Consider the following 114982-nt stretch of genomic DNA (forward strand, 5'->3'; position numbering starts at 1 on the left):
GGCTCTGAACGTTGATCGTGCCTTTGAGGGATTCGGTGACCAGGTTGTACACCAGGTGCATTCCCAGTCCGGTATTACCGGCAGCACGGCGGGTCGTAAAGAAGGGCTCAAACATGCGTGATAACTGCTCCTCCTCCATACCGCTACCATTATCGCAGTAGTGGATCAGCAGACACTCCCCACTGAGGTTGCAATGGACCTTAATGATGCCTTTGTCCTGCTCGGAGAAACCGTGCTGTAGCGAGTTGATCACCAGATTGCTGAACACCTGGTAAAGGGCACCGGGGTTGGTGGTGATGGAGATAGAGGGGTCGCACTCCAGTTGAACTTCATGGGGTGTCTTTTTGAGGAGTGGGCGGAGGCTGACCAGCATCTCATGGAGATAGTTGCTGAGCCTAATGGTCCGTATCGAACTCGTGCTCTGATCCACCGACACCTGCTTGAAGCTGGCGGTCAACTCGGCTGCACGGCTGAGGTTTTTAAGCAGAATCTGGGTGCCTTCGGTGGCGGTGTCGAGATATTTTTTCAACTCCGAACGCGACAGGGTCTGTTGTTCAAAGGAGTGGATCAATTGTTGGGTACAGCCGTGCAAGTGCGAGGCAGCGGTGACGCCTATGCCCACCGGCGTATTGATCTCATGGGCAATTCCGGCGACCATGCTGCCCAGCGCTGACAGTTTTTCGGCGCTGATCAGCTGCTGCTGGGCCTGCTTGAGCTGGGTAAAGTCGCTGCCGGTCCCCTGATAACCGGCAAAACTGCCATCGACATTGTAAAAGGGGGAGCCACTGATCTTGATGGAAAAGGGATCCCCATCGGACTTGATCCCGCTGTATTCAAACTCCTTGAAGGGCTGGTGGTTGTGGATCTGTTGCAGGAGTTTTTGCCAGTCGGAACTGCTCGTGTTACCGCCACCCTGTTGGACAAACTGTTCACGGGTTTTGCCCAGTATCTCTTCCGGACGGTATCCCATCACCTCGTAGAAGCGCGGTGACAGGTAGATAAAGCGGTGCTCGGAGTCGGTTTCCCAGATCCAGTCCGAGGCTGATTCGACGATGTTACGCAAGCGCTCGGCACTGCTCTCCAGCTCCCGCTCTAGCTTAACCTGGGCAGTCACATCGTGGCCGGCCCCCCGATACCCGATAAATTTTCCTTGGTCGTCAAAGCGTGCCTTGCCGCTGACCCGATAATGGATGACCCTGTCGCCGAGGCGCACGGCGTACTGAAAACCATGGAAATCCTGGTGCGCCTCCATTGTCTGCTGGTGGGCACGCCACTCCTCGGGTTTCGCTTCGGCCAGCAAGGGGGTGAAGAGCTCCCACCGTGTTTTACCAAATACCTGCTCTGGCCCTAACCCCAGTTTTTTCAGTATGTGCTCGGAGATATAGGTGAACCGGAGTTCGGCGTCGGTTTCCCAGATGGAGTCGAACATGAAATCGGCGATATCCAGCAGGCGTTCACGCTGCTGTTGCAGTTGTGCTTCAGCCTCCAATCGCCCGCTGCGGGCGCTCTGCAGATGCTCCGTCTGGAGGGTGAGGGCCTGCTTGAGTTGCTGCTGGTCGCGCCGGATGATGTGCTGCTCCTTCAGCATCACCTCCACACAGGTACGAACAATAGCGGCATAATTGCGAGCCTGCGCCAATGGAGCTGCCACCCCCAGGCAGAATACCGGTGTGCCCTCAATGCGGACCGGTAGATTACATCCCTCAAGCATGTAATCGGAGTTGGCTGCCATCTCGGCAGTTACCTCCAGTTCATTCACCTCTCCGCTGAGAACACGCGAGGATCCTTCGTGGGGTTGGCCGGCGCGCCCCTCAATCGAGGAGGCTACCACGATCCCGGTTCCGGCCATGATGCTGATCTGGCAGGGAACCTGGGCAGCCACTTCGCGGCAGATGCTGCTCAGGGCCTCTATCTCGATACAGAGACCTGCTTCCTGCTGTAGGGGGGGGGATGATGCCATTCAGGGAGTATCCAGCTTATGGCTACCATCGCACAGGGGTGCGGTAGCGGTTTGCTTGCAGAGACAGAAAAAAACCCGGGTATTCTGGGTGGCTTCGTAGGGCAGGGGGGAGAGGCCGGTTCCCTGATGGGAACCGTCACAAAAGGGTTGTTTGGCGCTACGGCCACAGGCACACCAGAAGTAGCGCTTCCCCTGGGTGACCTCCACGGCTACGGGGGCATTACCGGCACGGACAGCATCACTCATCTCAAACTCCATCGGCACTTTTCCTAGAGCATAGTCCAAGGTGAAGTGTTGGCACCAGAGTGGTGCGCCCTGGCGCAGCGGGTGGGTTATTGCGCGAGCATTCGAAGTGCTGTGTCGAGCATGCGGTTGGAGTAGCCCCACTCATTATCGTACCAGGCCATCACCTTCACCTGTCGCCCGCAGACTCGGGTTTGAGGGGCGTCGAAGCAGGCGGAATGAGGGTTGTGGTTAAAGTCGATGGAAACCAGGGGGCGCTCGTTGTAGTCGAGTACAGCGGAGTGGCTGGCGGCGTCACCCATGATCTGGTTGATCTCCTCCACACTGGTATCGCGGGCGGCAATAAAGGAGAGGTCGACCACAGAGACGTTCAGGGTGGGTACGCGCAGGGCCTGGCCGTCCAGGCGACCCGCCAGCTCGGGCAGTACCAGTCCAACCGCGGCGGCAGCGCCGGTTTTGGTGGGAATGATGGACTGGAAAGCGGCGCGGGCCCGGTAGGGGTCGCGGTGATAGGCATCGGAGACGTGCTGGTCATTGGTAACGGCGTGGATGGTGGTCATTAGCCCGTTGACCACACCGATATGGTCATTGAGAACCTTTAACACTGGTGCCAGGCAGTTGGTGGTGCAGGAGGCGTTGGAAACGATGCGGTGCTCCGCTTTCAGTATATGGTCATTGACGCCATAGACGATGGTGGCGTCGACCTCCTTGGCCGGTGAGGAGATCAGCACCCGGCGGGCGCCGGCGTTGAGGTGGGCTGAGGCGGCCTCACGGGTTTTAAAGCGGCCACTGCACTCCAGCACCAGGTCAATGCCGAGACGATCCCAGGGCAGGGCGGCCGGGTCGGGTTCGTTTAATAGCGCGATGCGGTCCCCCATCAGGCTCAAGCTTTCCTGGTCGTGATCGACAGTGCCGCCCATGCGGCCGTGCACGGAATCGTACTGGAGAAGGTGGGCGTTGATGGCGGGATCGCCCAGGTCATTGATGGCGACCACCTGCAGCTGCTGGCGGTAGCCGTTTTCATAGAGGGCGCGCAATATCGTACGGCCGATGCGGCCAAAACCATTAATAGCAATTCGAAGGGTCATAGGGGTTCCTTGTCGCAGGCTCTGTGCCTGGGCCCAGCGGGCCAGTATCCTTGATGGGGTCTCCAGAGTGGCTGGGTGGCCCAGCGCTGAGTTTACCCCGCTTGCGACAAAATTAGACCCTGTTTCCGCTGAATTTATCCCGCTTCCGGTCAATGCTCCAGGGCCTTGGTGGACTCAGCCCTGGGCCGCCTTGGGTTCGTAGATAACGTAGATCTTTTTGGTGGTTTCGACCACCTCCCACTCACCACTAAAGCCTGCCGGGATAACGAAATTATCCCCCGCCTTGAGGTGCACCTCACCACCCTTGGCATCGCGCAGGATGGAGTGCCCGGCCAGAATCTGGCAGAACTCATGCTCACTGTAGCTGACGCGCCAGCAGCCGGGTTCTGACTGCCAGATGCCGCTGAAGAACTGCTCGCTGGGGTCGCTGTAGTGGTTCCACAGGGTCTGCTGCGGGTCACCCTTGAGCTGCTTTTCAGCCTCCACCCGGTAGGTTTCGGCGGTGGTCTCGGCCTGGTCAAAAAGAATAATATTTTTTACATTCATGGTGCGCCTGGCTCCCTGTTTGCCCGTTTACTGTTGTTAATTAGCTGGTTCGATTCTACGTGTCGCCATGGTTATGTCCAATAAAACGAACATTTATGGGTAGCTGTGCCCACTGGAACCTTAGTGTTATAGTCGGGTAATAGCCGGTAAATCCGGGCTGTGCCCATCAATCGAGGAGCCAACGATGGTACGAATTCTTGCTTTTGCCGGTAGTGCTCGCCGGCACTCGTGGAACAAAAAGCTGGTGGCAATAGCCGGGGAGGCTGCCAGTGCGGCGGGCGCAGAGGTGACCCGGGTGGACCTTGCGGACTATCCCATGCCCATCTACTGCGAGGACCTGGAGGCGGAGCAGGGGTTGCCTGACAGCGTGCGCCGTTTTAAGCAGCTGTTAGTCGATCACGATGGTTTTCTGATCGCCTCCCCTGAGCACAACAGCGCTTACAGCGCGTTGCTGAAAAATGCGATCGACTGGTGCAGTCGCCGTGAACAGCAGGATGAGCCGTCTCTGCTGGCTTTTAATGGCAAAGTGGCCGCCCTGATGTCGACCTCGCCGGGGGCTCTGGGGGGATTGCGGGGGTTGGTTAGCCTGCGCATGCTGCTGGGCAATATTGGGGTGCTGGTGCTGCCGCAGCAGCAGGCGGTTGGCAACGCGGTGCAGGCCTTTGGGGAGGAGGGGCAGCTGCTGGACCCTGGCCAGCAATCACGGATTGAGGGGCTGGGGGTGGCGTTGGTGGAGACGGTGCGTCGCCTGAACGGGGGCTAATCCTTGCAGCGCTGGCGTTAAATCTCCAGTAGCCAGTCGCCGTGACCCAAAAGGCGACCATCGGCGGGCGGCCTGGGCATGGTGTAGATCCAGCTGTGACCGTAACGACTGGGGATGCGGGAGCGCTGGTAGAGGTCGGGGTAGCGCTCGAACTGGTCCAGCAGTTCCAATTGAAGCGGATTTACCCGATAGATTTCACCCAGTAGCCGCTGGTTGCCCCCCTCGACGGCGGCGGGGTAGAGGCCCAGGCTGTAGAATGCGTAGATCGGTGGTGTCTGTTCGAAGCCGAGAAAATGTGCCCCCGCCATGCGCTCATGGCAGTGCGCTCCCTGGCGCAGCGACCCGTAAACAAAGACCAACTGTTCCATCTCAGACTGTTACCTCGGAGGGGAAGAAGAGCGCGAGGCTGTTGCGGTAGGCGTGGCGGAGCAGGTGCTCGGTATCGACCTCGAGCTCCTCGGCGATGCGCTGGGCGATAAAGGGCAGATAGCAGGGACTGTTGGGTTTGCCGCGGTAGGGGACCGGTGCCAGGTAGGGGGAGTCGGTCTCCAGGACCAGCTGCTCGATGGGGGTGGCACGCACCACCTCTCGCACGTTCTCGGCACGGTTAAAGGTGGCGATGCCGTTAAAACCCAGCATAAAACCCTGTTCCAGGCAGTAGCGGGCCAGCGCCATGCCCGAGGTGAAACTGTGGATCACCCCCTTGCGGGCCAGACTGCGCTCGAAGTTGGCAAGGATCGCCTGGGTGTCTTCGTCGGCCTCGCGGCTGTGGATCACCACTGGCAGCTGCCGGTCGACGGCGATCTGCAGCTGGCGCTCAAACACCTCGCGCTGCACTTTGCGGTCGGCGTGGTCGTAGTAGTAATCGAGGCCAATTTCACCCACCGCCAACATGCGAGGGTCGTCCAGCTGCTCGATGATCTGGGCTTCCACGTCGATGTTGTATTGCTCGGCGTCGTGGGGGTGGATCCCCTGAGTTCCCCAGATGCGTGAATCGACCCGGCTCAGTTTCAACACCTTTTCCAGGTTGTCGGGGGAGACGGCGATGGTCACCATGCGTTCGATGCCAAGTTCGGCTGACCGCGCCAGCAGCTCATCGAGCTCGCCCTCGTCGAGATAATCGAGGTGGCAGTGGGTTTCGATGATCGGATGGTTAAAACGGGGGATGTCAGGTTTCTTTTTGCTCATGGGAACTCCGGCCAGGGTCGCCCATTTTACCACGGGTGGGGGCGAGCTTGTCTTCTCCTGTGGTGAATAAAGCCGCTCCGGACCGCTCCTTATTGGGGGCGTGCGGGGACGCTGGGCTGGTTGGCCGCGGAGTGAAGCCATTGGCAAAAGAGCTGGACTCGCTTGAGGTCGCGCTTCTCCCGCGGCATCACCAGGTAGTAGGCAAACTCGGAGGGCAGGCTGAGGGTGAAGGGACGCACCAGCCGGCCGCTGGCAACCTCCTCCTCCACCAGGGTGGCGCGGGCCAGGGCAACCCCCTGGCCGGAGAGCGCCGCTTCAATGGTGAGGCTGGAGTCGCCGATGGTGTAGCCCGGGTTGCGGGGCTGGTAGTTGACCCCGGCGCAGTGAAACCAGTTGACCCAGTCCAGGTCACCGGGGCCCATGTCGTGCAGTAGACGGTAGTGAAGGAGGTCGGCCGGGGCGGTCAGAGGGGGGCCCTCCTCCAGTAGTCGGGGGGAGCAGACCGGATAGGCTTCATCGCGCATCAACAGCTCGCTGTGAAGGCCCGGGTAGTGCCCGCGGCCAAAGCGTATCGCCATGTCCATATCGCTGTTGCCGAAGTCCACCAGTGACAGTGAGGCGGAGATGCGTACCTCCTGGTCGGGGTGCTGGGTGGAGTAGCGGATCAGGCGAGGGATCAGCCAGCGATAGGCCAGGGAGGGGAGCACCGACAAATTGAGGGGACGCTGCTGTTGCTCATCGATAAGGGTTTGTACCCCCTGCTGGAGGGCGTGCATCGCCTCGCTGACGAAGGGCAGCAGGCGCTGCCCCTCATCGGTCAGCAGCAGGCGCCGGCTAAGGCGGCGAAACAGCGGATAGCCCAACTGCTCTTCCAGCTGGCGGATCTGTTGGCTGACCGCTGCCTGGCTGACAAAGAGCTCGTCGGCGGCACGGGTGAAGCTCAGGTGGCGGGCCGCAGCCTCAAACACCCGGAAGCCGTTGAGTGAGGGGAGTCGAAGCTTCATAGGGTCATTACAAGATAAGTAAAACTTATATATACCCTAGATTTAACCGTTTGTCGAAAAGGGGTTTGGTCGTTAGTTTTAGATCTCAAGGCTGAATACATCAGCATTTAACCGGGAGGAGGTCGATCATGAATCAGGGATTTTGCATAAATAATAGTTGTGGTTATGGGAATGGAAGCAGGCGCGCCGGGAGCGCGTTGGCCGGCCGGCGGTGGAAGGCCCTTGTTGCCAGGGTGCGTTTGTGGCGCCAGCGGGCACAAACCCGTCGCTACCTGCGTGAGATGCCCTCCCATCTGCTTAAGGACGTAGGCATTGATGAGTCCCAGCGACAGCGGGAGGTGGACAAGCCCTTCTGGCGTTGAAGCCTACTGGGCCAGCATGAAGTCGAGGAAAGCGCGGTTGGCCCGGCTCAGGTAGCCGCCGCGTTTGCAGGCGATTGCCAGCTTCAGGTGGACCGGGTTGGAGAAGGGGATCGCCACCAGTTCGCTATCTCCGGCGATCACCATGCGCAGGAAGGTGGTGATCGCAAAACCGTTGGCGACGATCGATTTGGTGAGTGGGATCAGGTTGGTCTCGAAAGCGATCTGCGGATGCAGTTGGTGTGCCTGGCAGAGCTGGTCAATAAACTCCCGGTGAAAATAACCGGGTTTGAAGAGCGCCAGCTCCTCGGCAAAGAACGCCTCAACACTGACGCTGGGCTGCTGGGCGAAGGGGTGCTCCCGGTTGACGCAGACGATCATCTCCTCTTCAAGGAAACCGTGGGTTTCCAGTGTATCGGGCAGGTTGTGGTCCACCACGATCCCGAGGTCGAGTTCGCCGCTGAACAGCATCTGCTGGATAGCGCGGGTACCCGCCTCCACCACGCTGAGTTTAAGGTCGGGGTAGCGGTGCTTGAAGGCCATCAGCAGGGGAGGGAAGTAATAGGAGCCCAGCATGCTGGGGATACCGATTGAGACCTCTCCGCGCTCCAGTCCACTAAGCTCAGCCATCTCCCGCCTGGCATCGCGCAGCTGGGAGAGGATGAGGCGGCTATGGTGCAGCAGGCGCTCCCCCTCCGCTGTGAGGCTGATGCGCTTGTCCTGTCGGTTGAACAGGGTCAGCCGGAGGGCGTGCTCAAGTTTCTGCACTGCGATGCTGACCGCAGGCTGTGCCATATTCAGCTCCCCGGCGGCCCGGGTAAAGTTGAGGTGCTTGGCCACGGCATGAAAGCATTCCAGCTGGCGCAGGTTCATTGCGATCGCTCCTGAAGGAGTTAATCATATTAGAATGATATTGATATCATATAAATAATATATTTTATATATTGTTTGGCGGGCGCTAGAGTGCCATCCATGATCGAAGCACGCACCCCCCAATTCTGGCGTAGCACCCTGGCCCTGAGTCTCGGCTCCTTTATGGTGTTCGCCAATATCTATACCACCCAGCCGATGCTGCCGAGCTTTAGCGAGACGTTCGGGGTGTCGCCCCTGGTGGCCAGCTGGAGCCTCTCTTTGACCACCCTCATGCTGGCCTGTTCACTGCTGGTCTACGGCCCCCTGTCCGACGCCATTGGGCGCCGGGGGTTGATGCTGGTGTCGCTGGGCGGTGTGCTGCTGCTCACCCTCGCACTGGGCTTTGTGGAGGAGTTTGAAACCCTGCTCTGGCTTAGGGTGGTGCAGGGGTTCCTGCTGGGAGGCCTGCCGGCAATCGCCATCGCCTACATGGGCGATGAGTACAGCAAGCCGGCACTGGGCGTCGCGGTGGGCATCTACATCAGCGGCAACACCCTGGGTGGGATTGGCGGGCGCCTGGTGGGGGGCTTCATGACCGACCTGGCCGGCTGGCAGAGTGCTTTCTGGGTGATGTCGCTGATCAGTCTGGTCTGCCTGTCGCTGCTGCTGTGGCTGTTGCCCCCTTCGCGCCACTTTACCCCCAAGCCTTTCCGCCTGTGCGGGGTGCTGGGGGATATGGGACGCCACCTGCGTAACCCGGTACTGCTGCTGGCGTACCTGATTGGTGGGCTGAACTTCTTTATCTTCATCAACCAGTACAGCTACGTTACCTTTTTGCTGAGCGCCGAGCCCTACCTGCTCTCCGCCAGCTTTCTGGGCATGCTCTTTCTGTGCTATCTCAGCGGCACCTTTGCTTCCGCCCTGTCGGGGCGCATCGCCCGGGGGCTGCCGCAGCCCTTGTGCATGCTGATGGGGATTGCCATCTTTATGTGCGGCACCCTGGTGACCCTGATCCCCAGCCTGTGGGCAATTCTGGGGGGGCTGTTGATCAACAGTTTCGGCTTCTTCTTCTGCCACTCCATGGCCAGCTCCTGGGTGAGCCATAACGCCGCCTTCGCGCGAGGCAGCGCCTCCTCCCTTTACCTGGTGTTTTACTACGTGGGTGCCAGCAGTGGTGGCTTCTATCTGGAACCCTTCTGGCAGCAGTCGGGATGGTCTGGAGTGGTGCTGGGCTCGCTGCTGGTGTTGGCGCTGACCGCGGCCATGGCGCTGCGGTTGTGGCTGCGACCTGCGTCAACGGAGGTGATGCTGGAGCGCGTTGAGCCTCCCGGCCCGAGGCGTTCCGGACCCCACAGCGCCTGCGCCCGCTAGGCACCAGGGTGCAGCCGTGGGTGCGGGTAAATTGCATCTTTTGCCAAAGCTGCTAACGTATGCCCGATTTTCTTCCCGGGAGCGGCCATGAGCGACACCATCAAACTTACCGAGTACAGCCACGGCGCCGGGTGCGGCTGCAAGATCGCCCCCGGGGTGCTTGACCGTATTCTACAGTCCAACCTGGCGTTGCCCGATGATGAGCGCCTGCTGGTGGGCAACAGCTCCAAGGATGACGCGGCGGTCTACGACCTGGGCAACGGCACCGGGGTAATCAGTACCACCGACTTCTTTATGCCGATTGTGGACGACCCTTTCGATTTCGGACGCATCGCGGCCACCAATGCGATCAGCGATGTTTACGCCATGGGGGGCAACCCGCTAATGGCGATTGCGATCCTTGGTTGGCCGATCAACCAGCTGGATGCCGAAATCGCCGCCCAGGTGGTGGAGGGGGGGCGCCAGGCCTGCCTGGACGCCGGTATCCTGCTGGCCGGAGGCCACAGTATCGACGCTCCCGAGCCGATCTTCGGGCTGGCGGTCACCGGCCAGGTGAGCCTCGACCGCCTGAAACAGAACAATACCGCCACCGCCGGTAGTCGCCTCTACCTGACCAAGCCTTTGGGGGTGGGCATTCTCACCACCGCGCAGAAGAAAAAACTGCTGCAGCCCGAGCATGCCCACATCGCCCGCGATAGCATGTGTACCCTCAACCGCATCGGCGCCGAACTCTCCGCCCTGCCGGGCATCAGCGCGATGACCGACGTCACCGGCTTCGGCCTGCTCGGACACCTGCTGGAGCTGTGCGAGGGCAGCAACCTGGATGCGCGCATCCAGATGGCGCAGGTGCCTGTGATTGCCGAGGCCGAGCGCTACCGGCTGCAGGGTTGCGTGCCCGGGGGCACCCTGCGTAACTACCAGAGCTATGGGCACAAAGCGCCGCCATTGGACGAGTCGATGCAACAGATCCTCTGTGACCCCCAGACCAGCGGCGGTTTGCTGGTGGCGGTTGAGCCTCAGGAGGAGGCCGCATTCCTGGCGGTGGCCGAGGCCCATGGCCTTAGCCTGAGCTGCTTCGGCGAGCTGCTGCCAGCGCGCGGCGGAGTGCGGGTCGAGGTGGTCGCCGGATGAGCAAGCGCCCCAATATCGACATCGATCACTATCTGAATCTGTTCCTCGAGGATATCCCGCTGATGGATGTCCGCGCCCCTGTAGAGTTCGATAAGGGGGCGTTCCCTACAAGCCAGAACCTGCCGCTGCTCGATGATCGCCAACGGGAGCTGATCGGGACCCGCTACAAGAATGCGGGTCAGGATGCGGCGATCGCCCTCGGCAATGAGATGGCGACCGCAGATATAAAGGCGGCACGGGTGGCCCGTTGGCAGGCCTTTGCTGCGGCCCACCCAGAGGGGGTGCTCTACTGCTTTCGTGGCGGGCTGCGTTCGAAAATAAGCCAACAGTGGCTGGCGGAAGCGGGAATCGAGATGCCCTTCGTCGAGGGTGGCTACAAGGCACTGCGTCGTTTTCTGATTGACAGCATCGACGAGGTGATTGCCAGCGCTCGATTCATGGTGGTGGGCGGCCTGACGGGAACCGGGAAGACCCCGCTGCTGGCGGAGCTCGACAACAGCGTCGACCTGGAGGGGCTCGCGAACCACAAGGGTTCCAGTTTCGGTAAGCAGATCGGTGGCCAGCCCACCCAGATCAATTTTGAAAATGCCCTGGCGGTGCGCCTTCTGAAGTTGCGGGCCGCCGGACACAGCCTCATGGTGCTGGAGGATGAGAGCCGGATGGTGGGCCGTTGCGGTTTACCCCCGGCGCTGCAGGAGGCGATGGCACAGGCGCCGGTGGTGGTGATCGAGGCCGGCCTGGAGGAGCGTATTGAGCGCCTGCAGCGGGAGTACGTTGAGGATATGCTGACCGCTTACCGGTCGCATTTGGGTGAGGAGGAGGGCTACCTTGCCTTCTCAAATTACCTGCTGGATGCCATTGAGGGGATCCGTCGTCGTCTCGGGGGTGAGCGTTACCAGCAGATCCGGGATGCCCTCCAGCAGGCGCTGCAACATCGCCAGCTGGAGTCGGTGGCGGGGGTCTATCGCGATGCCATCGCCCAGGTGCTGGAGCAGTATTACGATCCCATGTACCAGTACCAGCTGGATCAGAAAAAGGAGCGCATCCGCTTCCGGGGTTCTTACTCCGAGGTGGTGAGCTACCTGCGGAACCTGGGCGTTGAGCAATGATCTCTGGCCCTGGGCCACATAAGGAAACAGTTATGAGCCGAGTATGGACCCCTTCCAGCTGGAGGGACTACCCCATCCAGCAGCAACCGGACTACCCGAATCCCCTGGCGCTGCAGGCCGTGGAGGAGCAGCTGGCGGGGTTCCCGCCGCTGGTGTTTGCCGGTGAGGCTCGGGATCTCAAACAGCAGTTGGCGGAGGTGGCCGAGGGGCGCGCTTTTCTGCTGCAGGGGGGGGACTGCGCCGAGAGCTTTGCCGAGTTTGGCGCCGATACCATACGCGATACCTTCAAGGTGCTGCTGCAGATGGCCATAGTGCTCACCTTCGGGGCCAGCTGCCCGGTGGTCAAGGTGGGACGCATGGCGGGTCAGTTCGCCAAACCCCGCAGTGCCGCCACCGAGGTGGTCGACGACGTGGAATTGCCGAGCTATCGGGGTGATATCGTCAACGGTATTGAGTTCGATGCCGTCGCGCGTATTCCTGATCCCCAGCGTATGCTGCAAGCGACCCATCAGGCAGCGGCCACCCTCAACCTGCTGCGCGCCTTCTCCAAGGGGGGGATGGCGGACCTGCACCAGGTGCACCGATGGAACCTGGACTTCATTCACAATCGGGACCTCAGCGAGCGTTACCAGCACCTGGCCGATCGCATCGATGAGACCCTGGGCTTTATGGCCGCCTGCGGGATGACGGCCGAGAACACCAAGGCGATCCGGGAAACCACCCTGTTCACCTCCCACGAAGCGCTGCTGCTGAACTACGAGCAGGCGTTTACCCGGCGCGACAGCCTGAGTGGCGACTGGTATGACTGCTCTGCCCATATGCTGTGGATCGGTGATCGTACGCGCCAGCTCGACTCGGCCCACGTCGAGTTTTTGAGCGGGGTCTGTAACCCGATCGGACTGAAACTGGGGCCCAGCATCACGGAAGATGAGCTGCTGCGCCTGATTGAGCGTCTCAACCCCCATAACGAAGCGGGGCGGCTGAACCTGATCGTGCGCATGGGGGCCGACCGGGTGGCCGAAACCTTCCCACCGCTGTTACGGGCGGTGCAGCGGGAGGGGGCCCGGGTGGTCTGGAGTTGTGACCCGATGCACGGCAATACCATCAAGGCCAGCAGCGGCTACAAGACCCGCCCCTTTGAGCAGATACTGCGGGAGGTCCGGGGCTTCTTCGATGTGCATCGTGCCGAGGGCAGCTATGCCGGCGGCGTTCACTTCGAGATGACGGGGCAGGATGTTACCGAGTGCACCGGCGGCAGTGGCTCCATTACCGAGGAGTTGCTGGGTGATCGTTACCATACCCAGTGCGACCCCCGACTGAATGCCGACCAGGCACTGGAGCTGGCCTTCCTGATGGCGGAGATGCTAAAGGATTGTCGATCCGGCGGGCGTTAATCAGGGTTTTTGGTTGAGCCCGTAGCCCATCCACTTGTAGAGGTTGTCGTTCATTACATGGGCGGCGTGGCCACTGTGTTGGGAGTGGCTGAGCCATTCGCTCATCTGTTGCAGCGGAAAGTCGCAGAGGCTGGCGCGGGAGATGCCGATATAGAGTTCGAAAGAGGCGATATCCACCGGCATCTTCTCGAACACCCCCTCCATGTCGAGCAGGGAGACAAAGAGATCATCCTGAATCTGGGGGTAGATGGCGTAGTCGACCCGGCCGACGTTGAGCATCTTCAGCCCCTGTTGTGCGTTCTGGATGCGTAGCAGGTCGAGTTCGGCTTCGGCAAAGGCCTCGAAGCGGGCCCCGAGGTAGGTATCCTTGGAGGCGACGCCCTTGAGTTTGCGCAGCTGGGACCAGTCGGTGATCTCGAGATTGCTTCTGCGACGGGTAATCACAATGTAGCTTTGGGTGTAGATGGGGGGTTCAACAAAGACCGTGTAACTTTCGGCCTCCGGGGTACGGGCCATAGCGGGATTGATATCAAACTTACCCAGCTTGAAATCCCGCATCACCCGGTTGTTGCCGCCTTTGAAATCGGAGTGGACCGAGATACCCTGTTCGGCCAGCATCTCGCTCACTAACTCCGGGGCCGAACCCAGCGTCGACAGGTAGTCCCCCCAGACCACCGGCGGCAGGTTCGGATGCCCGGCGATGGTGACCTGGCTGCAGGCCTGGCCGTGGGCTCCCGTTGAGGCCAGCAGCAGCCAGGGCAGGTGCAGAAAATAACGTCGTAGTGCGCGCATACTGGTCCTCTGGGGAGAGCTGGTGCGGTCGGTGGACGATTTGTTGATCAATTTACTCAAGCTTATCACGGCTTTACAAAGGGTGAGAAGGTGGGATGGTGAGCAGGGCTCAGATGGTTCAGTGGCGCAGCCTGGCGGATGGGGTCAAGGTCTCTCTTGGTGAACACGCCCTGCGCCTCAGCGACCGCGGACTCTGCTGCAGCTTGCGGCAGGGACCACAGTTTTATCGGCGTACCCTCAATGGCCACTGGTTCCAGGTGGATACAGGACGTCGTCGGCTGGCGGACGATGAAGTTGAGCGGCTGCTGGCCCGGGTTCGGGAACATTGCCAGCGGCTGTTGGAGAGCCTCCCCGACGATGCCCTGAGGGAACCCCTGGAGCGTGCCATCCACGCCGACTATCGGGCCGATGCCGAGCGTTACCAGCAGATCTATCCAGAGGATGTGCCTATTCTGCCACCGGATCGCTATCGTGACCTGGTGGTACAGCCGGCAACCGGATGCCCCAATCGGCGCTGTCATTTTTGCGCTTTCTACCGTGATCGCCCCTTTGCCCTGTTGTCCGAGGAGGCGTTCCAACAACAACTGCTCGCTATCAAGGGCTGGCTGGGGGAGGGGGTCAGGCAGCGTAACGGTGTGTTTTTGGGCTCGGCCAACGCGCTGGCTCTCTCCCAGCGGCGCCTGCTAGGGGTGCTGGAGCATACCCGTCAGCTGTTCGGTCAACTCCCAAGGGGCGTTGCCAGTTTCTGGGACCCGGATTTTTCACCGAGCCGCTCAGCCAACCAGTGGCGGGAGTTACAACAAGCCGGCCTGAAACGACTGGTGGTCGGGGTGGAGACGGGAGACGGGGGGCTGCGCAGGGAACTCGGCAAAGGGGACGACACAGAGCGCCTGACGGAGGCTTTGACGGTGGCGAGCCAGGCAGGCATCCCTTTGGGTATCTGCATTCTGGTCGGTGCCGGCGGCGAGCAGCTTAGCGACCGTCATCTGGAAAACACGTTGCGCTGGATTACTGCCTTGCCGCTTGGGCGCCAGGACCTGGTCTACCTGTCGCCCCTGCAAAACCTGGATACCGGGCAGGCTTCCCCCCGTCCGTTGAGCGACTGGCTAGCCGCAGAACAAGCCAGTTTCAAGCGACAGCTTACCCATTACAGTAACGCACAAGTCACCGATTACAGGATGGAGGATTATGGCTACTACAGTTGAGCAATCATCATTTTATAAGCGCCTGCTGCTGCAGGCTGAGGCGTTGGTGGGCGATGAAACCGATGCCATAGCCAATATGGCAAACCTTTCCAGCCTGCTGTTTATGGAGATGGACCGGCTCAACTGGGCCGGGTTTTATTTGGCACAGGATCAGCAGCTGGTACTGGGCCCCTTCCAGGGGCGACCGGCCTGCATTCGCATCGACATGGGCAAGGGGGTTTGCGGTACCGCCGCCTTAACCGGCGAGCCCCAGATCGTCCTGGATGTTCACCAGTTTCCGGGGCATATTGCCTGCGATGCGGCCAGTAACAGTGAGTTGGTCATCCCTTTCTACGATGAGCAGGGGCTGGTCGGGGTGCTGGATCTCGATAGCCCCGAGCGGGGGCGCTTCGATGCCGGTGACCTGGGGGGGCTACAGCCGTTGCTCAACCTGCTACAAGCGAGCGACTATGGTTTCCTGCGCCGTTAGCCGGCAGTTGGCCCGCTTTAATGGTTGAGGCGGGCAGGCGCCTCAATCTCAAAACAGATCCCGTGACCCGGCTCGCTGGAGCAATGAATATGGCCCTGCAGGATCTGGGTCACACTGTTGTAAACGATATTCAGCCCCAGCCCCTTGCTGCGCTTGGCACTGGCACTAAAGAAGGGCTCGAAAATCCGCTTGCGTACCTCGTCGTTAACGCCGATTCCGTTATCGGTATAGACCAGGCGCAGCAGGTTATCGCTGCACTCTACCTCGATACTGATCTGGCCGTTGGGAATGTGGGCAAAACCATGCGCGATGGAGTTTTCTACCAGGTTGGTGATGATCTGGTAAAAAGCTCCGGGGTAGCTATGCAGCATCAGGTTGTCGGGGCAGTTAAGGTCGACCCGGTGCCCCTTGGCTTGCAGTCGGGGAGCCAGGCCTTTGAGCAGTTCGTTGAGGTATTCGTGGAGGTAGAAATCCCTCATCTCCTCGTTGTCACGGTCGACAGCCATTAATTTGAAACTGTTAATCAGGTCTGAGGTGGTGCGAATATTGTTCTGGATTAGTTGCAGCCCCTCATTCAGGGTTTTCATAAACTGCACCAGTTCGCTGCGCTTGAGGTCCTGGGACTCCACCTTCGCCAACAACCCAGCAGTGATAAGCTCCAGGTGCGAGGCCGCGGTGACACAGATACCGATCGGCGTGTTGATTTCATGGGCGACCCCCGCTACAAGGCTGCCGAGGGACGCCTGCTTCTCCGACTCGATCAGCTGGCTTTGCAGCTCGGTCAGGTGCTGTACGGTCTGCTGCAGATCCTGGGTTCGCTCATGTACTCTCTGCTCAAGCTGGTTGTTGAGTCGCTGAACCTCCTCTTCGGCCTGTTTGCGCTCAGTGATATCGATGACCAACCCCTCAAGCGTACCCTCAGCGGTTTGATCATCGTATACCTCCATACCGCGTTCCAGTACCCAGCGCGTTTGCTGGTCCTGGGTGATGAGGCGGTAGGTGAGCTGGTAGGCACGCTGGTTATTGGTGGCATCTTCGATCTGGTCCAGAACCCGCGAGCGGTCGTCGGGGTGGATGATCTCACCGAAGCTGACCTCCTGGCTGTTGTTGAGCTGTTGGGGGCTGTACCCGGTGAGGTCCAGGCAACCTGCACTGGCCATCAGCAGGTTACGCTGCTGGTTTTTTTCGCAGCGGTAGGCCATGCCGGGGATGGTGGATAGCAGGCGCTCGAGCTCACGGCTGCGGGTGTCGAGTTCCAGCTGCGAGTCATGGTAGTTAATCAGGGTTTCCCTGAAGGCTTGCACGGCCTTGAATATTTCCGAAAACTCATTATCAGCCTGGGTGGTGGGCACCCTGATATCGGTATTTCCATGGGACAGCTCTGCAAGCACGGCTACCAGGCGACCGATGCTTTTCCCCATCTGGCGTGATATCAACCAGCTGCCTAATAGAATGAAAACGATCGTGGCCAACAGCAGCAGGCCAAGGTCAAACAGCCTGCTATCGGTCTGCTTCTGGATAGCCACTAGCTGGTCGAGCCCCTGTTGCTGGCGGTCGCGCAGCAGAGCGCTGAGTTGGGCGGTGGCCGACTGGAAGTGGGTGTTGGCTTCGCTCAAGTGCAGCAGTTGCGAGCCAGTGATACTGCTCTCAGAGAGGGGGTGGGCTGCACTGCTGAGGCTGGTTAGGTACTGGTTCAGCGTCTCACCTGTGCGATCCAGCCTGACCAGTTCGGAATCGCTGAAATGGAAGCGTTTCCTGAGGTGGCTAATGCGTTCAACGATCCTTTCGGCCTCACCAATTCCAACGCGTAAAAGGGTCTCACGTTGTGCCCGGTCTGTCTCCCTGCTCAGGTTTGCGAACAGGGCAAGGTGTTGATCAATCAACTCGGTACGATAGTCAGTCAGCGTGTCAGCAAGGTCAACGTAGGAATCAAAAATATTGGTAAGCTTGACGGTCTGGCTTCCCTGCGCAGCAAAAAAACTGACCGCTACATAACCGACCAGGGCTGCAGTGATGAGGGAGATCAGCAGATACTGTGTCTTGACTTTCATAGCCTTCAGAATGGACCAAAGCGTCAGGCTTGGCTAGCGGGTCTCCGGAGTAAAATGCCGCAACAGTTGCAAAATAAACTGCTTGCTTTATAAATGCTGCTATCTGCATGGCATTATAAGAACTATGAGCGAAAAAAGACGATATCTACGAACCGATATGGATCTGCTAATCAGGGTCTGGGGGGAAGGGACACCTGAGAGAATTTTACATACGCGGGATCTGTCCGATGGGGGCCTGTTTCTGCTGATCAATGGACAGGAGGTCCCCGAGGTGGGGGCCGTCGTCAATGTCCAGGTGCAGGGGCTGCCGATCGAAGCACCGGTCAAGACCATGGAAGTGGTGCGTATCGAGTCTGCCGGCGTCGGCTTGAAGCACATCGACTAGCCCCTGGCCTGCCTGCCGCCCTGCGACGCCAACACCCTTTGGAGGCTCCAGCCGGTTACAAATATCTATTGCGTCGCTGGGTGAGAGCCGATAACCTGCCTTTTTTACCCTCTTGGCTGCCTAATAAATGATCGATGCGGGCCTGATCAACCTGCCAGTGCAGAGTCATCGCCACCACCACCACTTCCACCAGATGATCGTGGGGGTGTCCGGTTGCGCCGACTTCGAGGTCGACGGGCTGGGTCACCGCCTGGATCGTTGGCAGGGCTGTGTGGTTCCCTCTGATCACCCCCATTATTACTGCGGAGACCCCGACAACCGGGTTCTGGTACTGAATCTGCCTTTTGGGGGAAACGACCTGCTGCCTGACCGGGTGGTTGAACGACTGTTTGAGCGCCCCGGTTACTTCACCATGGATCCTCGCCTGCAGCAGCTGCTCTCACTGGGCATTCAGGAAATCCAGCAATTCCCCCATGACCAGGGGTTGGCCGCCCATGTGGCGGCCACCTTTATCCACGGTCTCTCCCACCGCCTGGGCCAGTCCCAGTCGTCCCCGCCCAGCCCCCGTGGCCGTCAACTCGACCGCGAGCGCCTTGACCAGTTTATCGACGCCCACCTTGGGGAGTCGATCAGCGTCTTTGCGCTGGCCAAGCGTGTTCACCTCAGTCCAAGCCAGTTCCAGCGTGTTTTCAAGGAGGGGTATGGCATAACGCCCCACCAGTACGTGATCACCCGGCGCCTGCAGAAAGCCCGCGAGCTGCTGACCGATAGCACTCTGTCGATCAGCGAGATTGCCGACCATTGCGGTTTTTCCAGCCAGAGTGCCCTGACCTGCGCCCTCCAGCGCCACCAGGGTGTCACCCCCGGCCAGCTTCGCCGATCCTGAGGCTTCCCTTCGCACCCGTTCTCGGCGCCTGCCCCTTCAAATCGTCGGGTCTCTTATACTTTCGTATAACAGAAAACCACTAACCGTCGCCCAGACTGTATTCAATGCGCGTTTTTCGAAAAGCGGTAGTGGTTTTTTGTAAGACGTGGATCCCGCCCACTGGCTACCGTAATCGGATACCCGAAGAACACCCGATGAGTCTGCCAGTCAGCGACCGGGTTCCATCAACTGCAAATGGGGGGCGACCTGCGTCGGCCCCGTTACTCCTTGCCAGGATCTGATCATGTTTAAAGCGACCGATATCCTATCGCCCGAGTTCATCCAGCGTGACGCCGCTTCACTGAAGGACGCCATCTCACCCAACTATTGTGTTGATGAGGTGGAGTTGCTGAATGAGCTCTTGCTGCTGGCGACCCCGGAGCAGCCAGAGCTGGAGTCCATCACCCGTGAAGCCTCGCGCCTGATCGAGAAGGTGCGCGATAACGACGAAGCGATCCATATGATCGATGCGCTGTTGCTGGAGTACAGCCTCGACACCCAGGAGGGCATTCTTCTGATGTGCCTGGCGGAGGCATTGATGCGGGTGCCCGATGCGGACACCGCCGATGCCCTGATCAGGGATAAGCTCTCCGTAGCGGACTGGAATAACCATCTCAGCAACAGTGACTCGCTGCTGGTAAACGCCTCTACCTGGGGGCTGATGCTGACCGGGAAGGTGATTACCATGGACAGCCGTATCGATGGTTCGCCGGCCAATATCATAAACCGGCTGGTTAACCGGGTTGGGGAGCCGGTGATCCGCAAGGCGATGAACCAGGCGATGAAGATCATGGGCAAGCACTTTGTGTTGGGCCGCGGTATCGATGAAGCCCTCAGCAACGCCCGCAAGAAGATGGAGAAGGGCTACACCTACTCCTTCGATATGCTTGGTGAGGCCGCCTTGACCGCCCGCGATGCCGACAAATACCTGAACGATTATCTCAAGGCGATTGCGCGTGTGGGCCAGCAAAACAGCAAGGCTTCTGTGGGTGAGGCGGGAATCCCCCTGCCGTCGGTGTCGATCAAACTGTCGGCCCTCCACCCCCGCTACGAAGAGGGTAAGAAGCAGCGAGTGCTGGAGGAGCTCTACCGCAGTGTGTTGAAGCTGGCGACCGAAGCGCGGGCACTGAACGTTGGCATTACCATCGACGCCGAGGAGATGGATCGGCTGGAGTTGTCGCTGGAGCTGTTTGAAAAGCTCTATCGCAGTGACGAGATCAAGGGGTGGGGCAATTTTGGCCTGGTGGTGCAGGCTTACTCCAAGCGCGCCCTGCCGGTATTGGCCTGGCTGGCGGCCATCGCCCGCGAACAGGGTGACCTCATCCCGCTGCGCCTGGTGAAGGGGGCCTACTGGGACAGCGAAATCAAGTTGTGCCAACAGCACGGGATCGAAGCCTACCCCGTGTTTACTCGCAAGGAGGCAACGGATCTCTCCTACCTGGCCTGTGCCCGCTTCCTCTTCAGCGAGGCGGCGCGCGGCGTGATCTACCCCCAGTTTGCGACCCACAACGCCCACACGGTGGCCTGTGTTCGCAACCTGGCGACCAGTGATCGTTTCGAATTCCAGCGCCTCCATGGCATGGGGGACGCCCTATACAACGTTGTGGTGAGCGACAGCGGTCACAATGTCCGCATCTACGCTCCGGTGGGGGAGCATAAGGATCTGCTGCCCTACCTGGTGCGCCGGTTGTTGGAGAACGGGGCCAACTCCTCCTTTGTACACCGCCTAGTGGATGCCAATACCCCGGTAGCCAGTTTGGTGCAGCATCCGGCCGAGCAACTCAAGGCTTATCGAAGCCTCAACAATGACCGCATTCCCCTGCCTCCGGAGCTGTTCGGAGAGGAGCGCCGCAATTCGGCCGGGGTCAATATCGAAATTGCCAGTCAGTGGCAACCGTTAAAGGAGCAGATTAACGCGATGTTCGAAAAACAGTGGAAAGGGGGCACCATCTTCAACGGTGCGGTGGAGGCATCGGGTCCGCTGCAGGCGGTTTATTGCCCCTATGATCGCCAGCGCCTGGTGGGACAGGTGCAGTGGGCCAGTGCCGAGGATGTTACCCGTGCGATCGACGCCGCCGCCGAGGCCTTCGAAGCGTGGAACCGGACGCCGGTCAAGGATCGCGCCCTGTGCCTCGAGCGGATGGCGGACCTGATGGAGACTCATCGGGCCGAGCTGATCGCCCTCTGCCACCTGGAAGCGGGCAAGATCATCGAGGACAGCGTCGATGAGATCCGCGAGGCGGTTGATTTCTGCCGTTATTACGCCCAGCAGGCCCGCCAGCAGTTTGGCGAGCCGATGCTGATGCCGGGGCCCACCGGTGAGTCCAATGAGCTGTTTCTGGAGGGGCGCGGGGTATTTGCCTGCATCAGCCCCTGGAACTTCCCGCTGGCGATCTTTATCGGCCAGGTGGTTGCTGCCCTGGTGGCCGGTAACAGCGTGGTGGCCAAGCCGGCGGAGCAGACCAGTCTGATTGCTTCACGGGCAGTGGAGCTGCTGATTGAAGCCGGGGTGCCGGCTGCGGCGATCCAGTTGGTGGCCGGTGAAGGAGCGGTGGTGGGCAACGCCATCACTGCCGATGAACGCATCGCCGGCGTCGCCTTTACCGGATCTACCGACACCGCGCGCCGTATCAACCGTGCGCTGGCTAATCGCGACGGAGCCATAGCCCCGTTGATCGCCGAGACCGGCGGCCAGAACGCGATGATTGTCGATAGCACCGCGCTGCCCGAGCAGGTGGTCAAGGACGCGATCGAGTCCGCCTTCAAGAGTGCCGGCCAGCGCTGCTCGGCGTTGCGTGTGCTCTATGTGCAGGAGGATATAGCGCCGCGTATCAAGGAGCTGCTTACCGGAGCCATGGCGGAGTTGAGCCTGGGCGATCCCTCCCTGCACGCCACCGACATCGGCCCGGTGATCGATGCCCGTGCCCAGTCGATGCTGCAGGAACACATCGCTGCCATGCGTGAGCAGGGACAGTTGATTGCCGAGGCACCGCTGGCACCCGAGGTGGCTGAGCGCGGCTACTTCGTGGCCCCGATCGCTTTCCAGATCGACTCCATGAACCGCCTGACCAAGGAAAACTTTGGCCCGGTTCTGCACCTGGTCACCTACAAGGCCAGCGAGCTTGATCGGGTGATTGAGGAGATCAACGGCTCCGGATACGGGCTGACGCTGGGGGTGCATACCCGTAACGAAACCACGGCCCAGTATATCGACAGCCGGGTACGGGTGGGCAACGTCTACATCAACCGTAACCAGATCGGCGCCGCCGTCGGCGTGCAGCCCTTTGGTGGGCAGGGGCTGTCCGGCACCGGCCCCAAGGCGGGTGGCCCACGTTACCTGTTCCGTTTTGCCACGGAACGGACCCGGACGATCAATACCACCGCCGTGGGGGGCAACGCGACCCTGCTCTCCCTGGAGAGTGAGGTGGTCTGATCCCCTGGCCGGTTTGGCCGGCCTTGGCGCCGCGCCCCGAGGAGCAACTCTCCCTAGGCGCGGCGTGCCTCCCCTTAACCCTTTGGTGCGGCCAGCGGGGCGTTCAACGACCAATGGAAAAGGGACGTCAGGGGAGGGTCACTGCAGGGACGTGGTGAACAGAATAACAACCGACCCACTAAAACGAGATAACGGGAGAACCACTCCATGATTGAACATTCGCTGGTCATTACCATGACCTTTATCGCCTACCTGATATTGATGCTAGCGATCGGCTATGTGGCCTATCAGCGTACCAGTAACTCATCCGACTACTTTCTGGGGGGGCGCTCACTGGGGCCATGGCCGGCGGCCCTCTCGGCCGGCGCTTCCGATATGAGCGGCTGGTTGCTGTTGGGTTTGCCCGGGTATGCCATGTCGGCAGGATTCGAGGCGTTCTGGCTGGCCGGAGGTCTGTTGCTGGGGTTCTGGGGCAACTGGGTACTGATGGCCAGGCGCCTGCGGGTCTATACCATCATCTCCAACGACTCCCTGACCCTGCCTGAGTTTTTTGCCAACCGCTTCCGCGATAACAGTCGCTTGCTGCAGGTGATCTCAGCGTTCTTTATCCTGCTGTTTTTCCTCTTCTACACCAGCTCCGGCCTGGTGGCGGGCGGCAAGCTGTTCGAAACCGTGTTCGGCCTGGATTACACCTGGGCGGTGGTGATCGGCGCTCTTTGCGTGATCTCCTACACCCTGTTCGGTGGTTTCCTGGCCGTCTCCTGGACCGATCTGGTGCAGGGGCTGCTGATGGCGGCGGCGCTACTGATTGTGCCGATCGTTGCCCTCGATGGCAGCTTTGGCAGCGTGTTTACCGACATGGAAGCGATCAATCCACAGCTGCTCGATATGTTCACCGACAGCAAGGGGGAGGCGCTCTCCTGGATCGCCATCGTATCCCTGCTGGCCTGGGGTCTGGGCTATTTTGGCCAGCCGCACATCCTGGCCCGTTTTGCCGCGATTCGCAGCAACCGTGACATTCCCGCCGCCCGCCGTATTGCGGTGACCTGGTCCGGCCTGAGCCAGCTGGGTGCGCTGTTGGTCGGCTTTGTCGGCCTGCTCTACGTCACTGCCAACATGGGCGGTGAGCTGGGTGATTCCGAGAAGATCTTCATGGTGCTGGTGAACGCCCTCTTTCACCCGGTGATCGCCGGTATCCTGCTGGCGGCCATCCTGGCGGCGGTGATGAGTACCGCTGACTCCCAGCTGCTGGTCTCCTCGTCGGCACTGGCGGAGGACTTCTACAAGGCGCTGGTCAAGCGCGACGCAACCCCGGAGCAGGTGGTGAAGGTGGGCCGTTATGCCGTGATTGCCATCTCCTTTGTGGCCCTGGCCCTGGCCCTGACCCCCGACAGCTCGGTGCTGGGGCTTGTCTCCTACGCGTGGGCGGGCTTTGGCGCCTCCTTTGGCCCGGCCCTGCTGCTGGCCTTGTACTGGAAGCGGATGAATCGCAACGGCGCACTGGCGGGCATCATCGTGGGTGGCGTGACCATCGTGGTATGGAAGCAGTTGAGCGGAGGCTTGTTTGATATCTACGAGATCGTGCCCGGTATCCTGTTCAGCACCATCGCGATTGTGGTGGCGACCCTGCTGAGCCCGGCGCCGGAAGCGGATATTGTTGCCGAGTTCGAGCGCATGGAGTCGGAACTGGATAACGACGAGGTAGCGGGCCGGGAATCGGCCTAAGCAAGCGCCCATCGCTGAGACGCGACACGCAAACATCAAAAGCATAAGGCCCCCAGGTGGACCAACCATCTGGGGGCTTGCTTCAGGTGGACTAGCCGGTCAGGGCTGCCAGGGCCATCAGGGCGGCCAGGGCTAAAACAACCCAGAGTGCGATATCACCAATTCGATGCTCAAGGGCATCCAGTTCTTTGAGGGTCATGGCCGACTCCAGCAATTAGCGGGTAACAACCTAACGGTAGCCCGTTTCCTGCCGATGGCTAGCCATCATAAAAAAGCCGTCTAACAGGGTTAACGGCTTAGCGCTGATGGCTCTTATCAAGCGAGAAAAGCTACAATGTTGCCCCTGGTCACGCCTGGAGCTCGTTGTGGACCTCTATCTGGATACGCTGCTGTTTACCGTTGAAATTACGGTTCCGATCTTTGTGATCGTGTTTCTCGGCGCCTTTTTGCGCCGCATCGGTTTTATCAACGAAAACTTCATCGAGATCTCCTCTCGCCTGGTGTTCAACGTCACCTTGCCGGCGCTGCTGTTCATCAGCATCATCAAGCTGGATCTTTCCCAGGTCTTTGATCCTCGCCAATTGCTCTACTCGGTGCTGGCGACCCTGCTGGTGTTTTTCTCGCTTTGGTTTCTGTCGGGCGCGATGGTGGCCCGGGGGGATCAGCGCGGTGTGTTTGTACAGGGCTCCTTTCGCAGCAATCTTGGCATTACCGGACTCGCGCTGTCGGCCAATATGTACGGTGAACCTGGACTGGCCATGGCGTCGTTGTTGATGGCCACCCTGACCCCGCTTTATAACGTGCTCTCGGTGTTTGCCCTGATGGCCGCCAACCGGCGGGGGGAGCGTATCGACTGGCGCGGCATCGGGCTGGGTATTGTACGCAACCCGCTGATCCTTTCTATCGCCCTCGCGGTGGTGTTGGCTCACATCAAGGTGGAGTTGCCCGCCGTACTGCTCAAGACCGGGAGCTACTTTTCCGCCATGACGCTGCCGTTGGCCCTGCTGGGGATCGGCGGTACCCTGAGCCTGAAGGCGCTGGGTAAGGCGTCGTCGCTCTCCCTGTGGACGGCAATTCTTAAGTTGGTGATGGTGCCTTTGCTCCTCACTCTGGGGGCGCTTGCGCTAGGGTTCAGGGGCGAAGCGCTGGGGATCATGTTCCTGATGTTTGCCAGCCCCACCGCCGCCGTCAGCTTTGTGATGAGCCGGGCGATGGGGGGCGACTCAGAACTGGCGGCCAGTATTATCCTGATCACCACGCTGGGCTCGCTACTCAGTATCAGCGTGGGTATCTTCCTGCTCCGCTTACTGCAGCTGGCTTGACCCGCCTGCCGGCCTAAAGGGTTAGCGGGGCGGTGGTATTGGCTCTGATTCGCTGGCGAAGGGGTTGGTCAGGGGGGAGTCGATTCCAGCCAGCGGCACATCGGGGTGGTAGCGCTGCATGATCGTGCGGACTGCAAGCTCTTCGTGGCTGCGGGTGTCCACAATCAGCAGGTACTGACCGGCATCAATTGCTCGCTGAAAGCGGGCCGTCTTGTAGTTCTGCTGGTGACGTCCGCTCAGTGCCCCGACCCAGCCACCACTGATGATACAGAGCGCGGTAATGAGAATGACGGCGGTGCTGGAGATCTGTTCTCCGACCGGCTGGGTGCCGATGATCAGCAGGGAGATCAGGAGACCGCTCAGCCCCCCCATGATGGCACCACGCTCACCACTGTGGACAATGTTGGTGCTGTGCAGCGGGGTTGCCGCCCGCAGCTGATGGTGCATCAGCCCCTCGGTGTCCCGGCTGATGATATGAAAACGCCAGTCCGAAACGCCTTCGGCGTGCAGGTCTTCCGAGATCTGCTCCGCACTCTCGATACTGTCGGTGAGGTAATAGAGTCGTTTCATGGCTCGATCCTCCGGCAGGGGGCAGGGCGGGATATCCCGACCCAGTGAGGGCTGATTATAAAAAAGAAGCCGTGGGGGTGCAGCCCTCTGTTAGATCGATTAGCTGGAAAGATGGGGTTTTTTAGATAATTAAGTTTAGGTCACCGGCAACTCGCGTGCGCGTTCAAAGTAACGCTCGCAGTGGTGCGAGAGACGGTAAAAGCGCCAGCTCGACAACAGGGCCATGAGCCCCAGCCCGCTGGCCAGGCCGATCCATATGCCGATTCCTCGCCAGTCGAGTACAAAACCCAGCACGACCGCCAGACCGACGCCGACACCCCAGAAACTGAGGGCGCCCATCAGCATCGGAATTCGGGTGTCGGGAAAACCATGCAACGCGCCGACTGCTGTGAGCTGGATACCGTCCATCACCTGAAAGATGGCGAGCACCACGAGAAAGCCGCTGGCGAGCTCGATAACCCGGGTATTGGCGGGGTCCAGGCTGTCCAGGAAAAGGGCAATGATCAGTTGTGGGAAACTCCAGATAAATAGCGCCAGCAATAGCATGACGGATGCGCCAAGGGCGATGGCGATCCAGCCACTGCGGGCCACAGCGAGCGGGTTACGCTGCCCCATGGCGCTGCCTACCCGTACCGTGGCGGCATTACCGATGCCGAGGATAAACATGTAGGTCACTGTGCCGACCTGTATCGCGATCTGGTGGGCGGCCACCGAGGCACTGTCGAAGAAGCCCATTAGCAAAATGGTGACCGAGAAGAGTCCCTCCTCCAGCAGGAAGGCAAGGCTGATGGGACCCCCGATGCGTAACAGGCGAATGAGGAGCGCGGGATCAAAGTCGAAGCCCCGGCTAAACAACTGGTAGCGGCGGAATGTCGGTCGGATGGCAATGATAAGGGTCAGGCTGATCACCATAAAAAGGTTGACCAGGATGCTGGCGGTGGCGGCGCCACGTACTCCCATGGCCGGAAAACCCCAGTAACCGAAGATCAGCAGGTAGTTGAGGAGGATATTGAGCAGTACGGCCACCCCCATCACCACCAGCGCGGGTAGCGGGCTCTGCAGTGAGGAGAAGAGGTTGCGGGTGGCGATCATCAGCATGGCGGGGATCAGGCTCCAGCGCATCACCTCCATGTACTCAACCCCGGTGGCCACCAGAGCGGGTTGCTGGCCCAGTAGCAGTAGCAGTGGGCCAACCCAGCCCAGGGCCAGGCTGAGGGCCGCGCTCACCCCCCCCGCTAACAGCCAGCTGTGGTGCATGCAGTGACGCAGCTGGTCAACCTCATTGGCACTCGCGGCCCGAGCCAGCAGGGGAGTAGCGGCAACGATCAGGCCGATGGCGATCATTGAGAGCAGCAGGTAGATGTTGAGGGAGAGGGCGGTGCCTGCCAGCACCTCATAACCCAAGCGCCCGATCATGATGGTGTCGATCGCGCCGATGGCGACCTGCCCCAGGAAAATCAGGGAAAGAGGGGTGGCGAGGGCCAGCATACTGCGAACCTCGGCCATGAGGGCGGGATGGCGCATACCAGTGGTCGGAACCTGTCGGTGAAAGCGACCATTGTAGAGGTCAGTGTGTTATTTTTGAAACTCTGTTTTTTATATCAAACAAAAATGCCCCCGATGAAGAGGGCTGTCGCCAAAGGGGTGAGTTAGATCTTCAGGTTGGGGCTGTTTCCCCGCTGGCTGTACTGCATGTCCACAATTTGCCAATGCCCCTGGGGGGTGCGGCAGACGACCCCAGTAACGCGCTCGTTGGGGTCTTCCAGCAAAAACTCCCGGCAGTAGGTGCCGCTCCCGGTTCGGTAAGTGCGCACCGGCAGCAGGCGGCCGTCCGGCTGGTCGGGATTGCTCCAGGGCTGGGCGACCCCGCTGATGTTACGCTCCATGGTGTTCTGGAACTGAGGCAGGTTTTCCAGGCTACGGCTGAGGGTTTGCTGTGGCGACCACTGGGCAGGGCTCGCGCCGCTGCCAGTGGAGGCCGGCAGGTTCATCCCGATCACCAGCCCGGCCACAGAAGCGGCCAGTAGCCCGCCTGCCCGAGCAAACCAACCGCCAGCGCCGGAGGTTGGAGTGGACAGCTGGGTGCCGCTGGCGTGTATCGGAGTGCGTTGGTTAAAGGCCTGGCGAACCAGGGTGTCGGCCTCGACCAGGGCCTGCAACCGGTCGCGCAGGGTTTCGTCCTCGCCGAGCTGCTGTTCCAGGCGCTGGCGGGTGGGCAGATCGAGCTCGTTGTCCATGTAGGCGCAGAGCAACTCGTCGCTGATCGGTTCGCGAACGCTCATTGGAATCTCTCCTTGCGGGTCCCAACCGCGCTTTTTTCCGGCTGAACAGTGGGGGAGTTGCACTGTTCACTGATGGTTTTACGTGCCCTTGCCAATCGACTGGTCACGGTGCCAATAGGAATCCCGAGGGTGGCGGCCACCTCCTTGTAGGAGAGACCCTCGATGCTGACCATCAGCAGTACCAGTCGATAGGCTTCGGGCATGGCGGCCAACAGGTCCAGCACCTGTTCAAGCTGCTTCCTGCTCTCTAACTGCTGGCTGCTGTCAGGCTGTTCGTTTTCGATCACCAGATAGGGGCGCTTGCGTTGCACCACCGCCTGGGCGTTGCGTTGGTTAAAGTAGATGTTTTGTACGATGCGGTACATCCAGCTGTCGAGCCGGGTACCCTCCTCGAACTGTTCCAGGCGTTCCAGCGCACGGCTGTAGGCCTGCTGCACCAGATCCTCTGCATCGTGGTGGTCGTTACACAGGCGCAGGGCGAATCGCTGCATCCGCGGATAGAGATCCGTCAGTGCGCGTTTGAGTTTTCGCTCCCGGAGCGTTTTGATCATGGGCAGAGGGCCATCGGTTGGTGAAGAAGCCTGCTTTCTAGCTATACAACAACTATAGAGACGATTTATTCCCGGCAAGGGCAAAAATATTTTTTGAAATAAATTAAGGGGAGGTGGGAATAAAACCTGGTGCCGGCTGTTGTCCCTTGTGAGAGATGCAGAAAACTCTGCCCGCTTCCCACAAAGGAACCGACTATGAAGACCCTACCCCCCCTTAAGCACAGTGGTGCATCGGCCTCACCTGGCCTGCGCCGTATTCGATTCAGCCCCCTGAAGCTGCTCAGCTGCTCAGCGCTGGCCACCATCCTGATGGCAGCGCCCATCAGCTACGATGTGGATAGCGGAGAGTTGACCTACCAGAGTGCGTGGGCCCGCTCCTGCTTTATCGGTTGTACCCGTATCCTGATGGCGGACGGTAGCTATCGGGCGATCAAGGATATTCGGGTTGGCGAGCGGGTGGTGGGTGAGTCCGGCCAGATCAACCGCGTCGTGCAGATTGAACGGGTCCCCCTCGCGGGACGGGCGCTCTTCAGCCTCAATGGTGGTAAGGCTTTTGTAACGGCCGAACACCCCTTCCGCAGTACCGATGGATGGCGCTCCATCTCGCCTCGGGACACCTTCCGTGAAAATCCTAACCTGAGTGTGAAGGCGTTGGAGGTGGGACATGCGGTTCTGCGCTTCAGCCACTTTGAACAGGGGCTTGCCCAGGGCGGCGATGGCCTCGCCCGTGAGTTGATGCTGGTGCCTGAATTTGTTGAGGAGACGCTGACCTCCATAGAACCGAGTGAGGGTAGCTCCCTGGAGGTGGTGTACAACCTGCTGCTTGATGGTAACAACACCTACATAGCCGATGACTATCTGGTCCACAACAAGGGCGGCGATGGCGGCGGCGATGGCGGTGGCGGCGATGGTGGCGGCGGCGATGGTGGCGGCGGCGGCGATGGTGGTGGTGATGATGGCGGCTCCGATTCCAGCGGCAGTGGCAGCGGTGGCGACGACAGCGGCTCCGATGACGATTCCAGCGGTCGTGGTGATGGCGATGACAGCGATTCCGATGACTCGGATGATGATTCCAGCGGCCGGGGCCGAGGGGGTGGAGACGATGACTCCAGCGACGACGGGCGCGGTGACGATGATGACGGAGGTCGCCGAGGGCGTGGCCTGGGGGACGATGATCTCAATGACCAGGGGTTGAAGACACGGGGCGATGGCTCGATTGACGATACCCAGCCCGGCCAGTCACGCTCTGCCGACGATGACGACTTCAATGCAGCGGGCCAGAAAACCCGTGGAGACGGCTCCATTGATGATAGTCAGCCCGGCCAGTCACGCTCTGCCGGCGATGACGACTTCAATGCAGCGGGCCAGAAAACCCGTGGGGACGGCTCCATTGATGATAGTCAGCCCGGCCAGTCACGCTCTGCTGACGATGACGACTTCAATGCGGCGGGTCAGAAAACCCGTGGTGACGGCTCCATTGATGACTCCCAGCCAGGCCAGGTGGGTGATGACAGTCGCGACCGTAGCCGAGATCGCTCGCGAACCGAGGATCGGAGTCGAGTAGATGATGACTCCTCTCGAACTCGCAGTAGTACCGAAGACAGGAGCAGGGTAGATGACGACTCTTCTCGTAGCAGAAGTCGCACAGAATCAGAGAGCAGGGGGTTTGATGACCGTGATGCTTTAAGTGCAGAACAGGAGGCCGAAGCGATCGAAAACGGCTGGAGATAGGCGAGGATGCGAGTGTAGGTTTCGTTTAAAAGCGGGACCTACTCGTATTTTTTTCGTCTCCTTTCTAACAAGCACAAAAGCGAATGTCCTGGAGGGCTTATGATGGTTAGCAAACTACCAGCAAATCTGCTTGTTGTGGGTGTGTTTTCGCTTACCCTGTCAGCGTGCAGTAGCGTCCCGAGTAGAAGCGTTTCAACACCCCTGTATAAGATGCTTACGGAGCAGGATACAAACCTGGCCGATGATGCCGCCCGTTACGCGCTGGAGAACCTTAAAACCGGAACCCAGTTAGGTTGGCACAATCCGGAGAGTGGAAATTCAGGCAAGGTGACCCCCACGGCCACCTGGTTTGTTGAGGAGCGTGACCAGTACTGTCGCTCCTATGAAGAGGTGATCCGGATCGGCAAAAGAGAGCAGCGATACAACGATATTGCCTGTCGTAATGAGCGAGGTGTCTGGGTGAGTGCATCCTCCTGAAGCGCGCTCTGCCCGTATGACTGGATGAGGGTGCTTAGGCACCCTTTTTCAGCGACCCCCCTTTGAACCTTGCTACACTCCCTGATACTAAGGAATCGTTTGGGTCGAGTCAGGGATATTCATGGGCAGTCGAGTTTCATTTTCATCCTATTGGTCGCAGCTGGGCCGCTGGCAAAGACGTGGCATCCTGATGCTGGTTGCCGTGTCGCTCTATACGCTGGTTGGCTTTCTCCTGTTACCCGAACCGATTCGCTCATTGATCGAGCGCGAAACCGGTAAGCTGACCGGTCGGGTGGTCACTCTGGAGCGGCTTGAAATTAACCCCTATGACTTCAGTGTTACCCTGAGGGGACTCCAGTTAACGGGTGAGCAGCAGGAGGCAATGCTGGCTTTCCGCCAGCTCCACATCAATCTGTCGGTCAGACACCTGTTGATCGGCCAGCTGGTGCTTGAGGAGCTCTCACTCGATCAGCCTGGCGTGGATGTGAGAGTCAACCCGGAAGGGGGAATCAACTGGCAGCAACTGATAAGTGAGATGCGCCCCCCCACAGAAGAGGGGGTCGCACAAGAGGAAGCAGCCCCCCCCTTACCCTTGCGCATTGAGCACCTTCGCGTGGACGATGGTCGCGTCCTGTTTGAGGACCGCTCCCTAAGCGAACCCTACCAGGCCGAGTTGGCCCCCCTCAACCTGGAACTATTCAATTTCAGTACCCGGCCTCAGGATGGTGAGGCCCCGTATTCATTCAATGCCAGTCTGGATCAGGAGACCTCGCTAAGCTGGCAGGGCGATCTCAGTGTGGTTCCTTTTCGCTCGAGCGGTGAGTTTACCCTGCAGGGAGTAAGGGTCCGACGTATCTGGGAATACCTGCAGGAGCAGTTGGCCTTTGAGGTGTATGAGGGGAAGGTAACCCTGGGAGCGCGCTATCGGGTTGATGGCAGTGAAGAGGCGATGGTCTTCAGTCTTCATGAGGGGCTGTTTGAGCTGGACGATCTGCGGCTGGGGTACAAGCGTGCGGCCGACAACCTGATCGCAATTCCTCGGCTGGCAGCCAGTGGAATTGAGCTGGACTCGGCAAGTCAGAGCATTCGGGTTGATCAGCTGGTGGGGCAGGATGCGCAGATATCCAGCCAGTTCAAACGCTCCGGGCAGCTTAACCTGCAGGAACTCTTTGCGGAAGCCAAAGCAATCGACGGTAAGGCCGCCGACAGTACAGGGGACGAGGCACCGCTCTCTCCCGGCCGTTCTGGGCAGGTGTCGGCAGCGGACCAAGAGGCCGCCGAGCTACCCTGGAGCTTTCACCTTAACCGCTTTGCATTCAGCAACTACCGGATCGACTTCAGTGACCGCTCCGTTGAGTCTCCGCCCTCCTGGACCTTGAGTCCGGTCAATCTGGAAGGCGGCCCCGTAGAGTTTCCGCAGGAGAATCCCGTTGAGTTTGCGCTCGACCTGGCGGTGGATGATGGAGCCCAGGCCCAGGTCAGCGGAGCGCTCTGGTTCAGTCCCAGGGTTGAGGTGGAGACCCGCCTGAAGGGGTTTGACCTGGCCCGTCTCCAGCCCTATATCGACCCCCTTCTGCAGCTCCAGCTGGAGCAGGGGAGGGCGGGCATCGACGGCAAGCTGCTGTGGCAGGGGGGAGAGGAGAGCCAGTTGAGATTTGAGGGTGACTTCTCCATTGAAGAGTTTGTTAGTCGCGACACCATCGATTACCTGGAGTTCGTGAAATGGCAGTCGCTGCTGGTGGAGGGGATCGACTTCGATCAACAGGCCAATGCCCTCTCCATTGCCCGTGTTGCAACCCGCAAACCCTACGCCCGGGTGATCATCTACCCCGACCTGAGTGTAAACCTGAGCCAGATCCTGAGCCCGCCAGAATCCTCCGCCAGTGCACCGGCTGAGCATAAGGCGGCGCCTGCAGGTGATTCGCAAACCGCCACCGAGCCGATGCAGATATCGATCGCGCGCGTGGAGCTGTCGGAGGGGGAGGCAAACTTCGCTGACCTGAGTTTACAACCCCAGTTTGCCACCGGAATCTACCAGCTTCAGGGGAGTGTGGAGGGGCTGGATTCGGACAGCAGCGCACGTGCTGCGGTCGATATCAGCGGCAAGGTCGATCGCTACGCCCCCGTTACTATCAAGGGGCAGATTAACCCCCTTAGCGCGGAGGCTTTTACCGATCTCGGGCTCTCGTTCTCCAATGTCGAACTGACTACCCTGACCCCCTATTCGGGCAAATTTGCCGGCTACACCATCAATAAGGGGAAGCTCTCCCTGAACCTGCACTACCTGCTCGAAAATCGCCAGCTGAAGGGAGAAAACCGGATGGTACTCGACCAGCTGACCCTGGGTAGCCGCACAGACAGCCCCGACGCCACCAGTTTGCCGGTGACGCTCGCCATCGCGTTGATGAAAGACAGCAAGGGACGAATCGATATCGACCTGCCGGTCAGCGGAGATCTGGATAATCCCGATTTCAGTTATGGCGGCCTTATCGCCAAGGCGTTAGTGAACCTGATTACCAATATCATCAGCTCCCCCTTCCGGGCGCTGGGCTCCCTGTTGGGGGATGACGCCGAGAGTTATGGCCAGATTGGCTTTGCACCCGGCAGCAGCGAACTCTCCGAGGCGGTTCGCACGCGTCTGCAAACGCTTGTTACGGCTCTGGAGGAGCGGCCAACCATTAAGCTGGAACTGACGGGAGGCTCCAGTGAGGGCTTTGATTGGCCGCCTTTTGCCCGTCAACAGTGGCAGCAGCAGCTGCAGTTGGAGGGCTGGAAACGTCTCAAGGCGGAGGGCAAAGCAGTGCCTTCGGCGCCTGAGGACCTCCTGCTTCCGGCCGAGCTGCGTTCGGAACTGGTCTTCCAGCACTATAGCCAGCAGTTTCAGGGGGAGCTGCCAGCCGATGGCAGCCGGCCACCCGTGGGCGAGATGGAGGCCCGCCTGATCGACGCCATCAAGCCCCAGTCTTCCGTGTTGCGTCAGCTGGCGCAGGAGCGGGCTGCCAACGTACGGAACTACCTGTTGGCGGAGCTGGGTTTTATGCCCGAGAGGCTTTACCTCATGGAGGTCAATATGGAGGCGGCTGTGGAGGCCGGTGAGGTGCAGGTCGAGCTTACTCTGACTGACTAGAAGGCTTGCAGTGCGGGTTCTGGGCAAGCAGCTGGCGAAAGCGTTCCCGCTTTTCGGATGGGTCCAGGGGGGCTATGGGCTCGATAGCCGGAGTCAGGGGAGAGGGGTCGAAAGTCACGGCAGGGGCTGTCCCGCCTGAGCGGCCCGGATTGGCCGTGGAGACCGTCGAATGGTTGAGAAGGAAATGATCAAGCACCTCAAGTGCTTCCAGCAGACCCGCCGCCGAGGGGGCCTGGTCGTCCAGCCCATCCAGCTTGGCCTGCACGTTGTTGCGTACCTGCTCAATGCGCTCGAGAGGGAGCTGGTCTGCGTTATCCTTCAGCCAGCGTGCTGCGGATTCACCGTTGGTGGCCATGGGGAGGGTCTCACTCGATTGGGAGCAAAGATGTTAGCACGAAGCGGGGTGAGGGTTGAGCGGATATCCTAGGGAGGGCGCCTTACGCGCCTTTTACAGTGCCGACCTGCCCGCCGGGGACGCCTCTGCGATCGCCGACTGGGTGAGCCGTGATCTGGCCCCCCGGTTTCCAGAGGCCCGTTGGGTCCCTCCCGAAAACTACCATATTACCCTCTATTTTCTTGGCCAGGTTGTGGCTTCGGAAATCGATGGCCTGATAGCGCGACTGCGCAGCCTGGATTTGACCCAGGCCGTTGCCGCAGCCACCGGTGATTTTATATGGCTGCCCAGCCCCACGCGTCCCCAGGTCCTGGCATTGGCGGTCGATTCGGGCGGGGCGCTTGAGGCGCTCGCCTCTCGCCTGGAAAACCCGCAGCCCTTGCTGGCACATATCACCCTCGCACGGCGGGTGAGACAGATCGATCAGTCACAGGTGCAGGACATCGCTCCTCCGCGCTTTACTTTTGCCTCCCTGGCCAGCGTTTCATTACGCCAAAGCTTGAGTTCACCCGAGGGTGTTCGCTATCCAATGTTGTCGTTTCGCCGCCCGGGAGATACTGAAAACCCGGGGTGATTCCGCTTAAAAACGGCTGGGAGGCCATTCGCGTATATAGGGATTTATACCTATAAGTAGATATACCTACTTCTATTGAAATGTACCGAAGTGCGTGTCAGGGTAGCCGACTGGCCGTCTATCGGTCGTGATCGTCGCCGAACATTGTGAGGGTCAGTTGGCTTCCCTTGCTCTTTATGCAAGCGGCAATAGCCTTTTGTGGTACACCGGCGAGGGGAGGGCCAGCCCCTGGCCCTGATCAGTTTTTGTTGCCAGTTTGGCGTTCGTTTCCGAGGATAATATGCCGCTGTTAGATGTGAAAAACCTGCGAATCGAATTTCCCACCCGCCATGGGGTCGCGGTAGCCGTTGACGACATCGGTTTTGAGGTCGAAGCCGGAGAGATCGTTGGACTGGTCGGGGAGAGTGGTGCCGGAAAATCAACCATCGGCAACGGCATTATTGATCTCTTGAGCCCGCCCGGACGGGTCGCCAAAGGGGATATCTATCTCAACGGCGAGCGCATCTCCGGACTGGATGCGGAGTCGATGCGTGAGATTCGGGGCAGCCGCATTGGCTTTATCTTCCAGGACCCCATGACCTCCCTTAACCCGCTGTTTACGGTTGAGGAGCAGCTGGTCGAGACCATTATCGTCAATCTGGGGGTGAGCAAGGAGGAAGCGGCCAAACGCGCACTCAGTATGCTCGAGCAGGTTGGCATTCCCGAGCCGGAGCTGCGTATCAAGCAGTATCCCCACCAGTTCTCCGGCGGCATGCGCCAGCGGGTGGTGATCGCCATCGCCCTGTGCAGTGAGCCGGAGCTGATAATTGCCGATGAGCCCACCACCGCCCTGGATGTATCAATCCAGGACCAGATCCTGGAGCTGATTCGAGGGCTCTGCAAAGAAAAAAAGGTGGGCTGCATTCTGGTAACCCACGACATGGGTGTGATCGCCAACGTCACCGATCGCGTTTGCGTCATGTACCGCGGCCACATAGTTGAGAGCGGAACCACCGAGCAGATCCTGGGGCGTCCACAGCACGATTACACCAAGAGCCTCATCAGTGCGGTACCGCGCTCTGATATCAAACTCGTACGTTTCCCGCTGGTCGACTACATCGAAGGGGTGGATGTGGAGCCCAGTAAGATAGACCTCTCCACCCACTGGTTGGGCAAGGACATGGATTTCAAACTGGAGGGGGGCGATATCCTGACCGTTGAACACGTCAACCTGCGCTTCGAGACCCAGCATGCGTTTTTCGAAAAGAACCGAAAGTACGTGCAGGCCTCCAACGATGTCTCATTTACCATCAAGGAGGGTGAGACCTTTGGCCTGGTGGGTGAGAGCGGCAGTGGTAAGTCCACCATCGCCCGTATTATTGCCGGCCTCTACAAGGAGGACTCCGGTACCATCACCTTTGCCGGACAGAAGATCAGTGCCATGAGTGAGCGGGAACGTCGTCCTTTCCGCCGCCAGATGCAGATGGTGTTCCAGAACCCCTATTCATCCATGAACCCGCGGATGAACATCAACGACATCATTGCCGAGCCGATCCGCTTCCACCGACTGGCCAGCGACGAGAAGCAGATCGCGGGAATCGTTGGTGACCTGCTTGACCATGTGGGACTGGGGCGAGCGGCCGGCGTCAAGTTCCCCCACGAGTTCTCCGGCGGGCAACGCCAGCGGATCTCCATAGCCCGTGCCCTGGCGACCCGCCCCCGTTTCCTGATCTGCGATGAGCCAACCTCGGCGCTGGATGTGTCGGTACAGGCCCAGATTCTGAATCTGCTCAAGGATCTGCAGGATGAGCTGGGGCTCACCATGCTGTTCATCAGCCACGACCTGCCGGTGATTCGCCAGATGTGCGATCGCATCGGGGTCATGCGCTATGGCACCCTGGTCGAGGTGGCGGATACCGAGACTCTGTTTAATACGCCCCAGCACGAATACACCAAGAGCTTACTGTCGCTGATCCCCCGTCTTGAAGGGCTTTCCCGTGAAGGCCTGGAGATTGCCGGTGGGGTTGGCGCGTAATAATCCGTCAGCTAATGACGGGCAGGGGAGAGTCTATACTCAAGCCTGACAATAAAGGCCGCCCCGGCGGCTACTATCACTACTACTTAGGGGTAATACAATGAAAAGAGGAGTTGCCATTCTGGCAGGCGCCGTTCTGGCCGCCGGCTTGAGCCTTGGGGCTCAGGCCAAAACCCTGAAGATGGCTTATGATGCGGATCCAGTATCCATGGACCCCCATGAGCAGCTGTCAGGCGGAACCTTGCAGTACTCGCACATGGTGTTCGACCCACTGGTTCGCTGGACCAAGGACCTGGGTATGGAGCCGCGCCTGGCGGAGAAGTGGGAGCGTATCGACGATCGCACCGTTCGCTTCTTCCTGCGCAAGGGCGTCAAGTTCCATTCCGGCAACAGCATGACCGCTGCCGATGTAAAGTGGACCTGGGATCGTCTGCTCTCCAGCCCCGACTTCAAAGCGATCTTCGGACCCTTTGAAGCGATGAACGTGATTGACGATTACACCGTTGACCTGGTGACCAAGGAGCCTTTCCCTCTGGTGCTGAATGCGGCTACCTACATCTTCCCGATGGACAGCAAGTTCTACAGTGGAAACGATGAAAAGGGTGAGCCCAAAGCGACCCTGAAAAAGCACGGTGACACCTTTGCTTCCCGCAACGAGTCCGGCACCGGTCCCTTCAAGGTAACGGCTCGCCAACAGGGCGTTCGTGTTGATTTCGAGCGTTTCGCCGATTACTGGGACAAGCAGTCCCCGGGCAATGTCTCCAACATCGTACTGACCCCCATCAAAGAGGGTCCGACCCGAGTGGCCGCACTGCTCTCCGGTGACGTTGACTTTATCGCCCCCGTGCCGCCCACCGATCACGATCGCATCAAGCAGAACGAAGGCACCGAGCTGGTGACCATGCCCGGTACCCGTATCATCACCCTGCAGATGAACCAGGAGCGTGTGGAAGCCTTCAAGGATGCGCGCGTTCGCCAGGCCATCGTTTATGCCATCAACAACGAAGCGATCGCCAGCAAGATCATGCGTGGCTTCGCGACGCCTGCGGGCCAGCAAGGTCCCAAGGGTTACGCTGGCTACGATGCCTCCCTGCAGCCACGCTATGACCTCAAGAAGGCCAAGCAGCTGATGAAGGATGCCGGTTACGAGAAGGGCTTCAGCATCACCATGATGGCCCCTAACAACCGCTACGTGAACGATGCCAAGATCGCAGAAGCGGCCGCCAACATGCTCTCCAAGATCAACATCAAGGTTGATCTCAAGACCATGCCCAAGGCCCAGTACTGGCCCGAGTTCGACGCCCGTGCGGCGGATATGATGATGATTGGCTGGCACTCCGACACCGAAGACTCCGCCAACTTCACCGAGTTTTTGACCGCCTGCCCCAACAAGGAAACTGGCTGGGGCCAGTACAACAGCGGCAACTACTGCAACCCTGAGGTCGACAAACTGGTACAGGATTCCGCCAGCGAAACCGACCCGGCCAAGCGCGCAGCTATGCTGCAGCAGGTTGAGCGTACCCTCTATGAAGAGGCTGCTTTCGTGCCCCTGCACTGGCAGAACCTGGCTTGGGGTGCTCGCAAGAACGTCAAGCTGGAGGCGGTCGTCAACGTAATGGACTTCCCCTACCTTGGGGACCTGGTGGTCGAGTAAGTGTCTAAACACTGACTCACTCCGAGTGCTACCGGCAGGCCTCTGCCGGTAGCTGCTTTTCGCTAAACGGTTGTTTTCATGGCTCTATTTCTCTTTAAGCGACTGCTACAGGCTGCTGTAGTCATGTTCGTTATCAGTATCATCAGCTTTTCAATCCAGGATAACCTGGGCGATCCACTGCGTGAGATGCTGGGGCAGTCTGTGTCCGAAGCGGAACGTCACGAGATGCGCGAGCAGATGGGTCTCAATGATCCCTTCCTGGTGCAGTACGGGCGTTTTATCAGTAAGGCCCTACAGGGCGATCTTGGCACCTCCTATTTTTTTAAGGAGCCCGCCCTCGATGTGATTCTCAACAAGCTTCCGGCCACTTTGGAGCTGGTGCTGGGTGCTTCTATTATTATTATTCTGTTGTCGGTCCCCCTGGGGGTCTACAGCGCCATCAAACCCCATAGCGTGCTGACTAAAATGATCATGGGGTTTAGTATTATCGGGATCTCAATCCCCGTCTTTCTCACCGCCATTTTGCTGATCTACCTGTTCGCCATTGAGCTTGGGATGCTGCCCTCCTATGGTCGCGGTGAGCTGGTTCATATCTGGGGATCCTGGAGCACCGGCTTTTTGACCAAGGACGGCTTGCTTCACCTGCTGCTGCCCTGCGTCTCCCTGGCCAGTATCATGCTGCCACTGTTTATTCGCCTGATTCGGGCTGAAATGGTGGAAGCCCTGCATACAGAGTATGTGAAGTTTGCCTGGGCCAAGGGGCTTGGCAAGTACCGCATCTGGTTTATGCATGCCCTTAAAAACACCATGCTGCCCGTGGTTACCGTAGGCGGTGTACAGATTGGCACCATGGTGGCCTATACCATCCTTACCGAATCGGTCTTCCAGTGGCCGGGAATGGGATTCATGTTCCTTGAGGCGGTTAACCGGGTAGATACCCCACTGATTGTGGCTTACCTGATTGTGGTGGGTGCCATCTTTGTCATCACCAATACCATCGTTGACCTGGTGTATGGCCTGATCGATCCGACCGTTAATCTTGTTGGGGGTAAGAAATGAGTCAACAAGCCCTGAGCCGGTGGGAACGCTTCAAGCTGTCCAACCTGTTTTACAGTTTTACCCGTGACAAGGTAGCGATTGTCAGCTTTACCCTGTTCATGTTCTTTATCGTATCGGCCCTTCTGGCACCCGTGCTGGCGCCTTACGACCCCTACGATATGTCGTCAATCGATATCATGGACTCGGAGATCCCTCCCTCCTGGCAGGAGAACTCCGATGAGCGCTTTCTCCTCGGCACCGATGCCCAGGGCAGGGATATGCTCAGTACCATTCTGTATGGAACACGAGTATCGATCACCATCGGTTTATGCGCCGTCATGCTGCAGGCGTTTCTGGGGGTGGTGATCGGTTTGAGTGCAGGTTACCTGGGGGGTCGTATTGATAGCTTCCTGATGCGAATGGCGGATATCCAACTGTCGTTTTCCACCATGATGGTTGCCATTATTGTACTGGCGGTATTCCAGGCCTCCTTCGGTACAGAGCTCTACAGCAAGCTCGCCATGTTAATGCTGATACTGGTGATCGGTATTGCCGAGTGGCCCCAGTACGCCCGCACCATCAGGGCCTCGGTTCTGGCGGAGAAAGAGAAAGAGTACGTGCAGTCGGCAAGGGTGATGGGGTTTGGAAGCGGGCGCATCATGTTCCGCCATATTCTGCCCAACTGCCTCTCCCCGATCCTGGTCATCTCAACCGTGCAGATTGCCAACGCCATTATCAGCGAGGCGGCGCTCTCTTTCCTGGGGTTGGGGATGCCCGTGTCTGAACCCTCTCTGGGAGCCTTGATCAGTAGTGGCTTTGAATACATTTTCAGCGGCGCCTGGTGGATTACCATCATTCCCGGCGTAGTGCTGGTGGTGCTCGTGCTGGTGGTCAACCTGTTGGGAGACTGGTTGCGTGATGTGATGAATCCCAAGCTTTACAAGCATTGAGGAATGGAGACCTGAAACGGCACCTGGGGGTGCCGTTTTTTTTGTGCCATTAAATGGATGGGTTGCTTATGAATATCGCCACTGATATTGGCCGCAGAGGTTAAACCTGGCTGATCCCGTTATCGGTAATCAGGTTCACCTCGATTGCGTGGGTGTCTCCTAGTCTGGATTTGATGTCGTGGATAGAGGCAAATACCAGGGGGTGGCCTGAGTCCTGCCGGTTGAGGGGGTGGGGTACGCTGTTGATGACCACCTCCGCGATATACCCATGAGGGTGGGTGCGGATATTGATAGCGTCAATGAGGAAGCGTCCCGCTCCATTATGCAACTGTTGAATCGTCATTCCATGAACTCCGCTCGTCCGTTATTGTTTTTAGCGCAGTACCCTCAAAATTAGAGCAGCGGTTGTGAAATACCATGAATAACGCGCTATTTTCTATATTTTTAGATTCTCAGCACGGCTATTCTATATGCCAATTGATGGCTAGAGCAGGATGCTATGGAACGAGTTGCCTTACTGTATGCCTCCAGGGATGGACAGACATTACGGATTGTCGAGCGAATCGCACACTGCCTCAGGCAGCGCCAGGTCAGGGTGCGAATCCTGAAGTTGGAGCCTTTTGACCACTGGCCACTCGATTCGGGTGAGTTGCCGGTGGTCTGCGCGCCCATACGCTATGGTAAGCATCTGCCCGAGGCGCGAGCGTTCGTCAGCGCATTTCACTCCGAATTGCAGTCGCAGCGGTCGGCGATGGTGTCGATTAACCTCACCGCTCGCAAGCCCAACCGTTCAACCCCCGCCAATAACCCCTACCTAAAACGGTTTCTGCAGGCCAATGACTGGCGACCCCGGATCCAGGCGGTATTTGCCGGGGCTCTCGAGTATGAACGTTACCCCTGGTGGGACCGGTTGCTGATACGCATGATCATGCGCCTGACGGGAGGGCCCATCGAGGGAGGGCAGCGCTATGAGTTTACGGACTGGACAGCGGTGGAGCGTTTTGCCAGCCAACTGGCGGACCCGTTGGCTGGGGAGGCAGAGGCAGAAGAGGGCGTTTCGCCTTAAACCGTCGAGCTACGCACGATCTCGTAGCACGGCTCGTACACACTGCCCGGAAGCTTCATACGGTGCTGTTTGACAAAGGATCCCAGTAGCCGGTCCATATCCTCCATGATGGCGGGATCGCCGGTGAGCTGGAAGGGGCCCTTGGCCCGGATCAGGTCAATCCCGTTGCGCTTGACGTTACCTGAGACAACTCCGGACATGGCGCGTCGCAGATTGGCCGCCAGCTGGTGGGTGGGTTGGTCGCGGTCCAGCTGCAGGGCGCGCATACTCTCATGGGTGGGCTCGAAGGGCTCCTGAAAGCTCTTTTCGATGTGCAGCAGCCAGTTGTAGTAGTAGGCATCGCCGGTACTGCGGCGGAAGCGGGTGACCTTATCCAGCCCCAGTTTTATCTGGCGGGCCACCTCCCTGGGGTCGTCGATGATGATCTTGTAGCGTCGCTGGGCATCGCTGCCCAGGGTGTTACCGATAAAGGTGTTGATCTGCTCAAAGTAACCCTCCGCCTCGGCAGGGCCGGTGAGCACCAGGGGGAAGGGGATATGGGCGTTGTCGGGGTGGAGCAGGATCCCCAGTAGATAGAGAATCTCCTCGCAGGTACCCGGCCCGCCGGGGAAGATCACGATACCGTGGCCGAAGCGAACGAAGGCCTCAAGCCGCTTTTCGATATCCGGCATGATGATCAGTTCGTTGACAATGGGGTTTGGGGACTCCGCGGCAATGATGCCGGGCTCGGTAATGCCGATAAAGCGGCCGTTGGAATTGCGCTGCTTGGCATGTCCCAGGTTCGCCCCCTTCATCGGTCCTTTCATGGCACCGGGTCCACAGCCGGTGCAGATATCCAGCCCGCGCAGTCCCAGCTGGTAGCCCACCTTCTTGGTGTATTTGTATTCGCCCTGGCCGATGGAATGCCCCCCCCAGCACACCACCACATTGGGCAGCTGTCTCGGGATCAGGGCCTTGGCGTTGCGCAGTATATGGAACACCAGATCGGTCAATACCTCTGAGTCGCCGTTTTCAAAGCGAGGGCTGCCACGCAGGCCACTGGATACATAGAGAATGTCCCGCACCACGCAGAACAGGCTTTGGCGTATCCCCTTGATGATATTGCCATCGACGAAAGCGCTGCCGGGGGCGTTAATCAGCTCAAGCTTCAATCCCCGGTGCTCCTGAACGATGCGGATATCGAAACTCTCGAACTCCTCGACCAGGTTATAGGGGTTGTCGGAAGTTTCATCGCAATTGAGCACGGCCAACGCACACTGCCGGAACAGGGGGTAGAGCCCTCCCTGGTTGCTGTCCTGCAGCATTTTTACTTCTGCGTTGGAGAGCACGTTCATCGTGCCAAGGGGGCTAACGATGGTGGATACCAGTTCCTTTTTAACCACTGAAATACTCCTTAAGAATCAGTTTGCTACAGCAGGCGATGCCGGCCTGGGCGAGCCCCGGTGGTCGGCAATAGCCAATGCAGGTTTCCCATCATCAACGACAGGGGAGAGGGCAGTGCTGGCGCCCGGTCAGGGTTAAGAGAGGCCTCCCATCCCCTGTCCGTATCGGTCAACGCCCAGCGACGGCCATTGGTGTCATGAACCGCCTTTGGGGTGCCTGTACGCTCTTGAATATAACGCCAAAAATTGTCTTTGTGCGCCAATCCTTCAGGCCCCTGATCGCTATCCCTTAGTCTAACAGACTATTGTCATAGATGGCTTTTTTGTTGTGTATCTGTTTGTTTTTAAAGATAAATAACTGTCTTTTTGCAGGGCCGAAAAGGTGTTTAGACCAAGGTCGTATGTTCCCTCAATGAGTGGTTGTTACATTAGGTTGCGTGCAAAACCCAACCCTAAAACAATAAGTAGAGAAGGACTGTCATTATGAGTGCAGAAAACGCCGTCTCCTCTAATGGAGGAGCTCAAACGCGGGCGCAGGAGTACTGGAAGGCCAATATCAGAATCATTCTGAGCTTTATGGTCGTCTGGTTCGTTGTGTCCTATGGCTGTGGAATCCTGTTTATCGATGCTCTGAATCAAATTCCATTCTTTGGTTTCAAGCTTGGTTTCTGGTTTGCCCAGCAGGGCTCCATCTTCGTCTTTGTGGGGCTGATCGTGGCCTACGCAATACGCATGAACAAACTGGATGAAGAGTTCGACGTCCACGAATAAAAACAACTAAGGGGCACCATTACAATGGATCTTCAAATGTTAACCTACCTCTTCGTAGGTGGTTCTTTTGCTCTCTACATCGGTATCGCGATCTGGTCGCGTGCCGGATCAACCAAAGAGTTTTACGTGGCCGGCGGTGGTGTACATCCGCTGGCTAACGGTGCTGCAACCGCAGCTGACTGGATGTCTGCGGCATCCTTCATCTCCCTGGCGGGTATCATCTCCTTTATGGGCTCCGATGGTACCGGTTACCTGATGGGTTGGACCGGGGGTTACGTACTGCTGGCAATGCTGCTGGCTCCCTACCTGCGCAAGTTCGGCAAGTTTACCGTGCCGGATTTCGTTGGTGATCGTTACTACTCCAGCGCGGCTCGCCTGGTAGCAGTAATCTGCGTAATCTTCATCTCCTTTACCTACGTTGCTGGCCAGATGCGTGGTGTGGGTATCGTATTCTCCCGCTTCCTCGAAGTAGACGTGAACACCGGTGTCGTGATCGGCATGGCGGTTGTATTCTTCTACGCCGTACTGGGTGGCATGAAGGGGATTACCTACACTCAGGTGGCTCAGTACTGCGTACTGATCTTCGCCTTCACCGTTCCTGCCGTGTTCCTGACCTACCAGATCACCGGTCACGTACTGCCACAGACCGGTCTGGGTGCAACCCTCGACAGCGGTCAGTCTGTACTGGCAACCCTCGATGGCCTGGTTACCGACCTCGGCTTCAAGGAGTACACCGCTGGTAACAAGTCGACCATCGACATGTTCTTCATTACTGCTGCCCTGATGTGCGGTACCGCAGGTCTGCCCCACGTTATCGTGCGCTTCTTCACCGTACCTAAGGTGAAGGATGCTCGTACCTCTGCCGGCTGGGCGCTGCTGTTCATCGCTATCCTGTACACCGCTGTTCCTGCGGTAGCTGCTATGGGTCGCGTTAACCTGATCAACACCGTAAACGGCGCCGATGGTTCCGGTACCGCTTACACCGAGATGCCTTCCTGGTTCAAGAACTGGGAGAACTCTGGTCTGATCGGTTGGAACGACGTTAACGGCGACGGCAAGGTTCAGTACGCCAACGGTAAGGCTTTCACCGGTAACGGCAAGCCCGCCTTCGACGGCGACAAGCGCGGTCCTAACGGTGAGCGTGCGGTAACCAACGCCAACACCGACGCCAAGCCGGTTGCTGGAGCGCCTTTTGCTAACGAGGTTTACGTCGACCGTGACATCATGGTTCTGGCTAACCCCGAGATCGCTAACCTGCCTAACTGGGTAATCGCCCTGGTGGCGGCCGGTGGTGTGGCGGCAGCGCTTTCCACTGCAGCGGGTCTGCTGCTGGTCATCTCTACCGCCGTATCCCACGACCTGTTGAAGAAGACCTTTGCGCCTAACATCAGTGAGAAGCAGGAGCTGCTTGCTGCACGGGGTGCTGCGGTTGTTGCAATCACCATTGCCGGTCTGTTCGGTATCTATCCGCCAGGGTTTGTGGCGCAGGTGGTGGCCTTTGCCTTCGGATTGGCAGCCGCTTCCTTCTTCCCGGTTATCCTGATGGGTATCTTCTACAAGCGTATGAACAAAGAGGGTGCGATCGCTGGTATGTCTGTTGGCCTGGCCTTCACCTTCAGCTACATCGTTTACTTCAAGTTCATCGCGCCTGGCGATAACAACGCAGCTCACTGGATTCTGGGCGTCTCTCCCGAGGGTATCGGTACCCTGGGTATGATCCTCAACTTCGTAGTGTCCTTCGTTGTCTCCAGCATGACACCTCCTCCTCCCGAGGAGATCCAGCACATCGTTGAGGACATCCGTGTACCTCGCGGTGCCGGAACTGCCCACGCTCACTAAGTGAACGACAGGTAGTACAGAGGGGGGAGCTTTGGCTCCCCCTTTTTTATGGGATAACCCTTGGGTCAGGATTGACCGAGATTCAGATTTAGCGGCACAGGTCATAAAACCCGCAGAGGTGATCCTCTATGCTGATTCGGGTAGGTGTATCAATAAGAACGAAAACAGGGAGCCGGATTGATGTCAGACGCTATAGCCAGCGGGCATACGCTGGATGTTCAACATCCGCCATTCAAGTACCTTTCCAGGGAAGAGCTCGACTTTTTGATGACGAACCTCAAGGTTCGCGAATACGAGCCCAACACCATTATTTTTGATGCTGACCAGATCGTTGATGATTTCTACGTCGTGCAGCAGGGAGTAGTGGGGGAAACCGACCCCAACGCCGCAGAGGGGGAGGGGATGATTACCCATTACATTGCCGATGACTGCTTCGGGGCACTGGCGATCATGAACGGCATCAGCCAGCACCGATTTACCACGCTGGAGAAAACCCGCTGCTTTACCCTCGATAAGCCCAGTTTTGTTACCCTGATCTCCGAAAATCGTAACTTCGGCAACTTTTTCCGCGAGCGGTTGGCGGCCAAAGCCAAGCTGTGGAACCGCTCGGCCCGCTCGCGCGATGCCAACAGCTTCATGATCTCCCAGATCGATGCCGACTGTATGCGCCAACCACTTGTGCTTCCTGCCGATACCAGCCTCGACAAGGCGGTGCGTGAGATGAGGGCGCAGAAGCAGGACTGTGTACTGGTGGTACGTGATCGCAAGTACGGCATGATCACCGGTACCGATCTGTTGAACGCCCTGATCATTGAAAACGCCGATCGCAACGACCCGGTGGGCAATTATGCCTGCTTCAAGCTGGTCTGTGTCGAGAAGGGAGACTTCCTTTTTAATGCACTGGTGTTGATGACCCGCCACCATATCGAACGGGTCGTGGTGATGGACCAGGAGAAGCTGGCCGGCATTGTGGAGCTGACGGATATTCTCTCCTTCTTTTCCAGCCACTCCCACGTCATTGGCTTGCAGATTGAAAAGGCGACCTCGGTGTCGCAGCTGCGGCGAGCGGCCAGGGACCTGAACGGGTTGGTGGAGTCCCTGATTGAGCTGGGGGTGCGTATCCCCTTCGCGATGGACCTGCTGGCGGCCCTCAATGCCCGCATCATGTCCAAGCTGTACCGCTTCCTCATGCCCTCCGAGGTGCTTAACAACACCTGCCTTTTGGTACTCGGCAGCGAGGGGCGGGGTGAGCAGATCCTCAAAACCGACCAGGACAACGCCCTCATTGTGCGCAATGGCTTTTCCCATGACGCCCTGCCTGAGCTCTTGAACCGTTTTTCCGAAGAGCTGGCCTCCTTTGGCTTCCCTCCCTGTCCTGGCAAGGTGATGGTCAACAACCCCAAGTGGGTGATGAGTGAGGATGGCTGGCAGGATCAGATCGCCCGCTGGTTTGCCACCCCCACTCCGGCCAATATGATCGATCTTGCCATCGTGGTGGATGCACACCCCATCGGGGGCGATAAAAAACTGTTCAAAAAATGGCAGAAGCGCCTGTTTGAGCAACCTCGTCAGGATCTGGTGACCCTGGGCCATTTAGCCCGGGGTTCGCTGGAGTTCAGCACCCCACTGACCTTTTTCGGAAACCTCAAAACCTCCAACGAGGGGATCGATATCAAGAAGGGTGGGGTCTTCCCGCTGGTCAATGGCCTGCGCACCCTGGCGCTGGAAAACAAGATCAAGGAGACCAACTCCTACAAGCGTCTCGCCGAGCTGGTGAAATTGCGGGTGATTGAGGCCGCTACCGCGGATAATATCAGTGAGGCGCTCAGCCTGTTCGTGGAGATCCGCCTCAAGCAGCAGATGGCCCGCCTCAGCGACCCGGGCGCATCAGCCTCGCTGGGGGCCAACGATATCGAGGTGAAAAAGCTCAACCGGCTGGAGCGGGACCTGCTGCGCGAGGCACTGCAGGTGGTGAAGGAGTTTAAATCCCTGCTGTCCCGTCACTACCAGATTGAGTAGTGTCTGCGGGCAGTGCCCGTTGCAGGCTGTTCACTAAGGTATGCATAAAGTGGATATCGCGCTCGGCCAGGACGCCGAGCCGCTCCTCCACCCAGCGATACTCCTTGGCATCGCGGTTGATCTGCAGACTGTCCAGCAGTTGCCGCACACGGTAGCGCAGTGCGCCCAGTTGCGCTTCCGCGGCTTCCGCTTGCTGCGGCACTTCACCCCCGGGTAATTGGTTCAGCTCCCAGGCGTAGAGCATCACTGCCTGCCCCAGGTTGAGGGAGGGGTAGCTGGCCGCCAGCGGGATACTGGTGAGCAGGTCGCAGCGGGCGATCTCCTCGTTGGCGAGTCCCTGGTCTTCGCGCCCGAACAGGATGCCTACCCGGCAGGCTTCTCCCTTGTTGGCGATCAGGGGCTTCAGCTCCTGGGGGGAGTAAATGTAGTTGCGCTGGTGCCGTTTTTTGGCGGTGGTGCCAACCACCAGATCGAGGTCGGCGATTGCGGAGTCCAGATCCGGGTAGCTCTGTGCCTGCTCCAGGATTTCGCGTGAGCCGTGGGCCAGCCACTGAGCCTGCTTGGCTTTATGGTGCTCGCTGTTAACCAAACGAAGATCCCTAAAGCCCATGGTTTTGAGGGCGCGGGCGGCAGCCCCGACGTTTTCAGGAAGTACCGGTTCGACCAGGATAAAGGCGATCTGCATGGGGTGGAGTCCTAGGAGGCAGGGTGTAAGCAGGGCGCGCAGTATAACAGTTTGAACGCCAGGGTCGCAGGCCAGAGGCGGTCGCCTTCAGCCCGCCAGTTCCAGCAGCAGTTTGCTTTTGATCAGGCCGAAAAAGTGAGGCTGCTCCCCGCTAAAATACCAGCCCAGCTGGGCGTCGCAGTGGCTGCAGTGGGCGAACTGCCAGCAGTGGCCGGAAAACCAGCTGGCCTCGGTCGTTGCCGGACCTTCAATGCGGCAACCATCCGCGCGCTTCAGGCACAGGAAACGAAAATCGGCACCGGCAGGATTGATTCGATAGTGTTCGTGGGAGCCCCTGACCGCCAGCAGTTGTTGTTGATCGCTGATCACCTGTCGGCAGTGGATGCAGAGGTAAAGTTGCTGCGGATCGGGTTGCAGCAATGGGTGGGTTTTGGGTAGCAGCTTGTCCAGTAGTTGCTGTTCGCTCTCCTCCTTAAGGAGGTAGGCGTAGGCTTGCATGGTGCACCTCGGATCTGTTGATGCTATCCCATCTTAGCAGTAAATCTGGAACGAGGGCTGGCGTCCCTATGCGCTTTCACTTTTAATAGTGGATCAAGCAACGGGCGGGGGTAAGGATGAACCGAGAAACAGGCTGGGCCATCGCAATCGTCGCCGGAGTTCTCCTCCTGATCGGGGTGGTGCTCTGGTGGTTTTCCGCCGATACTTCGGACCCGCTACAGCCGCTACCCCCTCAAGGCGCCCAGGAGGCGGTGAGTGAATCCCTGGCACCGGCAAGTCCGGAAACAGCGCCCGCCCCTGTGACCCCCACCTCCGGGGCAGCGGCCACAGCTTCCCCCAATAGCCAGGACGCGGGTCAGGCAGCGGTTGCCGATGAGGGGGCGATGGAGACGATTCGTATCATCGTCCGCGAGCCGGTGACCGTCGACGGCGTCGATGTGGGGCAGGCACTGAAGGGTAAGGTAATCATCAACGAAGACCAGGTGGTCGACCGGCCAGCGAGCCAGTAACAGGGAGTTTGAAATGGAGATAAGCACGATCGTTGTCCTCGCCGTGTTGGGCGCTTTGGTTCTCTATGTGATCGGGATCTTTAATGGCCTGGTAAGCCGCAAGAACCGTTACGAAAATGCGTTTAGCCAAATTTCGGTGCAGCTTAAGCGGCGCCACGACCTGATCCCCAATCTGGTCAACACCGCCAAGGGTTACCTCAAGCACGAGAGCGAGACCCTGGAGCGGGTGATCCGGGCGCGCAATACCGCTGCTAACCTGTTGGATGCCATGGGGGGCAAGCCCGATGGCTCTGCTCTCAAGCAGCTGGCGGGCGCCGAAAGCTCACTTTTTTCCGCCCTGCAGGGGCTGAATGTGACCCTTGAGCAGTACCCCGACCTGAAAGCGGATGAAACCATGCATCGCCTGATGGAGGAGTTGCAGAGCACCGAGAACCGGGTGGCCAAGGCACGCCAGTTTTACAACGATGCTGTAACCCAATACAACATCTTCCGCGCCAGCTTCCCCCAGCGGCTCTTTGCCGCGCTGTTTGGCCATCCACTGGATGCCGGCCTGCTGGAGTTCGAGGATGCACAGCAGATTCAGCAGGCCCCTAATGTCTCTTTCTGAGGCGCCGGCCTAGGCGCGCATCGCGGTGGATTTTTTCCAGGCGCAAGAGGACGCCAAGCGTAAAAGCCGCTGGCTGCTGCTGTTGATGGGGGCAGCGGTGCTGAGCCTGGTGGTCATTGCTTTCCTGATGATGGCGGCGCTGCTGTGGTACGCCCAGCAATCGGTTCATCTCGCGCAACCCTTCAGCGACTACCTCAGTCCAGAGCTGTTCCTGGGCTGCCTGGCGGGCGTCGGTGGTGTCGTTCTGGTGGGGTCGCTGGTCAAACTGGCACAGCTGGGGCGAGGCCCCGGGGCGTTGATGCAGGCGATGGGGGGGCGGCTGATCGAGGCGCAGCCCTCAGCGCTGCGCGAGTTGGTGCTGCGCAACCTTGTGGAGGAGACCGCCATCGCCTCGGGTGTGCCGGTTCCGCAGATCTATATCCTGGATGAGGAGCCGGCGATCAACGCTTTTGCGGCCGGCTTTTCCCTCGAAGATTCGGCGCTGGGCTTCACCCGGGGCTGTATCGACCGTCTGGGGCGCGACGAGCTGGAGGGGGTAGTCGCCCACGAATTCAGCCATCTGGTCCATGGCGACAGTCGGCTCAACCTCAAGCTGATGGGGGTGTTGCACGGCATCACCATGATCTCCAGCCTGGGTTACCAGATGCTGCGATCCCAGCGATATCGGAGTCGCGGGGGGCGCTCCGGCTCTTCGGCGTCACTGGTGGGGCTGGGTTTGCTGGTGATCGGGTACAGCGGCCTCTTTTTCGCGAGCCTGATCCGGGCGGCGGTCTCACGCCAACGCGAATTTCTGGCCGACGCCAGTGCCGTGCAGTACACCCGCAATACCGAAGGGCTGGCGGGAGCGCTTAAGCGCATTGGCGGCTATCCCCTGGCGTCTGAACTGCAGACCCCGTTAGCGGCAGAGGCTTCTCACATGCTGTTTTCCCGCGGAGTGAGCCGCTGGGCGGGAGGGCTTTTTGCTACCCACCCGCCGCTCGACCACCGAATCCTGCGACTCGAGCCCGGCTGGCGGGGTGATCTGCTGGAGGGGGTAGGGGAGGTGCAGGCGCTGGATGCTGCACTGACGGGACAGGCCCACGCAACGCCCCTGTCGGCGGTGGTTGATCAGCGGCAGCCGGCTTCGCAGTGGGTGGGGCAGGCAGGCCCTGTTGAGCGGGAAGGGGCGCGCCGGCTGCTGACGGCGCTACCCCAGTCCTTGCAGTCGTTGGCTCACCGCGAGGATGGGGCTCGGGTGATTTTGTGTGGACTGCTTCTGGGGCAGGAGGGCAGCCTCCGTGAGAAGCAGCTGCGTATGCTGCGCAACGAGTGGCCGGAAGCCGATTTTGATCTGCTCTGTGGCCAGGTGAAAACCCTCGATCGCTTACCCCGCGCGCAACGACTTCCCCTGGTGAATCTTGCGCTACCCATGCTGAAGCAGCTCCCCGTCGAAGCGCGTCGCGCGTTGGTGGCGAGGGTGCAGTGGCTGGTGGCGGTGGATGGCAAACTCTCCCCTTTTGAGTGGGCGATTCAGGTACTGGTGATCCAGCAGTTGAGCCCGCCGCCTACTTCCTCTCCCGTGCCACTGGTGAAACGGCTACGGGAGCTGCGACTGCTGCTCTCCTGGCTGGCGTGGTCGGGGCGCTTGTCGGCCGCCGTCGCGCAGCAACACTGCAGTGAGGCGTACCGGCGTTTGCGGGTAAAATCAGTTGGGGTGATTCCCGCGCAACGTCTCAAGCCGCAGGAGGTGACCCAGGCGGCGCTGGCGCTGGTCAATGTCAGGACCACGGACAAGCAGCGCCTGCTGGATGCCCTGGAAGCGCTGGTGGTGGCCGACGATAAGGTATTGCTGGAGGAGTGGGAGCTGCTGCGAACCCTAGCAGAGCTGCTGGGATGTCCGCTGCCCTTACTCGTGCAGGGGGAGTCAGAGGGGTGAGTGTTGGCTGATCCACTGCTGAATGCGGGCGACCAGGGCCTCCGGGGTGCGAGCCCAGTTGAAGTGGTTTAGGCCCTCAACCCCCAGCGCCTTGCCGCTCAGGTGTTGATGGGTGATCTCGGCGGACGCCAGCTTGTCGTACAGCCTGACCACCGCCTTGCGAGGAGCCATCCAGTCCTCTTCGAAAGAGAGTGCCATCACCGGCAGCCTGACCTCGGCGAGCCTCTCCTCCAGCAGCTTGCCCCGCTTTTTCAGGTGATATCGACCGGTGCGTGCACAGTGGGCCCACTCGCGGATCAGCTGGCGCGCTTCACGCCCGCCGAAGCCGAGCCGGTGGCCGGGCAGATAACCCATCAACTGGGTGATCAGGTTGAGGCACTGGCTTGCCAATAACATAGGCAGTGGCCTTCCATAGCCGCGGTAGTGGATGTTGCTGGCGGCCACCAGAATCATCCCCTTCACTTCGCGGGCATTCTCGGCCAGATAGAGGGTGTTGATCTGGCCCCCGAGGCTGTGTCCCAGCAGATAGACCGGGCTCTCTGGCAGTTGCTCTCGCAGGCATTCAATCAACGCCGGCCACTCCTGCTCCAGCATCTCCTCATAGCCGAAGTTGACCTGCCGGGAGGCGCGTACCGAGCTGGCGCCCACCCCCCGCAGGTCTGCGGTCGCTGCGTGCAGTCCTGCCTGTCGAAACGCGTTGGCCAACGGCTGGTAGTAGTCGGCTTTGACCCCCATGGCCGGCATGCAGAGCACGACGGGAGTGGCAGGAGGGGCATCAGAGCGGAACAGTCTCAGGCGGTTACCGACGCCGTCAGCCGTGGTAACGGGAATGGTGACAGTGGGCATGCTCGACTCGCTCATGGGGCAGTGATTTGAGTTATTGTTCTATGCGATTTCACTATAACAGCGCGGTCGTTGTAATACAGTAGTAAGCCTTGAGAGAGATCCCCGGGAGTGTCATATTCGGATCTGGATCACAACTGCAGCGGTTGTGAAGGCAAGGTCACAACCGGCGCGAGGGGGAAACAATGGCTGAACGGGCAGAGGCACTCATCGAAGTAGGCGAACTGCAGGAGCGTATCGGATCGCCCGACTGGGTGCTTTTTGATTGCCGCTTTTCGCTGGCCGACAAAGAACAGGGGGCCAGAGCCTATCAGCAGGGGCATATCCCCGGCGCCTGGTATGCGGACCTGGAAAAGGCGCTTTCTGGGCCGGTGGTGGCGGGCCAAACCGGACGCCACCCTCTGCCGGAACCCGGCGGGCTGACCCGGTTTTTAACGCGCTGCGGGCTGAGAGACGGTGCCACCGCGGTGGTGTACGACGATAACAACGGCGCCATGGCCGCCCGGCTCTGGTGGCTGTTGCGCTACCTGGGGGTGGAGAGCGTACGCCTGCTGAACGGCGGTTTTTCTGCCTGGCAGGCGGAGGGGGGCGACCTCTCGACCCTTTCCCCCCAACCAAAAGGGAACGAGGGGGTGTTGACTGTACGCCCTAACCCTCAGCTACTGGTATCGGCGGAGGAGATCCTTGCGGGGCTGGACGAGGATCGATTTTGCCTGGTCGATGCCCGCGCCGAGCCCCGTTTTCGCGGCGAGGTGGAGCCCATCGACCCGGTAGCAGGACACATCCCGGGGGCTCACTGTTACCCCTTCGAGGAGAACCTTGGGGAGGATGGGCGGTTTAAGTCCAGCGCTGAGTTGAAACGGCGGTTCGCTTCTCTGGCGCACAACGCATCACCGCTTGTTTGCTACTGCGGGTCCGGCGTTACCGCCTGCCACAACCTGCTGGCGATGGAGCTGGCCGGGCTGCCGATGGCGAAGCTCTACCCCGGTTCCTGGAGCGAGTGGATTACCGATCCGGCCCGGCCACTTGCGGCGGGTTAAGGGCTGTACCACACTGTAGCTTCAAGGGGTTACCGGTTCTGTCAGATAGTTTTACAGTTGTGCGGAGGGCTGCCTGGTCGGGTCGATTAACCCTATGAATTCTGCAGGAAATATTATTACGGTGTGGTTTTTGCAGTTAATAAAGCACCCGCGTATCAGCGTACCATTTACTTTGGTTGCTTGCGGTTAGAGGTACGCGGAGAGCATTTACCTTTCGGTGACCGCAGCAGCAGGGAAGGATGATCATGGAATCAGGATCCAGCAAACATCAACAGCACTCGCCCTCCACGGGCGTAGAGAATCCTCGCCGGGGTTTCCTGAGAAAGTCGTTGATTGGTGCAACGCCGCTGGTACTGACGGCTGTCAGTCGGCCTGTGCTGGGTAACCAGTGTACGGTGTCCGGCATGATGTCGGGTAACCTCTCGGCACCCGGTGAGCCGGTGCTTTGTGCCGGCTTAACGCCGGGCTTCTGGAAAAACCACCTGCGGGACTGGCCCGAGCCCTACGACCCCGGTGAGCTGCCGCTTGGGTGGCACCCCAATAACGGACAGAATACGCTCGTTCTTGAAGGGGGTACCCTCTTTAACGAGTACTTCACCTACAGGGCCGGCTATTTTGACGATGACCCCCCGGCCTCCATGCTGGAGGTGATGCAGAAAGAGGGGTATGACGATAAGTACCGCCTGGGTGCCCATGCGGTGGCGGCGCTGCTGAACGCCACCTATTTTGCCAATATGGAAGGTGTCAGCTTTGGTTACACTGCCGATGAGATTCTGAGCTACTGGAACCTGGGGCATGGCCCGGGTGGTACCGATCTTGAAAGTCTCAAAGAGTTTTACATGATGCTCAATCAGCGAGGCTTCGATTGACACAGGTGGCCTCCTGCCGGTTTGATCTTGATCCTCGGATTCAGCTCTGTGCACTGGGTGACCAGCTACTGGCTTTTCACCAGGCCAGTGGTGATACCCATTTGCTGGAGGGGGTGGCAGCGGAGCTGGTGAACCGGCTCGCAGAGGCGCCCCTCACACGCGAAGCCCTTGAACAGTTGGACTCCACCGACTTGCAAATCTCCCTGTCTCGACTGATGATGGAACTGGACCATCTGGGGATCGTCAGAGCCAGGGAATGCGAGTAGCAGAGCTCCAGCAACAGCAACTAGAGAACGCATTGTGTAATCAGGGACTCTGGTTGCAGACGGGCCCCTTTCGTTTTCATATCCGCAGCTCGGAACGAGCGATAGCCAAAGGCATTGCCACCCTCTACGCCGATTACCCCGTGGAGCTGGAGGGGGCGTGGGCAGATTTTCATCTGCAACTGCGCGCCGGTAGGGGGATGCGCCGCTGGTTGCGTCCGCAAGTAAACTTTTATCTCGACCGTTTCCGCCCCTTCAAGCCCCTGCCCAGAAACCAGGGTTTTGCGTTTCTGGAGTGGGGCATGAACTGGTGTGTGGCCAACCATATGCACCGCTACCTGATTCTGCATTGTGCGGTGGTAGCCAGGGCAAATGGTGATGCACTCCTGCTGCCCGGAGCCTCCGGCAACGGTAAAAGCACCCTTTGCGCCGCCCTGGTGGCCCGCGGCTGGCGACTGCTGTCGGATGAACTGGCGCTGGTTGATCCTGCCACGGGGCTGGTTCACCCCTTCGTGCGCCCGATCAGCCTCAAAAACCAGTCTATCGAGGTCATCCGTGACTTTTCCCCCGACCTGGTCATGGGAGATAGGGTCAGCGATACCCAAAAGGGGAGTGTGGCCCATGTCCGGGCGCCCGCCGGATCGGTGTCAGAGGGGCTGTCGCCGGTGCGGGTTCGCTGGATCCTGTTTCCACGCTACCTGCCGGGCAGTGATACCTGCCTCACCCCTGAGCGTCGTGGCACCACGCTCATGCAACTCCAGGAGCAGGCCTTCAACTACCCGCTGCACGGAGTGGTCGGTTTTAACCTGCTCACGCAGTTGGTTGCCCAAAGCGGCTGTTATTCGCTCAGTTACTCATCACTGACAGAGGTTACCCAGCAGCTGGCAGCGGAGCTGCTTGAAGCTGAGGGCGAGGGAGGAGAAGTCCCATGAGCGTTCTCCTGCTCGATATCCTGAGCCGCCGTCTCCCCCTCAAGGCGTTGTCACTGGTCCAGTGGGACCAACTACTGCGCAGCGCTCGGGAGGCAGAGGTGCTGGGGCGTATAGCCCAGCTACGGTCTGAGCAGCCGGCTCTGGAGGTGCCTCCCTTTGCGCACAACCTGCTCCAGAGTGTTGGGGTTCAGGTGGAGGCCCAGCGGCGCGCGGTACGCTACGAGGTGGAGTGCCTCGAAGCCGTGTTTAAAGTATCGGCTATTCCCCACCTCTACCTTAAGGGGACGGCCTATCTGCTGGCCGGCAGCGCGAACGCACGGGGGCGACTCTTTTCTGATGTGGACCTGTTGGTCGCAGAGGCACAGCTGGAGGAAGCCGAGTGCCTGCTGCGGGATCATGGCTGGGTCTCCAGTCATGCCAACGCCTACGACCAACAGTATTATCGTCGTTTTATGCATGAGTTGCCGCCGATGGTGCACATGAAGCGGCGCACCGTACTGGATCTTCACCACAATATTTTACCCCGTACCTCCCGCAGGGTACCGGATGCCAGCAGACTGTTTGCCTCAGCGCTGACCCTGCCCTCTGGAGTCCGGGTACCAGGGCCGGTGGATCTGCTGTTGCACTGTGCCACCCACCTGTTTCACGAGGGAGAGGTCAAGCAAGGGGTTCGAGGGCTCGTGGATATTGACCTGCTGTTTCGGCAACTGGCCCCGGAGCAGCGGTTGCAGCTTTTCGGCCGTGCGCAGCAGCTTTACCTGGAGCGCTCGCTCTATTACGCCCTCCACTTCAGCCAACGCTACCTGGATACCCCCCTCGATGAGGCGGAGCAGAAAAGGCTCGAGCGGATCAAACCCGGGCTCCCCGTGCGGCTGGCCATGGACTGGCTCTACCGCTCGGTGTTTGAGGTGGAGGCGGATCGACCCCGTTCAATGCGGGGGCAGCTCTGTGAACTCTTGGTCTATCTGCGCGGGCACTACCTTCGAATGCCGCTCTACCGTCTTATCCCCCACCTGGTGCGTAAAGGGCTCAAACCCAAGGGAGCCTAGTCAAGCCCCTCGGCGGGTACAATAACGGGGGCCCCTCAGGGGGGTTCACATCTGGTAAGCCGAGGGTATCAATGAAGCGGGTACCGATGGTCGGGCACAGCCCCGGGGGGCTCAAGGTGATGGCTTGGCTGATGCGCCAGCAGGCCCACTTTGGGGCGGTCTATGCCTCTCCCATACGAAGAGTGTATCTGCCGGCGGTGGTGGGAGAGCGGCCGCAATCCAGCTATTTGTGGCGCAGTTGAGCCATCAGACGGCGGCTGGTTCGCAGCGACTCGTAACTTGCCGCCGCCAGCACCATGGCACCCCCGACCAGGGTTTGAAGCCCCGGGACCTCCCCCAGCAACAGGGCGGCCAGGAGTACCGCGTAGAGGGGTACGGTACACATGATCAGGCTCGCCGTGCCGACCGGCAGCAGGCGTAGGCTGACCGAAAACAGGGTGTGAGGCGTAGCGGTAAAGATCGCCCCCAGCACCAGCAGTAGAGACCAGCCCTCGACACCCAGGCTGGCGATCGCCGAACCCCCGAAGGGCAACAGCACCAAGCCGACCACCAGACACTGGTACATCATGGCCAGTGAGCTGTTGTAGTGGCTGCAATAGCGTTTATAGGCGATGTTGCGAAGGCTGAAGAGCAGGGCAGAGAATAGCCCCCAACCGACGCCGCTTGCGATATCACCGCCATCTGCGGTGGGCACCATGATGGCCACTCCGGCGACCACCCAGGCCGCACAGCCGAAGTCCCTGGGGGAGGGTTTACGTCGCTCCGCCATCGCTTCCAGCAGGACGCTGATCACCGGGTGGGAGAAAAAGGCGATCACGCCAATGGCAATAGTGGATACCTGCATGGCATGAAAATAGGTGACCCAGTGGACCGCCAGCAGGACGCCCAGCATGAGGATGATGGCGTAGTCGAAGCGGCGGCCCAGCAGCAGGCTGCCCCCCCGGGCCAGGACAAAGAGGGCCAGGGCGAAAGCCGCTATCAGGCTGCGCCACAGGGTGATGTCCAGTGCCGGCATCTCCAGCAATTTGGAGAAGAGGGCGGTCCCGCCCAGCAGCAGGCAGCCTGCGTGCAGTGAGATGAGACCAGAGCGGGTGCTGTGCATGGGTATTGAGGGGCCACAATGAAGGAGGTTGCACGTTAGCAGCCGCTTTCCTCCTCTGGCAAGCCCCTCGCCTCCCCGGGGGGGTGACTGCTATGATGCCCTTTGTACTTAAAAGGATGACCGGTGACCTATTTGCCCCCCAACAATGATAAGGCGGTCAGTGCATGAGACCAGGGTCGGCGCTAGCCTTGATACTGCTCGTTCAACTCTTGCCCTCTCTTTCCCTTGCGGCCACCCTCCGTTTGGCAGCCGATAGCTGGTACCCCTACAATGGCGACCCCCGCAGTGATCATCCGGGATACATGATTGAGCTGGCCCGGGAGATCACCCGCGAGGCGGGGCATGGGGTTGACTACCGGCTGCTGCCCTGGTCCAGAAGCCTGCTGGAGGCGCGCAAGGGCAATGTGGATTGCGTAGTGGGTGCCTTCCGCGGTGATGCCCCGGACTTTCTGTACCCTGACCAGAGTATGGGGCGTGAGGATACCGCTTTTTTTTCCCTGGCAGCGAACCGCCACCTGAACATCTCCTCGGTCGAGGAGCTGGAAGGGGTCCGTATCGCGGTCATCAATGGCTACAGTTATGGCGATCAAATTGATGAGTTCGTCAAGCGTAACCGTACCTCTTCCCAGCTGATGATCACCTCGGGAAACACCCCCCTGGCACGCAATGTACGGCTGCTGCTGGCCGGGCGGGTTGAGCTCCTTATTGCCTCGCCCAATGCGCTGAAAGCGACCCTCAAGCAGATGTCCCTTGAGGATGCCGTCGTGGAGGTGGGGCGAATGAATAATCCGGAAGAGCTGTATATCGCCTGCGCTCCGGGCTCGGATCGTGCTGAGTACTTCGTCCGACTGCTCAGCGACGGGGTGAAGCGCCTTCGCGCCAGTGGTCGCCTGCAGCAGATCCTTGATCGCTATGGCCTGCAGGATTGGCAGTAATTTTCGTGCAGGCCGTAGCGGACCGACAGCTGCTCAGCCGGCATTACGACAGCGACGCTGTTCCAGCTCCCTGATGTCGAACTGCTTGGTCAGTTGCAGGACCAGCTGGTCAATGTTTCGCTCGCTGGAAACCGCCATGTCGATAGCATAGTTTTGCTGCTCATCCAGGGCGGCTGCGAAATGGTTGATGTGAAAGCATCGCACGCGGCTGGTGTTAAGGATGCGCTCCAGGCTGCCCGGGGTGTTGCGGGCTACCAGGCGAAGGTTAAAACGATTCATAGTTGTGCTCCATCATTTGTGTGTTTGACACCCCGGGAGGGACCAGGGGCCAGACGTTTTCCTGAGGGTTGATGCTGACGTGCAGCAGATAACTGTGTGTGCTGTGAATCAGCTGCTCCAGGGCGTCACTGACCTGGTCGGCCTGTTCTATGTGCCGGGCCTCCATTCCAAAGGCTCGGGCAATGGCCACAAAGTCCGGGTTGTCGCTGAGGTCGGTTTCGCTGTAGCGCTCGCTGAAAAACAGCTCCTGCCACTGTCTCACCATGCCCAGGCGCTGGTTGTCGAGGATCAGGATCTTGACCGGAAGCCGGTAACGTTTGAGGGTGGCCAGCTCCTGTATATTCATCATAAAGGAGCCATCACCGCACACATTGATCACGCTGCAGTCAGGGTTGGCCAGTTGCGCGCCGATGGCCGCCGGTAGTCCGTAGCCCATGGTCCCCAGCCCGCTGCTGCTGAGGTGGCGACTCGGGTGGCTGAACGGATAGTGCTGCGCAACCCACATCTGGTGCTGTCCTACGTCACAGCAGATGATCTGGTTGGCATCGCTTTTTTCTGCCAGCTCCCTGATCAGGCTGGGGGCCCAGATTCCCTTGCCGGGGTGCTCATAGCGCCAGCGGTGTTTATGTTTGAGCTCGCTACACTGTTGTCGCCAGGTCTCGATATTAGGGTTGCACTCAAGCGCCGCGAGCGTGGACGAGAGGTCTCCGCGCAGGGATAGGTCGGGTTGGCGCAGCTTGCCCATTTCCGCCGGGTCGATGTCGAGGTGGATGACTCGGGCCTCGGGGGCGAACTCGTCCAGCTTGCCGGTTACCCGGTCATCAAAACGGGCCCCCACGGCAATCAGCAGGTCGCAGTCGTGCACCGCCAGGTTGGCTGCCCGGGTGCCGTGCATGCCCAGCATCCCCAGGTGGAGCGGGGTGTCGACCGGGTGGTTGCCGATCCCCTTGAGGGTGGTCACGCAGGGGATGCTGCAGTGCTCGGCAAACTGGCGTAGCGCCTCCACTGCATCGGCCAGCCCCACACCGCCGCCGCTGTAGAGAATGGGGCGCTGGCTTTCGAGAATCAGCTCCCGGGCTCGTTGCAGCAGACCATCTTCCACCTGTAGAGGTTCGACCTGGCCGGGCTCGATGGCCCCAGGCTCAAACTCGGCGAGCTGGATATCCTTGGGAATATCGATCAACACCGGTCCTGGCCGCCCCTGGGTGGCGATCTCGATCCCCTGTTGAATGATCATAGGCAGATCCTCAACCCGCTGAACCAGGAAGCTGTGTTTCACCACCGGCAGCGACATGCCCAGGATATCAACCTCCTGGAAGGCATCGGTTCCCATCACCGGTGAAGCCACCTGGCCGGTAATGGCCAGCAGGGGAATGGAGTCCAGGTAGGCGTTGGCGATACCGGTCAGCAGATTGGTGGCGCCGGGGCCTGAGGTCGCCAGGCAAACCCCCAGGCGACCACTGGCGCGGGCATAACCATCGGCGGCCAACGCAGCCCCCTGCTCATGGCGACAGAGGATGTGTTGAAGGCCGCTGTCATAGAGGGCGTCGTACACCGGCATAATGGCCCCTCCAGGGTAGCCAAAGAGGGTGTCCGTCCCCGCCTCCTGCAGTGCCTTGATTAAATATTCTGCTCCCTTCATACGTTCGCCTTTGGTTCAGGGTAAAAAAAAGCCCCCGGATCTTTCGATTCGAGGGCTCTGTGTGCGGTGGCTGGTGTTCTACCGGGCGCGCGATCCCCCTCGCAGGTGAATAATCATCACCACGAGTTTAATCAGGGTTTTCTTGGCCTGGTTGGAACCTAACATCGCTAAGTCGTTTCAATTTTGCAGATTGACAGGGTTGCAATATCAACACATTCAGCCCCCGGGCGCAACAACCATTGCCGTCGTTGTGACCAAAGGCGGGGGTCGGAGGAGGTTGGGTCGGGCTTTGACAACGGGGGGGACTGGGTTAGCATTAGCGCTCCACCACACCACTTTGACGAGTCCCGTTTAGCCTCTGTGCGCTGGCCGACCGGTACCGTTGTGTCTGTTTTGTTGCAGGTATCCACATGGACCGAGAATTCAAGGTCACATCCCGCTTTGCTCCCGCCGGCGACCAGCCCCAGGCAATCAATAAACTGGTGGAGGGTATCGAAGCGGGACTGGCCAGCCAGACGTTGCTTGGGGTGACCGGCTCGGGAAAAACCTTCACCATCGCCAACGTGATTGCCAGCATCCAGCGTCCCACGGTGGTGATGGCACCCAATAAAACCCTCGCGGCCCAGCTCTATGGGGAGTTCAAGGAGTTTTTTCCCAACAACGCGGTGGAGTATTTCGTCTCCTACTACGACTACTACCAGCCGGAAGCCTACGTCCCCACCTCCGATACCTACATCGAGAAGGACGCCTCCATTAACGACCATATCGAGCAGATGCGGCTGTCGGCAACCAAGGCGTTGCTGGAGCGGCCCGATGCGATCATCGTGGCGACGGTGTCGGCGATCTATGGCCTGGGGGACCCGGAATCCTACCTTGGAATGATGATGCACCTCGACCGCGGGGATCGTATCGACCAGCGGGGAGTGTTGCGTCGCCTGGCGGAGTTGCAGTACACCCGCAACGACCTCGAACTGCACCGCGGAACCTACCGGGTGCGTGGTGATGTGATCGATATCTATCCGGCGGAATCGGATATGGAGGCGGTACGGGTAGAGCTGTTCGATGACGAGGTCGAAAGCCTGAGTTATTTTGACCCCCTGACCGGCGAGGTACTGCGACGGGTGCCGCGGGTCACGATCTACCCCAAGTCCCACTATGTCACCCCCCGTGACACCCTGCTGGATGCGGTGGAGAGGATTAAGGTGGAGCTGGATGAGCGTCTACAGCAGCTGCGTGAGGCCAATAAGCTGGTGGAGCTGCAGCGGCTGGAGCAGCGCACCCGCTTTGATCTTGAGATGATTCTGGAGCTGGGCTACTGCACTGGCATCGAAAACTACTCGCGTTACCTGTCGGGCCGGGAGGCGGGGGAGCCCCCCCCCACCCTGTTTGACTACATTCCCGACAACGCGCTGTTGGTGATCGATGAGTCCCATGTCACGGTGCCCCAGGTGGGCGCCATGTACAAGGGGGATCGATCCCGCAAGGAGACGCTGGTGGAGTTCGGTTTCCGGTTGCCGTCGGCGCTGGATAATCGGCCGATGCGTTTTGAGGAGTGGGAGCAAAAGCGCCCCCAAACCATCTTTGTATCGGCCACACCCGGTCCTTATGAGGAGACGCACCAGGGGCAGGTCGTGGAACAGGTTGTCCGGCCCACCGGCCTGGTTGACCCTGAGCTGGAGGTGCGACCGGCATCGACCCAGGTGGATGACCTGCTTTCCCAGATCAGCCAACGGGTGGAGCGCGGGGAACGGGTGTTGGTGACCGTGTTGACCAAACGGATGGCGGAGGATCTGACCGACTACCTCGGGGATCACGGCGTGAGGGTGCGCTACCTGCACTCGGATATCGATACCGTTGAGCGGGTGGAGATCATTCGTGATCTCAGGATCGGTGCCTTCGATGTCCTGGTGGGGATCAACCTTCTACGGGAGGGGCTGGATATGCCCGAGGTGTCGCTGGTGGCGGTGCTGGACGCCGATAAGGAGGGCTTCCTGCGCTCCGAGCGCTCGCTGATCCAGACCATTGGTCGTGCTGCGCGAAACCTACACGGCAAGGCGATTCTTTACGCCGACCGCATCACCGGCTCGATGGAACGGGCGATGAGGGAGACCGAGCGGAGACGCCAAAAACAGATCGAGTTTAACCTTGAGCACGGAATTGTACCCAAAGGGGTGCATAAGGATATCGCCGATATTCTTGAGGGGGCAGTGGCGCCCGGCAGCAAAGGACGATCCCGTCGCAAGGTGGCTGAAAAAAGCGCGGATTATGACAGCTCCGCAATGACAGTCGAGCAGTTGAGCACTAAAATTGCGGAACTCGAGGAGCAAATGTATCAGCACGCCCGGGATCTGGAGTTCGAGCAGGCGGCTGCGGTTCGGGACAGGATCGCCGACCTGCGAACTCAGGTACTGAGTCGTTAACCCCCTCGGCCACCCTTCCCTTGTGGGGCAGGCAGAGTCCCGTCATGTTGCGGTGGCCTATTCAACAGAACCAGTGTGTGAACTAAGGAGAGCCGAGTGTTCAGGGAACTTGAAGATGTCCGAATCGGAGTGGTTGGGCTCGGTTACGTGGGGCTGCCCCTGGCGGTTGAGTTTGGCCGTTTTTACGACACGGTCGGCTTCGACATTGACCGGGTGCGAGTTCAGGAGCTGGAGGCGGGAACTGACCGCACCCTGGAGGTGGACGCCTCCGAGTTGGCACAGGCCGGGCGCCTTAGCTACAGCTCTGACCTGGAGGCGCTGCGCGATTGCAATGTTTACATTGTCACGGTGCCCACCCCCATCGATCGGTTTCACAACCCGGACCTGACTCCCCTGACCAAAGCCAGTGAAAGCCTGGCGAAGGTGGTAGGGGCTGGCGATGTGGTGATCTACGAGTCCACCGTCTACCCCGGGGCTACCGAAGAGCACTGTATCCCAATCATCGAGGGTGGATCCGGGCTGCGCTATAACCAGGACTTTTTCGCCGGTTACAGTCCTGAGCGGATCAATCCCGGTGATAAAGAGCACCGGTTGGTCAATATTCTTAAGGTGACCTCGGGCTCCACCCCTGAGGTTGCTGATTTTGTCGATGCGCTTTACGCCAGCATCATCACGGCGGGCACACACAAGGCCAGTAGCCTGCGTGTCGCTGAGGCGGCCAAAGTGATAGAAAACACCCAGCGCGACCTCAACATAGCCCTGATCAATGAGCTGTCCCTGATCTTTGAAAAACTGGGTATCGATACCCTGGAGGTGCTGGAGGCCGCCGGCACCAAGTGGAACTTTCTTCCCTTCAGGCCGGGGTTGGTCGGTGGTCACTGCATCGGGGTTGACCCCTACTACCTGACCTACAAGGCCCAGGAGATCGGGTATCGCCCCGAAGTGATCATGGCCGGGCGTCGAATCAATGACCGGATGGGTGCTTATGTGGCCGAAAAGCTGGTCAAAGCGATGATTACTCGCAAAATTGATGTGGCAAAGAGTCGCGTGCTGGTGCTTGGGCTTACCTTTAAGGAAAACTGTCCGGACCTGCGTAACACCCGCGTGATCGATATCGTTGAGGAGCTCCAGGGCTGGGGTGTGGCTGTGGATATCCACGACCCCTGGATCGATTGCGAGGAGGCCCAGCGGGAGTACGGTGTGGAGGTGATGTCTGCCTGTCCACAACAGCGCTACGATGCCATTGTCCTGGCGGTGGGGCACTGGCAGTTTGCGCAGATGACCCGCGATCAGTTAGCCGGTTTGCGCCGCGATGTGTCGGTGCTTTTTGATGTGAAATCGGTACTGCCAAAGGGATGGGCAGACCTGCGCCTTTAGAGGCAAGTAGGCGTTCTTCCTTTAAAGACGCGGTGATCACGGCCCAAGGAATAGAGCACAATGAAGCTGACAATATTTGGAACGGGGTATGTAGGGCTGGTCACCGGAGCCTGTCTGGCCGAGGTGGGGCACGACGTTCTCTGTGTCGATGTCGATGAAGCAAAAATCGCCGGCTTGCAGCAGGGAGAGATTCCCATCTATGAACCCGGCTTGGACGTGCTGGTGCAGCGTAACCACAAGCTGGGTCGGTTGGACTTTACCACCGATGTCCGTCGAGGGGTTGAGTATGCCACCGTCCAGTTTATCGCCGTCGGCACCCCGCCCGATGAGGACGGCTCCGCCGACCTTCAGTACCTGCTGACGGTGGCGCGAGAGATCGGCCGCTATATGACCGGTAACCGGTTGGTGATCGATAAGTCGACGGTGCCGGTGGGGACGGCCGACAAGGTGCGCGCCGCGATCAGTGCCCAGCTCGCCGAAAGAGGGCTCGAACTCCCCTTTGATGTGGTCTCCAACCCCGAGTTTCTGAAAGAGGGGGCGGCCATCGACGATTTTATGAAGCCGGACCGGATTGTGGTCGGTACCGAGAATGAGCAGAGCCGGGCGTTGATGAAAAAGCTCTATGCGCCCTTTAATCGCAGCAGCGACCGCATGGTGTATATGGATCTGCGTTCCGCAGAACTGACCAAATACGCAGCCAATGCGATGCTGGCAACCAAAATCAGTTTTATGAACGAGATGGCCAACCTGGCTGAAAGGCTCGGGGCCGATATCGAGCAGGTCAGGCGTGGCATAGGCTCCGATCCTCGAATCGGCTACCACTTCATCTATCCCGGTTGTGGCTATGGGGGCTCCTGCTTTCCAAAGGATGTGCAAGCCCTGGAGCGCACGGCCTCGGAGGTGGGCTACGATGCGCCTTTGCTGCAGGCGGTCGAGAGGGTTAACCGGAAGCAGAAGCAGAAACTCTACCAGCGCATCGAACAATACTTCGCGGGTGATCTTGCGGGTAAAACTTTTGCTCTTTGGGGGTTGGCGTTTAAACCCAAGACCGATGATATGCGTGAGGCACCGAGCCGTACCCTTATGGAAGCATTGTGGGATGCCGGGGCTTGCGTTCGGGCGTATGACCCCGAAGCGATGGAGGAGGCAAGGCGCATCTATGGCGAGCGTGATTCCCTGGTGTTGTGCTCCAGTGCCCAGGAAGCCTTGTCGGCAGCTGATGGGTTGGTGATCTGCACCGAGTGGAGCGAGTTCCGGGCGCCCGATTTCCGGGTAATTCTTGATCGACTCTCTGTGCCGGTCATCTTCGACGGTCGTAACCTTTACGATCCGGAGCTGCTGAGTGAGCAGGGGATCGACTACATCGCTATTGGGCGCTCCAACTGGTCTCCACCAGCGCCCATGGCCGCTATTGAAGGTAGTTGTGCATGAATGTATTAGTGACCGGAGCCGCAGGCTTTATTGGCTATCACCTGTGTCGTTACCTGTTGGCTCGGGGTGATCAGGTTCTGGGGATTGATAATCTTAACGATTACTACGACGTTAACCTGAAACTGGCTCGCCTTAAGGAGCTGGAGGAGGGCGCCGGTTGCGAGCGCTTTCGCTTTATCAAGCTGGACGTCTCCGATAAAGCAGCGATGGAGCAGCTGTTTCGTGAGGGGGACTTTCAGCGGGTAGTGCATCTGGCAGCCCAGGCGGGCGTGCGCTACTCGTTGGAAAATCCCGATGCTTATATCAGCGCCAACATAGTTGGCTTTATGAATGTGCTCGAGGGGTGTCGTCATCACTCCATTGAACATCTGGTCTATGCCTCCTCAAGCTCGGTCTACGGGGCCAACGAAACCCTGCCTTTCAGCGAACGGGATAACGTGGATCACCCCCTGTCCCTCTATGCGGCGACCAAGAAATCGAATGAGTTGATGGCCCACACCTACTCATCGCTTTACCGGCTACCCACTACGGGCCTGCGCTTCTTTACGGTCTATGGACCTTGGGGGCGGCCGGATATGGCGCTGTTTTTATTTACCCGAAATATTCTGGCGGGTGAGCCCATCGATGTATTCAATCAGGGCAATCATCGTCGGGATTTCACCTACGTCGACGACATTGTCGAGGGGGTGGTGCGTACCCTGGATGATGCAGCGGCTCCCGATGCTAAGTGGAGTGGGAGTGACCCGGACCCATCGACCTCCTTTGCACCCTGGCGGGTGTTCAATCTCGGCCATGGTGAGCCTGTGGAGCTGATGACCTATATTCGGACCATTGAGCGCATTGTGGGGCGCAAGGCGAAGATCAACCTGCTGCCGATGCAACCGGGTGACGTTCCGGAAACGGCCGCCAGCGTTAAGGCGCTGGAAGCCGCCGTCCACTATCGACCGGAAACCGGCGTGGAGGAGGGTATTGAGCGATTTGTCAGCTGGTATCGACAGTTCTACGGGGTGTAGAGGGCAGTATTACCGCACAAAAAAAAGAGCGCTAAGGCTCTTTTTTTGTATCCGGCGCTCGACTCAGGCGGCGAAACGGGACTTTCGATCGTTAAAGTCGTCGATGAGCTGGTCGATGACCGGTTGCTCGTAGCTGCGCAGGTTGCTCAGGATCATTCGCTTTTCGCCACATCCTACCACCTCGCCGTTCTCGATGAAGCGGAAGTTCATGGTGACGTTACCACGCTTGCCTGCGACGTCGAGTGCAGCGCCTGAGAACTCCACCGTAGGCGCGCTCAGGTCGAGGCGCTCAAGCTCAAGGGCCATGCTTTCGTAGATCACCAGGGGACGATCGGGGTTGAACATCACTCCGTGCTCTTTCATTAATGGCACCAGCAGGTGAGGGAAGTTCATGCCAGAGAAGGAAACGTAGCTACGAACCAGCTGCTCAATCATGGATTGGTCGTTGCTGGTCTGGCCGCTGCGTTCGACGTCAAGGTACTCTTTGCCGTTTTCATCGCAGATGCTCAGGCAGCGGTCGGTCGACTCGTGGAGGCTAAGGGCGATGCCGTCGGTGACCATGCCGGAAAAGGTGAACCGCATGGTTGTGCTGATTCCCGTTTTGCTTAGTACCATGGCAAAAAGCAGGTCGCCGGGCACGCAAAAGCGCTTGGCGTCAACATCGTGGATGACGTTGAAGTCGTTGGCGATACGCTTGGCAAACTCGCTAGACTGCTCACGGGTAAAGCAGAATTTATCGTCAATGTTGATGTGAAAACGTTCTAACATGGCGTTAATCTGTTGTTGGGAGTCCATAGGCGCGCCATACTACCACGCGCTTGAAGGGCAAAATGATACATTTTGTGAACGAATTGTGATCACTTGGTTTCGGGGAGAACGGCTGTTTCCGGGCTTCACTGGATTACGCGAGATCTGAATGGAGGTGGATATGTTAACCAGTGCTGCGATGGCAAGTTTTATCGCTACCCTTTTCTCAATGATGAACCCCATTGGTAATGTGGGGGTGTTTGCCGGTATGACAGCGGGCAGGCCCGACCCGGAGGTGCGCAAAATAGCCTTGCAGACAGGGGTGGCCATCGCGGTCACGCTACTGCTGGTGGCATGGTGTGGCGATCTTCTGCTGCGATTTTTTGGTATCAGCGTAGAGGAGCTGAGGGCGGCCGGTGGCGTTGTGGTGCTGATCATTGGCCTGCATATGCTTTTCAACAAGGCTGAGCATAAGCACACCAGCGAGGAGCTTGAAGATGCCGAAAACCGGGAGTCGATCGCCGTAGTCCCCATGGCCATCCCGATTACAGCGGGCCCCGGCACAATGACCAGCGTCCTTCTGGTTTCCCAGCACCAACACCTGATCAGCCTGATCGAGATCTCTGTTATCGTGCTGGTGATGTCAGCGCTCACCGCTCTGTTATACGGTTTTTCCGGGCCTGTGTCCCGCCGCCTGGGGGCGTCCGGGGTCGGGGTTGTCACCCGCATTATGGGGTTGGTGCTGTCGGCCATCGCGATGGGGATGCTGGCGGCGGGGCTGAAGGAGTTGCTCCCCGGTCTGGCTGGATAACTGTCAGCCTTTTTTGTGATTCTGCGGTTTGCAGGGTTTGACAGCTTTGGGGTGCAATGTATAATCGTCGCGTCCAAACGACAGGCGCGTAGCTCAGTTGGTTAGAGCGCCACCTTGACATGGTGGAGGTCGTTGGTTCGATTCCAATCGCGCCTACCAAATTTAGTCTTAAAAAGCCGGCCTCGTCGGCTTTTTTCGTTTTTAAGCATGTGGCCTTTGGTAGGGGTCACCACTGATAAGAAGGATTTCCGTTATGCCCTCCATTACTCTCCCCGACGGCAGTGTTCGCCAGTTTTCAAATCCGGTTACCATCATGCAGGTGGCTGAGGATATCGGTCCAGGGCTTGCCAAGGCGACCATCGCCGGACGGGTGAACGGCCAGTTGCAGGATGCCTGCGAGCTGATCGACAGCGATGCAGAGTTGCAGATCATCACCGCCCGGGACGAGGAGGGGTTGGAGATCATTCGCCACTCCTGTGCGCACCTGATCGGCCATGCCATCAAGCAGCTGCAACCGGAAGCGAAAATGGCGATCGGGCCGGTGATTGAGGAGGGGTTCTACTACGATATCGATACCCCTGACACGGTTACCATCGAGGGGCTGGCGGCGCTGGAAAATCGCATGAAAGAGCTGATTGCGAAAGAGTACGACGTCGTCAAGAAGTGGACTCCGGTGGCAGAAGCGCGCCGCATCTTCGAAGAGCGGGGAGAGACTTACAAGGTTGAAATCATCGACGCGATGGGTGCGGATGTGGAGCAGGTGGGGCTCTACTACCACGAAGAGTATGTCGATATGTGTCGTGGCCCCCACGTCCCCAATACCCGTTTTCTGAAAGCGTTCAAACTGACCAAGCTGGCTGGTGCCTACTGGCGGGGTGACTCCAGCAACAAGATGCTGCAGCGCGTCTACGGAACCGCCTGGGGTGACAAGAAGGCGCTGAACGCCTACGTGCAGCGGATTGAGGAGGCAGAAAAGCGGGATCACCGTAAGCTGGGTAAGCGCCTGGACCTCTTCCATACCCAGGAGGAAGCGCCCGGTATGGTGTTCTGGCACCCGAATGGCTGGACCATCTACCAGGTGGTTGAGCAGTACATGCGCAAGGTGCAGATTGATAACGGTTACCTGGAGATTAAAACCCCCCAGGTGGTCGATCGTTCGTTGTGGGAGCGCTCCGGTCACTGGGATAAGTTCCAGGAGATGATGTTCACTACCCACTCCGAAAACCGCGACTACGCCGTAAAGCCAATGAACTGCCCCTGCCATATCCAGGTTTTCAACCAGGGGCTGCGCAGCTATCGCGACCTGCCGCTGCGCCTGGCCGAGTTTGGCTCCTGCCACCGTAACGAGCCCTCCGGGACCCTGCACGGCCTCATGCGGGTGCGTAACTTTACCCAGGATGACGCGCACATCTTCTGCAGCGAGGAGTCTATCCAGGAGGAGGTGGCGACCTTCATCGATCTGCTGTTTGCGGTCTACAGGGACTTCGGCTTTGATCAGGTGATTCTCAAGCTCTCCACGCGCCCTGAGCAGCGGGTAGGCTCTGATGAGGTCTGGGATCGGTCCGAGGCGGCGCTGGAGGCAGCCCTCAATGCGACCGGCCTTGAGTGGGATCTGTTGCCCGGCGAGGGGGCTTTCTATGGTCCCAAGATCGAGTTCTCCCTCAAGGACTGCATCGGCCGGGTATGGCAATGTGGTACCATTCAGGTCGATTTCTCGATGCCGGGTCGCCTCGACGCCCAGTTTGTTGCCGAAGATGGCAGTCGCCAGACCCCGGTGATGTTGCATCGGGCAATCCTGGGCTCTTTCGAGCGCTTTATCGGTATTCTGGTGGAAAACTACGCCGGAGCGATGCCGGTTTGGCTGGCGCCAACCCAGGCTGTGGTGCTCAATATTACGGACAATCAGGCCGAATATGCCCAAAAGGTTGCAAAAACCTTAAAAGAAGCGGGATTCAGGGTCGATGCGGACTTGAGAAACGAGAAGATCGGCTTTAAAATCCGCGAGCACACAATTCAGAAGATTCCTTATCTGCTCGTGGTGGGCGATAAGGAAGTGGAAAATGGCACCGTGGCAGTGCGCACCCGATCCGGAGAGGATCTGGGCAGCCTGCCTCTGGAGAGGTTGACCGAGCTTATGCAGGCAGAGGTTGCCAAGCTCGGCAGAACCCAGAGCGATGCTTGACGATAATCCGAACAGGAGAAGTGACAATTAAGCGAGATAATAAAAGGGATCGACGCGTTCAGCAGCCCCCGATAAACGAGAATATCAAGGCCACTGAAGTACGCCTTATTGGCCAGGATGGTGAGCAAATAGGCGTCGTACCTACCCAGGAAGCCCTGGGAATTGCTCGTGAAGCCGAATTGGATCTGGTAGAGATCAACGCAACATCGGTACCGCCGGTGTGCAAAGTGATGGACTACGGCAAGCATCTGTTCGAGCTGAAGAAACAAAAAGCTGCTGCCAAGAAAAAGCAGAAGCAAATCCAGGTGAAAGAGATTAAATTTCGCCCGGGCACCGAAGAAGGGGATTATCGGGTAAAACTGCGCAACCTGATACGTTTCCTTGAAGAGGGCAACAAGGCCAAGGTTTCCTTGCGTTACCGCGGTCGGGAGATGGCTCACCAGGAGCTGGGGATGGAGCTGCTTAACCGGGTTGAAAAAGACCTGGAAGAGTATGGCGTCGTCGAACAGCGTCCGAAGATGGAGGGTCGTCAACTGATCATGGTATTGGGCCCCAAAAAGAGTAAGTGATCGCCTGCAGCACACCCCGGTCGGCCCCAGGGTCGTCCGGGGTGTGCTGTTTGATCGCTTTCGTTTTTAACTGACCGGCTTTACAAGGGTTTAGCCGAGGAATGCGGAGTATTAGAAATGCCAAAGATGAAGACCAAAAGCGGAGCAGCCAAACGCTTTAAAAAAACGGCTAACGGCTACAAGCGTAAGTGTGCCTTCAAAAGCCACATCCTTACCAAAATGACCACCAAGCGTAAGCGCCAGCTGCGTGGCACCAAGGGCATGGCCCCTGCCGACGTCGCTTCCGTTGATCGTATGTTGCGTGTGCGCTAAGCGTACCCGGTTCTTGATTGGTAAATTAGGTTTTTAGGAGATAGCTTATGCCTCGCGTAAAACGTGGTGTGGTGGCTCGCCGCCGTCACAAGAAGATTATGAAGTTGGCCAAGGGTTACTACGGTGCCCGCAGCCGTGTATTTCGTGTAGCCAAGCAGGCCGTTACCAAGGCCGGACAGTATGCTTACCGTGACCGTCGTCAGCGTAAGCGTCAGTTCCGTGCACTGTGGATTGCCCGTATCAATGCGGCTTCACGTATGAACGGTCTGTCTTACAGCCGCTTCATCGCTGGTCTGAAGAAGGCCTCAGTTGAGATCGACCGTAAGGTCCTGGCCGACATCGCCGTCCACGAGAAAGCAGCCTTTGCTGCCATCGTGAACAAGGCGAAAGAGGCGCTTGCCTGATCTCGTCAGAGAAAGCGTGAAAAAGGAGGCTTCGGCCTCCTTTTTTATTGCCTGCTGTCGGTAGCTGCCAGAATTTGAACACAACCCCCTTCGGGGCGGGGTGGCTCGGTGCAAGTCACTGTTTTTTTAAGTGCTTTCCCGTTAACATACGGGGCTATTTTCTGTGGGGCCAAGGCCCTGGCTGGCGTTCGGAGTGTAATAATGGAAAAACTGGAATCATTGGTCGCCGAAGGCTTGCAAGCCGTGGCTGCAGCGACCGATGCCGCGGCACTGGATCAAGTGCGCGTTCATTATCTGGGCAAGAAGGGGGAGTTGACCTCGTTGCTCAAAGGGTTGGGGCAGCTCTCCGCCGAGGAGCGGCCCGCCGCGGGGGCACGAATCAATGAAGCCAAGGAGCAGGTCCAGGTCGCGATCAATGCGCGCCGGAGTGCCCTTGAGAGTGAAGTGCTGCAACAGCGCCTGGCGGCGGAGACCATCGATGTGACACTGCCCGGCCGTGGGCAGGACCTTGGCGGATTGCACCCGGTCACCCGCACCATGGAGCGGATCGAGGCATTTTTTGCCAATATCGGCTTCGAGGTGGCTGAAGGTCCCGAGATCGAGGATGACTACCACAATTTTGAGGCGCTCAATATTCCGGGCCATCACCCGGCCCGCGCCATGCACGATACCTTCTACTTCGATGCCCACACCCTGCTGCGTACCCACACCTCGCCCGTACAGGTGCGGGTGATGGAGAGCCAGCAGCCGCCAATTCGTATCGTTTGTCCTGGCAAGGTGTATCGCTGCGATTCCGACCAGACCCACACCCCGATGTTCCATCAGGTTGAGGGGCTACTGGTGGATCGCAAGGTCAGCTTCGCGGATCTCAAGAGCACCATTGAGGAGTTTCTGCGGGTCTTCTTTGAACGCGACCTGGCGGTCCGTTTCCGCCCCTCCTATTTTCCCTTTACCGAGCCCTCTGCCGAGGTGGATATCGAATGGGGACGTGACAGTGATGGCAATATCAAGTGGCTCGAGGTGATGGGATGCGGCATGGTGCACCCCAAGGTATTTGCCGCCTCCGGGATCGACCCCGAGCAATACACGGGATATGCCTTTGGGATGGGGGTCGAGCGACTGGCGATGTTGCGCTATGGCGTCAACGACCTGCGCCTCTTCTTCGAGAATGACCTGCGCTTTCTCGAGCAGTTCCACTGAGTGTCAGCTGCGAGGGGGCCGGTCCCCGTCGCCTGGGTGAATAGAGTTTAGGGGCTGGGCCCCTTCGGTAAGTGAATCAGGAAAACAGATGAAATTTAGCGAACAATGGCTGCGCCAGTGGGTCGATCCCCAGGCTACAACCGAAGAGTTGACCCATCAAATCACCATGGCGGGGCTCGAAGTCGATGGTGTCGAGACGGTGGCGAGTGAGTTTTCCGACGTGGTTGTGGGAGAAATTCTCTCGGCGGAGCAGCACCCCGATGCCGACAAACTCCGGGTGTGCCGGGTCAGTGATGGCGACGCGGAGTTTCAGGTGGTCTGTGGCGCGCCCAATGCCCGGGCTGGGTTGAAGGCACCCTTTGCTCGCGTCGGCGCAGTGTTGCCGGGTGACTTCAAGATCAAGAAGGCCAAGCTTCGTGGTGTCGAGTCCTTTGGCATGCTCTGCGCCGAGGATGAGCTGGGCATTTCCGATGATCATGAGGGTTTGATGGAGCTCTCCGCCGAAGCCCCGGTGGGGGTCGATCTGCGCACCTACCTGTCGCTGGATGACCGCATCATCGATGTGGACCTGACCCCTAACCGGGCGGACTGTCTCTCGATTGCCGGTATCGCCCGCGAGGTGGGGGTGAACTATCGGGCTCAGGTTAACCCGGTTGAAGTCGCCCCGGTGGCCGCGACCATCGAGGACTGCTTCCCGGTTCAGCTGGAGGCGCCGGCGGACTGCCCCCGCTATGTGGGTCGCGTCATTCGTAATGTGGATGTCAGCGCCGCTACTCCGTTATGGATGGTGGAACGCCTGCGTCGCAGTGGTATCCGCAGCATCGACCCCATCGTCGATGTGACCAATTATGTGATGCTGGAGTTGGGTCAGCCCATGCATGGCTTTGACCTTAACCAGTTACAGGGCTCCATTGTGGTTCGCCGTGCCCGGGCAGGGGACCGCTTAACGCTGCTGGATGGGCAGGAAGTTGAGCCTGCTGCTGACGTGCTGCTGATCGCCGACGAGCAGCGTCCCCTGGCGCTGGCGGGGGTGATGGGAGGAGAAGCCTCCGGGGTGAGTGAATCGACTCGGGACATCTTCCTTGAGAGTGCTTACTTTAACCCGATCTCCATTGCGGGTAAGGCCCGCTCCTTTGGTCTGCATACCGACTCTTCCCACCGCTTTGAGCGGGGGGTTGATCACCAGTTGCAGGTAGCGGCCACCGAACGTGCCACCGCCCTGATTATGGAGATCTGTGGCGGAGAGCCGGGACCGGTGAGCGAGCATGCCAGTGCAACCCACCTGCCCGTAGAGGTTGTGGTGGACCTGCGCGCGCAGAAAGTGACCGATCTTTTGGGGATCGAAATACCCAACGCCGAGATCGAAGAGCTGCTCACCCGCCTGGGGATGCAGCTGGAAGCTCAGGCAGAAGGGTGCTGGCGAGTGCGTGTTCCCAGCTACCGCTTCGATATCGAAATCGAGGTCGACCTGGTGGAAGAGCTGGGGCGCACTTACGGCTACAACCGCTTGCCCTCGTCTGCCCCGCAGATGAGCCTGAGCATGAAACCCCGGGCGGAGTCGGCCGTGGGTCTGGGCGCGATTCGTCGTACCCTGGTGGCGCAGGGCTTCCGTGAAGCGATTAACTACAGCTTCATTGATCCCAAGCTGCAGGCGCTGTTTGAGCCCGAGCAGTCGCCGGTAATGCTGGCGAACCCGATTTCCGCCGACATGTCGGCCATGCGTACCAGCCTGCTGCCCGGGCTGGTAAAGACGCTGCAATACAATCTCAATCGCCAGCAAAACCGCGTACGCCTGTTTGAGTCGGGGCTGACTTTTGTGCCCGCTCAAGAGGGGCTTCGCCAGGAGCTGAAGCTGGCGGGCCTCATCTACGGTAGCCGGGAGCCCGAGGGGTGGACCGGTGACCGGGAGAGAGTGGACTTCTTTGACCTCAAAGGCCACCTGGAGTCACTCCTGGCCCTGGGTGGAAACCGGGCCGATTATCGCTTTGGTGCGCTCCAGAGCGTTCCCTACCTGCACCCCGGCCAGTGTGCGTCAGTCCACAAATCTGGGGATCTGGTGGGGCTTGTGGGTGCGTTGCATCCCGAGCTTCAGTCTAAGCTGGATATCGATGCACCGGTCTACCTGTTTGAAATCTCGATTCCAACCGGTCGGGTTGCCAAATTCGAAGAGCTCTCCAAATACCCTGAAGTTAGACGGGATCTGGCGGTAGTGGTGGATGAGGGGGTCAGTGCTGAAGACCTCAAAACCCTGATCCGGGAAGTGGCAGGGGAGTGGCTAAGAAACCTCAGGTTGTTTGACGTTTATCAAGGCAAAGGTATTGATCCACATAGAAAAAGTCTGGCTTTGGGCTTGACCTTGCAGCATCCATCGCGCACTCTTACTGATGATGAGGTGAATGAAATTTTCGCCAAGGTTGTGAGTGCACTGAAAGAGAGGTTTGATGCCACTCTAAGGATGTAATCTATGGGGGCTTTGACAAAGGCCGAGATGGCCGAGCGCCTGTTTGAGGAGCTTGGCCTGAATAAGCGTGAAGCCAAGGAAATGGTCGAAATGTTCTTCGAGGAGATCCGCGATGCCCTCGAGAACAATGAGCAGGTTAAGTTGTCCGGCTTCGGTAATTTTGATCTCAGGGACAAAAGCCAGCGTCCGGGGCGTAATCCAAAGACCGGCGAGGAGATTCCCATTACGGCACGCCGGGTGGTGACCTTCAGGCCAGGGCAAAAACTTAAAGCCAGAGTGGAAGCGTATGCTGGAACCAAGCAATAACGATGAGCTGCCCCCAATTCCGGGGAAACGCTACTTCACCATTGGTGAGGTGAGTGACCTCTGCGCGGTCAAGCCCCATGTGCTGCGCTACTGGGAACAGGAATTCAGCCAGCTCAATCCGGTTAAACGGCGTGGCAATCGCCGCTACTACCAGCGCCAGGATGTGCTGATGATTCGGCAGATCCGTAGCCTGTTATACGATCAGGGATTCACCATTGGAGGTGCCCGTAACCGCTTATCCGGAGATGAGGTTAAAGAGGACAACACCCAGTATCGACAAATTGTTCGCCAGATGATCGCCGAGCTGGAGGATGTATTGGAAGTCCTTAAGAAGTAACAGAAAAATTTCGAAAAACTATTTGCGGGTGAGGCCGATTACTGTATTATTCGCCCCGTCCTGCAGTTGAGGTTGTCGCCTTTTCTGTAAGCAGTCGGAACGTAGCGCAGCCTGGTAGCGCACCACAATGGGGTTGTGGGGGTCGGAGGTTCGAATCCTCTCGTTCCGACCATTTTTCTGAAAAGCAGCTTTCGAGCTGCTTTTTTTATGTCCCGGGTTTGGACGGATCAACCGCTCCTGGGCTGTCTCCTGCTTTACACCTCCCCTCCCATTGGTCAGACCGATACCCGGTGTGGCTTTTCTCATTTTTGATACTGGCAACCAAATAATGAGATCTGGTTGGCATTTGTATCCATCTACATTGCGATCCTGCGACTTGAAATGCCAGAAATCCGCTTTTTCTGTTGATCTTTATCAACGGCGACGAGCCGGGGCGTGCTCTGGAGTCGTTGTGGCACCATCGTGTGTTTATTGGCACGAGGTTTGTAAGGTTTTTATGCAGGAGGGCCCCTGGCCACCGGTTAAGGGTGACAGGGACTCAGGTCTCCACCTGGAGTTGGAGTATGTGATGGGTTTACATAACTACCGGGCAGCTGCGGCCAATGAATTGCAGTTGGGAACCTTTGATCGTGATCTGTGGCACTGGGCCCTGAGTATGGAAGATGGCCATATCTCGGCTGCCCATGCCATCTACGTGCGGCTCAGGGCAGAGGTCTTGGCTCAGGGTTCGCTCGATAGCGATAGGTTAAATGGATGTTCCTACAGGGATTAAAGAAAGGGAGTAGAGGGGGTTTTATGTGTAGCATTGAATATTGTCACAACAGCGACTGTGGTCATCCGTTTCGGATTGAGGTGATTGGCGGTAACTTGCCGGGCATGAAAAGCCTTGAGTCGATCACCTGCCCCTACTGCCGTTACACCTACTGGGTGCGTGGCCGGGGAATTTTCCGTAGCTTTCCGCTCACTGCCAAGCAGATGATCGATCATAACCGTAGCCAGGGTATGCCGCTCGAAAAGGCGAGCTAAGGCTCTGTTTCCGCACTGCCCACCCGAGCGGTTTTGTGGGCAGGCGGAGCCCTGTACACTGACCCGCCGGCAATCGCCCCGCTTCTTTCACGCTTCCTGTGGCTTGCCTCGTTTTGCCCCTGTTCTGGTGCTCGCCAGCAGGTTCGGCCTTCCCCTATAATGCGCCTTTGCCTGGCCGGGTGTCGGCCTGACTCTACTTCGCTAGCATCTTTAGGAGCGCCCATGAAGCCTGTAATCAAACCGGCGAACCCCAACTTCTCCTCCGGACCCTGCAGTAAGCGTCCCGGGTATCGTCTCGAGGCCCTTGATGCCCGCACGCTGGGACGCTCCCACCGCTCCGCCATCGGCAAGGAGGCACTGGGCCGGGCCTGCGATGAAACCGCGCGCTTATTGGGACTGCCGGCCGGTTATCGCGTAGGGGTGGTGCCGGCATCGGATACCGGTGCGATGGAGATGGCGATGTGGTCTCTGCTGGGGCCGCGTCCGGTGGACGTATTCGCCTGGGAGTCCTTTGGCAAGGAGTGGCTCACCGATATCCTCACCCAGCTTCGTTTGCCCGAAGTGCAGGCCTTTGAGGCGGATTATGGCGAGCTGCCGGATTTCAGCAGGGCCAATCCGGCCCACGATATCGTCTTTACCTGGAACGGCACTACCTCCGGTGTGAAGGTGGATAAAGCCGACTGGATAAGCGACCAGCGTGAGGGGTTGACCCTCTGCGATGCCACCTCGTCGGTATTTGCCATGGAGATGCCCTGGGAGAAGCTGGATGTAGTGACCTTCAGTTGGCAAAAGGTGCTGGGCGGGGAGGGGGGCCACGGCATGCTGATCCTAAGCCCTCGCGCCGTAGAGCGGCTGGAGAGCTATACCCCGAGCTGGCCGATGCCAAAGATTTTTCGCCTCACCAAAGGCGGCAAACTGATGGAGGGGATCTTCCGCGGGGAGACCATCAACACCCCCTCGATGCTCTGTGTCGCCGATTACCTCGACGCCCTGGAATGGGTCGATGGGATGGGGGGGGTTAATGCCGCGATCGCCAAGTCCCGGGCTAACCTGGCGATACTGGAGCGCTTTGTCTCCGAGCGGGATTGGATCTCCTTCCTGGCAAAGCGGGAGTCGATCCGTTCCAACACCAGTGTTTGCTTCACCCTGGCGTTGGCTCAGGAACAGGTTAAGCGGATGGCGGCACTACTGGAGCAGGAGGAGGTTGCCTATGACATCGGCTCTTACCGCGACGCGCCTCCAGGCCTGCGGATCTGGTGCGGCAGTACGGTGGCGGCCGAGGACCTCGAAGCGCTGCTGCCCTGGCTGGACTGGGCTTATAACGAGGTTGCCCGCTAGTCTGCGGTTCTGGTGGCCGACAGCCGTCGATAGGTGTGGTGGACAGGAGACTGCCCGCCACACGCCTCTGTGTCGCCGGCGCGCTGAGTTGGCCGAAATATATCCAGTTTTCAGCCCCTCAATATTGGAATACTGACCCCCGCTTGAGTACAATGCGCGGCTTTCACCTTCGAGAGCCCCTGCCATCATGCTCACAACACCCTACTACCTGATTGACAAGGCCAGCCTGACCCGCAACATGGAGAAGATCGCCTACGTGCGTGAACACTCCGGAGCCAAGGCCCTGCTGGCGCTCAAGTGTTTCGCCACCTGGTCGGTGTTCGACCTGATGCAGCAGTATATGGATGGCACCACCTCCTCGTCGCTGTACGAGGTGAAGCTGGGGCGCGAAAAGTTTGCCGGTGAGACCCACGCCTACAGCGTGGCCTACGCCGATGACGAGATCGATGAAGTGCTCGCCAACAGCGACAAAATCATCTTTAACTCCATTAGCCAGCTGCAACGCTTTGCCGACGCCAGTCGTGACAAGGTGCGCGGATTGCGGGTGAATCCACAGGTCAGCACCTCGGAGTTTATTATCGCCGACCCGGCGCGTCCCTACAGTCGCCTGGGGGAGTGGGATCCGGTCAAAATCGAAGCGGTGATCGACCAGGTCTCCGGCTTCATGTTCCACAACAACTGTGAGAATGAAAACTTCGACCGCTTCAGCGAGATGCTGGACCTGATCGAGGAGCGCTTCGGCCACCTGCTGGCACGGGTCGACTGGGTCAGCCTGGGCGGTGGCATCCACTTCACCGGTGAACAGTACCCGGTTGATCGCTTCTGCGCGCGCCTGAAGGCGTTTTCAGAGCGTTTCGGGGTGCAGGTCTACCTGGAACCGGGTGAGGCGGCCATTACCAACAGCACCTCCCTCGAGGTGACGGTGCTCGATACCCTCTACAATGGTAAGGACCTGGCGGTAGTGGACAGCTCCATCGAAGCCCATATGCTCGACCTGCTGATCTACCGTGAAACGGCCCGTATGGAGCCCTGTGACGGGCCCTACTCCTACATGGTCTGCGGCAAGTCCTGCCTCGCCGGTGACATCTTCGGTGAATTTAATTTTGACCAGCCGCTGAAGATCGGTGACCGACTGTCGTTCAAAAACGCCGCCGGTTACACCATGGTCAAGAAGAATTGGTTCAACGGTGTGAAAATGCCGTCGATTGCGGTACGCCAATTGGATGGCAGTGTCGAGTTGGTGAGGGAGTTTGGTTACGACGACTTTGTGCACAATCTTTCCTGAGGTGTGCGACCCCTGAAAAACCTGGAGTATGTGATGAAGAAAAACGTATTGATTATTGGGGCCGGAGGTGTGGCCCGGGTGGTGGCGCATAAATGCGCCCAACACAATGACACACTGGGCAATATTGTCATTGCCTCGCGCAGCGTTGCGAAATGCGACGATATTGTGGCCAGTGTACTCGAAAAAGGCAGTATGAAGGTTCCGGGCAGCATCAAGGCATATGCTCTGGACGCCATGGATGTTGCCGCAACCGCCACCCTGATCAGGGAGACCGGGTCCGAAATCGTCATCAATGTGGGCTCGGCATTCGTCAATATGTACGTTCTGAGCGCCTGTCTTGAAACCGGCGCCGCCTACCTGGATACCGCGATCCATGAGGATCCGGCCAAGATTTGTGAAACCCCTCCCTGGTACGCCAACTACGAGTGGAAGCGCCGTGAAGCCTGCAAGGAGAAGGGCGTCACCGCGATTTTGGGGGTGGGTTTTGATCCCGGCGTGGTCAACGCCTATGCCGCACTGGCGGTGAATGAATACCTCGACAGCGTCGAGTCGATCGATATCATCGATATCAATGCCGGTAGTCACGGCCGCTACTTTGCCACCAATTTCGACCCTGAGATCAACTTCCGTGAGTTTACCGGGCAGGTGTGGAGTTGGCAGAACCGCCAGTGGGTCAGCAACAAGATGTTCGAGCACAGCCGCACCGACGACCTGCCGGTGGTAGGCCAGCAGACCGCCTACCTCACAGGCCACGATGAGGTTCACTCCCTGTCGCAAAACCTTGATGTTGACAACGTGCGCTTCTGGATGGGCTTTGGTGAGCACTACATCAACGTCTTTACCGTGCTCAAGAATCTGGGCCTGCTATCCGAGCAGCCGGTGACCACCGCCGAAGGGCTGGAAGTGGTCCCGCTGAAAGTGGTCAAGGCGGTTCTTCCCGACCCCTCCTCCCTGGCCCCCGATTACACCGGTAAAACCTGCATCGGTGATGTGGTCAAGGGAACCAAGGGTGGCAAGGAGAAGGAGGTGTTCATCTACAACATCGCCGACCACAAAGAGGCCTACGACGAGGTGGGCAGCCAGGGGATCTCCTACACCGCCGGGGTGCCGCCGGTTGCCGCCGCATTGCTGGTGGCCTCGGGCGAGTGGGACGTGAAGGAGATGGCCAACGTCGAGCAGCTCGACCCGCGTCCTTTCCTCAACCTGTTGAACCAGATGGGTCTGCCGACCCGTATCAAGGATGAAGAGGGCGACCGCCCCCTGAACTTCGCTTGATCAAGCCGGGTGGAACGCTATCGCTGATGGCGTTTCACCCACTTTACTCGCCTAACCGGAGAACGAACCATGGCCGATTTCCCCGCCTGCCCTAGCTGTCAGGCTGAATACACCTATGAAGATCGGGGGCTGTTCGTCTGCCCCTCCTGCGGCCACGAGTGGTCCACCGATGCCGCTGCCGAGGTAGAGGAAGAGGGGCTGGTGGTGCGCGATGCCAATGGTAACCCGCTGGCCGATGGCGACAACGTCACCCTGATCAAGGACCTGAAAGTGAAGGGTTCCTCTTCGGTGATCAAAGTGGGCACCAAGGTGCGCATCAACCGCCTGGTCGAGGGCGACCACGACATCGACTGCAAGGTGGATGGCATCGGTGCGATGATGCTCAAATCCGAGTTCGTCAAAAAGGCCTGATCCCATCCGGGTTCAGTACAAAAAAAGCCGGCATCGCGCCGGCTTTTTTGTGCCTGCAGTGCAGGGGAGGATGGACTTAGCCGATCACCTCGCCGATGGAGCGGCGCAGGCGCTCGATAAAGAGGTCGATCTCCTGCTCGCTGATGGTCAGGGGAGGGGACATCACCAGAGTGTCGCCCACGCCGCGGCACAGCAGACCGTTCTTGAAACACTGATTGTGTACCGGCACCGCAGGCCCCGCCGGGAAGCGGCTATCGGCGGCGAAGGTGATGGCACCCAGCAGGCCGAAGTTGCGGATGTCGATCAGGCAGTCGAGGTCACGCAGCCCGTGCAGGGCATCCTCCCAATACTGGCCAATAGGACCGGCCGCGCGGGTCAGTAGCGCCTCGCGCTGGTAGATCTCCAGTGCCGCCAGGCCGGCCGCCGAGGAGACCGGGTTGCCGGCGTAGGTGTTGCCGTGGAAGAGCTCGGGGCCTCCGGCGGGGGCCGCATCGAAGATCACCTGCTGGATGGCTTCGCGCACAAACACCCCTCCCATGGGCACCGTGCCGCCATTGATCGCCTTGGCACAGGTGATCAGGTCCGGGGTGACCCCCATGGACTGGGCGGCGAAGGGGGCACCGGTGCGGCCGAAGCCGGTTACCACCTCGTCGAAGATCAGCAGGATATCGTGCTGGTCACAGAGCTCACGCAGGCGCTGCAGGTAGCCTTGTGGCGGTGGCACCATGCCGCCGGCGCCAACGCAGGGCTCGACAATCACTGCACAGATATTTTCCGCACCGCGCTGGGCGACCAGCTTGTTGAAGGCAGCCTCCATGCGATCCGTACCGTGCTCCGGGAGCCCGCGACTGAAGGCATTGCGCTCGATATCCAGCAGGTCCGGCAGGAAATCCACCTGATCGTAGACCGGGAAGCCTTTGCGGTTATTGGGCAGCCCCTGCAGGGAGGTTCCCCCCATGTTGATGCCGTGGTAACCGCGCTCACGGGCGATGAAGCGGGTCTTGCTGGCCTTGCCACGGGCGCGCTGGTACTGGTAAGCGATCTTGATGGCGGTATCCACCGACTCGGACCCCGAGTTGGTGAAGAACACCCGGTTCAGCCCCTCGGGGGCCAGCTTGGCCAACTGCTCGGCAAAACGGAAGCTGACCTCATGACCGAACTGGAAGGGGGGCGCAAAGTCGAGGGTCATCAACTGCCGGCTGACCGCATCGGCCACCTCCTGGCGGCCATGGCCCAGGTTGGCGCACCAGAGACCCGCGGTGATATCCAGCACATCGCGGCCATCATCGGTATAGAGGAAACAGCCCTCGGCGCGGGAGAAGAGACGGGGGTTGTCGCGAAAAGCCCTGACGTTGGTAAATGGCTGCCACCAGTGCTCGAGGTTCAGCTGGGTCATACCGATGCTCCTTATCCATAAAGGGGGTGAGAAAGTAGACCGTTAATTCTATAGCAGTTCTCCGGGCGCGCAATCGGTCGCGGCCCTAATGGCGGGACTATCGATCCGCCTGTGGCAGAGTCTACAACTTCAGCATCGCCCACCGGAAAGTGGGAAGTGCCGGTCCAGCAGGAGTAGTGCCCAGCACATGCCTGGCTGTCGCGGCATACGACCTACAGGGTTGTGGGGAGTGCCTGGTTGACGATAAGGAGCTGCAGGAGCACAGCTGCCGGCCCGCCCATCCCTGGACATCGCCGCTGACGCCATCCCTGGCTCTCGCGGCATACGACCTACAGGGACGTAGGGAGTGCCGGCTGTGCAGGAGCACAGCTGCCGGCCCGCCCATCTCTGGGCATCTCCGCTGACGCCATCCCTGGCTCTCGCGGCATACGACCTACAGGGACGTAGGGAGTGCCGGCTGTGCAGGAGCACAGCTGCCGGCCCGCCCATCCCTGGGCATCGCCGCTGACGCCATCCCTGGCTCTCGCGATCTGCTTACCTCCCTGAGATCGCTACCGGCATCCCTGCCTCTCGCGATCTACTTACCTCCTTGTAAGCAAAAAAAGGGGATGCGATGCATCCCCTTCGGTTCTATGGCCTTGGGCATAGATGACCGTAGATCAACGACCCTCGGCGTGACAGGCGCGCTTGGCCGCCTCGGCTTCAAAGGCGATCTCTTTCATGCCCCAGCCATCGTCATCGGCTGTATGGCCGTAGTAGTAGTTACCCGCGGTCTGGGTGTATTCGTTCCGCACATCAATCGCGGCCTGCCGGCATTCATCTGAATACCCGGCCGGCTCGTTATTCATCGCTTCAACACCCACCAAACCAGCAAACGCTGCTGCAAATACAACACCTACCATATCAATACCTCCATCGGAGAACAGGAAAAACCAGAACTGAGAAACGCTGCCCGGCTATCTAAACGCTTGGCCTGGGCATTGCTCATCAATGGGTTCATTAAAGAGAATATGAGGCTTTCGAACCATACGTAGTGACGCTGAATGCGCTGTGAATTATGCCTATTAATTGTGTGGTTTTACTGATGTCCGGCTCCCGGGATCGATAATAACGCACCCACTCGTCGAACCCTGCTACCATGCCTGCACCCCTTCAACGCTAAGGGGCTCTGCCACGGGTCGGGCTCGATACCGACTGCACACGTAGGTCTGTTTTAAGGATGCTAGAGACTATGCTGTTACGGGATTGGGTGCTGGCGCTTTTGGTCGTGGTGGCCTGGGGTTTTAATTTCGTCGTGATCCGCTGGGGGCTGGATGGGGTGCCCCCCATGCTGCTGGGAGCCCTGCGTTTTCTGTTGGTGGCTTTTCCGGCCTTGCTCTTCGTTCGACGCCCGCAGCTGCCCCTGAGGTGGCTCTTTGGTTACGGCATCACCATCAGCTTTGGCCAGTTTGCGCTGCTGTTTGGCGGCATGCACCTGGGTATGCCTGCGGGGCTGGCGTCACTGGTCCTGCAAGCCCAGGTGCTTTTTACCCTGCTGTTTGCGGCCCTGCTGTTGAAGGAGCCTCCCCGCGCCGAGCAGTGGATCTGTATCGGAGTTGCCAGCGCCGGGTTGCTGCTGCTGGCCCTGCAGGGTAACAATGCCGGCGGGGCGACGATGACCCTGGTCGGCTTCCTGCTCACCATCGGTGCGGCGGCGAGCTGGGGGCTGGGTAACATCATTAACCGGCACATCGGCTCCATGGGTGGAGTCAACCTGATGGGGCTGGTGGTGTGGGGGGCCCTGATCCCGCCGTTGCCCTTTATGGCGCTCTCGCTTTGGCTGGAGGGGCCCGCGCAGGTGAAGGAGACCCTGCTCAACCTCAGCGGCCAGTCGATGCTGGTGCTGCTTTACCTTGCGGTGGTCGCGACCCTGTTTGGCTACCGGGTGTGGGGCGGTTTGCTGACCCGCTACTCGCCCGGTGTGGTGGCGCCCCTCACCCTGCTGGTCCCCGTCACCGGCCTGCTGTTTGCCGATCTCCTGCTGGATGAGAAGCTGACCCCACTGCAGTGGGCCGGTATCGCCCTGGTGATGCTGGGCCTGGTGATCAACCTGCTGGGAGGGCGGTGGCGACAACGGGCTACACTGGGACAGAGGAGGCTAGCCCCATGAGTATTCGCAAACGCCTGCTGGTGGTTTCCCATACCCCGTCCCCCAATACCCGGGCGCTGGCCGATGCCCTGCTGGCCGGGGCACAGACCGATGCCCCGGGCGTCGAGGTGCGGCTGGTCGCGCCGCTGGAAGCGGGTCCCGAAGATGTGCTGGCGGCCGATGCCCTCATTCTGGGCACCACCGAAAACCTGGGGTACATGAGCGGGGCGTTGAAGGATTTCTTCGATCGCATCTATTACCCCTGCCTGGAGCCCAAGCAGGGGTTACCCTATGCCCTCTATATTCGCGCTGGCCACGACGGCACCGGCACCCGACGGGCAGTGGAGACGATCACCACCGGCCTGCGCTGGCGCGCAGTACAGGAGCCGCTGATCTGCCGCGGCGAGTTCGATCCCGCGTTTATCGACCAGTGCCGGGAGCTGGGTATGGCCATGGCCATGGGGCTGGACGCGGGCATTATTTAAGAATGGTCGCTTTGGAGGACACTCTTTGGTGGGTCTCCATTTTTATTGGGAAAACTATCGCATGACAGAAATCGCCCTCAGCCTTGCCTTGGCGCCCCTGCTGTTGATCCAGGGGATCTACACCCGACTGGTCACCCCAAAGCTGCCCGAGGCGCTTGGCGATCGAGAGGGGGTCAAGGGGGCCGGCCAAGAGCTGGGGCTACTGGTTGTGGGCGATTCAGCGGCTGCCGGGGTGGGTGCCCGGCATCAGGATGAAGCCTTGATCGGCAACCTGATCGCCAGGCTGAGCCCTCACTTTCGAGTGCGCTGGCGTTTGGTTGCCCGGACCGGGCATGACACCAGGGAGGTCCTGGAACTGCTTGATCAAACCCCTGCTGACAGCTTCGATATTGCCGTCGTATCGGTTGGGGTTAACGACGTCACCAGCCGGGTTAGTGTGGAGCGCTGGATCGAGCATCAGGAACAACTGATCCAAATGCTCAGCACCAAATTTGGAACCTCTCATACGCTCCTTTCGCCGGTTCCACCCATGCAGGGTTTCCCCGCGCTACCGCAGCCCCTGCGCTGGTATCTGGGACGGCGGGCGAAGCAATTTAACCGGCAATTACGTACTTTCGTAAGCGGCCGGCTCAACTGCACGCTACTGGAAAACGATTTTCCTCTCGTTGGGGAGATGATCGCGGAAGATGGGTTCCACCCAAGCCCAAAAGCCTACGGAGTCTGGGCAGACGAAGCCATCAAGGTGATCTTGCAGCTTCTGCAGGAGCCGTCAACACGTACCGGGGATCAACCCTCTGCTCCAGCAACTGCACCGGCCTGCGCGGGCGTGCAGTACAGGAGCCTCTGATCCGCCGGGGCAAGTTCGGTCCGGCGTTTATTGGCCAGTGCCCCGAGCCGGGCATGGCCATAACCGTGTGGCTGTACACCGGTACTATCTAGCCGCCCGCTGCTTCACAACGCCTCCTGCTGAGCATTGTTGTTCTGGCGATATAAAGTGCCCGGGATTGGGGCGGTGTCCGATATAGGTGCGCCAGTTCAGTGCCAATGAGTCTTTATCATTTTGAATAATTTCTCTGATGTCCCCTAAAACCCCTGTCCCAGAGCGGTTTTTCGATGTTGGTCTGCCCTTTGCAAAAGTAGAGTCGACCAGTTGGGTTGAAATACAACAAACACTAAATCGAAAAACCGAGTCAATAACACTCATCCGAAAACCAATAGGACAGGAGTTATCATGGGATTCTCTCGAGTCACGTTCAAAAAAAGTTTGCTGGCGCTGAGCGCCAGTGTGATGGTTGCCGGTAGTAGCATGGTACTGGCGGCTGAGACCATCAAAGTAGGGGTGCTGCACTCCCTCTCCGGCACAATGGCCATCAGTGAGACCACCCTCAAGGATACGATGGAGATGCTGGTGGCGGACCAGAACGCCAAGGGCGGCCTGCTCGGCAAACAGCTTGAAGCGGTGGTGGTTGATCCCGCCTCGAACTGGCCATTGTTTGCGGAAAAGGCGCGAGAGCTGATCGAAAAGGAGAAGGTGGATGTCATCTTCGGTGCCTGGACATCGGTCTCCCGTAAGTCGGTGCTGCCGGTCATTGAAGAGCTCGACAGCATCATGTTCTACCCGGTCCAGTATGAAGGTGAGGAATCCTCTAAAAACGTCTTTTACACCGGCGCTGCGCCCAACCAGCAAGCGATCCCTGCGGTCGACTACCTGATGAATGAGCTCGAGGTCGAGCGCTGGGTGTTGGCGGGAACCGATTACGTCTACCCGCGCACCACCAACAAGATTCTGGAAGCCTACCTCAAGGCCAAGGGGGTCGCTGAAAGTGACATCATGATCAACTACACCCCCTTCGGTCACTCCGACTGGCAAAGTATTGTGGCCGATGTGAAGAAGTTCGGCAGCGCCGGCAAGAAGACCGCGGTGGTCTCCACCATCAACGGCGACGCCAACGTGCCTTTCTACAAGGAACTGGGCAACCAGGGCATCTCAGCCGAGGATATTCCGGTGGTCGCCTTCTCCGTAGGTGAAGAGGAGCTGTCGGGTATCGATACCAAGCCGCTGGTGGGGCACCTGGCCGCCTGGAACTACTTCATGAGCGTCGAGTCCGAGACCAACGCAGAGTTCATCAAGAACTGGCACAGCTACATCAAGAACGATGCCCGTGTCACCAACGACCCCATGGAAGCTCACTACATCGGTTTCAATATGTGGGTGAAAGCGGTTGAGAAGGCCGGTACCACCGACCCCTCGGCGGTGCAGGACGCGATCATCGGCATCAGCGTGCCCAACCTGACCGGCGGCTACGCCACCATGGCCCCCAACCACCACATCACCAAGCCTGTGCTGATCGGTGAGATCCAGGAGGATGGCCAGTTCCAGGTGGTATGGGAAACCAGCGGCACCGTATTGGGTGATGCCTGGTCCGACTTCCTAGCCGGTTCCAGGGACATCATCTCCGACTGGCGTGCGCCGCTCTCCTGCGGTAACTACAACGTCAAAACCGGCAAGTGCTCCGGACAAAACTACTGATCCGTTGTTCGGCGGCAACCCTGCGGGGTTGCCGCCAACCTGTCCAGCCTACACGCATCCTTCTCGCCCCCGGGGCTAACAGCGCAGGTGTTTGACCCGCGCCCAAGGATTCTATTGCCATGTCTTTTTCTTACTGCAGCGCTTGTGTTACCCGCCGGCCTCTCTCCCTGCTTGCCGCGTTGCTGTTGTGCCTGGCCGGGTTGCTGAGTGCACCTGCGCAGGCCACCCCCTTTGAGCAAGGGGCCGAACTCCTGAAACAGGGAAGCCTGAAGAAGAACCAGCGGGCCGTTGAGCTGATCGCGGAGAGTGAAGACCCCCGTGCGCTCTCCCTTTTGTTGCCCCTGCAGGAGGGTCAACTCTACCTCCATAAACCCAGTAAAACCCTGGTGCTGGCTGAGTCTTCCGACGAGGGGTACCAGCTGCTGAATGCCTTGACCGGTGAGTCCATGGGCACGTTTCCCAAACGCGCGCTCAAGAAAATTCCAATCAACAATCGCCTGCGCACCCAGCTCAAGGGGGCGGTGGCGATGCTCCAGCTCTCCAGCCCCGATCCGGCGCTGCGCCTGCAATCATTGCAGAATATGCTGGTGGATGTGAGCACTGATCATATTGACCTGCTCACCCGCTTGCAGGGCAAGGAGCAGGAGCCGGCGGTTCTCGACCTGATCTCGGTGGCACTGGCACTGGCCGCACTGGAGAGCCCGCAGTCGGCGCAGCGGGTGGAGGCGGCCAACCTGCTGGGCGACAGCTTGCAGCCAGAGGTCAGGAATCGGCTGGTGGCACTTCAAACCACCGAGAGTGACAAGCGGGTGCTGGCCGCCATCAATGACAGCCTCGCCCGCATAGAGCAGCGGGCCGAGCTCTTCGGTCATATGGAAACCCTCTATTTCGGCCTTAGCCTGGGCTCGGTGCTGGTACTGGCCGCCATCGGCCTGGCCATCACCTTTGGGGTGATGGGGGTGATCAATATGGCCCACGGCGAGCTCATCATGCTGGGCGCCTACACCACCTACGTGGTTCAGCAGCTGATGCCCGATCACATCGAATATTCGCTGCTGGTGGCGGTACCGGCCGCCTTTATGGTGTCGGCGCTGGTGGGGATCGCCATCGAGCGCGGGGTGATCCGTTTTCTCTATGGCCGCCCCCTGGAGACCCTGCTGGCGACCTTCGGTATCAGCCTGATTCTGCAACAGGCGGTGCGCACCATCTTCTCGCCGCTCAACCGCAGCGTGGAAACTCCCGCCTGGATGAGTGGGGCGCTGGAGATCAACAGCCTCTTCTCCCTCACCTACAACCGGCTCTATATCATCCTCTTCTGCCTGCTGGTATTTGCGGCACTGTTCTGGGTACTGAAGAAAACCCGTCTCGGGTTGCAGGTGCGGGCGGTGTCCCAGAACCGTGAGATGGCCCGAGCCATGGGGGTGCGTTCGCAGTGGGTCGATGCCATGACCTTTGGCCTGGGCAGCGGGGTGGCCGGCGTTGCCGGTGTGGCCCTTAGCCAGCTCACCAACGTGGGGCCCAACCTCGGCCAGGCCTACATCATCGACTCCTTTATGGTGGTGGTGTTTGGTGGCGTCGGCAATCTGTGGGGCACCCTGGTGGCGGGCCTCTTTCTGGGGATCGGCAACAAAGTGCTGGAGCCCTGGTCGGGTGCCGTACTGGCCAAGATCCTGATGCTCATTTTCATCATCCTCTTTATCCAGAAACGCCCCCGCGGACTCTTTCCGCAGAAGGGGCGGGCAGCGGAGAACTGATCGATGCTACTCGACAAACTCTTTATGAATGACCGGGGCGGGCAATGGCTGATCGGTACTCTGTTGGCCATCACCACGGCGGTCACCCTGCTTAATCTGTTCGCTCCCGAAGGCAGCCTGTTCCATGTGCCGACCTACACCGTCACCCTGCTGGGGAAATACCTCTGCTACGCGCTGTTGGCGGTGGCACTGGATCTGGCCTGGGGCTACCTTGGCATCCTCAGCCTGGGGCACGGTGCCTTTTTTGCCCTCGGTGGCTACGCCATGGGGATGTACCTGATGCGCCAGATCGGTGACCGGGGAGTTTATGGCAACCCGGAGCTTCCGGATTTTATGGTGTTCCTCGACTGGAAGGAGCTGCCCTGGTACTGGAGCGGTTTTGACAGCTTCGGTTTCGCAATGCTGATGGCGCTGTTGGTGCCGGGGCTGTTGGCCTTTGTGTTTGGTGCGCTGGCGTTTCGCTCCCGGGTGACCGGGGTCTACCTGTCGATCATCACCCAGGCGCTGACCTACGCTTTGCTGCTGGCCTTTTACCGCAACGAGATGGGGTTTGGCGGCAACAACGGCCTCACCGACTTCAAGGACCTGTTGGGCTTCAGCCTGCAGTCCGACGCGACCCGCCTGGTGCTCTTTATTGCCTCCTCGCTGGCGCTGATCGCCGGCTACCTGATCTGCCGCGCGGTGACCCGCTCACGGCTTGGGCGGGTGTGCGTGGCGATTCGTGACAGTGAAGACCGGGTACGCTTTATCGGCTATCGGGTGGAGCGGGTCAAGCTGGCGGTCTTTACCCTGTCGGCGGCGCTGGCGGGGATCGCCGGTGCGCTCTACGTCCCCCAGGTGGGGATCATCAACCCCAACGAGTTCTCCCCGCTGAACTCCATCGAAGCGGTGGTCTGGGTGGCCGTCGGCGGGCGGGCAACTCTCTACGGGGCGGTGGTAGGTGCGCTGCTGATCAACTACGCCAAATCCTTCTTTACCATGGCGATGCCCGAGGTGTGGTTGTTTGCCCTGGGGGCGATCTTCGTGCTGGTGACGCTGTTTTTGCCCAACGGTATCGTGGGGCTGCTCAAGCGCAAGGAGGCCCGCGCATGACCATGATGGAGAGCTTCCGCCACCATACCCGCCGCGACCAGGTGTTTGATTTTTTGATGCCGCCGGCGATCGATAGCCTCGACCTGTCGAAAAACACCATCCTCTATCTGGAGGGGCTCAACGTCAGCTTCGACGGCTTCAAGGCGATCAACGACCTGAGCCTTTACATCGAGCCCGGCGAGCTGCGCTGCATCATCGGCCCCAATGGCGCCGGTAAAACCACCATGATGGACATCATCACCGGTAAGACCCGCCCCGACAGCGGCAGCGCTTTCTTTGGGCGCCGCATCGACCTGCTGCAACTCAGTGAGGCGGAGATTGCCCAGGCGGGTATCGGTCGCAAGTTCCAGAAGCCGACGGTGTTCGAGCCCCTCAGCGTGTTTGAAAATCTGGAGCTGGCGATGTCCGGCAACAAAGGGGTCTGGAGTACCTTCCGCGCCCGGGTGGGGGTGGAGCAGCGTGAACGCATCGAAGCCTGCCTCGAACAGATCGGCCTTAAGGACCAGGCAGCGCAGCGGGCGGGGGATCTCTCCCATGGACAGAAGCAGTGGCTGGAGATCGGTATGTTGCTGATGCAGGAGCCGCGCCTGTTGCTGGTGGACGAGCCGGTGGCGGGGATGACCCATCAGGAGATGGACCGCACCGCCGAGCTGCTGCTCTCTCTGGAGGGGAAGCACTCGGTGGTAGTGGTGGAGCACGATATGGATTTTGTGCGCTCGATCGCCCGCACCGTCACGGTGTTGCACCAGGGCAGTGTGCTGGCCGAGGGCAGCATGGACCAGGTGCAGGGCGATGCGCGGGTCAAACAGGTCTATCTGGGGGAGTAGGGGATGTTGCAGGTACAGGGTATCAACCAGTTTTACGGCGCCAGCCATATCCTCTGGGATCTGGACCTCCAGGTACGAGAGGGGCGCTGCACCTGCCTGATGGGGCGTAACGGGGTGGGCAAAACCACCCTGCTCAAAGCCATCATGGGGCTGCTGCCGGTGGCCTCGGGGCAGATCGCCTTCAAGGGGCGAGACCTGCTGGGGCAGTCGGCGGAGCGTCGCGCCAGCCTAGGGATCGGCTACGTCCCCCAGGGGCGGCAGATCTTCCCGCTTCTGAGTGTGGAGGAGAACCTGCAGATCGGCCTGCCGGCGCGCGCCGATCGGGTACGCCAGATCCCGGACTTTATCTTTGAGCTGTTTCCGGTGCTCAGGGAGATGTTGCACCGCCGTGGCGGGGATCTCTCCGGCGGCCAGCAGCAACAGCTGGCGATCGGGCGGGCGCTGGTGACCGACCCTTCGCTGCTGATCCTCGACGAGCCCACCGAGGGGATACAGCCCAATGTGGTGCAGGAGATCGGCGAGATTATCCGCACCCTCAACCGGGAGATTGGCCTCACCGTGCTGCTGGTGGAGCAGAAGCTGCCCTTCGCCCACAAGGTGGCCGACGATTTCTGCATCCTCGAGCGGGGGCGCAGCGTCGCCACCGGCGAGATGGCAGCGTTGGGGGAGGAGCTGGTGCGCCAGTACCTGACCGTGTGAGCTGCCGGGGGTGGGGTATGCCTGCTCCCTTCTGGTGCGCACCAGATGGATGCGTGCCCCCTGCTTGTGCGCTTGGGGGCTGTGCCGAGGGGGTATCCTCACTGGGCTCGGCTGTAACCCCCGTAGCCACTGGCGTCTGGAAAGCTGGTCTGTGCTTTGCAACATGAGCCCCCATCAGGTGCGTCACCGAGAATCCTGCACCGACCTCAGCCCAAGGAGAGACAGCCGACGATGTTACCTGCGAACTCCCGCCCCCGGGTCCTTTGCCTCGCCATCGTCCCCTGCCTCGGGAGCGGCCGGCGATGAATGCCATCACCGCTCTGCCTGGCGAGTCAGCCGACAACAGCCTGGGGGTGGATCGCCAGTGGCTGGCCTCGCTGGAGCTGGGCTTCGAGCGCCGTAACGGCCGTACCGCCCTCCACCATCTCCTGCACCAGGGCCCGCTGCGGGTGCAGAAGCCCTTTTACCCGGAGGGGGAGTGCTGCCACGTTTACCTGCTGCATCCCCCCGGCGGGCTGGTCAGCGGCGATCAGCTGGCGATCGATATCGAGCTGGGGACCGACAGCCATAGCCTCATCACCACCCCCTCGGCGGGCAAAATCTACAAGGGAGACAGCAATGACGTTGCCCAGCAGCAAGCGTTGGTGGCTCGCGTAGGGGAGGGGGCTGCGCTGGAGTGGCTACCCCAGGAGACCATCCTGTTTGACGGTGCCCAGGGGCGCACCCGAACCCGCATCGAGTTATCCGGGGATGCCCGCTTTATCGGTTGGGAGCTGGTGAGCCTGGGCCGCCCCGCCAGTGCGGAGCGCTTCGAGCGGGGCAGCCTGTTGCAACAGGTGAGCCTCTATCGTGATGGCCGGCCATTGTTGCTGGAAAAGCAGGAGCTGCTGGCTGGCAGCGAGCTGGCGAACCGGGCCTGGGGGCTGGATGGCCGGGTGGTGGCCGGCAGCGCCTGGGCCAGCGGCTTCGTTTCCGAGCCATTGGAACTGGTCGATGCCCTGCGTGAGCTGGCCAGCGATGACCCCGACGCCCGCTACGCCATCAGCTATCGACGCGATGTGTTGTGTGTGCGCTACCTCGGCAACGAGATGGAGGCGGCCCGCCACTACTTTACCGAGGCCTGGCACTGCATTCGCCCGGCCCTGCTGCAACGGGAGGGGGCGATACCGCGCATCTGGCTGACCTGACCCGGCGCCGCGCGACCCGCCCTTACCCCGGCAGATAACGACTTAACCGAAACGACGCAACAGAGAACAAAAGGGACAACCATGGAATTAACCCCCCGCGAGAAAGACAAGCTGATGCTCTTCACCGCCGCTCTTGTGGCCGAGCGCCGCCGGGCGCGGGGCGTCAAGCTCAACTACCCGGAATCGGTGGCCCTGATCAGTGCAGAAATCCTCGAAGGTGCCCGCGATGGCAAGAGTGTGGCGGAGCTGATGAGCTACGGGCGCACCATCCTCAGCCGTGATGAGCTGATGGAAGGGGTGCCGGAGATGATCGACGAGATCCAGGTGGAGGCCACCTTTCCCGATGGCACCAAGCTGGTCACCGTCCACGACCCCATCCAGTAACCGCACCCTGCCGCTCCACGCAGCGCAACCCACAGGAGAAGACGATGCATCCTGGAGAAATGAAGATCAAGGCGGGGGAGATCGAGCTCAACCCCGGCCGCGAAACCCGCACCCTCAAAGTGGCGAACAGCGGCGACCGGCCGATTCAGGTGGGCTCCCACTACCACTTCTATGAGACCAACCCTGCCCTCAGCTTTGAGCGTGAGCTGAGCCTGGGTTTTCGCCTCAACATTGCGGCCGGCACCGCGGTGCGCTTCGAACCCGGCCAGAGCCGCACTGTCGAGCTGGTGCGGTTTGCCGGCAAGCAGCGCATCTTCGGTTTTCGGGGCGAGGTGATGGGTGACCTCAACAGGGGGGAGAACGCAGATGGCTAAGATTTCACGGCAGGCGTACGCCGAGATGTACGGACCCACCACCGGCGACCGGGTTCGGCTCGCCGATACCGAACTCTGGATCGAGGTGGAGCAGGATTACACCCACTACGGGGATGAGGTGAAGTTCGGCGGTGGCAAGGTGATTCGTGATGGCATGGGACAGAGCCAGGGGCTGGCCAGCGCCGTGGTGGATACCCTGATCACCAACGCCCTGATCCTCGACCACTGGGGCATCGTCAAGGCCGATGTGGGGATCAAGAACGGCCGTATCGTTGCCATCGGCAAGGCGGGCAACCCCGATACCCAGGAGGGGGTCACCATCGAGGTGGGGCCCGGTACCGACGTTATCGCCGGTGAGGGGCAGATCCTCACCGCCGGCGCCATCGACTCCCATATCCACTTTATCTGCCCCCAGCAGATCGACGAGGCGCTGATGTCCGGCGTCACCACCATGCTCGGCGGCGGCACCGGCCCCTCCACCGGCACCAACGCCACCACCTGCACCCCCGGACCCTGGCACATCGGCAAGATGCTGCAGGGAACCGACCACCTGCCGATGAACTTCGGCTTCCTCGGCAAGGGCAACGCCAGCCTGCCCGGGGCGCTGGAGGAGCAGCTGCTGGCGGGTACCATGGGGTTGAAGCTGCACGAGGACTGGGGCACCACCCCGGCCTCCATCGACAACTGCCTCAGTGTGGCCGACCGCTTTGATGTGCAGGTGGCGATCCACACCGACACCCTCAACGAATCCGGCTTTGTGGAGGACACCATCGCCGCCTTCAAGGGGCGCTCGATCCATACCTACCACACCGAGGGGGCCGGTGGCGGCCATGCGCCCGATATCATCAAGGCCTGCGGTCTCCCCAACGTCCTGCCATCCTCCACCAACCCGACCCGCCCCTACACCGTCAATACCGTGGATGAGCACCTTGATATGCTGATGGTCTGCCACCACCTGGATCCCAACATTCCCGAGGATGTGGCCTTTGCCGATTCGCGCATCCGCAAGGAGACCATCGCCGCCGAGGATATCCTTCACGACCTGGGGGCCTTCTCCATGATCGCCTCCGATTCCCAGGCGATGGGGCGGGTGGGTGAGGTGATTACCCGTACCTGGCAGACCGCCCACAAGATGCGCGTTCAGCGCGGCCTGCTGGCGGAGGACAGCGCGCTGGGGGCTGACAACTACCGCGCCCGTCGCTACATCGCCAAGTACACCATCAACCCGGCGCTGGCCCACGGTATCGCCCACGAGGTGGGGTCGATCGAGGTCGGTAAACTGGCGGACCTGGTGCTGTGGAAACCGCGTTTCTTCGGTATCAAACCCTCCCTGATCATCAAGGGCGGGGTGATCGCTGCGGCCCCTATGGGCGACCCCAACGCCTCCATTCCCACCCCGCAACCGGTGCACTACCGGCCGATGTTTGGCGCCTCACCGGCCGCTGCGGCCGCCACCAGCCTCACCTTTGTCAGCGCCGCTGCGCTGGAGCGGGGGCTCGAAGAATCCCTGCGCCTGGAGCGGCGCCTGGCGGCCTGTCGCAACGTGCGCGAGGTGAGCAAGGCCGACATGGTACTGAACAGCTACCAGCCGCAGATGGAGGTGGACCCGCAAACCTACGAGGTGCGCGCCGACGGTCAGCTGCTGACCTGCGAGCCCGCCACCGAGCTGCCCATGGCGCAGCGTTACTTCCTGTTTTAACGGAGATCGTATGCTCAAGATTGTGCAACGCCAGGCCGCCGCCGAGGGCATCAACGCCGATGACCGCCTCAGCCTGCCCTTCGAACTGAGACGCAAGGGGCGCTTTCGTGCCCGCACCGAGGGGGGCGTCGAGGTGGGGGTCTTTATCGAGCGCGGGCAGCTGCTGGCCGACGGCGATCTGTTGCTCACCGAGTGTGGCCAGCGGATCCGGGTGTGCAGCCAGCGCGAAGCCGTGGTCACCGCCCGCAGCGCCAACCCACTGGCTTTCGCCCGCGCCTGCTACCACCTGGGTAACCGCCATGTTCCCCTGCAGATCGGTGAGGGCTGGCTGCGCTTTCAACCCGACCACGTGCTGGAGGAGCTGGTGCGCCTGCACGGCCTGGAGGCCCAGCCGGAGCAAGCTCCTTTTGACCCCGAGAACGGCGCCTACGGCCATCTGGGCGGTCACCGCCACAGCGACGATCATGATCACCGTCACGATCATGATCATGGCCACGACCACAGTCATAGCCACGCGCCCAAGGCCGGGGCTCTGGCGGGGCAGGGACGATGACCCCGGCCCTGCTGCCGCTGCTGCAGCTGGTCAGCCCGGCGCTGCCGATCGGCGCCTTCGCCTACTCCCAGGGTCTGGAGTACGCCATTGATGGCGGCTGGCTCACACAGGAGGGGGAGCTGGAGGCCTGGCTCTCGGGCGTTATGGAGTCGGGGCTGGGGCAGGTGGACCTGCCGCTGATCCTGCGCCAGATGCGCGCCTGGCGCGCTGTCGACGACGGGGCGCTGGACCACTGGAACCAGTGGCTGCTGGCCAATCGCGAGACCCGCGAGCTGCTGCAGGAGGAGCTGCAGTTGGGGGGGACGCTCTCCCGCCTGCTGGCCTCCCTCGAGCTGCTACCAGCCGAGCGCCCACTGCCGCCGGAGCCGGCCTACTGCACCCTGTTTGCCATCGCCGCCTGTCACCACGGTATCGAGGAGTCCGATGCGCTGCAGGGGTTCTGTTGGAGCTGGCTCGAGAACCAGGTCACGGTCGCCTGCAAAACCCTGCCCCTGGGGCAGACCGCCGCGCAGCGGCTGCTGCAACGGCTGATGCCGGTGATTGTCCGCACCTGTGATACTGCGCTAGCGCTGGAGGATGAGGCGATGGGGGGCACGCTGCCCGGCTTTGCCATCGCCAGCGGCTGTCACGAAACCCAATATTCACGGCTGTTTCGCAGTTAGGCGTGGCCAACCCCGTTAACCATCGAGCGCCTCGCCTGCGGGCGAGCGCCAACCACAATAAGGAGTTACAGCATGAGTCAACAGTGTTTACGGGTCGGTGTCGGTGGGCCGGTGGGCTCCGGTAAAACGGCCCTGCTTAAGGCCCTGTGCCAGGCATTGCGCGAGCACTACGACCTGGCGGTGGTCACCAACGACATCTACACCCGCGAGGACGCCCAGTTCCTGTTGCGCCACCAGGCGCTGGAGGAGGATCGCATCATGGGGGTGGAAACCGGGGGCTGCCCCCACACCGCCATCCGTGAGGATGCCTCCATGAACCTGGCCGCTATCGACGAGCTGCAGGCACGCCATCCGGGTCTGGAGCTGGTGCTGGTGGAGAGCGGCGGGGATAACCTCAGCGCCACCTTCAGCCCCGAGCTGTCGGACCTCACCCTCTACGTGATCGATGTCTCCGCTGGCGACAAGATCCCCCGCAAGGGGGGACCGGGGATCACCAAGTCGGACCTGCTGATCATCAACAAAACCGACCTGGCCCCGCTGGTGGGGGCCGATCTCGGGGTGATGGATCGTGATGCCACCCGCATGCGCGGCGAGCGTCCCTTTATCTTCAGTAATCTCAAGTCCGGAGAGGGGTTGCGGGCGATCATCGACTTTATCGTCGAACAGGGGATGCTGGAGAAGCGACTGCAGGAAGCGGCCCAGGGCGCAGCCGTGTAGGAGCAGGTCAACAACGAGGAGCAGATCAAGAAAGGGACGAAAAAGTGACTCAGGAGGAGCCAGCGGCACGATGATGGGTTAAACTCTTGGACAATTTTTCTGCCACCCCGCCGCCTCAACCCGAGCGGGATAAGGAACAAGGAACGCTCAATGAACAGCCCTCAATCGGTTACCCAGGCCACCTCCGACAGCCACCCGGCGGTCCCTATTACCCGTAACTGGGTAGAGCGGGTCGTGGTGGGGTTGAACTTTTGCCCCTTCGCCAAACGCGAGTTTGAACTGGGGCGCATCAACTACCGGGTGATGCCGGTGGATGTCGACGAGGCACTGCTGCTGATGCTTAATGAGTGCCAGCGCCTCGAGGAGGAGCCGGAGATCGAAACCACCCTGCTGATCTTCAGTAACAGTCTGCAGGACTTTGACGACTTCCTGGTGGTGATCGATATCGCCAACCAGCTGCTGGAGGAACAGGGCTACGAGGGGGTTTTCCAGCTGGCGAGTTTTCACCCCGACTACCGCTTTGCCGGTTGCAGTGAGGAGGACCCGGCCAACTTCACCAACCGCTCCCCCTATCCCATGCTGCACCTGTTGCGTGAGGCCAGCCTCACGCGGGTGCTGGAAAAGCACACCGATCCCGAATCGATTCCCGCCACCAATATGGAGCGAGCCCGCACCCTGGGGGTGGGACAGCTGAACGCGCTGCTGGCCGGTTGCTCGCAGCCCGAGGCCTAAAGCGCCGACTGGCCGGGCTCGGCCGGGTCCTGAAACTGCAGCTGGGCCAGCCGCTTGTAGAGCGGGGAGCTTGCCAGCAGCTCGCGGTGGGTACCCTGGGCCACAACTTTACCCCCCTCCATTACCAGGGTCCGGTCCGCATGCAGGACGGTGGCCAGGCGGTGGGCGATGATCAGGGTCGTGCGCCCCTTCATCAGCTCCACCAGGGCCTGCTGAACCCAGTGTTCGCTCTCGGCGTCGAGGGCACTGGTGGCCTCATCCAGTAACAGGATTCTCGGGTCCTTGAGGATCGCTCGGGCGATCGCCAGGCGCTGCTTCTGTCCCCCCGAAAGACGGGTTCCCTGCTCCCCCAGGTGGCTGGCGTAGCCTTGCGGCAGGGCGCAGATAAAGTCGTGGGCGTGAGCGGCTTTGGCGGCGGCGATCACCTCCTCATCGCTGGCGTCGGGTTTGCCATAGCGCAGGTTGTACCAGACATCAGCGGTAAACAGCGCCGGTTGCTGGGGCACCACGGCGATCTGCTGGCGCAGCCAGCCCGTATCCAGCTCACGAATATCCACCCCGCCCAGGCGGATGCACCCCTGTTGCGGGTCGTAGAAGCGCTGCAGCAGCTCGAACAGGGTCGACTTGCCCGCCCCCGAAGGCCCCACCAACGCCAGGCTCTGCCCCTCGGTAATCTCCAGGTTGAGTTTGCTCAAAGCCGCGGTGTCGGGGCGGCTGGGGTAATGAAAACTGACCTGCTCCAGCGCCAGCACCGGCCCTCCGTCGGGGCTGCCGGTGGCGGGAGCCTGAGGCCTTTCCGGCCGCCCCTCCTGCGGTTCCATAAGGGCGGGGGGAGGGATCTCGGCCCGCTCGTTAAGGAGCCCGATTAGCCGTTCGGTGGCGCCCGCCGCCCGCTGCAGTTCGCCGTACACCTCGGAGAGGGTGGCCACCGCCATCGCCATCATGATGGCGTAGAAGACAAAGGCCCCCAGCTCGCCCCCGCTCATGCGCCCGGCCAGCATATCCGTACCCCCCACCCACAGCATGCCGGTGATGGCGCCGAATACCATCAGGATCACCACCGCAATCAGCAGCGCCCGCTGCCGTACCCGCTGGCGCGCCACCGCGAAGGCGGCCTCCACTTCACGGCCAAAGGCCGCTTGCTCCTGGGCCTCGCGGGTGTAGCTCTGCACCGTCTTGATGTGCTGGATGATCTCCCCCGCGTAGCTGCCTACATCGGCGATGGAGTCCTGGCTGCGCCTGGAGAGCGAGCGCACCCGGCGCCCGTAGAGCAGCACCGGTAACAGCACCAGCGGCACACACACCAGCACCATCAGGCTCAGTTTGAGGTTGGTGACCAGCAGCAGGATGAGGGCACCGACAAAGGTGAGACAGCTGCGTAGCGCCATCGAAAAGGAGGAGCCGATAATGGTCTGCAGCAGGGTGGTGTCGGTGGTCAGCCGCGACATGATCTCGCCGCTGCGGTTGGATTCAAAATAACTGGGGTGCAGGCACACCACATGGTTGAACACCGCCTTGCGCAGGTCCGCGCTCACCCGCTCCCCCAGCCAGGAGACCAGGTAGAAGCGGGTAAAGGTGCCCACCGCCATCAACAGCGCCAGGCCGATGATAAAGAACACCGCCTGGCGCAACGCCTCGGCCGACTGGGCCACAAAACCCTCGTCGATCAGCAGCCGCACCCCCTGGCCGATCGACAGCGTCACCGCCGCCGTCAGCACCAGCGCCACCCCCGCCGCAACCAGCGTCCCCTGGTAGGGGATCACAAACTGCCACAACTGCAGTAGCACCGAGAGGGATTTTTTGGGGCTGTTCATAAAGGGATAGGGAGACCGTAAACCTGAGTGCCCCTAGTGTATGACGGTGGGGCGGGTTTACAAGGGTGGCGTGGGTGGCATAAAGGATTTGAAGAGGTTTATGTGTCGCTTTTGTATGTCTGTTTTTATATACAGTGTTTATATTGCGCCACAATGCTGAGATCTTGCTAGTCAGGAGCTTATCCGGAAACGTTCAGAAAGCCTTTATTGATCTGAGGCAACGAGCGGATAAATGGTAGAACCATGGTGCCGAAATGGCTGATATTGTATTTAGTGGCCTGTTCGAGTAACGTCAATGTTATGTAACATAACATTGACGCATGGCGTGCGATAGGTGGTTCAAATGAGTATTGGTTCCAGTGGCCGGATAGTGATCGAAGTAGATACAGACACAAAACAGATGCTGTACAGCTTGTTAAAGAAGGATGGCATGAGCTTGAAAGAGTGGTTTCTTAAAAACGTGGATGAGTATCTAGGTGTTCAGGAGCAGCTCCAACTTGAGATGGACCGGTTGACGGACGAGGGAGGAGTAAAATGAAACTCAACCCAAAGAAGGCATCCTTTGGTCGTCATGAGACCTTTGCGCTTCGCTATGGTTGGTTGCCCAAGGGTTACGCTGCGCTTATAGAAGGGCAGGAAAAAGGGGTGGATGTCTTTAGCAGTGATGACGCAACCGTCGTGTTGGGTGTTGGTAAAAATATGGTGGCCTCAATACGCTATTGGTTAAGAGCTTGCCAAATAATAGACCCGGTTAATTCGGAGCCAACTGAAGTAGGGGATCTGATTTTTAACCCGGCGGGTGGATACGATCCCTATTTGGAAGATGAGGCAACAATCTGGCTATTACACTGGCTTTTGGCGAGTAACGCTGAGCAGGCAACAGCCTGGTTTTGGTTTTTTAACAAGTTTCACAAGCCTGAGTTTACATCCCAGGAGCTCACTACAGCCCTAGTAGATTTTGTTAAGGATGTAATGATAGAAGGGAAGAAACCCTCATTAGCAACGTTGAAAAATGACGCTCAATTGATTCATCGCATGTACACCCAATCCAAGGGAAGTGGACGGACGCCACTTGAAGATGCACTGGACTCTCCTTTAGCGCTTTTAAGATTGATGTCTCAAGGAGAAGGGGGCCGTCGATTTATCTCACGTCCTGAGGTCCGGCAGGGTTTACCTTTAGGCGTGCTGGGCTTTGCGGTACTTCAATTGATGAAACAGCGCCAGATTAAATCGATACCCATCGAGGAACTCATGTACTCCCGAGGCGATTTTTGTGCGCCCGGGGCCGTGTTTCGGCTAACCGAAAACGATCTGATCACCAAGCTGGAAAAGCTTATAAACTACATACCCGGTGTGCTCGATATTCGAGATACGGCCGGTATACACCAACTATTTCTTGTTGATGATAAATATGAGCCAGGTGAATGCTTAGAGGAGCATTACCAAACGGCTAGCGGAGAGGTGGCAGCATGAGTATCGAGCAAAAAGTCTCCGTTAACACCCATTACACCCGTTCTGTGAACCTCGAGCGCGATGCCTCATCAGTTGAGGTCGTTAAAGCCTATATTCCAACATCGCGTGCACTGCGAACCTTTGCAAAGGTTGCAGATGGATTTCATAGTAAGCAAGCACCCCGTGCGTGGTCATGGGTGGGGCCTTATGGCTCTGGCAAATCGACCGCATCGGTTTTCTTAGGGCGCTTGTTAGCAAACCCAGAAAATGATGCGGCTAAGGTCGCGTATAAGGTGCTTGCGGAGTCGGATAAAGAGTTGGCGCAAAAGTTTGCGAGTGCTACTGAGGGCTCGGCAGGATACCTACAAATACTAATCACAGGCTCACCTGAGCCGATGGCTAAGAGGCTGCTAAAGGGGTTTGCAAGCGCGGCCAGTGCATTTTGGAGTAGTAGGCCGGGGCGTCCGCCAGCCATTGTGAAGTCGCTGGAGCAGCTTGCTGATGAAGAGAATCCAAAAACAAGCGATATAATTGCCGCAGTCGATGGTTTGCAAGCAGCCCTTGGAAATTCCTCATGTGCTGGAGTTGTGTTGGTTATTGATGAGCTGGGTAAGTTTCTAGAATACGAAGCTCGGCACTATGGAGCCAACGATATTTACCTGTTACAGGCCCTCGCTGAACATGCTTGCCGTGGCCATTCTGTTAACTTAATGCTGTTTGTGCTGCTTCATCAGTCTTTCGAGCAGTATGCAAAAGGTCTAGGCGAAAGCCTCAAAAATGAGTGGTCGAAGGTCCAGGGGCGTTTTGAAGAGGTGCCATTTTTAGAGGCATCTGAGCAGGTGCTTCGTGTTGTATCCGCTGCTTTTAACTACACCATGAACGAGGCCGAGCATAAGCTTATTGAAACAGCGGTGGAAAAAGTGGTTGCCGTGTTGGACAAGCAGGATGCATTGCCGGGTGCGATGACCGCGCAAGAAACGGTTAACCTGTTCTCGAGCTGTTACCCGCTCCACCCTATAAGTGCGCTGCTGCTGCCACTGTTATGCCAGAAGATTGCTCAAAACGAGAGGACTCTCTTCAGTTATTTAGGAAGTCACGAAGAGTTTGGTTTGCAAGATATGCTCCTTAAACTCGAGTCAGTAGGTGACTTTATCTATCCTCACCATATTTACGACTACTTTATTACTAACCAGTCATCGGCGCTTGGGGATTATATGACCCACCGCCGCTGGGCGGAAGTCGTAACGGCTGTAGAGCGGTTGGGGAATGTAGATAAAAGTGATATTAATCTACTCAAAACCATTGGTATTCTCAATATTATTGGAAGCAAGGGCGGCTTCAAGCCATCTAAAGCATTGCTCCAGGCCTGCATGCCAGAAAGTAACCGATTTTCCAAGTCTATAAAGGTGCTAGAGGGACAGTCGGTTGTAAACTTCCGCCGTTACAGTGGAGAGTATCGAGTTTGGCAAGGAAGTGATTTTGATTTAGAAGAAGCGCTTCAAGAGGAGCTAAGTAATCTTGGTGAGTTTTCTCTCGTTGAAGAACTCAATCGTTCTAAGGTGATGGTCCCCGTCGTTGCGCGTCGCTATACCATTAAAAACGGTACGTTACGCTACTTTACTCCCTGCTTCGTTGATGCTTCTTCTTTTAAGAAAGTCCCTGTCAAAACCGACCAGCCACGAATTATTTACTTTTTAGCCGCCGGGCAGGATGATGAAAAGATCTTTCAAAGCTGTGCTAGAGAATACTTTTCAAACCTGGATGTTGTTGCACTTTGTTTGAATGGTTCGCAATTAAGAGAGGCGGTGGCAGAGTCCCAAGCGCTGCGCAGAGTAGGTATAGCTCGACAAGAGTTGAATAGTGACCCCGTCGCAAAGCGTGAATATGAAGATCGGCTGTCAGCGGCCCAGTTGGCGGAGGATAAGCTACTGCAGTCGCTAACGGATATGCCTCAGGATGCTCGGTGGTACTATAAAGGTGAAGAGTACGAAGTAGATAACAAGCGCCAGTTTCAGGTGTTCCTATCCTTAGTTTTAGAAAAGGTTTATGACAAAGCTCCTGCGTTATATAACGAGCTTATGAATCGGGATAATCCATCATCGCAAGCGGTGGCTGCCCGTAATAAGTTGTTGTATGCAATGCTGACTAGGCCAACGGAAACAGATTTAGGTATAGAAAAATTCCCGCCAGAAAAGGCAGTGTATCGATCGCTGTTGAAAATAACCGGATTACACAAAAGGGAGGCGGTTGCTGGGGACTGGTCTTTCGCACCTGCGCCACAGGATGGAAGAAGCGATAAGTCGAACTTAAGGCACGCATGGGCCGAGATAGAGCGATTTCTTGATTCAACGGAGAGTGAAGCACGCTCTTTTATTGCCCTTAATGAAACCCTAATGGCTCCTCCTTATGGGTTAAAAGCTGGTGTGTTGCCCATTCTTTATTTTGCAGCGTACCTGACCTATCAGCATGAAATCGCAGTGTACGAGAGTCGTCGCTATAGGGCCTACTTCACTCAAGAGATGATTGAGCGCTTTGTAAAACGCCCCGATGAATTTCAGATTCAGCGTTTTCGAATCGAAGGAATGCGTGCATCAATCTTTGAACAGTACGGTAAGGTGATCCATGGTGATACAAAAAAGAAGCACTCACTATTAGAGTTGGCAAAGCCGCTTGCTACTTTCATGGGGCAGCTTCCAGAATACACTCAAAAAACAAAAAGAGGTCTGTCGAAAAAAGCACTTGATGTACGTGTTGCATTTAACCTCGCAAAGTCCCCTGAGACACTGCTGTTTGAAGCTCTGCCGAAAGCGTTAGGCTATAGCGCAGTGAGCGGTTCCGAAAGTAACGAAAAGCTTGAATGTTTTTCTTCTGACTTAACCGCTGTACTGCGAGAGTTAAGAGATCATTATGGGGCTCTTGTTTCAACGCAAAGGCAGTTGTTAGCGCAAGCGTTCAATATTAATCCGTCCACTAATCTTTCTGATTTGAGGCGGATTATTTCTGGAAACTGCCATGGGTTGGAGGCTTATACTGTAGATACCCAGGGGCTTCGCGCTTTCATTATGCGAGTTAACAAAGCGGAAGGAAGTGACGAGGAATGGTTAGAAAATATCTTAATTTTTCTGGGTCATAAGCCTAGCGCTAAGTGGTTAGATGCTGACCAGGATGCGGCAGAGTATCGATTAACCGACTTTTCGCGCAGGGTTATTGATTTAGAAAAGCTAAGAATACATGAACGCGACCGAACTTCAAAAATGCAGGGTGATTTTGATGTTTATCTTTTGCGCAGTATCAAAAAAGGCGGCGAAATCTTAGATGATGTCGTAGCGATCGATAATAATTGCGAGAAAAGAATATCAAGTGCCCTTGATGAAATGCGAAGTACCCTTTCACGTTTAGACGATGATGAGTTGAAGCTTGCAGCACTTGCTAAAATATCCGATGAGTTTTTGATGTATTATAAAGCTGGGTCTTTGCTGTCGGCGAATGGTAGTGGCGGTTTAGGTGATAATGTGAAAGCCAACCTAAAAAAGGTAGATAAGAAATGAGTGGCGGATTTAAAAGGTATGTGAGTGATGATGGTTGCCGCCATGTTTTAGGGATTTCTGGTGGTAAAGATAGTGCTGCACTTGCTGTTTATATCAAAGACCGATATCCGGATATTCATGATAAAATAGAGTATTTTTTTACTGATACCGGTGCTGAACTTAGCGAGATCTATGAGTTTCTGGATAAGCTCGAAGCGTATTTGGGCAAAGAGATTATTCGCCTAAACAGCGACAAATGCTTTGAGGACTGGCTTAAGATTCACAATGAGTATCTACCATCACCACAACAGCGCTGGTGTACTCGAATGATGAAGATAAAGCCATTTGAAGCATTCGTGGGTGATGATCCTGTTATCTCCTACATAGGTATTAGGGCTGATGAAAATCGTGATGGATACATAAGTCAAAAAGAGACAATCAAAGCCGCCTTTCCATTTATAGATGATGGGATAGTTCGAGATGATGTGTTCCAGATACTAGAAGATAGTGTCGGTATTCCACAATACTATAAATGGCGTTCACGATCAGGCTGTTATTTCTGCTTTTTTCAGCGTCAGGATGAGTGGCTTGGCCTGAAAGAAAATCATCCGGAACTCTTTGAAAAAGCTAAACAGTTTGAACAAAGAATCCGTGTTAAATACGACTGGAAAGAGGGTGAGATACCCGTTGGAGGCGTTGGCTATACATGGAGTTCGCAGGGAACACTTGATGAGCTGGTTGCTAAAGCAGAGAAAAGGCGGGAGAAGGATGGAATTATCGCATCATCTAAGCATTCTGAACGTTGGCAGGATGTTCTTCGTAATGGTGAAGATGATGATCCTGAAGATCAGTCATGCCTGATATGCAGCCTTTAGCTATCACGTTTGCTATCAAGTAATAAAATGCATAACCTCAGCGAGCTCAGGGTAGGAGTGGATTGTGACAGAAAAGCTTAGAAAAGCTATTTGTGGAATGGGCTTTGAAGGGATGTCGAGACTATGTAATCCATCGGTTCTCGGTATCATTAATGAGTTTGAAGGCTCACCTAACACAAAGAAACTTGCTCAGCTCGTAATCGAGATATACGGAGTTGCCTCCATTTTAGAGGAGGCTAAAAATAGAAAGCTTCTCCTTGAGTATCTCGACGAAAAAAATGCCGAAGAACTATCAAGCAAGCTTGGTGTTAGAGATAAATATTCTACCCCGTGGGAAGGGTTGCTTAGAAAGAAGTTTTCTTTTGAAAGTATTGCTGACCTTTATGAGTACTTTGACTGCGAAAAGCCTGAAGAATCAACTGCTGTCCAGGGGCGCTCCTTCTGTACTACGGTAGAAAGCAATTATGGGCTTTTTGAGCACCAAGAAAAAGCTGCCCAAAAAATCAAATCGTATTTGTCTACTGCGGGTGAGCGTGTTCTTCTACATATGCCAACAGGGTCTGGTAAGACAAGAACAGCAATGAGTATCGCTTGTGATTTTTTGCGTAACTCGATCTCTAATAGATCCGATAAAACAGTTGTATGGCTTTGTGATACGGATGAATTGTGTGATCAAGCAGCAAGCGAGTTTATCAAAGCATGGTCCTCACTGGGGGTGGGTAAGACAAATTTATACAGAGTTTTCGGGTCTGGAGAAGCCGATCTTTCAGTGATAAAGTCTGGATTTATTGTGTGCGGGCTTCAAAAATTAAACTCTATAAGTGTTTCTCAACAAGCTAACTACTATGGTATTTGCTCAAAGACAACGCTCGTCATATTCGATGAAGCACACAAGGCAATAGCACCGACTTATAAACAAGCTATCGAAGTTTTTCAGTCTTTAGGTGGCGCGGCATTACTTGGTTTATCTGCTACACCAGGTAGATCGACTGAAAACCAAGAAGAAAACGCTGAATTAGCAATTTTTTTTAATAGCAACAAGGTTTCACTTGAGATTGATGGTTATGGAAGTCCTATAAGCTACCTGCAGGATAAGGGGTATTTGTCTCAAGTTAAATATCACGATATTCCTTACCAATCATCTGATATAAATCTTACAACCAACGATATTTCATTGTTAAAAAATGGTGGCGAGCCGGACAAAGCTTTATTGACAAGGCTAGGCCTGGATCAAAAACGAAATGTTGTTATATTGTCAAACGCTATAAAGCTTATTGAAGAAGGTCGTAAGATAATACTTTTTGCGCCAAGTGTAGAAAGTGCTGAAGGTATTTATGCTTTGCTTAAATACAAAGATATTAAGGCTGGAATTGTTACAGCTACTACGCCGGAAGATGCTAGAAGGAAAAATATAAAAGACTATAAAGATGGAAAATCCAGCATTCTAGTTAATTATGGAGTCCTGACAACCGGATTTGACGCTCCTAAAACTGATGTTGCCATTATTGCTCGACCGACAAACTCTCTTACTCTGTTTAGTCAAATGGTTGGGAGAGCAACACGAGGGGTTAATGCTGGAGGTACAGAGTTTGCGGATATTTATGTGATAAAAGATACAATGCCTGGATTGCGAGATATGTCTAAAACATTTAAGCACTGGGATGAGTGCTGGGGTAATGGAAATGGGGGCTGAAATGAATAATGAAACTAAATACATGCAAAAGATTTTTCCCATTGAGCTCGTATTAGATGCTATGAAAGATAATGGGTACAAAGATGCAGCTCATGCTGTAGCTGAGTTGATTGATAATAGTATCCAGTCTGGGCTTGAAATAAAAAAGAAAACCCATGTTCAATTAATTTGTAAAGAGCAGTCTTCCTTAATTTCCGATCGTAACTCAAGTCGAATTGAGCAAATTGCTGTTTACGACAACGCTGGCGGTATGGATAAGGATGAGCTTCAATCCGCACTTGCTTTTGGGATGGGATCTAGAAGAAAAGCAAAGGATGGCATTGGGAAGTTTGGGATGGGGCTACCGAATGCGTCTATATCGCAGTGTAATAGAGTTGATGTCTATAGCTGGAAGAATGGAAAAACGTATCACACATATCTAGACATTAAAGAAATTGCTAGGGAGCACTACGATGTTGTGCCAGAGCCACAACTAGCAAGCCTTCCGAACGAGTGGGTCGACTGTATTCAGGGGGAAATAGAGGGAAGCGGAACTCTGGTTATTTGGAGTGACTTAGACCGGCTCAAGTGGAAAAGGCACAAAGCGTTTTTCTCTAACGTGGAATTTATAGTTGGAAGGATGTACCGATATTTTATAGGTAGCAACTGCGAAATTAGAATGGCGGCCTACAATGGTTGTATTGTTTATGATCAGCTTGTAAAAGCAAATGATCCTCTTTATTTGACAAAGGATACGAATACCCCTGCCCCATTTGACAGCAGTCCAGGGTTTGTAAGCTTCTATAATGGCTCTATACCTGTAGCCTGGAATGGAAAAATACACAATGTGAATCTCAAAGTGTCGATGTGTGACCACAAGTTCAGGAAGGACTTCAACTCTTATTACAGTGATAAAAGCTACGGAAACCCAGGTGCTACTCCATTCGGTAAGCACTGTGCGAAAAATCTAGGTATATCTATAGTTCGGGCGGGTAGAGAGCTTGAGCTAAATAATAGCTTCACTAACGTTTACGATCCCACTGAGAGATTTTGGGGGGCTGAAATTTCATTTTCTCCGGAGCTAGATGAGGTATTTGGAGTAACCAATAACAAGCAAGCAGCTACAGCGTTGAGACAGCTTTCATTGGCAGATATAGCTCAAGAAGAAGGGCTGGACAGTAAAAGCGAAGCTGACGCCTTTATGAATGAAAATAATGACATAAGGTTGCCTGTGATCAGGGTGTCTGAAAAAGTTGTTAGCATTCTTAGTGCTGTCCGAGGTGAGTTAGACAAACAACGAAAAGGCTCAGTTAAAAAAAATGATTATTCTTCTGATTTATCCCACAAGGCGGAAGGTGTAGCAACTAAGTTTGATCAAAAGCTCGACGCAAAAGGTGAAAGCGATAGAAAGTCTGATACTTTATCTGATGAGCAAAAAGCTGAGGAGATAAAAGAGGAGTTAGAGCGAGATGGGTTGTCTCTTAGTGAAGAGGATACAAAGAAACTTATTTCTGACGCTCTGCAGAGTAGCGATAAGTTTATCATAACCTCAGCGGATATTAGGGGAGCGGATATTATTTTTGATGTAACCACCCCCGGGGGTAAGCTTAAAGTCACTATCAATGAGTCACATCCTTTCTATAAGAACCTGGTTTCCGATATAGCTGATGATCCACAATACTATGACATCATCAAGCTGTTATTCTCTGCTTGGGCGATTATGGAAGACAAGCAGCAAGATGAGCAATATAAAGAGTGGCTTTTGGAAGCAAGGAAGGACTGGGGTTATTACGCAAAGCAGATGCTTACTGAGTATCTGAAAAATGGATAAAGCATTATTCATTGCTGATGGTGCGCTAAAAACAGACTTAGAGCTACTCCTGCCAGATTGCTCTAATCTAGTTGTAATATCTGCCTATATCACTAAGCCAGCTATAGAATGGCTAATCGGGCTTTCTGAGAAACACCCGTTACGTTCAGTACGAGTTATCAGTAGAGTAACCCTATCAGATATAATGAATGGTGCTACAGACTTAGATGCTCTCAAGTTAATTTTAAAGTCTGGTTGGAGCTTAGGTAGGATACCTAATCTTCACGCTAAAATATATTTGCTTGATTCTACTGTCATGTATATTAGTAGCGGTAATTTTACTGCAAGTGGACTAAAAATTTTTGGCGATGGTAATATCGAGGCTTCGGTTAAAATCAAACCGGATAGCTGTTGTTTGGATTTTGTCAGCAATTTGTTTAATTTGTCTCAGGGTTTAGATCTGGCTGCGTTGGATAAAATGGAAGCATATGTGTCAACTTTTGTGGATGGGGTAAAGTCCGTTTGCGATTGGCCTAGTGAGATTGTAAGCGCGCGAGACTACTTGCTAGTTTCCGACTTTCCCTTGGAGGAGTATGGAAATCGAAATGGTGTAAATGAGGACCCTGTATACAACACGATTCGTAGTAATGGTTCTGGTGGCAGAAGCTTACTGCTTAATACAGCTGCCTATAGGTGGCTAAAAACAACACTAATGTACAAGGAGGGAAACGAAGCGTACTTTGGAGAGCTATCCTCGCTGCTTCACAGCGTACTTAAAGATGACCCTGCTCCTTATAGGAAAAGTGTAAAGACAATACTTTCTAATTTACTAACGTTTATTTCAGAGATAGCGCAAGATGAAATTGAGCTGTCCAGGCCTAGGTATTCGATGCGAGCGAAGTTGAAGTGGAGCGGTTCAGTCCAAACTTAGCCGGTCGCCATGAAGAATATTGCCGATTTTTATTGTCGATAACTATATTGAGGCCCGAAAAAAATCAGAGTTAATAATTTTTAGGTTGTCCTTATGGCTTATATATTAATTTTCCACAGTAATATAGTGGGTGTTTCGTCGAAATAATCAGCTGTGGTGGTGCGTCCTTAGAAACCTTGCTTAATTGAAAATGTTTGGTTGTTAAGGTTTTCAACTAAACTTGTTCTGATAGATACCTCCTGAAAATCTGGTGACTATTAGACAAACTTTGAGTTGCTGTCGATGATGTTACTTTTTTCGAGAAATATTATTTTGTTGTTTAGTGGCTCCGGTTGGTATTCCCCAACATAGTCGAAAAAATCAACGTCCTGCTCTCTAAGTTTTATCTTTATGCGCTCGACCAGCATGGGAGTCTCTGACTCCCAGTTTTTATAGCCCATAAGGCTAACTTTTCCTGACAGCATGTGGGCTTTTATTAGCTGTATCTCTTCTAGGTCACCATAGAGCTGGGTCGCACAGCCTACGTATATCCTGAGTTCGGGGGGGATATCTCCCAGATAGTCTTTATGAAAGGTGTAGCTGTGCCCTTCGTTCATCTCTCCGCATTGAAGTTGATCGTAGGCTTTGTAGCAGGCCTCTCGAATCACTTCTGGGTTTCCGACCGCAAACAGGGCTGATCTGGCCTGTTCGAGTGCATCGTTGTAGGATTCAAAAAAGGCTTTGATATCACGCTTTAACCCTTCGGGAATCTGGGTTTGTGGCTTTCTTTTTTCAAACAGCCCTAGCGCGAAATAAACAATCAAATCCTCTTTTCTTTTTGTATGGGCTTCCTTAAAAAGCGATTCACCAAACTGCTTCACCAGTGCTTGATGGGCCTTGTTGTGTGATCCCGCGATTCGTCGTATCTGGTCGCTGAACTCGAACTCGCTGTTTGCGGGTATCCTACCTAGCTCTAGGCTTGTCTCCCAAAAGTCTGTGAAAAGGTCGATATGCCGATCAATGATATCTTTAGTCAGGTTGTTTTCCCTGGCTTTTATCTCTCGCTGTGTTTTTTGTTGCCAGTTACGTTTTATGTGCTGCCGTTCAACGAGAAACGTTTGTTCCTCTATCTTGTCCTTGAAAATGACAAATATCCCCTGACCAACGGCTATTACTTCCTCTTGTAAAACCGATTCTAAATAGTAACGGAACTCCCCTTGGCTATAGTAACGTTGAAAAGTGTTACGGCTGGTGAGAACCCCATCCTTGTAGGGTTTGAATTGGCTGATCACTGAGTCACCGGCGATCATCACCGATACCACTAGCAATTTGTTTGCGTATTCCCATGCACGCTTCAGCGTATCGTCCCGCTCTTCCCTATCTTCAATCACATTCAGCACAAAGCCTAGGTTGACGATATCGCTTTCTATCAACTCTCCTTCGGGATTATGGTTCGGGTCCCAGCTGCTAACGTCAATCCCATGCGCCTCTAACTCACGGACGTCATCACCTTTTCCGCAACCATAATCCAGTAGGCTGTAATCGCCAGAAAGGTAACCATGCCGGGCTAGTACTTTCATTGGACTAGAAAGGTGACTTCTATCAATGGCTGTTTTATGACGCTCAATATTCACATTCCCCTCATTGACAGGCACTACAGGCTTTTCAACTAGAGGGAGAAGGGAGCCATTAGGGTCGAGGTAATATCCCTTACTTGCAATTAAACGCTCCCAGTTCTTTTTGAAACCGATGCTGCGCGTATTTTCATACAACCCTAAGGCTTCGCCTTGGGCGGTATAGGTTGCGAAGACTTCACACGCCTCATGTCCTGGCGGAAGGAAGGTTTCTTTGCGGTGAAGGATGGGCGGGTTGTCTGAAGTGGCGTAATTGGCCTGTCGGACGCTGAGCTTGGCCAGATCAACGGTATAGCTTCGAGTAAGGCTCGGGTAGGCGTAATCAAAAAAGTCCGGGTAGTTGAGGAACGCGACCTTAAAATCGCGGGTGTAGAACTTGACTATGTTCCAGGCGTCGAGGTCGATTTTAACGGCATCGGATATTTTAATGGTCAGGCTAGCGAGAGTGGTATCGATCTCGTTCAATGCGAACTGATGCAGGTAGATCGCGTCAGGTAGCCGCTTGCCGATTTTTAGAGAGGCCACTAGATTTTTGTATGCCGGAAAGTCCATGTTTGGGTCGCCTTTAATGCTTTACCGGCATCATGATAACGCGATTTGCCGGTGATAGACGAAACCTGTGTGCAGTTGTCCGGAAAGCCTCTGTAGCCCCAAATCAGGAGGCGCTAATCAAACACCATCTGCCAGAACTTGTCGCGGTTGCGTTGGCCGGTGTCGCGGCCGGCGTGGTAGCGCACGTGTTGGCGGGGATCGGCGCCGGGGTTGAGCTCGATGCCCCATAGGGCCTTGATCTCGTTGGGGATCACCGAGTAGCGGATATCCACTACCCGGTTGGGGTGCTCGGGGTCACGGGCGATGTAACCGTTGGAGAACCAGCGGAAGCGCTCGATATCCTGTGCCTGCTGTGAGGCGGGGTCGAGCCAGGGCAGGTCGCGGGGGATATCCAGCTTGGCGACGTGCTGCCCCGGGTAGGTGCGGCTGTTGATGCCCACCCGCACTGCATCGACAAAATAGCGATCTTCGGTTTCGTAGACGATCTTCCACACCAGCAGGTTGGCGAAGCTGGGTTTGGCCTCCAGTCGCACCGGTTCGTGGCCGCGCGCGGCCGCGATCTCCCACCCCAGCGCTTCGGCGCGCTCGCGCTGCAGTGCCCCGATGCCGGGGTAGATAAGGGCCCAGGCGAGGGCGATGCGGCCCAGCTGCGGGCGTTTTTTAACCGCGGCCGTGATCACCAGCCCCAGCAGGGGGAGGGTGTAGAGGGGGTCGATGATCGACAGCGTGTTCCAGGCGATGCGGGCATTGCTGAAGGGCCACAGCAGCTGGGTGCCGTAGGTGGTGCAGGCGTCGAGCAGGGCGTGGGTTGCGTAGCCGAGGGTGGCAAACAGCAGGCTCTGCCACAGCCGCAGGCCGCAGTGCCGCCCCAGCAGGGCGTGCATCAATAAGCCTACCAGCACACCGCCGAAGGGGATAAAGAACAGCGAGTGGGTAAACTGGCGGTGGTACTCCAGGTAGAGCAGGGGGTCGGTTTCGGAGCGGATCAGCACATCCAGGTCGGGGGCCATGCCCCCGGCGATGCCCAGCAATGTGGCGCCGATGATCAGTTTGGGCTTGCTGGCGGCCTGGGCCAGGGTGGCGCCCAGTACGCCCTGGGTAACGGGATCCATAGGGTGGTTGCTAGCTGTCCGGTGGCTTTAAAAGGGGGTAGCGTCCAGCTTTCGACCCCGTCCGGCACCGAGGGTTCCCGGTGCCGGGGCAGGGGCGGGGCCGCTAGAGCTGGTCGATCACCGCATGGAGGGCATCGAGGGCGTTGGCGCCGAGGCGTTTGCAGCGCTCGGGGGACCAGCCCTCGCGGGGTTGCGGGGTATCGGCGGTATCCTTGAAAGGCATCTCCAGGGTGATCGCCACGCAGTTGAAGGTTTCCGCCACGTAGTTGGTGCACATGGTCATATTGGCGTTGCCCGGCTGGTTGTCGGGGTAGCCGTGCACCAGCTGGAAATCGGGGTTGGCGCGGCGCAGGGCCTGGCCGAAGCTGTTGTGCACGTTAAGGCGCTTCTCGTTCCAGGAGGGGATGCCGTGGGTGCCGGCGATAAAGTTGTAGGGCAGGGATTCGTCGCCGTGCACATCGAGGCAGAAGTCGACGCCGATCGACTCCATCTGCTGGCGTACCAGCAGCACTTCGGGGCTGCGCTCGGCGCTGGGTTCGAGCCACTCACGGTTGAGGTTGGCGCCGGCGGCGTTGGTG

The 114982-nt window shown here is 58.1% G+C and carries 106 protein-coding genes and 2 tRNA genes (2 of these 108 running past the window's edge); 78 read left to right on the forward strand and 30 right to left on the reverse strand.

Translation table 11 applies throughout. From position 1 onward, the window contains the following. The 4 genes from D0544_RS04030 to D0544_RS04045 form a co-directional block, all read right to left on the reverse strand. Positions 1 to 1960, reverse strand: partial view of a PAS domain S-box protein gene (locus D0544_RS04030; protein ID WP_125014712.1) — the 5' portion only. Its footprint begins 92 nt before the window's first position; the window shows 1960 of its 2052 coding nt (coding positions 1-1960); it begins with the start codon at positions 1958 to 1960; the stop codon falls past the left edge of the window. After that, positions 1961 to 2206: a CDGSH iron-sulfur domain-containing protein gene (locus D0544_RS04035; protein WP_125014713.1), complete on the reverse strand. Its 246-nt coding sequence runs from the start codon at positions 2204 to 2206 to the stop codon at positions 1961 to 1963. Between the two features lie 86 nt (positions 2207 to 2292). Next, complete coding sequence (gene gap, locus D0544_RS04040) at positions 2293 to 3291, reverse strand: type I glyceraldehyde-3-phosphate dehydrogenase (protein ID WP_125014714.1); 999 nt, start codon at positions 3289 to 3291, stop codon at positions 2293 to 2295. A 174-nt stretch (positions 3292 to 3465) separates the two neighbouring features. Further along, positions 3466 to 3837 carry a cupin domain-containing protein gene (locus D0544_RS04045; RefSeq protein WP_125014715.1) on the reverse strand — a complete coding sequence of 124 codons (372 nt, stop codon included), beginning with the start codon at positions 3835 to 3837 and terminating at the stop codon, positions 3466 to 3468. A gap of 184 nt (positions 3838 to 4021) precedes the next feature. Here D0544_RS04045 and D0544_RS04050 point away from each other — a divergent pair, with 184 nt between their 5' ends. Beyond that, a complete protein-coding gene (locus D0544_RS04050) occupies positions 4022 to 4600 on the forward strand; it encodes an NADPH-dependent FMN reductase (RefSeq protein WP_125014716.1) in 579 nt (192 codons plus the stop codon). 17 nt (positions 4601 to 4617) lie between these two features. On the opposite strand, the gene D0544_RS04055 is transcribed toward D0544_RS04050, so the two are convergent. The 3 genes from D0544_RS04055 to gcvA form a co-directional block, all read right to left on the reverse strand. Further along, positions 4618 to 4968: a gamma-glutamylcyclotransferase family protein gene (locus D0544_RS04055; RefSeq protein WP_125014717.1), complete on the reverse strand. Its 351-nt coding sequence runs from the start codon at positions 4966 to 4968 to the stop codon at positions 4618 to 4620. Between the two features lies 1 nt (position 4969). Next, the gene (locus tag D0544_RS04060; protein WP_125014718.1) at positions 4970 to 5788 is read right to left on the reverse strand and encodes a TatD family hydrolase; all 819 of its coding nucleotides are present in this window, start codon (positions 5786 to 5788) and stop codon (positions 4970 to 4972) included. 89 nt (positions 5789 to 5877) lie between these two features. Next, positions 5878 to 6792, reverse strand: a complete 915-nt coding sequence (gene gcvA, locus D0544_RS04065) for a transcriptional regulator GcvA (RefSeq protein ID WP_125014719.1) — start codon at positions 6790 to 6792, stop codon at positions 5878 to 5880. Positions 6793 to 6989: 197 nt separating this feature from the next. On the opposite strand from gcvA, the gene D0544_RS04070 reads away from it, so the two are divergent. Next, positions 6990 to 7154, forward strand: coding sequence for a DUF1127 domain-containing protein (locus D0544_RS04070; RefSeq protein ID WP_207905754.1), 165 nt, complete (start codon positions 6990 to 6992; stop codon positions 7152 to 7154). Positions 7155 to 7157: 3 nt separating this feature from the next. On the opposite strand, the gene D0544_RS04075 is transcribed toward D0544_RS04070, so the two are convergent. Beyond that, positions 7158 to 8024, reverse strand: coding sequence for a LysR family transcriptional regulator (locus D0544_RS04075; protein ID WP_125014721.1), 867 nt, complete (start codon positions 8022 to 8024; stop codon positions 7158 to 7160). A gap of 99 nt (positions 8025 to 8123) precedes the next feature. Here D0544_RS04075 and D0544_RS04080 point away from each other — a divergent pair, with 99 nt between their 5' ends. The 4 genes from D0544_RS04080 (at position 8124) to D0544_RS04095 (ending at position 13008) form a co-directional block, all read left to right on the forward strand. Further along, a complete protein-coding gene (locus D0544_RS04080) occupies positions 8124 to 9374 on the forward strand; it encodes an MFS transporter (RefSeq protein WP_125014722.1) in 1251 nt (416 codons plus the stop codon). An 87-nt stretch (positions 9375 to 9461) separates the two neighbouring features. Next, the gene (selD, locus tag D0544_RS04085) at positions 9462 to 10505 is read left to right on the forward strand and encodes a selenide, water dikinase SelD (protein ID WP_125014723.1); all 1044 of its coding nucleotides are present in this window, start codon (positions 9462 to 9464) and stop codon (positions 10503 to 10505) included. Next, complete coding sequence (gene mnmH, locus D0544_RS04090; RefSeq protein ID WP_125014724.1) at positions 10502 to 11614, forward strand: tRNA 2-selenouridine(34) synthase MnmH; 1113 nt, start codon at positions 10502 to 10504, stop codon at positions 11612 to 11614. Before selD ends, mnmH begins: the two co-directional genes overlap by 4 nt. Before the next feature lie 32 nt (positions 11615 to 11646). Then, complete coding sequence (locus D0544_RS04095; RefSeq protein ID WP_125014725.1) at positions 11647 to 13008, forward strand: class II 3-deoxy-7-phosphoheptulonate synthase; 1362 nt, start codon at positions 11647 to 11649, stop codon at positions 13006 to 13008. Here the strand turns inward: D0544_RS04095 and D0544_RS04100 are convergent, their stop codons facing one another. Next, positions 13009 to 13800 (reverse strand): type 2 periplasmic-binding domain-containing protein, encoded by a 792-nt coding sequence (locus D0544_RS04100; RefSeq protein WP_125014726.1) that lies wholly within the window; start codon positions 13798 to 13800, stop codon positions 13009 to 13011. Between the two features lie 113 nt (positions 13801 to 13913). On the opposite strand from D0544_RS04100, the gene D0544_RS04105 reads away from it, so the two are divergent. Together D0544_RS04105 and D0544_RS04110 are read left to right on the forward strand one after the other, a co-directional pair. Next, positions 13914 to 15005: a radical SAM protein gene (locus D0544_RS04105; protein WP_164880828.1), complete on the forward strand. Its 1092-nt coding sequence runs from the start codon at positions 13914 to 13916 to the stop codon at positions 15003 to 15005. Then, positions 14989 to 15474: a GAF domain-containing protein gene (locus D0544_RS04110; RefSeq protein WP_125014728.1), complete on the forward strand. Its 486-nt coding sequence runs from the start codon at positions 14989 to 14991 to the stop codon at positions 15472 to 15474. The genes D0544_RS04105 and D0544_RS04110 overlap by 17 nt, the downstream gene beginning before the upstream one ends. 17 nt (positions 15475 to 15491) lie before the next feature. Here D0544_RS04110 and D0544_RS04115 read toward each other — a convergent pair whose 3' ends face one another. After that, positions 15492 to 17525, reverse strand: coding sequence for a sensor histidine kinase (locus tag D0544_RS04115; RefSeq protein WP_125014729.1), 2034 nt, complete (start codon positions 17523 to 17525; stop codon positions 15492 to 15494). Positions 17526 to 17649: 124 nt separating this feature from the next. On the opposite strand from D0544_RS04115, the gene D0544_RS04120 reads away from it, so the two are divergent. From D0544_RS04120 to D0544_RS04140, 5 genes are all read left to right on the forward strand, one after another. Continuing rightward, on the forward strand, positions 17650 to 17910 hold the full coding sequence (locus D0544_RS04120; protein ID WP_125014730.1) for a PilZ domain-containing protein: 261 nt from the start codon (positions 17650 to 17652) through the stop codon (positions 17908 to 17910). Positions 17911 to 18037: 127 nt separating this feature from the next. Then, positions 18038 to 18796, forward strand: a complete 759-nt coding sequence (locus tag D0544_RS04125; RefSeq protein WP_125014731.1) for a helix-turn-helix domain-containing protein — start codon at positions 18038 to 18040, stop codon at positions 18794 to 18796. 283 nt (positions 18797 to 19079) lie between these two features. Continuing rightward, positions 19080 to 22268 (forward strand): bifunctional proline dehydrogenase/L-glutamate gamma-semialdehyde dehydrogenase PutA, encoded by a 3189-nt coding sequence (gene putA / locus D0544_RS04130; protein WP_125014732.1) that lies wholly within the window; start codon positions 19080 to 19082, stop codon positions 22266 to 22268. A 207-nt stretch (positions 22269 to 22475) separates the two neighbouring features. After that, positions 22476 to 23993: a sodium/proline symporter PutP gene (gene putP / locus D0544_RS04135; RefSeq protein ID WP_207905755.1), complete on the forward strand. Its 1518-nt coding sequence runs from the start codon at positions 22476 to 22478 to the stop codon at positions 23991 to 23993. Between the two features lie 365 nt (positions 23994 to 24358). Further along, the gene (locus tag D0544_RS04140) at positions 24359 to 25315 is read left to right on the forward strand and encodes an AEC family transporter (protein ID WP_164880830.1); all 957 of its coding nucleotides are present in this window, start codon (positions 24359 to 24361) and stop codon (positions 25313 to 25315) included. Positions 25316 to 25336: 21 nt separating this feature from the next. On the opposite strand, the gene D0544_RS04145 is transcribed toward D0544_RS04140, so the two are convergent. The 4 genes from D0544_RS04145 to D0544_RS04160 form a co-directional block, all read right to left on the reverse strand. Then, on the reverse strand, positions 25337 to 25885 hold the full coding sequence (locus D0544_RS04145; RefSeq protein ID WP_125014734.1) for a hypothetical protein: 549 nt from the start codon (positions 25883 to 25885) through the stop codon (positions 25337 to 25339). 135 nt (positions 25886 to 26020) lie between these two features. Beyond that, the gene (locus D0544_RS04150) at positions 26021 to 27409 is read right to left on the reverse strand and encodes an MATE family efflux transporter (RefSeq protein WP_125014735.1); all 1389 of its coding nucleotides are present in this window, start codon (positions 27407 to 27409) and stop codon (positions 26021 to 26023) included. Between the two features lie 125 nt (positions 27410 to 27534). Next, positions 27535 to 28167, reverse strand: coding sequence for a hypothetical protein (locus D0544_RS04155; RefSeq protein ID WP_125014736.1), 633 nt, complete (start codon positions 28165 to 28167; stop codon positions 27535 to 27537). Then, positions 28164 to 28718, reverse strand: coding sequence for an RNA polymerase sigma factor (locus tag D0544_RS04160; protein WP_125014737.1), 555 nt, complete (start codon positions 28716 to 28718; stop codon positions 28164 to 28166). The genes D0544_RS04155 and D0544_RS04160 overlap by 4 nt, the downstream gene beginning before the upstream one ends. A gap of 195 nt (positions 28719 to 28913) precedes the next feature. Here D0544_RS04160 and D0544_RS04165 point away from each other — a divergent pair, with 195 nt between their 5' ends. From D0544_RS04165 to D0544_RS04175, 3 genes are all read left to right on the forward strand, one after another. Beyond that, positions 28914 to 30449 (forward strand): Hint domain-containing protein, encoded by a 1536-nt coding sequence (locus D0544_RS04165; protein WP_125014738.1) that lies wholly within the window; start codon positions 28914 to 28916, stop codon positions 30447 to 30449. Positions 30450 to 30659: 210 nt separating this feature from the next. After that, on the forward strand, positions 30660 to 30926 hold the full coding sequence (locus tag D0544_RS04170) for an RT0821/Lpp0805 family surface protein (RefSeq protein ID WP_164880831.1): 267 nt from the start codon (positions 30660 to 30662) through the stop codon (positions 30924 to 30926). A 121-nt stretch (positions 30927 to 31047) separates the two neighbouring features. Further along, positions 31048 to 34053, forward strand: a complete 3006-nt coding sequence (locus tag D0544_RS04175) for a DUF748 domain-containing protein (protein ID WP_125014740.1) — start codon at positions 31048 to 31050, stop codon at positions 34051 to 34053. Here D0544_RS04175 and D0544_RS04180 read toward each other — a convergent pair. Further along, on the reverse strand, positions 34037 to 34408 hold the full coding sequence (locus tag D0544_RS04180) for a hypothetical protein (protein WP_125014741.1): 372 nt from the start codon (positions 34406 to 34408) through the stop codon (positions 34037 to 34039). The two genes, D0544_RS04175 and D0544_RS04180, sit on opposite strands and share 17 nt — an antisense overlap. Before the next feature lie 55 nt (positions 34409 to 34463). On the opposite strand from D0544_RS04180, the gene D0544_RS04185 reads away from it, so the two are divergent. The 5 genes from D0544_RS04185 (at position 34464) to D0544_RS04205 (ending at position 40677) form a co-directional block, all read left to right on the forward strand. Beyond that, entirely contained in the window at positions 34464 to 35021 is a 558-nt protein-coding gene (locus D0544_RS04185) for a 2'-5' RNA ligase family protein (protein WP_125014742.1), read from the forward strand. A gap of 280 nt (positions 35022 to 35301) precedes the next feature. Beyond that, positions 35302 to 37035, forward strand: coding sequence for an ABC transporter ATP-binding protein (locus D0544_RS04190; protein WP_125014743.1), 1734 nt, complete (start codon positions 35302 to 35304; stop codon positions 37033 to 37035). Between the two features lie 100 nt (positions 37036 to 37135). Then, positions 37136 to 38689, forward strand: a complete 1554-nt coding sequence (locus tag D0544_RS04195) for an ABC transporter substrate-binding protein (RefSeq protein WP_125014744.1) — start codon at positions 37136 to 37138, stop codon at positions 38687 to 38689. A gap of 78 nt (positions 38690 to 38767) precedes the next feature. Beyond that, positions 38768 to 39748 (forward strand): ABC transporter permease, encoded by a 981-nt coding sequence (locus D0544_RS04200; RefSeq protein WP_125014745.1) that lies wholly within the window; start codon positions 38768 to 38770, stop codon positions 39746 to 39748. Further along, entirely contained in the window at positions 39745 to 40677 is a 933-nt protein-coding gene (locus D0544_RS04205; RefSeq protein WP_125014746.1) for an ABC transporter permease, read from the forward strand. The genes D0544_RS04200 and D0544_RS04205 overlap by 4 nt, the downstream gene beginning before the upstream one ends. Before the next feature lie 100 nt (positions 40678 to 40777). On the opposite strand, the gene D0544_RS04210 is transcribed toward D0544_RS04205, so the two are convergent. Next, positions 40778 to 41020, reverse strand: coding sequence for a hypothetical protein (locus D0544_RS04210; protein ID WP_125014747.1), 243 nt, complete (start codon positions 41018 to 41020; stop codon positions 40778 to 40780). Positions 41021 to 41176: 156 nt separating this feature from the next. Between D0544_RS04210 and hemG the strand changes: the two genes are divergently transcribed. Then, positions 41177 to 41743 (forward strand): menaquinone-dependent protoporphyrinogen IX dehydrogenase, encoded by a 567-nt coding sequence (gene hemG / locus D0544_RS04215; RefSeq protein ID WP_125014748.1) that lies wholly within the window; start codon positions 41177 to 41179, stop codon positions 41741 to 41743. On the opposite strand, the gene ppnN is transcribed toward hemG, so the two are convergent. Continuing rightward, a complete protein-coding gene (ppnN, locus tag D0544_RS04220; RefSeq protein WP_125014749.1) occupies positions 41740 to 43125 on the reverse strand; it encodes a nucleotide 5'-monophosphate nucleosidase PpnN in 1386 nt (461 codons plus the stop codon). The two genes, hemG and ppnN, sit on opposite strands and share 4 nt — an antisense overlap. Positions 43126 to 43608: 483 nt before the next feature. Between ppnN and D0544_RS04225 the strand changes: the two genes are divergently transcribed. From D0544_RS04225 to D0544_RS04235, 3 genes are all read left to right on the forward strand, one after another. Beyond that, positions 43609 to 43896, forward strand: a complete 288-nt coding sequence (locus tag D0544_RS04225; RefSeq protein ID WP_125014750.1) for a DUF4212 domain-containing protein — start codon at positions 43609 to 43611, stop codon at positions 43894 to 43896. Between the two features lie 24 nt (positions 43897 to 43920). Next, a complete protein-coding gene (locus tag D0544_RS04230; protein WP_125014751.1) occupies positions 43921 to 45735 on the forward strand; it encodes a sodium:solute symporter family protein in 1815 nt (604 codons plus the stop codon). 180 nt (positions 45736 to 45915) lie between these two features. Then, positions 45916 to 47754: a DUF294 nucleotidyltransferase-like domain-containing protein gene (locus tag D0544_RS04235; protein ID WP_125014752.1), complete on the forward strand. Its 1839-nt coding sequence runs from the start codon at positions 45916 to 45918 to the stop codon at positions 47752 to 47754. Here the strand turns inward: D0544_RS04235 and D0544_RS04240 are convergent. Together D0544_RS04240 and D0544_RS04245 are read right to left on the reverse strand one after the other, a co-directional pair. Then, entirely contained in the window at positions 47717 to 48439 is a 723-nt protein-coding gene (locus tag D0544_RS04240) for a tRNA/rRNA methyltransferase (RefSeq protein ID WP_125014753.1), read from the reverse strand. The genes D0544_RS04235 and D0544_RS04240 overlap by 38 nt on opposite strands. Before the next feature lie 87 nt (positions 48440 to 48526). Next, positions 48527 to 48937 (reverse strand): cereblon family protein, encoded by a 411-nt coding sequence (locus D0544_RS04245; RefSeq protein ID WP_125014754.1) that lies wholly within the window; start codon positions 48935 to 48937, stop codon positions 48527 to 48529. Between the two features lie 116 nt (positions 48938 to 49053). Here D0544_RS04245 and D0544_RS04250 point away from each other — a divergent pair, with 116 nt between their 5' ends. The 3 genes from D0544_RS04250 to D0544_RS04260 are packed head-to-tail and all read left to right on the forward strand — an operon-like array spanning position 49054 to position 51968. After that, complete coding sequence (locus tag D0544_RS04250; RefSeq protein ID WP_125014755.1) at positions 49054 to 49446, forward strand: hypothetical protein; 393 nt, start codon at positions 49054 to 49056, stop codon at positions 49444 to 49446. Between the two features lie 13 nt (positions 49447 to 49459). Then, a complete protein-coding gene (locus D0544_RS04255; RefSeq protein WP_125014756.1) occupies positions 49460 to 50053 on the forward strand; it encodes a LemA family protein in 594 nt (197 codons plus the stop codon). A gap of 25 nt (positions 50054 to 50078) precedes the next feature. After that, positions 50079 to 51968 (forward strand): M48 family metallopeptidase, encoded by a 1890-nt coding sequence (locus D0544_RS04260; RefSeq protein WP_125014757.1) that lies wholly within the window; start codon positions 50079 to 50081, stop codon positions 51966 to 51968. Here the strand turns inward: D0544_RS04260 and D0544_RS04265 are convergent. Beyond that, positions 51957 to 52814: an alpha/beta hydrolase family protein gene (locus D0544_RS04265; RefSeq protein WP_125014758.1), complete on the reverse strand. Its 858-nt coding sequence runs from the start codon at positions 52812 to 52814 to the stop codon at positions 51957 to 51959. The genes D0544_RS04260 and D0544_RS04265 overlap by 12 nt on opposite strands. 182 nt (positions 52815 to 52996) lie before the next feature. Between D0544_RS04265 and D0544_RS04270 the strand changes: the two genes are divergently transcribed. From D0544_RS04270 to D0544_RS17090, 6 genes are all read left to right on the forward strand, one after another. Further along, positions 52997 to 53851 (forward strand): sulfurtransferase, encoded by an 855-nt coding sequence (locus tag D0544_RS04270; RefSeq protein ID WP_125014759.1) that lies wholly within the window; start codon positions 52997 to 52999, stop codon positions 53849 to 53851. 245 nt (positions 53852 to 54096) lie between these two features. Then, complete coding sequence (locus tag D0544_RS04275; RefSeq protein ID WP_125014760.1) at positions 54097 to 54720, forward strand: hypothetical protein; 624 nt, start codon at positions 54097 to 54099, stop codon at positions 54718 to 54720. A gap of 5 nt (positions 54721 to 54725) precedes the next feature. Then, entirely contained in the window at positions 54726 to 54986 is a 261-nt protein-coding gene (locus D0544_RS04280; RefSeq protein ID WP_243647294.1) for an HPr-rel-A system PqqD family peptide chaperone, read from the forward strand. Beyond that, positions 54977 to 55915 (forward strand): HprK-related kinase A, encoded by a 939-nt coding sequence (locus tag D0544_RS04285; protein ID WP_125014762.1) that lies wholly within the window; start codon positions 54977 to 54979, stop codon positions 55913 to 55915. Before D0544_RS04280 ends, D0544_RS04285 begins: the two co-directional genes overlap by 10 nt. Beyond that, a complete protein-coding gene (locus D0544_RS04290) occupies positions 55912 to 56964 on the forward strand; it encodes a nucleotidyltransferase domain-containing protein (RefSeq protein WP_125014763.1) in 1053 nt (350 codons plus the stop codon). The genes D0544_RS04285 and D0544_RS04290 overlap by 4 nt, the downstream gene beginning before the upstream one ends. A gap of 71 nt (positions 56965 to 57035) precedes the next feature. Then, positions 57036 to 57206, forward strand: a complete 171-nt coding sequence (locus D0544_RS17090; RefSeq protein WP_164880832.1) for a hypothetical protein — start codon at positions 57036 to 57038, stop codon at positions 57204 to 57206. Here D0544_RS17090 and D0544_RS04295 read toward each other — a convergent pair. Continuing rightward, positions 57188 to 58066 carry a DMT family transporter gene (locus tag D0544_RS04295; protein ID WP_125014764.1) on the reverse strand — a complete coding sequence of 293 codons (879 nt, stop codon included), beginning with the start codon at positions 58064 to 58066 and terminating at the stop codon, positions 57188 to 57190. The genes D0544_RS17090 and D0544_RS04295 overlap by 19 nt on opposite strands. Positions 58067 to 58254: 188 nt before the next feature. Here D0544_RS04295 and D0544_RS04300 point away from each other — a divergent pair, with 188 nt between their 5' ends. Then, positions 58255 to 59001 (forward strand): substrate-binding periplasmic protein, encoded by a 747-nt coding sequence (locus D0544_RS04300; protein WP_164880833.1) that lies wholly within the window; start codon positions 58255 to 58257, stop codon positions 58999 to 59001. Positions 59002 to 59034: 33 nt separating this feature from the next. Here the strand turns inward: D0544_RS04300 and D0544_RS04305 are convergent, their stop codons facing one another. Both D0544_RS04305 and ilvG read right to left on the reverse strand, forming a co-directional pair. Then, complete coding sequence (locus D0544_RS04305; protein WP_125014766.1) at positions 59035 to 59280, reverse strand: ACT domain-containing protein; 246 nt, start codon at positions 59278 to 59280, stop codon at positions 59035 to 59037. Then, positions 59267 to 60922 carry an acetolactate synthase 2 catalytic subunit gene (ilvG, locus tag D0544_RS04310; protein WP_125014767.1) on the reverse strand — a complete coding sequence of 552 codons (1656 nt, stop codon included), beginning with the start codon at positions 60920 to 60922 and terminating at the stop codon, positions 59267 to 59269. The genes D0544_RS04305 and ilvG overlap by 14 nt, the downstream gene beginning before the upstream one ends. Positions 60923 to 61332: 410 nt before the next feature. On the opposite strand from ilvG, the gene uvrB reads away from it, so the two are divergent. From uvrB to D0544_RS04330, 4 genes are all read left to right on the forward strand, one after another. Then, positions 61333 to 63342 carry an excinuclease ABC subunit UvrB gene (uvrB, locus tag D0544_RS04315; protein ID WP_125014768.1) on the forward strand — a complete coding sequence of 670 codons (2010 nt, stop codon included), beginning with the start codon at positions 61333 to 61335 and terminating at the stop codon, positions 63340 to 63342. A gap of 96 nt (positions 63343 to 63438) precedes the next feature. Next, a complete protein-coding gene (gene tviB / locus D0544_RS04320) occupies positions 63439 to 64719 on the forward strand; it encodes a Vi polysaccharide biosynthesis UDP-N-acetylglucosamine C-6 dehydrogenase TviB (protein WP_125014769.1) in 1281 nt (426 codons plus the stop codon). A 60-nt stretch (positions 64720 to 64779) separates the two neighbouring features. Beyond that, positions 64780 to 66150: a UDP-glucose dehydrogenase family protein gene (locus tag D0544_RS04325; RefSeq protein ID WP_125014770.1), complete on the forward strand. Its 1371-nt coding sequence runs from the start codon at positions 64780 to 64782 to the stop codon at positions 66148 to 66150. Continuing rightward, positions 66147 to 67163, forward strand: a complete 1017-nt coding sequence (locus D0544_RS04330; protein ID WP_125014771.1) for an NAD-dependent epimerase — start codon at positions 66147 to 66149, stop codon at positions 67161 to 67163. The genes D0544_RS04325 and D0544_RS04330 overlap by 4 nt, the downstream gene beginning before the upstream one ends. Before the next feature lie 63 nt (positions 67164 to 67226). On the opposite strand, the gene D0544_RS04335 is transcribed toward D0544_RS04330, so the two are convergent. Then, complete coding sequence (locus D0544_RS04335; RefSeq protein ID WP_125014772.1) at positions 67227 to 67931, reverse strand: DUF3581 family protein; 705 nt, start codon at positions 67929 to 67931, stop codon at positions 67227 to 67229. Between the two features lie 160 nt (positions 67932 to 68091). Here D0544_RS04335 and D0544_RS04340 point away from each other — a divergent pair, with 160 nt between their 5' ends. The 16 genes from D0544_RS04340 (at position 68092) to D0544_RS04415 (ending at position 81827) form a co-directional block, all read left to right on the forward strand. Next, positions 68092 to 68721, forward strand: coding sequence for a MarC family protein (locus D0544_RS04340; RefSeq protein WP_207905756.1), 630 nt, complete (start codon positions 68092 to 68094; stop codon positions 68719 to 68721). An 82-nt stretch (positions 68722 to 68803) separates the two neighbouring features. Further along, positions 68804 to 68880: transfer RNA gene (locus tag D0544_RS04345), tRNA-Val, on the forward strand. A 94-nt stretch (positions 68881 to 68974) separates the two neighbouring features. Next, positions 68975 to 70903 (forward strand): threonine--tRNA ligase, encoded by a 1929-nt coding sequence (gene thrS / locus D0544_RS04350; RefSeq protein WP_125014774.1) that lies wholly within the window; start codon positions 68975 to 68977, stop codon positions 70901 to 70903. Between the two features lie 20 nt (positions 70904 to 70923). Next, positions 70924 to 71472: a translation initiation factor IF-3 gene (gene infC, locus D0544_RS04355; RefSeq protein WP_125014775.1), complete on the forward strand. Its 549-nt coding sequence runs from the start codon at positions 70924 to 70926 to the stop codon at positions 71470 to 71472. A 117-nt stretch (positions 71473 to 71589) separates the two neighbouring features. Further along, on the forward strand, positions 71590 to 71784 hold the full coding sequence (rpmI, locus tag D0544_RS04360) for a 50S ribosomal protein L35 (RefSeq protein WP_125014776.1): 195 nt from the start codon (positions 71590 to 71592) through the stop codon (positions 71782 to 71784). Between the two features lie 47 nt (positions 71785 to 71831). Continuing rightward, positions 71832 to 72188, forward strand: a complete 357-nt coding sequence (rplT, locus tag D0544_RS04365) for a 50S ribosomal protein L20 (RefSeq protein ID WP_125014777.1) — start codon at positions 71832 to 71834, stop codon at positions 72186 to 72188. 201 nt (positions 72189 to 72389) lie between these two features. Further along, a complete protein-coding gene (gene pheS / locus D0544_RS04370; protein ID WP_125014778.1) occupies positions 72390 to 73388 on the forward strand; it encodes a phenylalanine--tRNA ligase subunit alpha in 999 nt (332 codons plus the stop codon). An 88-nt stretch (positions 73389 to 73476) separates the two neighbouring features. Beyond that, positions 73477 to 75849, forward strand: coding sequence for a phenylalanine--tRNA ligase subunit beta (gene pheT / locus D0544_RS04375; protein WP_125014779.1), 2373 nt, complete (start codon positions 73477 to 73479; stop codon positions 75847 to 75849). A gap of 3 nt (positions 75850 to 75852) precedes the next feature. Then, positions 75853 to 76155: an integration host factor subunit alpha gene (gene ihfA / locus D0544_RS04380; RefSeq protein ID WP_125014780.1), complete on the forward strand. Its 303-nt coding sequence runs from the start codon at positions 75853 to 75855 to the stop codon at positions 76153 to 76155. After that, the gene (locus D0544_RS04385; RefSeq protein ID WP_125014781.1) at positions 76136 to 76492 is read left to right on the forward strand and encodes a MerR family transcriptional regulator; all 357 of its coding nucleotides are present in this window, start codon (positions 76136 to 76138) and stop codon (positions 76490 to 76492) included. The genes ihfA and D0544_RS04385 overlap by 20 nt, the downstream gene beginning before the upstream one ends. Before the next feature lie 95 nt (positions 76493 to 76587). Then, a tRNA-Pro gene (locus D0544_RS04390) sits at positions 76588 to 76664 on the forward strand. Positions 76665 to 77287: 623 nt separating this feature from the next. Next, on the forward strand, positions 77288 to 77518 hold the full coding sequence (locus D0544_RS04395) for a hypothetical protein (protein WP_125014782.1): 231 nt from the start codon (positions 77288 to 77290) through the stop codon (positions 77516 to 77518). A 222-nt stretch (positions 77519 to 77740) separates the two neighbouring features. Next, positions 77741 to 78856: a phosphoserine transaminase gene (locus tag D0544_RS04400; RefSeq protein ID WP_125014783.1), complete on the forward strand. Its 1116-nt coding sequence runs from the start codon at positions 77741 to 77743 to the stop codon at positions 78854 to 78856. Positions 78857 to 79043: 187 nt separating this feature from the next. Beyond that, positions 79044 to 80141, forward strand: coding sequence for a carboxynorspermidine decarboxylase (gene nspC, locus D0544_RS04405; RefSeq protein WP_125014784.1), 1098 nt, complete (start codon positions 79044 to 79046; stop codon positions 80139 to 80141). A 33-nt stretch (positions 80142 to 80174) separates the two neighbouring features. After that, entirely contained in the window at positions 80175 to 81416 is a 1242-nt protein-coding gene (locus tag D0544_RS04410) for a saccharopine dehydrogenase family protein (protein WP_125014785.1), read from the forward strand. Between the two features lie 69 nt (positions 81417 to 81485). Beyond that, positions 81486 to 81827, forward strand: a complete 342-nt coding sequence (locus tag D0544_RS04415; RefSeq protein WP_125014786.1) for a zinc ribbon domain-containing protein YjdM — start codon at positions 81486 to 81488, stop codon at positions 81825 to 81827. Positions 81828 to 81903: 76 nt separating this feature from the next. Here D0544_RS04415 and aptA read toward each other — a convergent pair whose 3' ends face one another. Then, positions 81904 to 83223 carry an omega-aminotransferase AptA gene (gene aptA / locus D0544_RS04420; protein ID WP_125014787.1) on the reverse strand — a complete coding sequence of 440 codons (1320 nt, stop codon included), beginning with the start codon at positions 83221 to 83223 and terminating at the stop codon, positions 81904 to 81906. Between the two features lie 659 nt (positions 83224 to 83882). After that, complete coding sequence (locus D0544_RS04425; RefSeq protein WP_125014788.1) at positions 83883 to 84125, reverse strand: hypothetical protein; 243 nt, start codon at positions 84123 to 84125, stop codon at positions 83883 to 83885. Between the two features lie 329 nt (positions 84126 to 84454). Here D0544_RS04425 and D0544_RS04430 point away from each other — a divergent pair, with 329 nt between their 5' ends. From D0544_RS04430 to D0544_RS04505, 16 genes are all read left to right on the forward strand, one after another. Further along, positions 84455 to 85372: an EamA family transporter gene (locus D0544_RS04430; protein WP_125014789.1), complete on the forward strand. Its 918-nt coding sequence runs from the start codon at positions 84455 to 84457 to the stop codon at positions 85370 to 85372. Beyond that, the gene (locus D0544_RS04435) at positions 85369 to 85836 is read left to right on the forward strand and encodes a flavodoxin family protein (protein WP_125014790.1); all 468 of its coding nucleotides are present in this window, start codon (positions 85369 to 85371) and stop codon (positions 85834 to 85836) included. The genes D0544_RS04430 and D0544_RS04435 overlap by 4 nt, the downstream gene beginning before the upstream one ends. A 61-nt stretch (positions 85837 to 85897) precedes the next feature. Further along, the gene (locus tag D0544_RS04440) at positions 85898 to 86683 is read left to right on the forward strand and encodes an SGNH/GDSL hydrolase family protein (RefSeq protein ID WP_125014791.1); all 786 of its coding nucleotides are present in this window, start codon (positions 85898 to 85900) and stop codon (positions 86681 to 86683) included. A gap of 441 nt (positions 86684 to 87124) precedes the next feature. After that, positions 87125 to 88366, forward strand: coding sequence for an urea ABC transporter substrate-binding protein (gene urtA, locus D0544_RS04445; protein ID WP_243647296.1), 1242 nt, complete (start codon positions 87125 to 87127; stop codon positions 88364 to 88366). Between the two features lie 119 nt (positions 88367 to 88485). Further along, a complete protein-coding gene (urtB, locus tag D0544_RS04450) occupies positions 88486 to 90120 on the forward strand; it encodes an urea ABC transporter permease subunit UrtB (RefSeq protein WP_125014793.1) in 1635 nt (544 codons plus the stop codon). 3 nt (positions 90121 to 90123) lie between these two features. Then, positions 90124 to 91212 carry an urea ABC transporter permease subunit UrtC gene (gene urtC, locus D0544_RS04455; protein WP_125014794.1) on the forward strand — a complete coding sequence of 363 codons (1089 nt, stop codon included), beginning with the start codon at positions 90124 to 90126 and terminating at the stop codon, positions 91210 to 91212. Continuing rightward, entirely contained in the window at positions 91209 to 92039 is an 831-nt protein-coding gene (gene urtD / locus D0544_RS04460; RefSeq protein WP_125014795.1) for an urea ABC transporter ATP-binding protein UrtD, read from the forward strand. Before urtC ends, urtD begins: the two co-directional genes overlap by 4 nt. A 3-nt stretch (positions 92040 to 92042) precedes the next feature. Continuing rightward, on the forward strand, positions 92043 to 92738 hold the full coding sequence (urtE, locus tag D0544_RS04465; RefSeq protein ID WP_125014796.1) for an urea ABC transporter ATP-binding subunit UrtE: 696 nt from the start codon (positions 92043 to 92045) through the stop codon (positions 92736 to 92738). A gap of 302 nt (positions 92739 to 93040) precedes the next feature. Then, positions 93041 to 93925 carry an urease accessory protein UreD gene (locus D0544_RS04470; protein WP_125014797.1) on the forward strand — a complete coding sequence of 295 codons (885 nt, stop codon included), beginning with the start codon at positions 93041 to 93043 and terminating at the stop codon, positions 93923 to 93925. Between the two features lie 81 nt (positions 93926 to 94006). Next, entirely contained in the window at positions 94007 to 94309 is a 303-nt protein-coding gene (gene ureA / locus D0544_RS04475) for an urease subunit gamma (RefSeq protein WP_125014798.1), read from the forward strand. A 44-nt stretch (positions 94310 to 94353) separates the two neighbouring features. After that, positions 94354 to 94683 (forward strand): urease subunit beta, encoded by a 330-nt coding sequence (locus D0544_RS04480; protein ID WP_125014799.1) that lies wholly within the window; start codon positions 94354 to 94356, stop codon positions 94681 to 94683. Then, a complete protein-coding gene (ureC, locus tag D0544_RS04485; protein WP_125014800.1) occupies positions 94676 to 96382 on the forward strand; it encodes an urease subunit alpha in 1707 nt (568 codons plus the stop codon). Before D0544_RS04480 ends, ureC begins: the two co-directional genes overlap by 8 nt. A 10-nt stretch (positions 96383 to 96392) precedes the next feature. Further along, positions 96393 to 96935 carry an urease accessory protein UreE gene (gene ureE / locus D0544_RS04490; protein ID WP_125014801.1) on the forward strand — a complete coding sequence of 181 codons (543 nt, stop codon included), beginning with the start codon at positions 96393 to 96395 and terminating at the stop codon, positions 96933 to 96935. Continuing rightward, a complete protein-coding gene (locus tag D0544_RS04495; RefSeq protein ID WP_125014802.1) occupies positions 96932 to 97597 on the forward strand; it encodes an urease accessory protein UreF in 666 nt (221 codons plus the stop codon). Before ureE ends, D0544_RS04495 begins: the two co-directional genes overlap by 4 nt. Before the next feature lie 72 nt (positions 97598 to 97669). Next, positions 97670 to 98314, forward strand: coding sequence for an urease accessory protein UreG (ureG, locus tag D0544_RS04500; protein ID WP_125014803.1), 645 nt, complete (start codon positions 97670 to 97672; stop codon positions 98312 to 98314). Positions 98315 to 98464: 150 nt separating this feature from the next. Next, complete coding sequence (locus D0544_RS04505; protein WP_125014804.1) at positions 98465 to 99046, forward strand: DUF1415 domain-containing protein; 582 nt, start codon at positions 98465 to 98467, stop codon at positions 99044 to 99046. On the opposite strand, the gene D0544_RS04510 is transcribed toward D0544_RS04505, so the two are convergent. After that, entirely contained in the window at positions 99043 to 100860 is a 1818-nt protein-coding gene (locus D0544_RS04510; RefSeq protein WP_125014805.1) for an ABC transporter transmembrane domain-containing protein, read from the reverse strand. The genes D0544_RS04505 and D0544_RS04510 overlap by 4 nt on opposite strands. A gap of 343 nt (positions 100861 to 101203) precedes the next feature. Here D0544_RS04510 and D0544_RS04515 point away from each other — a divergent pair, with 343 nt between their 5' ends. The 7 genes from D0544_RS04515 (at position 101204) to D0544_RS04545 (ending at position 111127) form a co-directional block, all read left to right on the forward strand. Continuing rightward, the gene (locus tag D0544_RS04515; RefSeq protein WP_125014806.1) at positions 101204 to 101398 is read left to right on the forward strand and encodes a hypothetical protein; all 195 of its coding nucleotides are present in this window, start codon (positions 101204 to 101206) and stop codon (positions 101396 to 101398) included. Then, positions 101395 to 102333, forward strand: coding sequence for a DUF4007 family protein (locus tag D0544_RS04520; protein WP_125014807.1), 939 nt, complete (start codon positions 101395 to 101397; stop codon positions 102331 to 102333). Before D0544_RS04515 ends, D0544_RS04520 begins: the two co-directional genes overlap by 4 nt. After that, positions 102330 to 105860 (forward strand): hypothetical protein, encoded by a 3531-nt coding sequence (locus tag D0544_RS04525; RefSeq protein ID WP_125014808.1) that lies wholly within the window; start codon positions 102330 to 102332, stop codon positions 105858 to 105860. The genes D0544_RS04520 and D0544_RS04525 overlap by 4 nt, the downstream gene beginning before the upstream one ends. Then, positions 105857 to 106714 (forward strand): phosphoadenosine phosphosulfate reductase family protein, encoded by an 858-nt coding sequence (locus tag D0544_RS04530; protein ID WP_125014809.1) that lies wholly within the window; start codon positions 105857 to 105859, stop codon positions 106712 to 106714. Before D0544_RS04525 ends, D0544_RS04530 begins: the two co-directional genes overlap by 4 nt. Positions 106715 to 106778: 64 nt before the next feature. Continuing rightward, positions 106779 to 108407: a DEAD/DEAH box helicase gene (locus D0544_RS04535; RefSeq protein WP_125014810.1), complete on the forward strand. Its 1629-nt coding sequence runs from the start codon at positions 106779 to 106781 to the stop codon at positions 108405 to 108407. Position 108408: 1 nt separating this feature from the next. Further along, positions 108409 to 110217 (forward strand): ATP-binding protein, encoded by a 1809-nt coding sequence (locus D0544_RS04540; RefSeq protein ID WP_164880834.1) that lies wholly within the window; start codon positions 108409 to 108411, stop codon positions 110215 to 110217. Further along, positions 110210 to 111127: a phospholipase D-like domain-containing protein gene (locus D0544_RS04545; RefSeq protein ID WP_125014812.1), complete on the forward strand. Its 918-nt coding sequence runs from the start codon at positions 110210 to 110212 to the stop codon at positions 111125 to 111127. The genes D0544_RS04540 and D0544_RS04545 overlap by 8 nt, the downstream gene beginning before the upstream one ends. A 257-nt stretch (positions 111128 to 111384) precedes the next feature. Here D0544_RS04545 and D0544_RS04550 read toward each other — a convergent pair whose 3' ends face one another. From D0544_RS04550 to D0544_RS04560, 3 genes are all read right to left on the reverse strand, one after another. Then, positions 111385 to 113292: a DNA phosphorothioation-associated putative methyltransferase gene (locus D0544_RS04550; protein ID WP_125014813.1), complete on the reverse strand. Its 1908-nt coding sequence runs from the start codon at positions 113290 to 113292 to the stop codon at positions 111385 to 111387. A 113-nt stretch (positions 113293 to 113405) separates the two neighbouring features. Beyond that, positions 113406 to 114404, reverse strand: coding sequence for a metal-dependent hydrolase (locus D0544_RS04555; RefSeq protein WP_125014814.1), 999 nt, complete (start codon positions 114402 to 114404; stop codon positions 113406 to 113408). A gap of 103 nt (positions 114405 to 114507) precedes the next feature. Continuing rightward, positions 114508 to 114982: the final stretch of a M14 family metallopeptidase gene (locus D0544_RS04560; RefSeq protein ID WP_125014815.1), read on the reverse strand. 650 nt of this gene lie beyond the right edge of the window; only the last 475 of its 1125 coding nucleotides appear in the window; its start codon lies beyond the right edge, outside the window; it ends in the stop codon at positions 114508 to 114510.

It is taken from the genome of Aestuariirhabdus litorea (assembly GCF_003864255.1).
Lineage (GTDB): Bacteria > Pseudomonadota > Gammaproteobacteria > Pseudomonadales > Aestuariirhabdaceae > Aestuariirhabdus > Aestuariirhabdus litorea.

Coding starts and splice junctions, on each gene's coding strand:
- D0544_RS04035 (WP_125014713.1), bottom strand. CDS start 2,206: ATGAGTGATGCTGTCCGTGCCGGTAATGCCCCCGTAGCCGTGGAGGTC.
- gap (WP_125014714.1), bottom strand. CDS start 3,291: ATGACCCTTCGAATTGCTATTAATGGTTTTGGCCGCATCGGCCGTACG.
- D0544_RS04045 (WP_125014715.1), bottom strand. CDS start 3,837: ATGAATGTAAAAAATATTATTCTTTTTGACCAGGCCGAGACCACCGCC.
- D0544_RS04050 (WP_125014716.1), top strand. CDS start 4,022: ATGGTACGAATTCTTGCTTTTGCCGGTAGTGCTCGCCGGCACTCGTGG.
- D0544_RS04055 (WP_125014717.1), bottom strand. CDS start 4,968: ATGGAACAGTTGGTCTTTGTTTACGGGTCGCTGCGCCAGGGAGCGCAC.
- D0544_RS04060 (WP_125014718.1), bottom strand. CDS start 5,788: ATGAGCAAAAAGAAACCTGACATCCCCCGTTTTAACCATCCGATCATC.
- gcvA (WP_125014719.1), bottom strand. CDS start 6,792: ATGAAGCTTCGACTCCCCTCACTCAACGGCTTCCGGGTGTTTGAGGCT.
- D0544_RS04075 (WP_125014721.1), bottom strand. CDS start 8,024: ATGAACCTGCGCCAGCTGGAATGCTTTCATGCCGTGGCCAAGCACCTC.
- D0544_RS04080 (WP_125014722.1), top strand. CDS start 8,124: ATGATCGAAGCACGCACCCCCCAATTCTGGCGTAGCACCCTGGCCCTG.
- selD (WP_125014723.1), top strand. CDS start 9,462: ATGAGCGACACCATCAAACTTACCGAGTACAGCCACGGCGCCGGGTGC.
- mnmH (WP_125014724.1), top strand. CDS start 10,502: ATGAGCAAGCGCCCCAATATCGACATCGATCACTATCTGAATCTGTTC.
- D0544_RS04095 (WP_125014725.1), top strand. CDS start 11,647: ATGAGCCGAGTATGGACCCCTTCCAGCTGGAGGGACTACCCCATCCAG.
- D0544_RS04100 (WP_125014726.1), bottom strand. CDS start 13,800: ATGCGCGCACTACGACGTTATTTTCTGCACCTGCCCTGGCTGCTGCTG.
- D0544_RS04105 (WP_164880828.1), top strand. CDS start 13,914: ATGGTTCAGTGGCGCAGCCTGGCGGATGGGGTCAAGGTCTCTCTTGGT.
- D0544_RS04110 (WP_125014728.1), top strand. CDS start 14,989: ATGGCTACTACAGTTGAGCAATCATCATTTTATAAGCGCCTGCTGCTG.
- D0544_RS04115 (WP_125014729.1), bottom strand. CDS start 17,525: ATGAAAGTCAAGACACAGTATCTGCTGATCTCCCTCATCACTGCAGCC.
- D0544_RS04120 (WP_125014730.1), top strand. CDS start 17,650: ATGAGCGAAAAAAGACGATATCTACGAACCGATATGGATCTGCTAATC.
- D0544_RS04125 (WP_125014731.1), top strand. CDS start 18,038: ATGATCGATGCGGGCCTGATCAACCTGCCAGTGCAGAGTCATCGCCAC.
- putA (WP_125014732.1), top strand. CDS start 19,080: ATGTTTAAAGCGACCGATATCCTATCGCCCGAGTTCATCCAGCGTGAC.
- putP (WP_207905755.1), top strand. CDS start 22,476: ATGATTGAACATTCGCTGGTCATTACCATGACCTTTATCGCCTACCTG.
- D0544_RS04145 (WP_125014734.1), bottom strand. CDS start 25,885: ATGAAACGACTCTATTACCTCACCGACAGTATCGAGAGTGCGGAGCAG.
- D0544_RS04150 (WP_125014735.1), bottom strand. CDS start 27,409: ATGCGCCATCCCGCCCTCATGGCCGAGGTTCGCAGTATGCTGGCCCTC.
- D0544_RS04155 (WP_125014736.1), bottom strand. CDS start 28,167: ATGAGCGTTCGCGAACCGATCAGCGACGAGTTGCTCTGCGCCTACATG.
- D0544_RS04160 (WP_125014737.1), bottom strand. CDS start 28,718: ATGATCAAAACGCTCCGGGAGCGAAAACTCAAACGCGCACTGACGGAT.
- D0544_RS04165 (WP_125014738.1), top strand. CDS start 28,914: ATGAAGACCCTACCCCCCCTTAAGCACAGTGGTGCATCGGCCTCACCT.
- D0544_RS04170 (WP_164880831.1), top strand. CDS start 30,660: ATGCTTACGGAGCAGGATACAAACCTGGCCGATGATGCCGCCCGTTAC.
- D0544_RS04175 (WP_125014740.1), top strand. CDS start 31,048: ATGGGCAGTCGAGTTTCATTTTCATCCTATTGGTCGCAGCTGGGCCGC.
- D0544_RS04180 (WP_125014741.1), bottom strand. CDS start 34,408: ATGGCCACCAACGGTGAATCCGCAGCACGCTGGCTGAAGGATAACGCA.
- D0544_RS04190 (WP_125014743.1), top strand. CDS start 35,302: ATGCCGCTGTTAGATGTGAAAAACCTGCGAATCGAATTTCCCACCCGC.
- D0544_RS04195 (WP_125014744.1), top strand. CDS start 37,136: ATGAAAAGAGGAGTTGCCATTCTGGCAGGCGCCGTTCTGGCCGCCGGC.
- D0544_RS04200 (WP_125014745.1), top strand. CDS start 38,768: ATGGCTCTATTTCTCTTTAAGCGACTGCTACAGGCTGCTGTAGTCATG.
- D0544_RS04205 (WP_125014746.1), top strand. CDS start 39,745: ATGAGTCAACAAGCCCTGAGCCGGTGGGAACGCTTCAAGCTGTCCAAC.
- D0544_RS04210 (WP_125014747.1), bottom strand. CDS start 41,020: ATGACGATTCAACAGTTGCATAATGGAGCGGGACGCTTCCTCATTGAC.
- hemG (WP_125014748.1), top strand. CDS start 41,177: ATGGAACGAGTTGCCTTACTGTATGCCTCCAGGGATGGACAGACATTA.
- D0544_RS04225 (WP_125014750.1), top strand. CDS start 43,609: ATGAGTGCAGAAAACGCCGTCTCCTCTAATGGAGGAGCTCAAACGCGG.
- D0544_RS04230 (WP_125014751.1), top strand. CDS start 43,921: ATGGATCTTCAAATGTTAACCTACCTCTTCGTAGGTGGTTCTTTTGCT.
- D0544_RS04235 (WP_125014752.1), top strand. CDS start 45,916: ATGTCAGACGCTATAGCCAGCGGGCATACGCTGGATGTTCAACATCCG.
- D0544_RS04240 (WP_125014753.1), bottom strand. CDS start 48,439: ATGCAGATCGCCTTTATCCTGGTCGAACCGGTACTTCCTGAAAACGTC.
- D0544_RS04245 (WP_125014754.1), bottom strand. CDS start 48,937: ATGCAAGCCTACGCCTACCTCCTTAAGGAGGAGAGCGAACAGCAACTA.
- D0544_RS04250 (WP_125014755.1), top strand. CDS start 49,054: ATGAACCGAGAAACAGGCTGGGCCATCGCAATCGTCGCCGGAGTTCTC.
- D0544_RS04255 (WP_125014756.1), top strand. CDS start 49,460: ATGGAGATAAGCACGATCGTTGTCCTCGCCGTGTTGGGCGCTTTGGTT.
- D0544_RS04265 (WP_125014758.1), bottom strand. CDS start 52,814: ATGCCCACTGTCACCATTCCCGTTACCACGGCTGACGGCGTCGGTAAC.
- D0544_RS04270 (WP_125014759.1), top strand. CDS start 52,997: ATGGCTGAACGGGCAGAGGCACTCATCGAAGTAGGCGAACTGCAGGAG.
- D0544_RS04275 (WP_125014760.1), top strand. CDS start 54,097: ATGGAATCAGGATCCAGCAAACATCAACAGCACTCGCCCTCCACGGGC.
- D0544_RS04285 (WP_125014762.1), top strand. CDS start 54,977: ATGCGAGTAGCAGAGCTCCAGCAACAGCAACTAGAGAACGCATTGTGT.
- D0544_RS04290 (WP_125014763.1), top strand. CDS start 55,912: ATGAGCGTTCTCCTGCTCGATATCCTGAGCCGCCGTCTCCCCCTCAAG.
- D0544_RS17090 (WP_164880832.1), top strand. CDS start 57,036: ATGAAGCGGGTACCGATGGTCGGGCACAGCCCCGGGGGGCTCAAGGTG.
- D0544_RS04295 (WP_125014764.1), bottom strand. CDS start 58,066: ATGCACAGCACCCGCTCTGGTCTCATCTCACTGCACGCAGGCTGCCTG.
- D0544_RS04305 (WP_125014766.1), bottom strand. CDS start 59,280: ATGAATCGTTTTAACCTTCGCCTGGTAGCCCGCAACACCCCGGGCAGC.
- ilvG (WP_125014767.1), bottom strand. CDS start 60,922: ATGAAGGGAGCAGAATATTTAATCAAGGCACTGCAGGAGGCGGGGACG.
- uvrB (WP_125014768.1), top strand. CDS start 61,333: ATGGACCGAGAATTCAAGGTCACATCCCGCTTTGCTCCCGCCGGCGAC.
- D0544_RS04325 (WP_125014770.1), top strand. CDS start 64,780: ATGAAGCTGACAATATTTGGAACGGGGTATGTAGGGCTGGTCACCGGA.
- D0544_RS04330 (WP_125014771.1), top strand. CDS start 66,147: ATGAATGTATTAGTGACCGGAGCCGCAGGCTTTATTGGCTATCACCTG.
- D0544_RS04335 (WP_125014772.1), bottom strand. CDS start 67,931: ATGTTAGAACGTTTTCACATCAACATTGACGATAAATTCTGCTTTACC.
- D0544_RS04340 (WP_207905756.1), top strand. CDS start 68,092: ATGTTAACCAGTGCTGCGATGGCAAGTTTTATCGCTACCCTTTTCTCA.
- thrS (WP_125014774.1), top strand. CDS start 68,975: ATGCCCTCCATTACTCTCCCCGACGGCAGTGTTCGCCAGTTTTCAAAT.
- rpmI (WP_125014776.1), top strand. CDS start 71,590: ATGCCAAAGATGAAGACCAAAAGCGGAGCAGCCAAACGCTTTAAAAAA.
- rplT (WP_125014777.1), top strand. CDS start 71,832: ATGCCTCGCGTAAAACGTGGTGTGGTGGCTCGCCGCCGTCACAAGAAG.
- pheS (WP_125014778.1), top strand. CDS start 72,390: ATGGAAAAACTGGAATCATTGGTCGCCGAAGGCTTGCAAGCCGTGGCT.
- pheT (WP_125014779.1), top strand. CDS start 73,477: ATGAAATTTAGCGAACAATGGCTGCGCCAGTGGGTCGATCCCCAGGCT.
- ihfA (WP_125014780.1), top strand. CDS start 75,853: ATGGGGGCTTTGACAAAGGCCGAGATGGCCGAGCGCCTGTTTGAGGAG.
- D0544_RS04385 (WP_125014781.1), top strand. CDS start 76,136: ATGCTGGAACCAAGCAATAACGATGAGCTGCCCCCAATTCCGGGGAAA.
- D0544_RS04395 (WP_125014782.1), top strand. CDS start 77,288: ATGTGTAGCATTGAATATTGTCACAACAGCGACTGTGGTCATCCGTTT.
- D0544_RS04400 (WP_125014783.1), top strand. CDS start 77,741: ATGAAGCCTGTAATCAAACCGGCGAACCCCAACTTCTCCTCCGGACCC.
- nspC (WP_125014784.1), top strand. CDS start 79,044: ATGCTCACAACACCCTACTACCTGATTGACAAGGCCAGCCTGACCCGC.
- D0544_RS04410 (WP_125014785.1), top strand. CDS start 80,175: ATGAAGAAAAACGTATTGATTATTGGGGCCGGAGGTGTGGCCCGGGTG.
- D0544_RS04415 (WP_125014786.1), top strand. CDS start 81,486: ATGGCCGATTTCCCCGCCTGCCCTAGCTGTCAGGCTGAATACACCTAT.
- aptA (WP_125014787.1), bottom strand. CDS start 83,223: ATGACCCAGCTGAACCTCGAGCACTGGTGGCAGCCATTTACCAACGTC.
- D0544_RS04425 (WP_125014788.1), bottom strand. CDS start 84,125: ATGGTAGGTGTTGTATTTGCAGCAGCGTTTGCTGGTTTGGTGGGTGTT.
- D0544_RS04430 (WP_125014789.1), top strand. CDS start 84,455: ATGCTGTTACGGGATTGGGTGCTGGCGCTTTTGGTCGTGGTGGCCTGG.
- D0544_RS04435 (WP_125014790.1), top strand. CDS start 85,369: ATGAGTATTCGCAAACGCCTGCTGGTGGTTTCCCATACCCCGTCCCCC.
- D0544_RS04440 (WP_125014791.1), top strand. CDS start 85,898: ATGACAGAAATCGCCCTCAGCCTTGCCTTGGCGCCCCTGCTGTTGATC.
- urtA (WP_243647296.1), top strand. CDS start 87,125: ATGGTTGCCGGTAGTAGCATGGTACTGGCGGCTGAGACCATCAAAGTA.
- urtB (WP_125014793.1), top strand. CDS start 88,486: ATGTCTTTTTCTTACTGCAGCGCTTGTGTTACCCGCCGGCCTCTCTCC.
- urtC (WP_125014794.1), top strand. CDS start 90,124: ATGCTACTCGACAAACTCTTTATGAATGACCGGGGCGGGCAATGGCTG.
- urtD (WP_125014795.1), top strand. CDS start 91,209: ATGACCATGATGGAGAGCTTCCGCCACCATACCCGCCGCGACCAGGTG.
- urtE (WP_125014796.1), top strand. CDS start 92,043: ATGTTGCAGGTACAGGGTATCAACCAGTTTTACGGCGCCAGCCATATC.
- D0544_RS04470 (WP_125014797.1), top strand. CDS start 93,041: ATGAATGCCATCACCGCTCTGCCTGGCGAGTCAGCCGACAACAGCCTG.
- ureA (WP_125014798.1), top strand. CDS start 94,007: ATGGAATTAACCCCCCGCGAGAAAGACAAGCTGATGCTCTTCACCGCC.
- D0544_RS04480 (WP_125014799.1), top strand. CDS start 94,354: ATGCATCCTGGAGAAATGAAGATCAAGGCGGGGGAGATCGAGCTCAAC.
- ureC (WP_125014800.1), top strand. CDS start 94,676: ATGGCTAAGATTTCACGGCAGGCGTACGCCGAGATGTACGGACCCACC.
- ureE (WP_125014801.1), top strand. CDS start 96,393: ATGCTCAAGATTGTGCAACGCCAGGCCGCCGCCGAGGGCATCAACGCC.
- D0544_RS04495 (WP_125014802.1), top strand. CDS start 96,932: ATGACCCCGGCCCTGCTGCCGCTGCTGCAGCTGGTCAGCCCGGCGCTG.
- ureG (WP_125014803.1), top strand. CDS start 97,670: ATGAGTCAACAGTGTTTACGGGTCGGTGTCGGTGGGCCGGTGGGCTCC.
- D0544_RS04505 (WP_125014804.1), top strand. CDS start 98,465: ATGAACAGCCCTCAATCGGTTACCCAGGCCACCTCCGACAGCCACCCG.
- D0544_RS04510 (WP_125014805.1), bottom strand. CDS start 100,860: ATGAACAGCCCCAAAAAATCCCTCTCGGTGCTACTGCAGTTGTGGCAG.
- D0544_RS04515 (WP_125014806.1), top strand. CDS start 101,204: ATGAGTATTGGTTCCAGTGGCCGGATAGTGATCGAAGTAGATACAGAC.
- D0544_RS04520 (WP_125014807.1), top strand. CDS start 101,395: ATGAAACTCAACCCAAAGAAGGCATCCTTTGGTCGTCATGAGACCTTT.
- D0544_RS04525 (WP_125014808.1), top strand. CDS start 102,330: ATGAGTATCGAGCAAAAAGTCTCCGTTAACACCCATTACACCCGTTCT.
- D0544_RS04530 (WP_125014809.1), top strand. CDS start 105,857: ATGAGTGGCGGATTTAAAAGGTATGTGAGTGATGATGGTTGCCGCCAT.
- D0544_RS04540 (WP_164880834.1), top strand. CDS start 108,409: ATGAATAATGAAACTAAATACATGCAAAAGATTTTTCCCATTGAGCTC.
- D0544_RS04545 (WP_125014812.1), top strand. CDS start 110,210: ATGGATAAAGCATTATTCATTGCTGATGGTGCGCTAAAAACAGACTTA.
- D0544_RS04550 (WP_125014813.1), bottom strand. CDS start 113,292: ATGGACTTTCCGGCATACAAAAATCTAGTGGCCTCTCTAAAAATCGGC.
- D0544_RS04555 (WP_125014814.1), bottom strand. CDS start 114,404: ATGGATCCCGTTACCCAGGGCGTACTGGGCGCCACCCTGGCCCAGGCC.